The sequence below is a fragment of the Enterobacter sp. FW301-JW81 genome, from assembly GCF_058788735.1.
Genome location: NZ_JBYTBA010000003.1, coordinates 285,347 through 398,706 on the forward strand (window position 1 = coordinate 285,347; position 113,360 = coordinate 398,706).

Annotated in this window: 107 protein-coding genes, 1 other RNA gene and 2 pseudogenes (2 of these 110 running past the window's edge); 45 read left to right on the forward strand and 65 right to left on the reverse strand. The window is 56.9% G+C overall.

Annotated elements, in window-relative coordinates:
- The 19 genes from AC3WOK_RS12375 to AC3WOK_RS12465 all read right to left on the reverse strand — a co-directional run.
- Positions 1-190: the start of a phage major tail tube protein gene (locus tag AC3WOK_RS12375; RefSeq protein WP_047347797.1), read on the reverse strand. 329 nt of this gene lie to the left of the window's left edge; 190 of the gene's 519 nt are visible here — the first part of the coding sequence; its start codon is at positions 188-190; its stop codon lies off the left edge, out of view.
- Positions 191-201: 11 nt separating this feature from the next.
- Positions 202-1,395: a phage tail sheath protein gene (locus AC3WOK_RS12380; protein WP_047347796.1), complete on the reverse strand. Its 1,194-nt coding sequence runs from the start codon at positions 1,393-1,395 to the stop codon at positions 202-204.
- Between the two features lie 124 nt (positions 1,396-1,519).
- Positions 1,520-1,984, reverse strand: a complete 465-nt coding sequence (locus tag AC3WOK_RS12385; RefSeq protein WP_492354597.1) for a tail fiber assembly protein — start codon at positions 1,982-1,984, stop codon at positions 1,520-1,522.
- Complete coding sequence (locus tag AC3WOK_RS12390) at positions 1,944-4,106, reverse strand: phage tail protein (protein ID WP_492354598.1); 2,163 nt, start codon at positions 4,104-4,106, stop codon at positions 1,944-1,946. Before AC3WOK_RS12390 ends, AC3WOK_RS12385 begins: the two co-directional genes overlap by 41 nt.
- 11 nt (positions 4,107-4,117) lie before the next feature.
- The gene (locus AC3WOK_RS12395) at positions 4,118-4,648 is read right to left on the reverse strand and encodes a phage tail protein I (protein WP_047347793.1); all 531 of its coding nucleotides are present in this window, start codon (positions 4,646-4,648) and stop codon (positions 4,118-4,120) included.
- Complete coding sequence (locus tag AC3WOK_RS12400; RefSeq protein ID WP_492354599.1) at positions 4,641-5,549, reverse strand: baseplate assembly protein; 909 nt, start codon at positions 5,547-5,549, stop codon at positions 4,641-4,643. Before AC3WOK_RS12400 ends, AC3WOK_RS12395 begins: the two co-directional genes overlap by 8 nt.
- A 5-nt stretch (positions 5,550-5,554) precedes the next feature.
- A complete protein-coding gene (locus AC3WOK_RS12405; protein ID WP_492354600.1) occupies positions 5,555-5,905 on the reverse strand; it encodes a GPW/gp25 family protein in 351 nt (116 codons plus the stop codon).
- Positions 5,902-6,543, reverse strand: coding sequence for a phage baseplate assembly protein V (locus tag AC3WOK_RS12410; RefSeq protein WP_059310555.1), 642 nt, complete (start codon positions 6,541-6,543; stop codon positions 5,902-5,904). Before AC3WOK_RS12410 ends, AC3WOK_RS12405 begins: the two co-directional genes overlap by 4 nt.
- 112 nt (positions 6,544-6,655) lie before the next feature.
- Positions 6,656-7,123, reverse strand: a complete 468-nt coding sequence (locus AC3WOK_RS12415) for a phage tail protein (RefSeq protein WP_492354601.1) — start codon at positions 7,121-7,123, stop codon at positions 6,656-6,658.
- Complete coding sequence (lysC, locus tag AC3WOK_RS12420) at positions 7,086-7,331, reverse strand: Rz1-like lysis system protein LysC (RefSeq protein WP_230122831.1); 246 nt, start codon at positions 7,329-7,331, stop codon at positions 7,086-7,088. Before lysC ends, AC3WOK_RS12415 begins: the two co-directional genes overlap by 38 nt.
- Complete coding sequence (gene lysB / locus AC3WOK_RS12425; RefSeq protein WP_492354602.1) at positions 7,219-7,632, reverse strand: Rz-like lysis system protein LysB; 414 nt, start codon at positions 7,630-7,632, stop codon at positions 7,219-7,221. Before lysB ends, lysC begins: the two co-directional genes overlap by 113 nt.
- Before the next feature lie 8 nt (positions 7,633-7,640).
- On the reverse strand, positions 7,641-8,150 hold the full coding sequence (locus AC3WOK_RS12430; RefSeq protein ID WP_063957150.1) for a lysozyme: 510 nt from the start codon (positions 8,148-8,150) through the stop codon (positions 7,641-7,643).
- Complete coding sequence (locus AC3WOK_RS12435) at positions 8,134-8,355, reverse strand: phage holin family protein (protein ID WP_029741404.1); 222 nt, start codon at positions 8,353-8,355, stop codon at positions 8,134-8,136. The genes AC3WOK_RS12430 and AC3WOK_RS12435 overlap by 17 nt, the downstream gene beginning before the upstream one ends.
- A complete protein-coding gene (locus tag AC3WOK_RS12440; protein ID WP_042715252.1) occupies positions 8,346-8,549 on the reverse strand; it encodes a tail protein X in 204 nt (67 codons plus the stop codon). The genes AC3WOK_RS12435 and AC3WOK_RS12440 overlap by 10 nt, the downstream gene beginning before the upstream one ends.
- Before the next feature lie 179 nt (positions 8,550-8,728).
- Complete coding sequence (locus AC3WOK_RS12445) at positions 8,729-9,169, reverse strand: DinI-like family protein (protein WP_059310551.1); 441 nt, start codon at positions 9,167-9,169, stop codon at positions 8,729-8,731.
- A 109-nt stretch (positions 9,170-9,278) separates the two neighbouring features.
- Positions 9,279-11,462, reverse strand: a complete 2,184-nt coding sequence (locus AC3WOK_RS12450) for a replication endonuclease (protein ID WP_492354603.1) — start codon at positions 11,460-11,462, stop codon at positions 9,279-9,281.
- A gap of 1 nt (position 11,463) precedes the next feature.
- Entirely contained in the window at positions 11,464-11,685 is a 222-nt protein-coding gene (locus AC3WOK_RS12455; protein WP_047347784.1) for a TraR/DksA family transcriptional regulator, read from the reverse strand.
- Positions 11,685-11,912 carry a DUF2732 family protein gene (locus tag AC3WOK_RS12460; protein WP_063957154.1) on the reverse strand — a complete coding sequence of 76 codons (228 nt, stop codon included), beginning with the start codon at positions 11,910-11,912 and terminating at the stop codon, positions 11,685-11,687. The genes AC3WOK_RS12455 and AC3WOK_RS12460 overlap by 1 nt, the downstream gene beginning before the upstream one ends.
- Positions 11,913-11,980: 68 nt before the next feature.
- Complete coding sequence (locus AC3WOK_RS12465; protein WP_059310548.1) at positions 11,981-12,319, reverse strand: DUF5347 domain-containing protein; 339 nt, start codon at positions 12,317-12,319, stop codon at positions 11,981-11,983.
- Positions 12,320-12,546: 227 nt separating this feature from the next.
- On the opposite strand from AC3WOK_RS12465, the gene AC3WOK_RS12470 reads away from it, so the two are divergent.
- Positions 12,547-13,122 carry a phage repressor protein CI gene (locus AC3WOK_RS12470; protein ID WP_047347781.1) on the forward strand — a complete coding sequence of 192 codons (576 nt, stop codon included), beginning with the start codon at positions 12,547-12,549 and terminating at the stop codon, positions 13,120-13,122.
- 101 nt (positions 13,123-13,223) lie between these two features.
- On the opposite strand, the gene AC3WOK_RS12475 is transcribed toward AC3WOK_RS12470, so the two are convergent.
- The 6 genes and pseudogenes from AC3WOK_RS12475 to AC3WOK_RS12500 all read right to left on the reverse strand — a co-directional run.
- The gene (locus tag AC3WOK_RS12475) at positions 13,224-13,907 is read right to left on the reverse strand and encodes an outer membrane protein (protein ID WP_492354604.1); all 684 of its coding nucleotides are present in this window, start codon (positions 13,905-13,907) and stop codon (positions 13,224-13,226) included.
- A gap of 366 nt (positions 13,908-14,273) precedes the next feature.
- Positions 14,274-14,633 (reverse strand): DUF6911 family protein, encoded by a 360-nt coding sequence (locus AC3WOK_RS12480; protein WP_492354605.1) that lies wholly within the window; start codon positions 14,631-14,633, stop codon positions 14,274-14,276.
- Positions 14,634-14,954: 321 nt separating this feature from the next.
- The gene (locus AC3WOK_RS12485) at positions 14,955-15,683 is read right to left on the reverse strand and encodes a hypothetical protein (RefSeq protein WP_492354606.1); all 729 of its coding nucleotides are present in this window, start codon (positions 15,681-15,683) and stop codon (positions 14,955-14,957) included.
- Positions 15,684-16,130: 447 nt separating this feature from the next.
- Positions 16,131-16,673: a hypothetical protein gene (locus AC3WOK_RS12490; protein ID WP_492354607.1), complete on the reverse strand. Its 543-nt coding sequence runs from the start codon at positions 16,671-16,673 to the stop codon at positions 16,131-16,133.
- 444 nt (positions 16,674-17,117) lie between these two features.
- A complete protein-coding gene (locus AC3WOK_RS12495; RefSeq protein WP_492354608.1) occupies positions 17,118-17,501 on the reverse strand; it encodes a hypothetical protein in 384 nt (127 codons plus the stop codon).
- 696 nt (positions 17,502-18,197) lie between these two features.
- Positions 18,198-19,073: pseudogene (locus AC3WOK_RS12500) on the reverse strand (VENN motif pre-toxin domain-containing protein); the annotation flags it as partial.
- Between the two features lie 49 nt (positions 19,074-19,122).
- Between AC3WOK_RS12500 and AC3WOK_RS12505 the strand changes: the two are divergent.
- Positions 19,123-19,350 (forward strand): annotated as a pseudogene (locus AC3WOK_RS12505) (SymE family type I addiction module toxin); the annotation flags it as partial.
- A gap of 45 nt (positions 19,351-19,395) precedes the next feature.
- Here the strand turns inward: AC3WOK_RS12505 and AC3WOK_RS12510 are convergent.
- Genes AC3WOK_RS12510 through AC3WOK_RS12520 form a run of 3 tightly spaced genes read right to left on the reverse strand, consistent with a single transcriptional unit; the run spans position 19,396 to position 31,376 of the window.
- Entirely contained in the window at positions 19,396-19,755 is a 360-nt protein-coding gene (locus AC3WOK_RS12510; RefSeq protein WP_429055908.1) for an immunity 8 family protein, read from the reverse strand.
- Positions 19,752-29,687, reverse strand: a complete 9,936-nt coding sequence (locus AC3WOK_RS12515; RefSeq protein WP_492354660.1) for a hemagglutinin repeat-containing protein — start codon at positions 29,685-29,687, stop codon at positions 19,752-19,754. The genes AC3WOK_RS12510 and AC3WOK_RS12515 overlap by 4 nt, the downstream gene beginning before the upstream one ends.
- A 12-nt stretch (positions 29,688-29,699) precedes the next feature.
- Positions 29,700-31,376, reverse strand: coding sequence for a ShlB/FhaC/HecB family hemolysin secretion/activation protein (locus AC3WOK_RS12520; RefSeq protein ID WP_492354609.1), 1,677 nt, complete (start codon positions 31,374-31,376; stop codon positions 29,700-29,702).
- A gap of 261 nt (positions 31,377-31,637) precedes the next feature.
- Between AC3WOK_RS12520 and AC3WOK_RS12525 the strand changes: the two genes are divergently transcribed.
- Positions 31,638-32,807, forward strand: a complete 1,170-nt coding sequence (locus AC3WOK_RS12525; RefSeq protein WP_492354610.1) for a DNA repair protein — start codon at positions 31,638-31,640, stop codon at positions 32,805-32,807.
- Here the strand turns inward: AC3WOK_RS12525 and AC3WOK_RS12530 are convergent, their stop codons facing one another.
- Positions 32,808-33,572: a siderophore-interacting protein gene (locus tag AC3WOK_RS12530; RefSeq protein WP_492354611.1), complete on the reverse strand. Its 765-nt coding sequence runs from the start codon at positions 33,570-33,572 to the stop codon at positions 32,808-32,810.
- A gap of 147 nt (positions 33,573-33,719) precedes the next feature.
- Here AC3WOK_RS12530 and AC3WOK_RS12535 point away from each other — a divergent pair, with 147 nt between their 5' ends.
- Positions 33,720-34,214: a PadR family transcriptional regulator gene (locus tag AC3WOK_RS12535; RefSeq protein WP_492354612.1), complete on the forward strand. Its 495-nt coding sequence runs from the start codon at positions 33,720-33,722 to the stop codon at positions 34,212-34,214.
- Here the strand turns inward: AC3WOK_RS12535 and AC3WOK_RS12540 are convergent.
- Positions 34,211-35,770 (reverse strand): methyl-accepting chemotaxis protein, encoded by a 1,560-nt coding sequence (locus tag AC3WOK_RS12540; RefSeq protein WP_063957160.1) that lies wholly within the window; start codon positions 35,768-35,770, stop codon positions 34,211-34,213. The genes AC3WOK_RS12535 and AC3WOK_RS12540 overlap by 4 nt on opposite strands.
- A 336-nt stretch (positions 35,771-36,106) precedes the next feature.
- Complete coding sequence (locus AC3WOK_RS12545) at positions 36,107-37,627, reverse strand: methyl-accepting chemotaxis protein (RefSeq protein WP_047347769.1); 1,521 nt, start codon at positions 37,625-37,627, stop codon at positions 36,107-36,109.
- 435 nt (positions 37,628-38,062) lie between these two features.
- Between AC3WOK_RS12545 and ygjG the strand changes: the two genes are divergently transcribed.
- Positions 38,063-39,442 (forward strand): putrescine aminotransferase, encoded by a 1,380-nt coding sequence (gene ygjG / locus AC3WOK_RS12550; RefSeq protein ID WP_447856273.1) that lies wholly within the window; start codon positions 38,063-38,065, stop codon positions 39,440-39,442.
- 85 nt (positions 39,443-39,527) lie between these two features.
- Here ygjG and AC3WOK_RS12555 read toward each other — a convergent pair whose 3' ends face one another.
- Entirely contained in the window at positions 39,528-40,130 is a 603-nt protein-coding gene (locus tag AC3WOK_RS12555; protein ID WP_063432339.1) for a helix-turn-helix domain-containing protein, read from the reverse strand.
- A 42-nt stretch (positions 40,131-40,172) separates the two neighbouring features.
- Between AC3WOK_RS12555 and AC3WOK_RS12560 the strand changes: the two genes are divergently transcribed.
- Entirely contained in the window at positions 40,173-40,859 is a 687-nt protein-coding gene (locus AC3WOK_RS12560) for a B3/B4 domain-containing protein (RefSeq protein ID WP_492354613.1), read from the forward strand.
- 12 nt (positions 40,860-40,871) lie between these two features.
- Entirely contained in the window at positions 40,872-41,720 is an 849-nt protein-coding gene (locus tag AC3WOK_RS12565; RefSeq protein WP_059310532.1) for a dihydrodipicolinate synthase family protein, read from the forward strand.
- A gap of 55 nt (positions 41,721-41,775) precedes the next feature.
- Here AC3WOK_RS12565 and lsrG read toward each other — a convergent pair whose 3' ends face one another.
- From lsrG to lsrA, 6 genes are read right to left on the reverse strand one after another with little or no spacing between them, the layout of a single operon-like run.
- A complete protein-coding gene (gene lsrG, locus AC3WOK_RS12570; protein WP_447856278.1) occupies positions 41,776-42,069 on the reverse strand; it encodes a (4S)-4-hydroxy-5-phosphonooxypentane-2,3-dione isomerase in 294 nt (97 codons plus the stop codon).
- Positions 42,066-42,953, reverse strand: coding sequence for a 3-hydroxy-5-phosphonooxypentane-2,4-dione thiolase (lsrF, locus tag AC3WOK_RS12575; RefSeq protein WP_492354614.1), 888 nt, complete (start codon positions 42,951-42,953; stop codon positions 42,066-42,068). Before lsrF ends, lsrG begins: the two co-directional genes overlap by 4 nt.
- Before the next feature lie 11 nt (positions 42,954-42,964).
- A complete protein-coding gene (gene lsrB, locus AC3WOK_RS12580) occupies positions 42,965-43,966 on the reverse strand; it encodes an autoinducer 2 ABC transporter substrate-binding protein LsrB (RefSeq protein ID WP_059310529.1) in 1,002 nt (333 codons plus the stop codon).
- Between the two features lies 1 nt (position 43,967).
- Positions 43,968-44,945, reverse strand: coding sequence for an autoinducer 2 ABC transporter permease LsrD (lsrD, locus tag AC3WOK_RS12585; protein ID WP_492354615.1), 978 nt, complete (start codon positions 44,943-44,945; stop codon positions 43,968-43,970).
- Positions 44,946-45,977, reverse strand: coding sequence for an autoinducer 2 ABC transporter permease LsrC (gene lsrC / locus AC3WOK_RS12590; RefSeq protein ID WP_492354616.1), 1,032 nt, complete (start codon positions 45,975-45,977; stop codon positions 44,946-44,948). It lies immediately after the preceding gene.
- Positions 45,974-47,461 carry an autoinducer 2 ABC transporter ATP-binding protein LsrA gene (gene lsrA / locus AC3WOK_RS12595; RefSeq protein WP_492354661.1) on the reverse strand — a complete coding sequence of 496 codons (1,488 nt, stop codon included), beginning with the start codon at positions 47,459-47,461 and terminating at the stop codon, positions 45,974-45,976. Before lsrA ends, lsrC begins: the two co-directional genes overlap by 4 nt.
- Positions 47,462-47,676: 215 nt before the next feature.
- Between lsrA and lsrR the strand changes: the two genes are divergently transcribed.
- The 3 genes from lsrR (at position 47,677) to AC3WOK_RS12610 (ending at position 52,476) form a co-directional block, all read left to right on the forward strand.
- On the forward strand, positions 47,677-48,648 hold the full coding sequence (gene lsrR, locus AC3WOK_RS12600) for a transcriptional regulator LsrR (protein WP_023295481.1): 972 nt from the start codon (positions 47,677-47,679) through the stop codon (positions 48,646-48,648).
- Between the two features lie 32 nt (positions 48,649-48,680).
- The gene (lsrK, locus tag AC3WOK_RS12605; RefSeq protein WP_492354617.1) at positions 48,681-50,276 is read left to right on the forward strand and encodes an autoinducer-2 kinase; all 1,596 of its coding nucleotides are present in this window, start codon (positions 48,681-48,683) and stop codon (positions 50,274-50,276) included.
- A 178-nt stretch (positions 50,277-50,454) separates the two neighbouring features.
- On the forward strand, positions 50,455-52,476 hold the full coding sequence (locus AC3WOK_RS12610) for an oxidoreductase (RefSeq protein ID WP_492354618.1): 2,022 nt from the start codon (positions 50,455-50,457) through the stop codon (positions 52,474-52,476).
- Positions 52,477-52,579: 103 nt separating this feature from the next.
- Here AC3WOK_RS12610 and rlmG read toward each other — a convergent pair whose 3' ends face one another.
- Positions 52,580-53,716 carry a 23S rRNA (guanine(1835)-N(2))-methyltransferase RlmG gene (gene rlmG / locus AC3WOK_RS12615; protein ID WP_492354619.1) on the reverse strand — a complete coding sequence of 379 codons (1,137 nt, stop codon included), beginning with the start codon at positions 53,714-53,716 and terminating at the stop codon, positions 52,580-52,582.
- Between the two features lie 83 nt (positions 53,717-53,799).
- Between rlmG and AC3WOK_RS12620 the strand changes: the two genes are divergently transcribed.
- The 4 genes from AC3WOK_RS12620 to sstT all read left to right on the forward strand — a co-directional run bounded on the left by AC3WOK_RS12620 (position 53,800) and on the right by sstT (position 58,052).
- Positions 53,800-54,303, forward strand: coding sequence for a YgjP-like metallopeptidase domain-containing protein (locus tag AC3WOK_RS12620; RefSeq protein WP_047347756.1), 504 nt, complete (start codon positions 53,800-53,802; stop codon positions 54,301-54,303).
- A 70-nt stretch (positions 54,304-54,373) separates the two neighbouring features.
- Complete coding sequence (locus AC3WOK_RS12625; protein WP_059312212.1) at positions 54,374-55,372, forward strand: Gfo/Idh/MocA family protein; 999 nt, start codon at positions 54,374-54,376, stop codon at positions 55,370-55,372.
- Between the two features lie 251 nt (positions 55,373-55,623).
- Positions 55,624-56,592 (forward strand): TerC family protein, encoded by a 969-nt coding sequence (locus AC3WOK_RS12630; RefSeq protein WP_492354620.1) that lies wholly within the window; start codon positions 55,624-55,626, stop codon positions 56,590-56,592.
- 218 nt (positions 56,593-56,810) lie between these two features.
- Positions 56,811-58,052, forward strand: a complete 1,242-nt coding sequence (sstT, locus tag AC3WOK_RS12635; RefSeq protein WP_059312210.1) for a serine/threonine transporter SstT — start codon at positions 56,811-56,813, stop codon at positions 58,050-58,052.
- 86 nt (positions 58,053-58,138) lie between these two features.
- Here sstT and AC3WOK_RS12640 read toward each other — a convergent pair whose 3' ends face one another.
- Complete coding sequence (locus AC3WOK_RS12640) at positions 58,139-59,626, reverse strand: UxaA family hydrolase (RefSeq protein ID WP_063430971.1); 1,488 nt, start codon at positions 59,624-59,626, stop codon at positions 58,139-58,141.
- Between the two features lie 17 nt (positions 59,627-59,643).
- Positions 59,644-61,056 carry a glucuronate isomerase gene (gene uxaC, locus AC3WOK_RS12645; RefSeq protein WP_059312208.1) on the reverse strand — a complete coding sequence of 471 codons (1,413 nt, stop codon included), beginning with the start codon at positions 61,054-61,056 and terminating at the stop codon, positions 59,644-59,646.
- A 476-nt stretch (positions 61,057-61,532) separates the two neighbouring features.
- Here uxaC and AC3WOK_RS12650 point away from each other — a divergent pair, with 476 nt between their 5' ends.
- The 11 genes from AC3WOK_RS12650 (at position 61,533) to AC3WOK_RS12700 (ending at position 68,790) form a co-directional block, all read left to right on the forward strand.
- On the forward strand, positions 61,533-62,831 hold the full coding sequence (locus tag AC3WOK_RS12650) for an MFS transporter (protein ID WP_047347750.1): 1,299 nt from the start codon (positions 61,533-61,535) through the stop codon (positions 62,829-62,831).
- Between the two features lie 115 nt (positions 62,832-62,946).
- Complete coding sequence (gene exuR / locus AC3WOK_RS12655) at positions 62,947-63,723, forward strand: transcriptional regulator ExuR (RefSeq protein ID WP_023309288.1); 777 nt, start codon at positions 62,947-62,949, stop codon at positions 63,721-63,723.
- Between the two features lie 344 nt (positions 63,724-64,067).
- Positions 64,068-64,730, forward strand: a complete 663-nt coding sequence (gene yqjA, locus AC3WOK_RS12660; RefSeq protein ID WP_023309289.1) for a DedA family general envelope maintenance protein YqjA — start codon at positions 64,068-64,070, stop codon at positions 64,728-64,730.
- 2 nt (positions 64,731-64,732) lie between these two features.
- On the forward strand, positions 64,733-65,116 hold the full coding sequence (gene mzrA, locus AC3WOK_RS12665; protein WP_059312207.1) for an EnvZ/OmpR regulon moderator MzrA: 384 nt from the start codon (positions 64,733-64,735) through the stop codon (positions 65,114-65,116).
- 143 nt (positions 65,117-65,259) lie between these two features.
- Complete coding sequence (locus tag AC3WOK_RS12670; RefSeq protein WP_047347748.1) at positions 65,260-65,628, forward strand: DUF1090 domain-containing protein; 369 nt, start codon at positions 65,260-65,262, stop codon at positions 65,626-65,628.
- 29 nt (positions 65,629-65,657) lie between these two features.
- The gene (locus tag AC3WOK_RS12675) at positions 65,658-65,963 is read left to right on the forward strand and encodes an ElaB/YgaM/YqjD family protein (protein ID WP_008503141.1); all 306 of its coding nucleotides are present in this window, start codon (positions 65,658-65,660) and stop codon (positions 65,961-65,963) included.
- A 1-nt stretch (position 65,964) separates the two neighbouring features.
- Positions 65,965-66,363, forward strand: coding sequence for a phage holin family protein (locus tag AC3WOK_RS12680; protein ID WP_492354621.1), 399 nt, complete (start codon positions 65,965-65,967; stop codon positions 66,361-66,363).
- On the forward strand, positions 66,360-66,656 hold the full coding sequence (locus AC3WOK_RS12685; RefSeq protein ID WP_059312206.1) for a YqjK-like family protein: 297 nt from the start codon (positions 66,360-66,362) through the stop codon (positions 66,654-66,656). The genes AC3WOK_RS12680 and AC3WOK_RS12685 overlap by 4 nt, the downstream gene beginning before the upstream one ends.
- Before the next feature lie 211 nt (positions 66,657-66,867).
- Complete coding sequence (locus tag AC3WOK_RS12690; protein ID WP_042716298.1) at positions 66,868-67,260, forward strand: DoxX family protein; 393 nt, start codon at positions 66,868-66,870, stop codon at positions 67,258-67,260.
- Positions 67,261-67,331: 71 nt separating this feature from the next.
- Entirely contained in the window at positions 67,332-68,318 is a 987-nt protein-coding gene (locus AC3WOK_RS12695; protein ID WP_492354622.1) for a glutathione S-transferase family protein, read from the forward strand.
- Between the two features lie 106 nt (positions 68,319-68,424).
- Entirely contained in the window at positions 68,425-68,790 is a 366-nt protein-coding gene (locus AC3WOK_RS12700) for a DUF805 domain-containing protein (RefSeq protein WP_063430965.1), read from the forward strand.
- A gap of 41 nt (positions 68,791-68,831) precedes the next feature.
- Here AC3WOK_RS12700 and AC3WOK_RS12705 read toward each other — a convergent pair whose 3' ends face one another.
- Entirely contained in the window at positions 68,832-69,734 is a 903-nt protein-coding gene (locus tag AC3WOK_RS12705) for a LysR family transcriptional regulator (RefSeq protein ID WP_023333543.1), read from the reverse strand.
- Positions 69,735-69,838: 104 nt separating this feature from the next.
- Here AC3WOK_RS12705 and AC3WOK_RS12710 point away from each other — a divergent pair, with 104 nt between their 5' ends.
- Positions 69,839-70,540 carry a pirin family protein gene (locus tag AC3WOK_RS12710; protein WP_023294637.1) on the forward strand — a complete coding sequence of 234 codons (702 nt, stop codon included), beginning with the start codon at positions 69,839-69,841 and terminating at the stop codon, positions 70,538-70,540.
- Positions 70,541-70,629: 89 nt separating this feature from the next.
- Here AC3WOK_RS12710 and AC3WOK_RS12715 read toward each other — a convergent pair whose 3' ends face one another.
- The 9 genes from AC3WOK_RS12715 to garL all read right to left on the reverse strand — a co-directional run bounded on the left by AC3WOK_RS12715 (position 70,630) and on the right by garL (position 80,914).
- Entirely contained in the window at positions 70,630-71,040 is a 411-nt protein-coding gene (locus tag AC3WOK_RS12715; protein WP_059312201.1) for a Spy/CpxP family protein refolding chaperone, read from the reverse strand.
- A 152-nt stretch (positions 71,041-71,192) separates the two neighbouring features.
- Positions 71,193-73,487 (reverse strand): formate C-acetyltransferase, encoded by a 2,295-nt coding sequence (gene pflB / locus AC3WOK_RS12720; RefSeq protein ID WP_492354623.1) that lies wholly within the window; start codon positions 73,485-73,487, stop codon positions 71,193-71,195.
- Between the two features lie 15 nt (positions 73,488-73,502).
- Positions 73,503-74,711, reverse strand: a complete 1,209-nt coding sequence (tdcD, locus tag AC3WOK_RS12725; RefSeq protein ID WP_492354662.1) for a propionate kinase — start codon at positions 74,709-74,711, stop codon at positions 73,503-73,505.
- A 29-nt stretch (positions 74,712-74,740) separates the two neighbouring features.
- Complete coding sequence (tdcC, locus tag AC3WOK_RS12730; RefSeq protein WP_063430963.1) at positions 74,741-76,072, reverse strand: threonine/serine transporter TdcC; 1,332 nt, start codon at positions 76,070-76,072, stop codon at positions 74,741-74,743.
- Positions 76,073-76,081: 9 nt separating this feature from the next.
- A complete protein-coding gene (gene tdcB, locus AC3WOK_RS12735; protein WP_059312215.1) occupies positions 76,082-77,071 on the reverse strand; it encodes a bifunctional threonine ammonia-lyase/L-serine ammonia-lyase TdcB in 990 nt (329 codons plus the stop codon).
- A 116-nt stretch (positions 77,072-77,187) separates the two neighbouring features.
- Positions 77,188-78,108 (reverse strand): transcriptional regulator TdcA, encoded by a 921-nt coding sequence (gene tdcA / locus AC3WOK_RS12740; RefSeq protein WP_047347740.1) that lies wholly within the window; start codon positions 78,106-78,108, stop codon positions 77,188-77,190.
- A 688-nt stretch (positions 78,109-78,796) separates the two neighbouring features.
- An RNA gene (rnpB, locus tag AC3WOK_RS12745) (RNase P RNA component class A) lies at positions 78,797-79,173 on the reverse strand.
- Between the two features lie 59 nt (positions 79,174-79,232).
- Positions 79,233-80,123, reverse strand: coding sequence for a 2-hydroxy-3-oxopropionate reductase (garR, locus tag AC3WOK_RS12750; RefSeq protein ID WP_063957187.1), 891 nt, complete (start codon positions 80,121-80,123; stop codon positions 79,233-79,235).
- 20 nt (positions 80,124-80,143) lie between these two features.
- Entirely contained in the window at positions 80,144-80,914 is a 771-nt protein-coding gene (gene garL / locus AC3WOK_RS12755) for a 2-dehydro-3-deoxyglucarate aldolase (protein ID WP_059312197.1), read from the reverse strand.
- Positions 80,915-81,288: 374 nt separating this feature from the next.
- On the opposite strand from garL, the gene garD reads away from it, so the two are divergent.
- A complete protein-coding gene (gene garD / locus AC3WOK_RS12760; protein ID WP_492354624.1) occupies positions 81,289-82,860 on the forward strand; it encodes a galactarate dehydratase in 1,572 nt (523 codons plus the stop codon).
- Positions 82,861-82,915: 55 nt separating this feature from the next.
- Here the strand turns inward: garD and AC3WOK_RS12765 are convergent, their stop codons facing one another.
- On the reverse strand, positions 82,916-83,725 hold the full coding sequence (locus AC3WOK_RS12765) for a DeoR family transcriptional regulator (RefSeq protein ID WP_492354625.1): 810 nt from the start codon (positions 83,723-83,725) through the stop codon (positions 82,916-82,918).
- Between the two features lie 239 nt (positions 83,726-83,964).
- Between AC3WOK_RS12765 and kbaZ the strand changes: the two genes are divergently transcribed.
- The 9 genes from kbaZ to AC3WOK_RS12810 all read left to right on the forward strand — a co-directional run bounded on the left by kbaZ (position 83,965) and on the right by AC3WOK_RS12810 (position 93,193).
- The gene (kbaZ, locus tag AC3WOK_RS12770) at positions 83,965-85,272 is read left to right on the forward strand and encodes a tagatose-bisphosphate aldolase subunit KbaZ (protein ID WP_063430954.1); all 1,308 of its coding nucleotides are present in this window, start codon (positions 83,965-83,967) and stop codon (positions 85,270-85,272) included.
- Between the two features lie 18 nt (positions 85,273-85,290).
- Positions 85,291-85,764, forward strand: coding sequence for a PTS N-acetylgalactosamine transporter subunit IIB (gene agaV / locus AC3WOK_RS12775; protein WP_063430952.1), 474 nt, complete (start codon positions 85,291-85,293; stop codon positions 85,762-85,764).
- 10 nt (positions 85,765-85,774) lie between these two features.
- The gene (gene agaW / locus AC3WOK_RS12780; RefSeq protein WP_492354626.1) at positions 85,775-86,554 is read left to right on the forward strand and encodes a PTS N-acetylgalactosamine transporter subunit IIC; all 780 of its coding nucleotides are present in this window, start codon (positions 85,775-85,777) and stop codon (positions 86,552-86,554) included.
- Positions 86,544-87,422 carry a PTS N-acetylgalactosamine transporter subunit IID gene (gene agaE / locus AC3WOK_RS12785; protein ID WP_492354627.1) on the forward strand — a complete coding sequence of 293 codons (879 nt, stop codon included), beginning with the start codon at positions 86,544-86,546 and terminating at the stop codon, positions 87,420-87,422. The genes agaW and agaE overlap by 11 nt, the downstream gene beginning before the upstream one ends.
- Before the next feature lie 16 nt (positions 87,423-87,438).
- On the forward strand, positions 87,439-87,873 hold the full coding sequence (agaF, locus tag AC3WOK_RS12790; protein WP_047347731.1) for a PTS galactosamine/N-acetylgalactosamine transporter subunit IIA: 435 nt from the start codon (positions 87,439-87,441) through the stop codon (positions 87,871-87,873).
- The gene (gene nagA / locus AC3WOK_RS12795; RefSeq protein WP_492354628.1) at positions 87,870-89,003 is read left to right on the forward strand and encodes an N-acetylglucosamine-6-phosphate deacetylase; all 1,134 of its coding nucleotides are present in this window, start codon (positions 87,870-87,872) and stop codon (positions 89,001-89,003) included. Before agaF ends, nagA begins: the two co-directional genes overlap by 4 nt.
- Before the next feature lie 246 nt (positions 89,004-89,249).
- Positions 89,250-90,398 (forward strand): SIS domain-containing protein, encoded by a 1,149-nt coding sequence (locus tag AC3WOK_RS12800; protein WP_492354629.1) that lies wholly within the window; start codon positions 89,250-89,252, stop codon positions 90,396-90,398.
- Between the two features lie 12 nt (positions 90,399-90,410).
- Positions 90,411-91,283 (forward strand): tagatose-bisphosphate aldolase subunit KbaY, encoded by an 873-nt coding sequence (kbaY, locus tag AC3WOK_RS12805; protein WP_059312188.1) that lies wholly within the window; start codon positions 90,411-90,413, stop codon positions 91,281-91,283.
- Between the two features lie 20 nt (positions 91,284-91,303).
- Positions 91,304-93,193, forward strand: a complete 1,890-nt coding sequence (locus AC3WOK_RS12810; RefSeq protein WP_492354630.1) for an alpha-galactosidase — start codon at positions 91,304-91,306, stop codon at positions 93,191-93,193.
- A 52-nt stretch (positions 93,194-93,245) separates the two neighbouring features.
- On the opposite strand, the gene rsmI is transcribed toward AC3WOK_RS12810, so the two are convergent.
- Positions 93,246-94,109 (reverse strand): 16S rRNA (cytidine(1402)-2'-O)-methyltransferase, encoded by an 864-nt coding sequence (gene rsmI / locus AC3WOK_RS12815; protein ID WP_000809144.1) that lies wholly within the window; start codon positions 94,107-94,109, stop codon positions 93,246-93,248.
- A gap of 61 nt (positions 94,110-94,170) precedes the next feature.
- On the opposite strand from rsmI, the gene AC3WOK_RS12820 reads away from it, so the two are divergent.
- Genes AC3WOK_RS12820 through dolP form a run of 4 tightly spaced genes read left to right on the forward strand, consistent with a single transcriptional unit; the run spans position 94,171 to position 97,874 of the window.
- Positions 94,171-96,324, forward strand: coding sequence for a penicillin-binding protein activator (locus AC3WOK_RS12820; RefSeq protein ID WP_492354631.1), 2,154 nt, complete (start codon positions 94,171-94,173; stop codon positions 96,322-96,324).
- Entirely contained in the window at positions 96,282-96,677 is a 396-nt protein-coding gene (locus AC3WOK_RS12825) for a YraN family protein (RefSeq protein ID WP_023333573.1), read from the forward strand. Before AC3WOK_RS12820 ends, AC3WOK_RS12825 begins: the two co-directional genes overlap by 43 nt.
- A 21-nt stretch (positions 96,678-96,698) precedes the next feature.
- Positions 96,699-97,289, forward strand: coding sequence for a DnaA initiator-associating protein DiaA (gene diaA, locus AC3WOK_RS12830; RefSeq protein ID WP_003861754.1), 591 nt, complete (start codon positions 96,699-96,701; stop codon positions 97,287-97,289).
- 9 nt (positions 97,290-97,298) lie between these two features.
- Entirely contained in the window at positions 97,299-97,874 is a 576-nt protein-coding gene (gene dolP, locus AC3WOK_RS12835) for a division/outer membrane stress-associated lipid-binding lipoprotein (RefSeq protein ID WP_008501489.1), read from the forward strand.
- Positions 97,875-97,924: 50 nt separating this feature from the next.
- On the opposite strand, the gene AC3WOK_RS12840 is transcribed toward dolP, so the two are convergent.
- A complete protein-coding gene (locus AC3WOK_RS12840) occupies positions 97,925-98,962 on the reverse strand; it encodes a permease (protein ID WP_492354632.1) in 1,038 nt (345 codons plus the stop codon).
- A gap of 40 nt (positions 98,963-99,002) precedes the next feature.
- Positions 99,003-99,647 carry an NAD(P)H-binding protein gene (locus AC3WOK_RS12845; RefSeq protein ID WP_059312184.1) on the reverse strand — a complete coding sequence of 215 codons (645 nt, stop codon included), beginning with the start codon at positions 99,645-99,647 and terminating at the stop codon, positions 99,003-99,005.
- A gap of 128 nt (positions 99,648-99,775) precedes the next feature.
- Between AC3WOK_RS12845 and AC3WOK_RS12850 the strand changes: the two genes are divergently transcribed.
- Positions 99,776-100,294: a type 1 glutamine amidotransferase domain-containing protein gene (locus AC3WOK_RS12850; RefSeq protein ID WP_059312183.1), complete on the forward strand. Its 519-nt coding sequence runs from the start codon at positions 99,776-99,778 to the stop codon at positions 100,292-100,294.
- On the opposite strand, the gene AC3WOK_RS12855 is transcribed toward AC3WOK_RS12850, so the two are convergent.
- Positions 100,274-100,708: a YhbP family protein gene (locus tag AC3WOK_RS12855; protein ID WP_059312182.1), complete on the reverse strand. Its 435-nt coding sequence runs from the start codon at positions 100,706-100,708 to the stop codon at positions 100,274-100,276. The genes AC3WOK_RS12850 and AC3WOK_RS12855 overlap by 21 nt on opposite strands.
- Positions 100,709-100,722: 14 nt before the next feature.
- Here AC3WOK_RS12855 and AC3WOK_RS12860 point away from each other — a divergent pair, with 14 nt between their 5' ends.
- On the forward strand, positions 100,723-101,052 hold the full coding sequence (locus AC3WOK_RS12860; RefSeq protein ID WP_023309323.1) for a GIY-YIG nuclease family protein: 330 nt from the start codon (positions 100,723-100,725) through the stop codon (positions 101,050-101,052).
- On the opposite strand, the gene AC3WOK_RS12865 is transcribed toward AC3WOK_RS12860, so the two are convergent.
- Complete coding sequence (locus AC3WOK_RS12865) at positions 101,039-101,542, reverse strand: GNAT family N-acetyltransferase (RefSeq protein ID WP_059312181.1); 504 nt, start codon at positions 101,540-101,542, stop codon at positions 101,039-101,041. The two genes, AC3WOK_RS12860 and AC3WOK_RS12865, sit on opposite strands and share 14 nt — an antisense overlap.
- The gene (ubiT, locus tag AC3WOK_RS12870) at positions 101,536-102,060 is read right to left on the reverse strand and encodes a ubiquinone anaerobic biosynthesis accessory factor UbiT (protein ID WP_059312180.1); all 525 of its coding nucleotides are present in this window, start codon (positions 102,058-102,060) and stop codon (positions 101,536-101,538) included. The genes AC3WOK_RS12865 and ubiT overlap by 7 nt, the downstream gene beginning before the upstream one ends.
- 211 nt (positions 102,061-102,271) lie before the next feature.
- Between ubiT and ubiU the strand changes: the two genes are divergently transcribed.
- The 3 genes from ubiU (at position 102,272) to AC3WOK_RS12885 (ending at position 105,239) form a co-directional block, all read left to right on the forward strand.
- Entirely contained in the window at positions 102,272-103,267 is a 996-nt protein-coding gene (ubiU, locus tag AC3WOK_RS12875) for a ubiquinone anaerobic biosynthesis protein UbiU (RefSeq protein ID WP_059312179.1), read from the forward strand.
- A 7-nt stretch (positions 103,268-103,274) separates the two neighbouring features.
- Complete coding sequence (locus AC3WOK_RS12880) at positions 103,275-104,153, forward strand: U32 family peptidase (protein ID WP_059312178.1); 879 nt, start codon at positions 103,275-103,277, stop codon at positions 104,151-104,153.
- A 78-nt stretch (positions 104,154-104,231) separates the two neighbouring features.
- Positions 104,232-105,239 carry a luciferase-like monooxygenase gene (locus AC3WOK_RS12885; protein ID WP_059312177.1) on the forward strand — a complete coding sequence of 336 codons (1,008 nt, stop codon included), beginning with the start codon at positions 104,232-104,234 and terminating at the stop codon, positions 105,237-105,239.
- 96 nt (positions 105,240-105,335) lie between these two features.
- Here the strand turns inward: AC3WOK_RS12885 and mtr are convergent, their stop codons facing one another.
- From mtr to truB, 7 genes are all read right to left on the reverse strand, one after another.
- Complete coding sequence (mtr, locus tag AC3WOK_RS12890; protein WP_059312176.1) at positions 105,336-106,580, reverse strand: tryptophan permease; 1,245 nt, start codon at positions 106,578-106,580, stop codon at positions 105,336-105,338.
- A gap of 142 nt (positions 106,581-106,722) precedes the next feature.
- Positions 106,723-108,612 (reverse strand): DEAD/DEAH family ATP-dependent RNA helicase, encoded by a 1,890-nt coding sequence (locus AC3WOK_RS12895; RefSeq protein ID WP_492354633.1) that lies wholly within the window; start codon positions 108,610-108,612, stop codon positions 106,723-106,725.
- Complete coding sequence (yrbN, locus tag AC3WOK_RS12900; RefSeq protein ID WP_097397692.1) at positions 108,605-108,685, reverse strand: protein YrbN; 81 nt, start codon at positions 108,683-108,685, stop codon at positions 108,605-108,607. The genes AC3WOK_RS12895 and yrbN overlap by 8 nt, the downstream gene beginning before the upstream one ends.
- 107 nt (positions 108,686-108,792) lie before the next feature.
- The gene (gene nlpI, locus AC3WOK_RS12905) at positions 108,793-109,677 is read right to left on the reverse strand and encodes a lipoprotein NlpI (RefSeq protein ID WP_017693920.1); all 885 of its coding nucleotides are present in this window, start codon (positions 109,675-109,677) and stop codon (positions 108,793-108,795) included.
- 108 nt (positions 109,678-109,785) lie between these two features.
- Positions 109,786-111,924, reverse strand: a complete 2,139-nt coding sequence (pnp, locus tag AC3WOK_RS12910; RefSeq protein ID WP_063429171.1) for a polyribonucleotide nucleotidyltransferase — start codon at positions 111,922-111,924, stop codon at positions 109,786-109,788.
- Between the two features lie 242 nt (positions 111,925-112,166).
- Positions 112,167-112,436 carry a 30S ribosomal protein S15 gene (gene rpsO / locus AC3WOK_RS12915; protein WP_003861789.1) on the reverse strand — a complete coding sequence of 90 codons (270 nt, stop codon included), beginning with the start codon at positions 112,434-112,436 and terminating at the stop codon, positions 112,167-112,169.
- A 154-nt stretch (positions 112,437-112,590) separates the two neighbouring features.
- Positions 112,591-113,360 carry the 3' portion of a tRNA pseudouridine(55) synthase TruB gene (gene truB / locus AC3WOK_RS12920; protein ID WP_447856320.1) on the reverse strand. The gene runs 181 nt beyond the window's last position, so 770 of the gene's 951 nt are visible here — the last part of the coding sequence; its start codon lies beyond the right edge, outside the window; the stop codon is at positions 112,591-112,593.

Sequence of the window (113,360 nt, forward strand, 5' to 3'; positions counted from 1 at the left end):
TGGTCCACTCCAGCGCCAGGGCATCATCGTCCAGGCCGAGGTCGATAGAGACCGAGCCAGGCATACCGCCGCCGCGATACTTCTCCAGTTTGCGGGTGAGCTTCGGTAAGGTGACAGACTCAACAACGCCCATATAGCTCAGGCCATCGTTGAACATATTCAGGTATTTAAGTTTGCGTGGTAACGCCATGCTTCAGCTCCTTAGCTATTAACCGAATCTGACAGGTCTGCCAGATAGGTATCGGTGATGCGCTGGCGCAGGGTCAGGTTTTCCAGCGGCGGGACAGGGGTGTAGTCGTAATCGATATACAGTTTCCCCGCTTTCAGGGTGGATGCGTCGTTCGATTCAGGGTCATACCAGCAGGTGCCGTCGACGATATAGCCGTTGGTTTTCAGCTCGCGGAACTTGGCGTTGATACCGGAAACGATGTCGCGGATAAGCGTTGGGGTGATAGGTTTATCCATCGCCCACGCATGCGCTTCCGCCATGGTATCGGCCAGCACCTGTGCGGTACGGGTGTAGTTTTCAAAGACGAATAACGGGTCGTCTGAGCAGGTGCGGTTACCCCAGAATTTGAAGCCGTCGTTGCGAATCAGCGTGGTGACGCCAGCCTGGTTAAGCAGGTTCGCATCGGTGGCCTGCTCCTGAAGATCCCAGGAGACGGAGGCGCTTACGCCCGTGACGCCGTTGACGCCAACGTTTGACAGGGTTTTATGCCAGCCCATGGTCTGGTCGATTTTGGCGCGCAGGCCAAGCGCACGGGCGGTAGCCCAGGCCGTTGTCGTTGCGTTCGTGGTGGTATCCCATGCCAGAAAATCAGGGTGGATAACCATCAGCTCGCGCTGGCTAAAGTTTTTGCGGTAGTTGATTGCCTCAGGAATCGTTTTACAGCCCCATGCGCTGACGTAGCCGAACGCGCGCAGGCTCTGGCACGTCGCTGCCAGTGCGGTCGCCACTTCCTGAGAATCCAGCCCCGGCACGCCGAGAATGCGCGGCTTCACGCCGGTTACCGTTTTCGCGGTCAGAAGCGCCTTCAGGCCAGTGTATTTGCCGTTTTCGTCGGTGGTACCGATGATGTTAGAGATAGTCCCTTTCTGTGCCGCTTCCGGATCTTCCGGGTCGTCGATACCTTCGGCAACGCGCACAACCACGACAACCGGTTTGCACTGGTCAGCGATCGCCTGCAGAGAAGCGGACAGCGTCCCCGCCTTGCCGGCTTTCGCAATCGCGTTTTGCACGTTGGTAATGAGCACTGGCTCGTTTAACGGAAATGTCTTGTCGTCAGCATCGCTGGCCGTACAGACCATGCCGATGATTGCCGTCGAGACGGTAGAAATGGTGCGCGTGCCATCGTTGATTTCGATGACTTCCACGCCGTGGTGATAGTCGCCCATCCGGTTAACTCCTTCGTTTAGTGGTGAGGCTATTGTCTGTGGAGTGCTCGATTGATGCGACTTATTGGGGTTGGGGAAAGGATTACACAACAAACGAAAAACCCTCCGGATGGAGGGTTTGGGGTCAGGCGGGACGTTCGGGCCATTGAATGTCCGGGGCGGTGTTCACATCTACCCGGTTAAGCATGACCCGGTATCGCTTCCAGCCTAAAAGCGCGGCGGCTTCTTCGTCGGTAGCAATACCGAGTTCGGCTGCATCTTCAAGCGGAGTGATAATGTCACTTGCCGTTTTCATTAAGGCGTTTTTTTGCATCGTTGCCTGACTCACGCGCTCTTCATAGGTTGGTGCGGGAGGTTCCGCTAATACGGGATAACCATTTTTATCTGAAATAATTATTTTCCCGTCTGCTTGTCCCTCCATCAGCGACACATAGTCTTCATCAAGCACGCTGACATAATTATCCGGCCACGTTTCAGCGGAACGATAATCAGCCTCCAGCTCATCATTATAAAAAGCCCCGTTTACAGGAGAATATATATAACTCATATTAATAGCCTCGCGCTTCAAAATAAGCTTTAACTTCGCCACTGCCCGCTACGTAGGTGAACCCTGATCTGTCAGGGTTTTGCACGTAAATATTTTGATCGTGGAACCCATTGGTAAAAAGCAAGGTTAACTGCACGCTGAGACAGGCGTTAGGAAACGCCGTTGGGAAGGTAATACGCGTCGAATCAGCGCTACGCGTTGCCACCCCCCACTGCGTTATCACGCCCGTAGAGTTATCTTTCTCCCAACCGCTCGCCGCCTTACTGGCTGCATTTTTCAGATTATAGCGCGTATCGCTTTCGGCTTTTGTATATGCGCTAGTTTTAGCCATATAGCCCGCATCGCTTTGTCCTTTGGTATAATAACGAGCGTCGAAGTTAGCGAAACTACCCGGAATGAGCTGGCCTGGGGCGATAAAATTACCACTAGTATCCCATTTATAGTTAACGTCCTGACCACCACTGCCTTTCATGTGCAGATGCCATGAAAGAGCGGTATCAGCGACAAGAGACCCCATGGAAAAAGCCCATGAATTGATCCCGGTAATACTTGCCTGCTGTTTTAACGCGGGGTGGTATTCACTCGCTCCAGTTGTTGAATAGGTATTATAAAATGGTGCCTTTGTTTTGTACTGCTCAGCCCATGCAAAAGAATTGCTATAACCCGCTGTAATTTCCTTTGTGGCGTAGATGGTGTTGCCTACAGTAAAAGGTGTTTCGGATTGCAACGCCCCGGTTTCAAGACTCACCCGTAAAGGACGCAGAGCATTGTAATTGCCATAAGCATCTCCTTTATTGGTTAGCATCAGATAAAGATTATTACCATCATTACGCCAGAAGCAACCGTAGTCCCCATATGCAATCCGATAACTATTAGATGAAATAGACTGCACTTCCCCGCTTGAACGTAAATAGCCGCTGAATTGTCCCGCACCGTTTGTCTGAAACAACAGCGAGCCGTCTTTATTTCGCTGTGAGTAAAAATGGTAGCCGGTGTCATCCCCCAGTTCGACTACAGATGGCCGGTCTACATTACCCCAGAGGCGCAGGGCTGCATTCTTGTCAGAGGTATTAGATGAATAAAAAGAGAGTTTTTTCGTATTCCCCGAATAAAATCCGCCAAGTTGTGAAGTTAAATTACCTCTCACTCTCAGGCCGGTATTTGTGCTAATCGCCAGTTCCTCCTGCGAATCAGTACTGCCTGTTGCGAGACGGTATTCTCCCCCCTGAACAGTTTCATGCCAGATAGTGTCCGTCGCTCCGCCTCGCATTTTACGCAGATAATTTTTATTGCCTGTCGTCGCGTTAGAGAGTGCCGTTAAGTTATAGGTTGACTGTGTTATAGCGTCCTGATTCAACGTTCCGGTCATACTGTCGCCGAACTTGCTGACTCGCTCATTGGCATTTTTATTGGCTGCAGCGGCGTTGTCGTTAGCGACTTTAACCGCCTTCGGCGTCGCCGCCAACACCTCAGACACGCTGTCAGTAGCGCTACTGAGCTGAACGATGCCCTTTCGCGCCGTCGTTGCGTCCGCTGCCGTGTACTTCCCGTTAGCCAGGTCGTACGCCGCCTTCACCGCTTTCGGTGTTGCTGCGAGCACCTCGGAGGCGCTGTCGGTTGCACTGCTTAACTGGGTAAAGCCCTTTGCGGTAAGCGTGGCGTCAGGATGACGGCGCGATTGCTCATGCTCCGTCAGCTTCTCGTCAACATAATCCTTCGTCGCCATCACCGTTGACGCATCAATAGAGAGTTCAACCGTAGCAATGTCACTCACCATGATAACCATGCGTAAGGTTTGAGCACGTCCCGAACCTTCAGCGAGTGCAGGTTTGTAACTGTCAGCCATATTCCCGACCGCAATCAGCGTCCCGGTATCGTCATACAGCCCCATCTCGCGCATCCAGAAACCGCCAACCTCAGGAGGGATCAGCAGCTCCGCCACGACATAGTTTTTATTCTTTTTGTCCTGGCTGATTTTATTTAGCGCATGGCGCCAGACTTCATTGATGAGTTTCGTCTGGTTTGCGTTTGGCGTTGGCAACACACCGCCACCGTCGCCAACCGCCATCGCCGCAAAATTGACTTTCTTGCCGTTTGGGACGGTTGCTGCAGCCAGTTTTTCGGCACCGGCTTTGGTGATAACCGTTTTATATTTCACTGTCATTGTGCTCTCACTTATCCGGGATAAACCGTGATGATGTCGCCGTCATAGCTCAGGGCGCCGGTATAGAGATAACCCGGTATGTCCTGGATGATATTCAGGCCAATAAGGTGGCGGCTGGCAGGCTTCGCATCGGCGATAAGCCTCTCCATTTCGTAATACATTTCCTCGGTGATGCCCGTGTCTAACACGCCGATATCAAGGCGGAAGGTGCCGGGCGGATCGTTGGTTTGCCACCACTCGGTAACGTTGATCAGATAGCCAAGCGGCTCCACCACGCGACGCACGGCGCCAATCGTTCCCTTGTGGGCATGAATAAACCACGCGGCGCGGATCACCTCCCGCTTGGTGGCCTCCGGCCAGTTCTCATCCCAACGGTCAACCGAAAACGCCCACGCCAGCCAGGGCAGCAGATTCGCCGGGCAGGTATCCGCATTCCAGAGTTGGCGCAGCGGAACAGGCGTATTTTCGATGTCCGCACAGGCGCGCGCCGCGGCGACCTCAAGCGCCGATGAGCCAACCGGTAAAAGGCGGGTATTACTCATCGTTTCCCCCCACGGTTACGCTGTAGTTGCTGCACCATGAGGCCTGAGTTTCATCAAGCACGATATCCGCCGCGGGGGCGGTCAGCTCCACCCGCTGCACCCCTTCCACGTGAAGTGCGGCGTAAATGGCTGACTTGCGGATATCGCGTCCAAGCCGATGCTGGGCCGTGATGTAGGCCTGTAGCCGGGCCCTTGCCGCGCTAAGCACGGGTTCACTTTCAGGGCCTGGGAAGAGGAATAGCGAGGCGTCAATGCTGTAGTCGACAATCCTGGCCGACTGGACGGTCACGCGGTCGGCAACGGGCCTGACGTCCTCATCGTTCAGCGCATTGCGAACAACGGCGAGCAGTTCCTCAGACGCCACGCCGTTATTCTCCCGGGAGAGCACGGAGACCGTGACGTTCGCCGGCTGTGGGCTGATCACAGAAATATCCGCTACCCGGCCATCCGCGCTGCGGCCATGGAACTGATACGCCCCTGTTGAGCCGGCCACGCTCAGCCCTTCCGGCGCCTGCTGGATGCGCAGGCGAAAATCGGTATCGGACTCCATCACGGCCGGCGTGGGCGGGAAGGTGGTGTCGTCGGCAGGGGTAATCACCAGGCGCTCAAGATTAGCGTTTGCCCCAATCTGGTCCAGATCGCTGCCTGCGGCATAGGCCAGCATGACCGCACGCGCGGCCTCGTTAACGCGCTGGCGCCAGATAACTTCCCGGTAGGCGTTCTCCTGCAGGAGCTTCACAATCGGCTCCGACTCCAGCGTCAGCGTCCGTGCAATCGCCTCTCGCTCCTCTTCCGGATAGAGCGAGACAAAGGTGGCCTTTCGTTCTGCCAACAGCGTTTCATAATCCACCTCATCCACGACATCAGGCGCGGCGAGCTGGCTCAGATCAACAATAGCCATAGCGTTTAACTCAGTGAAATGGTGATAGAAAAGGATTGTCCGGAGGTCGGGCACGTGCCGGTGATATCGACATACAACGTCCCGTCGTTCTCCGAACGCTCGAAGGTGATGGCCGTCAGGCTTATCCGCGGCTCCCATTTCTGGATGGCGGAATAACAGGCAGCCATGATTTGCAGGCGCAGCGCCGGACTCTGCGGCCTGTCGATCATCGCCGCCAGCAGCGAGCCGTAATCCCGGCGCATGACCCGCGAGCCAATCGGCGTGACCAGAATGTCGCGCACGCTTTGCCGGATGTGGTCAGCCTCTGTAATGCTAAGCCCGGTCTGCCTGTTCATTCCCCTGTAACGCACCGTCATTGTGTCCCCTTAGTCCAGCTTCCGCCGCTTTGCACGCCGCCGTGCGCGTGGTTGTCCACCTGCACCCCGTTGGAGGTGAATTTACCGCCGGAATGCTCGATATTTCCGGCCATCACACCGCCCTTCTGCACTTCAAGAGAGGCGGTAATTAACTTGTTAGTGCACACCACTTCAGGCGTATCCAGCGTGATGCGTGACGTTGACGTCACCCGCACCTCCGGCACGGTGGCGGTCAGCGATTCAGAGGCGGTAACGTCGGCCGTTTTAATGCCTGAAACCGTCAGCGCCCCGCGCCCGGGTTCGTACTCAATGACCGCGCCGTCCGGAAACGAGACGTGGAGCGCGTCAGGCGACCCGGACGGCGCCGGATGGTCGTCCGAGAAAATGCCGGGCAGCACGAAGGCGGTATCAAGCTCCCCGCCGATGGCCAGCAGCAGCACCTGCTCGCCCTCGGAAGGGGCCCACCACACGCGCGAACGTCCCGCGCGGCAGGTTAGCCAGTTCAGCCAGGTGGTTTTCATCCCGCCGGTCTGGACGCGACAAAGCCCTCTGTTGAGGTCAACATCGGTCACAACACCGATACGAATCAGATTGCGGATCGCGCGAGCGATGCCGTTCATGGAAGTTAATGTATTCATGAGAAGAGAATGCCGTTCAGGGCGAACGGCAGCAACGAGACGGGGTTTTCTGCGGGATGAAACAACAAGCTGTCCAGACAGCAGGCCGCAGGCGGCTTTCAGCGCGGGGGAGTTAGTCCTCCCACTTGCTGACGAGCTCGCCGTTAATGTACAACTCTTTCGGACGCGTGACGGGCTCCGGCAGCGGCGGTTCGGGGGAGTACGTCGCGTGCAGAGCGCCCTGCTCCTGGGACACGAGAATGCGCTCGGTCACCTGCACGCTGATGCTGATGTCCATCGTATCGTCATCGTTCAGGACGATCGCGAAGGTGTATCCGTTTTTGTGTCCTTCATCGAGGGTAAACATGTCCGGCTGGTTTTCCCGAAGCCAGGCCAGCACCGGGACGAAAAACCCCTCGCTGTCGCCGGCGAAACCGCTGACCTTCGCGTTCAGCGCATAGCGCTTTTCAAAGGAGAGCGAGGAGGCCAGGCGGGCGTCAATATTGCCGCTGCCGACCGACATCTGCAGGCGCTCCGGGTGAGCATTCAGCTGGGGGATCGCGTCAATTAATGCCTGACGCAGGCTCTTGAGTTTGTGCATCGAGTTTATCCTGACAGTCTTTAATGGTTTCCACCTGCAGCGCGCAGGCGATAAGGGCGTACTCAAGCCTGCGAATATCTGCGCTGAGATCGCCGTTAGTGGCGGGTTCGCTTCCCGGCATCGGGCAGCGGCTCACCTTCGGGCAGGCGTTGTAAACAATGTGCTGCGGAGGCGCAGGCGGTGCGGGTGTGCAGCCTGCGGACAGCATCAGGCAGCTGAGCGGTATACCAGCGGCGTAACGCTTCATTTTCATTGAGCAATCTCCCGATAGTCGCTTCCCGTCTCGCCTGCTCCTCACCGGCAGCGAGCAGCGCCTCACGGAGCCTCACCTGGGCGTTTTCGTTGGATCTGGCCATCCGCTGTGCCAGGGAAAGCTGTTGATTAAGCTCGGCGAGAGCGTTTTTTTGCTCGCTGGCGACCCGGTTAGCGGTGACCAAGGAGCGGGACAGGGTCTGGTTGTCATGACGAAGCCACAGCGTGACGGCCAGCAGCCCGGCCAATATCAGCATGAGGACCCTCACGGCAGCCCCTTCGTGCACCAGGCTTTCTCGCGAACGCGGCGGTTTTCCAGCCCGGCATTTTTGACGCCGTTGACGTACACCCAGCGGGTAAGCTCGCCGCATGCCTGCGGCCACTGTTTACGCTTAATAAACGACACCAGGGTCGAACGGCAGGCGGCGCCCGTGCCGACATTAAAGGTAAAGCTCACCAGCGCGTCGTAGACCCGGGGCGGCATCTCCACCGGCGCGCAGGCCGCCAGCCGCCGCTCAACGTTGAGCACGTCAGCGACCAGGTTTACCGCGGCCTCACGCTCGGTAATGTCCCGCGTCGGCACGACGTTTGCCGTGTGGCCAATGCCTGACGTCCAGACCCCGGCGCTGCACCGGTAAGGCGAGAGGCGACATCCTTCGAGATCGGCAATCAACGCCAGCCCCTCCGGGGACGTTTTCAGTAGCCGAAAGTCAGGCATCAGCACCGCCAGGGCCAGCACGCCGGCGACGCTGCAACGCTTAATGATTGAGTTCACGAATGCTCTTCTTGTCGAGGCCCAGAGACTGGAGATAGCGCCAGGTTTTTCGCTTAAACCAGTAATTCGTCAGCGCGGTAAAAATGGCGCAAAGGCTTCCCACGTACAGCGCGACTTTTTCAGGAGACATCGCCCCGAACCAGGCCAGCGCCACGGCCAGCCAGTAGGCGATAAACGTGGTGATCTTCTCCAGGCTCAGTCCCATAGGTTTACGGATTCTTTTGTGGGGGCGCTATCCACCTCCGGCATCTCTACCGGCGTGCCGTGAGGCAAGATAACGCCTAACTCCGCGAGGCCAGAATTGGCCTTCAGAACGGCTTCAACGACGCCAGCCGTGCGCCCATAAAAGCGAGCGCAAACGGCATCAAGCGTGTCCCCCTGCATTGCATAGATTTTCATCAGACGCTCCCAACATCCGGTTTTCCAGGTACCGTAGAGTTTCCCGGGCCGGCGGTCTTTTCGCTATCGCTGAGAGATGGGCAAACGCGGACACAACAGACCGTCCGCGAGCAGCGACGCGTGGTTCACCGGAAGCGCAAACTCTGAATGAGGGCGTGGGGTCGGGTAATGAGCCGGGGCTAGCGCCAGCTCTCGTCTTCCCAGACTTCCCGGAGAATAGCGTCCAGCGCCTCGCGATCGGCCTCTCTTTCAAGCCCCTGGAGCTCGACTCCCGTCACCGAGCCTAACTTCACGTTCACCCGGGATGACGGAAACAGGGACCGTATTCTGCGGGTCAGTTCGCACTGGAAGGCCTCGACGACGGCATGGCCAATCTGCCGATCTTTATCGAGGGTAATGTTCACCCGAACGTTACCCTCTTTTTTAATGCGTTCCGGAACAGGCGATGCCGAGAAAACAACGGTAAACGCGTTGTTCTTGATTAAATTTCCCCGCGCAATCTCAGCAATCAAATTCAGGGCAATTTCACGATCTCTTTCCTGACACGTTCCTTCTGTCGTGAGTCGCGCAATCATCTCGACGCGTTCAATCATGACCTGCTCGTTCAACTCTCTGTCCACACAACCTCCACCACGAGATACTGTATAAACATACAGTAGCACGTATTCATAAAAAGAGTGAAGCGAAAAATCAGAACCCTTCGCGGTATGTACATGATATCGATGGAGATTAGCGTACCCGCTGGGTGAGCAGTTCCGTTAAATGCCCAATACGTTCAAGGATTTTTCGCGCCTTTTCCTGATAAGAACGCCCCGCCGGAAAGAGCGATCCGTCAGCTGCGCCTCTGCACCATTTGTCGTTAAAGCGGCTGACGCCGCCCGCCATAAGATGCAGGGCCTCTCCCCGGCTGATGGCGATTCCGGTGGCAAGCCGGATCTCGTCAATCACCCTCTCCGGAACCCCGTTCTGCGGATCCCGCTCGTAGACAAAGGGCGCCGCTGCGCCGGGCCGGATGCGTTTGATGCGTTCGGTTAACGCCCGTCTCGCACGCCGGTTAAGAGGTTGAGAGAGATCGCTCACCGTACAGTTATTGACAGAACTCCGAGGAGGCGCAGTCTTATCTTCCACGGCCCGCTTCGGCACAATTTTCCACTGGGTGAGCCGGGTTAAAATGGGGCTTCCCGCGCCGACGGCGGAATCGTACACGCCGTGGATGCGGACGGTCTCCTCGCCGTACTGGTTAAACCCGGCGCGCGGGGCATACAGCGTGCGCACCTGTAAATCATCGCGACGCACAAACGGTCCGCCCTGCGCGGTGACGTAACCCGCCCAGTCCCCGGCGTCGGCAGCGTCATGGACGGCGGCAAACTCGATGCTCAGACCGCGCGCGGCCTCGGTATCCGCCAGACGGCGCAGCTCGCGGTAGACCGTTACCGGCGCCCCGCCGATAAACTGAAACTGGCGAATGTGCCAGCGCCCCGCCCAGGCCGACACGGCGGACGCCGTCTCCTTCAGCAGCCCGCCGCTTTCGCTATCGGTCTCGCCATCCAGCGCATAGCCGTCGATATTCTTGGAGATGTATTTGGCGATGTAGCCGGTAGCGCTGCCTTTCTGCGGATCGATGGCGTCTGCGTGAAAGCGCGCCTGTCTGGCGCTTTCGCTCTGCAGCTCGGCGGCATCCTCCTCCCGCGCGTAGTCCCCCATAATCCGTCGAACGCATTCGACCTCTTCCGGCCGCATAAACATCAGCATGTGCCAGTGGGGCGTACCGTCGTGATGGGGTTCCGCAACGCGGATACCAAAAATACGGCGCCCCTCCCGGTGCAGCTTTGCGCGGATGCGCGCCCACAGCCGGGTGAAGTAGCTTTGCGTCTCCGCCGGGCTGGCCCCGTTCCACTTCGCGTTGGGGTAGCCCGACTTCATGGTCGCGTGATACCGCGCGGGGGCGGTTAAGGTATAGAACTCGCCCACATAGCCCAGCGCCTGGCAGATATTTTCAAACCCGCGAATGCGGGTCATCAGTTCACAGCGACGTATGGCCGGGTTGGCCACCGAGGTATCGTATTTTTCAATCAGGCTGATGCGGTTGCCCTCTTCATCTTCCAGCTCCATGCCCTTGAGAAATTCGCGGGTGCGGCGCTTCTGCTCGCGCCACTCGGTCACGCAGCGCTTGCTCGCATACGCCGTTCTCTTTTTGCTGACGTTGCCGAGGGCAATCTGCAAATGCTCGCGCCAGGCCGCCGCGATCCGGCGCAGGCGCCCGCGCCACCACGCCTCGGAAAACATGCGGATCACCGCCGCGGCAACATCATCTTTGTTGAAAAACGTCTTCGACACCCGCTCCCAGTGCGGAGGCGGCACGTTGAACTGCCGGGCGATCAGCCCGGCGCGCTGATACCAGACGAACAGCGTCTGGTATTCGCCCATGTCAGCATCGTTAATATTCGCCAGCTCGCCGCGAATAAAGCTGGCGATATCGGCGGCCAGCAGGTCGATATCCGCGCGGGACATATCCGGAAGTCGGTTATAGCGGGCAACCAGCTCGACCATGCGCGAGGCAAGGTATTGCAGAAGCCGGGTGTCGAAATGGCCGTCAAACACGGCCCGGGAAACCGCGCTGTGCAGGCCCGCGCAGGCATAGCGTTCAGAGACCTGCCGCAGGCGGGGCAGCATCCTGTTGCAGAAGCGGATCAAAAAGGCATTAGCCTGCGGGCTGCCCCGACGCTGTTCGAGGGCGTCGACCGTGCGCCAGACGTCAACGCGCACGCAGTCAGGCTGCCGTGAGAGGGCAATTCTTGCCTGCTGCAGCGCCGCGAAAAGGCGATCGCGGCGCTGCAGTTGGGCATGAGTAAGGTAGGGGCTGGCAATGGCCGACCGCGGAGCGTTCCACGGATAAGCAAATGACGTAGCCAACTCATCCTCCCCGGACGTGTTTATTTTTCATCTCCGCGATCTCCTGGCAGGTGACGCACAGGGCCACGCCGGGCACCGCCATGCGGCGCGCCTCAGGTATCGGGGCCTCGCAGTCCTCGCAGAGGAAACGCGAAGGCGATGCGGGCCGTCTGCGGGCGTGATTTATGTGCCGCTCTCTGTCTTCCTGCTCGCGCGCCTGCGCAAGATCGATAAAATCAGCCATCAGTGCAGCTCCTGTGATTCGCGCTCGTAGCGGGCCGCCTCGAGGCACAGCAGTTCGGCAACGTCTTCCCCGCTCATGCCGGTTTTGAAGATATGGCTCGCCAGCGCCTCCAGGCGCAGGGAGACCGCGCGGGCTCGCGCGCATCGTTCCTCTGTTTTTGCCTCCCTCAGCAGGCGTTTCAGTTCTTCACTTCCAATCGGATAAGGGCGGTTTTCACTGTTTCGCATCACGCGTTCTCCTTAATTTCAGGCAATAGAATGCCCGGCGGGTTTACGCCATTCGTTTTTTGGTTGGGTTACACCGGCATGGTCAGCCGTTCAGGAAATAGACTCACAACAGCACGAAAATGGTTCATGGCGGTAATCAGCGCCCTTTTCTCCTCGGTCGTCAGCTCGCTGATATCGCACTCGTGACGGGCGACGGGCAATCTCGCCAGGAAAAAGATGGCGGCCAGCGCCCTGCTGTTCTCCTCAAAACAGGGATCGCGCTTATCGCGCAGCTCGGCCATAAACCGCGCCAGCTCTTTTCCGCTATCGCTCCCGTATCGGGCGCGCAGTTCAGCGACGTGGTTAAGCCCGCTAAGACGAGCCCCCACGCTAAGTGGAACCCTTGCACGAGCAGCTTCAATCGCCATATCTCCCCTCGCGTAAATTCACGCACGCTAATGCGCTGATAACGGGCACAGCACGGCTTTTTCCGCCGTTTGAGGATTGCGATTTCAGAAGCCATGCTGCATGATTCCCATTTTGATACTGTCTGCAATCATTAGCCTCTGTTTGCCAACGTCTGCCGCTGATTGCCCGAATTTGTAATGATATTAATACCCAAATGAGTATTAGTAAACACTCAAAGGAACATATTTTGATTTTAGATTCTCAAGTGAATAATGAAGAGTTACTCGATAGAATCTGTCAGGTATATGGTTTCACGCAGAAAATCCAGCTGGCCCGGCACTTCAACATCGCCGCCAGCTCGCTTCAGAACCGCTACGCGCGCGGTACCATCTCTTACGACTTTGCGGTTCAGTGCGCGCTGGACACCGGCGCCAGCCTTCGCTGGCTGATGACCGGACAAGGCGCGCAGTTTGAAGGTAACCCCGCGCCGGGCGATCCCGTTTCGGTTTCCGCGTTCACCCTTAGTGATGGAAGACTGGAAGAAAATACTACTTTGAGTATCGATTCTGCTGTCTTTAGCAAACCGCTGGCGCGCGGCATCGCCGTCAGGGCGGAGGGCAAGCTGCACTTTATTGAGAAAGAGGCGTCGTTAACCGACGGTCTGTGGCTGGTTGAGATTGAAGGCACCACCAGCATCCGCGACTTAACGCTGCTGCCGGGTAAAAAGCTCCACGTGGCGGGGGGCAAGGTTCCCTTTGAATGCGGTATCGACGAGATCAAAACGGTGGGTCGCGTGGTGGGGATTTACAGCGAGGTGAGCTGACGGCGTGCGGGTAATCAAAACCGCATGCTCGCAATAAAAAAGCCAACCCCGCATTCCTGCGGCGTTGGCCCTGTTTTTAAGGCAGTGACGCTTACAACAGGCTAAAAGACATAACGCATGCCAAGGGTAAATTCATTAGAGACGATATGTGCTTTCATCTGTTCGTCTTTTAAACCACGCGCGTTAGTGAAGTTGTTATATCCGCTTTCGATCTTGCCCATATCGATATAGCGGTAGCCCAGATCGACATACAGGCGTTCAATTGCCGTGTAACTCACACCGGCTCCTAAGGCGTAGGTCAGGTTGTTATGCGTGGTTGAGGCATATTCACGGCCCGAGTTACCCTGCCAGCCGCCGGCTTTAATCTTGCTTACGCCAAGGCCTGCCGTCCCGTACAGGGAAACGCCATAACCCAGCTCATAGTCACGATAAACGTTGACCATCAGGCGCTCAGTTTCTGTTTTCAGGTGGTTATAGCTATTAGCGAATGTGCTGGAGCCGCTGGTATATTCGGCCTTCTGCTTAAAGGTATATTCACCCTCGGTACGCCAGCCGTTACCAAACTGGTAGCCCGCTGCAATCGCCGCGCTGCCGAAGTGCTCCTTCTCTTTACCACCCACAAACTGCCCGACACCCGGGCGCGCGCTGGTATCCATCTCTTTCGCACGCTGTTCAACCTGCAGATATTTTGCCGAACCGTAATACCCTTCCTCGGTATTTGCTGCCAGAACAGTGGCCGGAATCATTGCGATCGGCAGGGCGGCTAAAATAGCTTTCATATTCATCTCTACTCCGTTGAAAAATATTCCGCACGTCGAACAGTCGTCCGCCGTTGGCAGGAAAAAGTCAGTGAGACGAAGCATAGTCAGTCCCGAAGGGGCAAACTATTCGGATGAATACGCGTTTTACCTGGTAATTTTACGTAGGGATTGGTTGTGGAAGCACATTGCCGAGCACCCTGAGCGCAGGGAAGTGGCCTTTAATACCCGGCCTGTCGGCATTTTGAGGATGGGGAATGATGGGATAATTCAGTATTACAGTCTCAACAAATACATGACAACCACCTAATGTGCATTATTCATAATGACTTAAAGAAATACGCGAAGGCTTAAAAAACCTGATATATCCAGGTAGTATTCTATGCAAAAAAACTAAACCTGCCCCGTAATGAAAAAAGTTCTGGACACCTCAGTGACAAAATCGAAATCACTTGTCGCGTCATGAGAGCGACTCCAGGAAACAGGCAAAACAGGGCTCACTCCTCTCGAAAAACAGGTTTTTTGAATACTGTTTATTTTTGTTTCATCGTCCTCGCACTCAATTAATGAGAGCAAGAAATGCATACCATCTGAATGTATGCTGAGCGTTTTATGATTATCAACATCTTCAATATTTATGCTTCCAGTATGAGTTCTGAGCTTATGAAGCGCATCGCAGACGTCCGCCCACAAAGGAGAATCCTTTTTACTGAAACCTGTATCTTCGCAAAACAGGAAGAGCTTCATACTCATCGTTTATCCTTTAACAATGTTGTTTTCTCGGTATTTTAACATGGAAGATAAATAAGCAAGAACAGGATAAAGAAAGATAGGGTGATGTTGCTGGCAAATTACAAACTTTAGGAATTTTATAGCCTGATTTCTGGGGATGATTGCCATCTGCTCGCCGATATCGCTGTCGCGTCAACCTCTTCTCCCTGTCACACATCGGGCTGATGCCTTATAGCCCAGCCAATACTTCACTGGGCTATAAGGCATTTCAATTCATAAAGAAAGGTTAATTCTCCATTCTCTATTAGCGCCTATGATTGCGACTTGATATTAACTCACCATCTAGAACTTACTTTTAATGTTTTCGTATTTTTCAATATAACTATCTGCATTACCTATACCTCTTCCCTGAACAATTTGCACAGTAGCTGAAATAACATTTTTTACTTTCTCATCTTTACTCATCTCAATATAGAGCCTTTCTGATACGCCAGACTCTGTCCCGCTTATCATGTTAACTACCGGAATATAAGATGAGGCATCTCTTGAAATATCTGTTTTAGAATAGATAAGCAGAAGGTCACCCTCATCTGTGAAGGTCATGCCATCCGGATTACCTAATAAATTAATAACTTTCGTTTTATCACTACCTTTTTCTAATTCTGTAAACGCCAAATTACGAGCACTGATATAATCAAGATTATATTTATTCGCATTGTGCAAATCTTTTACAAAGATACCATGATTAATGACAACATTATCAGGACCATAAACAACTGAAAGAACTCTATGTGCGTAAGTGCCGGTCATACCGTTCAAAAAGCCTGTATATGAAGCAACCGAAAGCTTACCATCAGGGAATGTTTTCTTTAATGTAGACCGGAATTCATCTTTTTTCCCAATAATACTGGACAAAGAAGAGACTTTTGTTTCTCCGTCTATTACTTTTGAATTAATAAAAGAATCACTGTTTTTCTTGTCAGACAAAAGTTCACTACCGCCGTTGAATGCAGAGCATGAGGTTAGTAGCATTGACACTACAGCAATGCTTAATATTATTTTTTTTGACATATTTAATTTATCCTTAAACAATTTTATATTAAAATAGGAAGGCACCATAATGCCTTCATCCCACAAGGTTCTCGAGTATGTGCTCAGAACCGCTATTACTACTATTTCCTAAGTAATATCAACCCACGCTTTGAATTATTCATCAATCCGGAGAATCAAGCCGTTTAAAGAATTCATCTAAAAACGTAATAAAAAACAGTACTGACCTACTTTTCATTTACCGATGCAAGCTCTAAGTCTTCATGATCGACTTCACATTCAAAATAGAAAATTTTGACTATCGAAAGCGCAAAAAATCATCTTGTAAAATCAATGTCTTATAAGTTATTTTGTTGGAGAGGAGTTCCACAGCAACAACTTTTTGCCCTGGCATACTTTTTGGCTTCGGACATATCTTCATACTGTGACATACCACCTGCACCTATGGATTTATCGCGGCAAGCTATGTCATTTTTCCATGAGGGTGGTACTCAAACTCTTATACAATGCCTTCATTTTCCTGACGTTTTCCTCGTCATAAGCCATGAGAACATCTGGTGACAGAGAATGGTAAGTAATAAATACCAAATATTTTGTCCCTTCTACGTTAACAAACCTCACATCTTTACTGAGATAACCACCATACTTTTTAGTTTCCACAGCATCACTTACCGTTTCGACATCACCAGGCGAAGATTGCCAGACCAAAAAACGTTCGAACAAAGCATCCCACGCCGGCAACAATGCTTTGCTGGTATAACCGTGGTATCCCATACCACTACCTAAATCAGCAGCCAGCCTAGCATATTCAGGAGGGTCCTCAATACGAATCAACGTATTGTGGTAATTCGAATATTTTACTGCCAACTCTGGTGTAAGATCGATATAATTAATATTAGTACTGTAAAAATCGAAAGGCTCAATGCGTAACGACTTATAAACGGAATGACAGCTAGTAAGTAAAAATGAAGCTAAAATGATCCATATAATAAAAAAAATAGATTTTTTCATATTTAACAGCCTTATAAATAGCATTTGGTTATATATCGTACTAAATTACTCACATACTCAAAGTTCGCAATGGACGAAGCTGTTCATTCATCCCGCTTCTCCCTGACCTGATTTTTCAGGGATTCAGCAGCCTGCTTCGCCGCTGCAAGGGCTTGGTCTCCGGCAAGCGAGTTATTATCAACAACACCTTTACCCGATGTGAAGCAGGCCGCCGAAGCTACACTTATAGTGCTATATCAGTATGTTACAACTACTTTTTCCCGGACATTTCACTGAATCGGGCGCAATGCCTCAATACGCGGTTTTGCACCCCGTTATCCACTTTTCCCAATAATGGTAAAGAGCTGATAGCCGCCCCCCTCCGACATTAGTAGTGCATGAAGAGAGGGATTAAGAACTGACAGGTCAAAGGTCCCTGCTCAGTGCCCGGGACCTCTACAAAAACTACCACCATTTAGGATAATCGTTAAAAGCACGTAATATCGATTGCCTGGCAGCGTCATCAAGCTTTTCACTTCCTTTTGATAGGGAGATACCACCATTGATATCTTCCTTCATACATGACCAATTCAGCTCACCAGCGACTGGATTTAAAACTAACTTAAAACCGTCGTTCATATCCTTGAGGATGGCAAGTTCGCCACAGTTCATACAGCTAACAAACTGGTCAAAGCACTGACACTCTATCCAGAAGTGAGCATTAACTTCAGCCTTATAACCAAACTTCTCAACTGAAATTGAGACGCTAAACTTTAAGGAAGGAACATGCTCATCAAGCTCAATAACGTCCAGCTTTATATTTACAGGATTAGTAATTTCTATATCCATTTAATGAGACCCCAAATAACGTGCATGAATTATTGTCGGCAATTCTCCATCAACACGAGGCGGCTTAATTTCTAGCTGCCAGCCATCAACTGTAATTCGTTCTCCATATGGCATATTAGTTTTAGTTGCCGTGTTCACAGCAGCTTGAAAACTACGCAATTCCTCTTGACTGGCAAGACGCACTGCTTCAGGCGTATGTGTCACTGCTTTTGATGTCGCATATTCAGCCATATGTTCTGTAGCATTACCATGCACCCATATTTTTTGTCCATTTGGTAAAGACATTTCAAATGATTGAGGAATTACAGATCCTGGATGCACAGGCTGTGTTGCCTTGATTGAGTCGAAAACGGTTCCTGTCGATAACTGATTGGCTTTTGAATAATTAACCACAATGGAATCGATCTTACTGACGGCGGCGGCCCCCAACAAAGGCGTCATTGATGCCGCCACCGTCTTCATCCCGTCATAGGTTTCGACATAGTTCTCCGCCGTCACCTTATCGACACCAAACTGCACCATTGCATAGTTTACCATAGCATCCTTCACCTGCTGTTGATTCTGCGTATCAACACTGGTGATATTCAGCAGGTTCACTATCTGCCCGTAAGCATCTGCGTATTGCTGGCTAACCTTCGAGTTATACGGCCCTGTTTCATATTCACCTTTGGCCGCTATGACCTCCAGCCGCGCACTCGCACAGGCCGCACTCCCTGCCGCACCGTTACTGCAGGCATCAATAACCTTCTTATCACTAGCTATATCTTTTTCACGTAGATCATTGATAGTCTGCTGTGCTTTTTCGCGTTCAGCCGGGTCGTTACTGTTGAGTTTTTGTTTCGCTATCTCAAGCGCCGTCTTCTCCGACACGCTCAGATAGTTATTCTCAACCGCATTCTTCCCGCCCTGTGCCCCCGCAGCTGCTGAAGCCGTGCTGTCTCCCGCTATCCCTCCGGCCATCCCCGCCGATATCGTCGCCAGCGTGCTGACCGTCTGCTTCTGCTCCTCGCTCAGGTCACTGACCGCTTTGCCCGGATACATTGCCGCCATGATTGCGCGCGCTGCCAGCTCCCCCGTAGCCGCACCGGCCGCACCCGCCGCTGCACTGTTCCCCTGCAGCGCCGCAACCGCACCTCCCAGTATCGCGTGCGCGATGGTGTTGACCGCCGGATTGCCCTCCGTCGATTTCAGCAGATGCGCCAGCTCTGGTGCCGATGCCCCCGCCAGCGCGCCGGCAATATCTCCGCCCGCCAGCCCCTGAAGCGCCGCCGTTGCCGCCTGAATGCCACGCTGAATGGTGCTGCCCGTACCAAACTTCGCCTGCTCATCCCGGTACTCCGGCGTCTCTTTCAGCTGCTCAACCGTCAGGTCAGGGTGCGTCTTACGCGCTTCCTCCAGCGCATTCAGCTCGCCCTGCGTTCTGGCGATGTCAGCCACCTGTCCGCCGATATCGCTGATGGCGCTCACCTGCGCAAGCCGTTGCTGCTCCTTCTCCTTGTCAAATATCGGGCTGATGCTGTCGTTTGCGTGCTCTGTGTCCCGGCTCAGGCTGGCCACATCCTGCTGCGAGTTTTACGATCGCGCACAACGCAACTACATCCCGCTCTAGGGCAAGTGGGTTTCACAGGCCGGGTTTACTGACGGGATGCCGAGCAAAATCCGGGTGATGCGCAACTGCATTGTCATCACTACTCAGAACAGCCGCGAACTATGGGGCTGCGCCGAGGGTTTAAGCGTCGCCCACTTCAACAAGAAGAAGATGAACCAGTGGATCAAAGAGTTTCCGGGAGCGTTGAACGATACCGGCGATCTGCCGGTGTACAAACGAGGTAACGGGCATTTTTCCTGACCGATAAAAGTAAGATCCCGGCTCGGTGGCCGGGATCTCTACTACTTAAGGTTGATAATCTTCATATTCCCAGTAACTGAATCGACTTAATTTGATGGCAGCTTTTGACCAATCGCTATCATTGCAGGCAATGATCTTTTTCTCTACATAAGAAAGGATCTCATCATAATCATATTCTTCGACAATGATCATTCCTTTACCAGACAAAACCTTATTTAATACCAGCTCGTTTTGAAGCCAAATTGGCGTACATACCAACATATCAAAAGCTTCAGCACCGTTTTGATCATTAGGTCCGATCATTAGCCTGATCCAACAACCAAAGTTGACAGGATCGGTTGGCCAATAGTTGATTAAACTATCCTCCAGTTCCAGCGATCTCAGCCCTTTCAATTCAATATTCATTTAGTTATATCCAGATGTCCATTGCTGATAGGTCTCCCCGTTGGCGTCAGTTTTTGTTCAAAATTGGCCTGAACCCCCGTCGTGGCATGAGGGCTATTTGGTTTAGTAGAAGGCGGGCGATAAACTCTCAATCCATCAGAACTGACCCATGCGGTACCATCACTGGATACTCGATACCCTGGCCCTACCCATGCTTCACCCAATGCGTTAGCGTCCTTAGCTGTCGCCTGACCTAAACCAAAATTACCTTTATTCCCTTTTGCCGCATCCCTCAATATACCTATCTGTTCTTCGATAGGTAGGGAAGATATATTACCGACATCGGATTTATTTGGCTGAGATTCAGCGCTCCGCGCATTATCCTCATCCTGCGGCTCCCAGCCTCCCGGAGTCCCCGACCCCGCACCGCCCAGTTCAGCTTTCTCACCATCCGTCAGATCCTTGCCAATATTCGGATTCGAAGCACTCCCGGAACCGTACTTATCCTGAAGCGAGCTGAGATACTTACTGGTGATCTCATCATTGCCCATCATTTCCAAGGTAACAAGATGATCCAGTTCATCAGCGGTCAGTTTGTCGGCAAGTGTTTTCGCCACGGCTCCGGTAATACCGGCCTTGACACCGATTTCTAGCAACTGCTCTGCAACCTTCGTCCGGCACGGTGCTGCAACCGCGCAGCCTCTGGCAACCAGTGCAAGCGAATTTGACTCCGCCGCCGATTTCCCGGCCTGCGCCCCCGCAGCAGCCGATGACGTTCTGTCTCCCGCTATTCCTCCGGCCATCCCCGCCGATATCGTCGCCAGCGTGCTGACCGTCTGCTTCTGCTCCTCACTCAGGTCACTCACCGCTTTGCCCGGGTACAGCGACGCCATTATCGCGTTCGCCGCAAGCTCCCCCGTGACCGCGCCCGCAGCACCCGCCGCCGCACTGTTGCCCTGCAACGCTGCAACCGTACCACCCAGTATGGCGTGAGCAATGGCTTTCGCCGCCGCGTTGTCGTCGATGCCCATACCGTGGCCGATATAATTTGCCAGTTCCGGCGCCGACGCCCCCGCCAGTGCCGCCGTCAGGTCTCCACTTGCCAGCCCCTGAAGCGCCGCCGTTGCCGCCTGAATGCCACGCTGAATGGTGCTGCCCGTACCAAACTTCGCCTGCTCATCCCGGTACTCCGGCGTCTCTTTCAGTTGCTCAACCGTCAGGTCAGGGTGCGTCTTACGCGCTTCCTTCAGCGCATTCAGCTCGCCCTGCGTTCGGGCGATGTCGGCCACCTGTCCGCCGATATCGCTGATGGCGCTCACCTGCGCAAGCCGCCGCTGCTCCTTCTCCTTGTCAAATATCGGGCTGATGCTGTCGTTCGCATGCTCCGTATCCCGGCTCAGGTTAGCCACATCCTGCTGCTGGTTCGCGGTATCCCGGACGGTGATATTACCCTCACCCACTGCCGCCTGCGTCGTGCCTTCCGCATGACCGCTGCTGCCCGCTACCGATACCACGCCACCCGGCAGGTTGCCCTTGAATGCATCACCGCCAAAGTCACCGCCGCCGCTCAGGCTGATGCCGCTGTGGCTGACCTTATAATCCGCCTCGTTGTGGATATCACGGAAGCCCAGCGTTCCCGTATCGAGACTGTTTTTGTCCGCCGTCGCCGTCGAGGCAATCACCGCACCGTCAAGCTGCGTGTGGCGTCCCACCGTCACATCAAAGCCGTCTTCACCCGCGAAGAGCCCTGTCTGCTCCTGCACCGAGTCATACGTGCTCTTCATTTTGTCCTGGCTGGCACTGATGTAGCCGGACCCCGTCATGCTGCCGAAAGAGAAGCTGCCGCCTGCCGCCGCGCTGTTCTGCGTTGATTTATAATCGTTGCTGTCCTGTTGGCTGCTCATCCACAGGTCACGCCCAATATCCGCAACGATTTTATCGCCACTCATCTGCGCGCCGTTCAGAATGGCGTCCCGACCGCTGGTCATGGAGACCGTCCCGCCGCTGTCGAGCGTTGTTTCCGTCCACGCCGTACCGTCTCCCTTTTCACTGCCTTTCGAAGCATTCACGTTCGCAAACACGCCGATGCCGTAACCGCTCTTCCCGCCACCAATGCTGACGCCTGCGCCGCCACCGCTGCTGCTGTTCTTGCCGGTCGTCTGCTGCGTGCTGGCCGCACCGCCCAGCACAATGTCGTTCGCTGCGACAAGCGCGGTGTCGCCGCCCGCCTTCAGCTGGCTGCCACCGATAAGAATGTCGCCGCTGTTATCGCCTTTCCCTTTCCCGGTCGCGGTGATGGACAGATTATTCCCCGCATTCAGCGTACTGCCCGCAACCGTGTCACTCTGCATGTGCTGCTCGGATTTCGATTTCTGCGAGGAGAGCGAAACGCTTACGCCTATACCGCTGTTGGGATCGCCGTTAATCTGCGCCATTTCCGCGCCCTGCGACGCCTGTACGCCTGACAGTGCCGCTTTGGTGGCTTTCAGCGCCGCAAGGCGGTCATCGCTCTCGTCTTTCGCGTCGCGTGCGGTGGTGACCGCATTGTTCACCGCGCTACCCGCCGCCCCGGACAGTGCCACCGTCAGCCCGCTGCTCTTCTGCTCAAACGTCTCATCGCGGGTGCGTTTGTCATGCCCCGGCTCAATCACCACGCTGTCGCCGGTGAGGTTGATATCCTTCTGCGCGATGATATCCGCCCCGCCGATATGCGCCTGTTTGCCTGCCGTAATGCTGACGTTACCGCCCGTTGATCCGACGGTGCTGAAGCTCTCGCTCTGGGTCGTGCCCTGCTCGCGAAGGTCGTGGGTGGTTTTGCTGCTGCCGATGGTGAAGCCGATGCCGCCCGTGCCCATCAGGCCGGACTTTTTGGTCTCCTTGAAGCGCCATGAGGTGTCGGTGTTGGTCGCCGCCACGATGTCCACGTTATTGCCTGCAGACAGGGCCACGTCGCCGTCTCCGGCAACCGCAGAACCTTTCACCAGCAGGTTGTTCCCTGCCGACACCGTCACGTTGTCGCCGCTCAGCAGCGAGCCTTTCTCCCGCGTCGCGCTGTCTTCCTCGATAGTGTGGGTGGTCTTTTTACTCAGGAACCCGCTGCTGGTTTTGGTTTTCTCGCGGTAGCGGTAATCGCTCTCCGTTGCCGTCGTCAGGTTCACGTCGCGCCCTGCCGCCACGCCGATATCGCCCTGAGCAGTGACCTCTGCCGCCTGCGCGGTCACGTCTCGCCCGGCGACGATCGCCGTATTGCCGCCGCTGGCAATCTCCGTTCCCTGCTGACGAACAGATTCATCGATGGCGGTTTTTTTCTTCGCCTGGCTGCTGGAGCGTTCCGTTGACGCTTCCGCCAGCAGATTCACATCCCGCCCGGCCTGAATCCCCACATCCCCTTCTGCGGCCATCGCTGCCGCACGGGCGTTCACGTCGTTACCCGCCTGTAGGGTGAGATCGCCGCCCGCACTCAGGGTACTGCCCTGATGCGTGACCGACGCCGTCTCCGTTGTCGCGCGGTTGCGACCGGAACGTCCCTCGCTCGTCGCCATCTCGTTGGCGGTGATGTTGATGTCATTCCCCGCCGCCATGGCCAGGCTGCCGCCCGCCGACACGTTTGCGCCGGTCACGTTGATATCCTGTCCGGCGCGCATCGTCAGCCCGTCGGTGGCGGTGATGGAGGCCGTCCCGCCCACGTCCGTGCCGCTAAAACGCACATTGCCCGCGTCGACATTCCACTGCTGCGCGCGGGTAACGTTGTTAATGCTGCCGGTGACGCTCTCCAGCCCTACCGTTTTACCGCTGATGGTGGAACCGATGTTGTTGATGTCCCCCAGCGCGCTCAGGTTCAGCCCACCGCCTGCGCTCAACAGCCCGGCGTTGAGATTGCTCAGGCTGTTGCTGCTGTCGATTGTAAGGCCATTCTGCGCCGCGATCGTACTGCCGCTGTTGATGACGTTACCGCCCGCCAGCTGGACGTTATCACCGCTAATCACGCTGCCGCTGTGAACGGTGACGTCCTTCGGTGAAAGGTAGACTTTCGGGATCATCACCGTTTGGCCGTTGAGGGTCGCCGCTTCCCACCACAGCAGGCTGTGGTCAAGCGCGGCAACCTGAGCCGCCGTGAGCGCCACGCCGAATTTCAGCCCCAGCGTTTTCTGCTGCTCTGCGGCGCTGTCCATCAGGTAGCGCATCTGATCGAGATCGGAACCGATGCCGTTGATATAGCGGCTGCCGGTCTGGTTGAGAATGGCGTTGCTAACGTAACGGGTATCAAACGCCGCGTCGCCGAGGAACCGGTAGTCGCGGTCCGGGTTCAGGCCGAGCCTGTCCAGGAAATACGCCGAGCCAAGGAACTGGTTCCGATCGGTATACGCACTGTTGGTTTCACGCGGCGCATTGCCGGGTTTTATGCCGAGCAGGTCATACAGTCCGTCAAACAGGCTGTCGTCCATATTGCCGAGGCCATCAAGCTTCGGGTTCACCGTAATCAGATACGGGCTATCGGGATCGGTTGACGGGACAAAATAGCCGTTGTTGCCGGACGGCAGTGGATAGTTTCCGCTGCTGCCGTTTTGGTCGGAAAGTGATGAACCACCGGAAATATCTTTCAGGGCGTCGCTTAACGCATCACGCCATTGCGGCGTGGCGATGTCCTGCGTATCGGTTTCGACAAGAGACTGCGCCTGCTCGCCGTTGGCGATGGAATGGTTGCTGAGTGGGGTCAGCGTTGGGGCAGCAATCGTATTGCTAAAGCCGTCCGTGTTCGCGGTGACGAGCGTGTTGCTGATGTCGGTAGTGAAGGTGGCGGAGACATTGCCGCCAGCACTAATGACGGAACGATACACCCCGCCATCTGATTCAAATTCAGTTTTGCGGTCGCCTAAAATATAGGGTACCCAGCTTCGATATTGGCGTTGTTCTTCATCCCACCAGTACCAGGTATCACCGTAACCTGACAGTGGACTCCAGTCATTACTGCCACAATCATCATAAAACCATTCACAACGGTATTCTGCCTGGACGTATGTGATACGTCTGCCCCCTTCCGCAGACATATTATTCAGTTTATCGCCAGAAAGTATGGCGTTACGACCAGCTATTATCTGGCTGGCTCTGTTATCCAGTTCTCCAGCACTAATCGAAATGTCTCGTCCAGCTGCGATTCTTGCACCTGATCCATTAGCAGTAACAGACACAACAGATTCACTTAGCAGAAATTGACGGATGTCCTCTCCGGCAAGACGGTAGCGAATGTGATCTGAACACTGGCCACTACCATTAGCTCCACTACCGGCGCATCGTTCATACATTTCGTACTCAACGTTGCTGCCATTGTTTTTCCACTCCTCAAGACTTATTTCAATATCAGGCGTCTTATTGCCTGTGTATAAGCCGTTGGAATATTTTCCCCCGTCGGGGATAGCGTCTGGATATTCCTGTTCATGTTTACTCACCGCCAGACCGTCGGCTTCATTCAACAAATGTGATGTCTTTATTGTGATATCACCTTTTGTCGTTTCGATGGTTCCAGAACGGTTTATGATCTCGCTGCTCGCCGCACCCGCCGCATTTTTCTGCATCCACAGGCTATTCCCTGCCAGAATATCGCCGTAGACGTTATGCATACGGTCAGCGAAAAGCTGCATATTATTCGCGGCATAAATCAGTGCGGTATTGAGCAAGGTGCCCGCAGTATTCATCGTCAGGCTGCCTGCCGTACCGGTAAAACCATTTACGGTAATGTCGCTCAGGCTGTTAAACGCCACGTCGCCGCCTGCAGAGAGGCTACCGGCTGTATTGAGCAAAATACGTTGCGCGCTGAACGTGCTGTCACCCTTACCTGCGGTGAACTGACCGTTGTTGGTTAACGCCCCACCGGCGCTCAGAACGAGGCTGTTTCCCTGTAGCGTGCCATTATTGGTGATATCACCCTCAGCGGTGAGAGACAGGGTGTTGCTGGCGGCCAGCGTTCCACTGAACTCCAGCGCACTTAACAGATGAAGCGTGACATCCCCCAGCGCCACAATCTGACCCGCGTTGTTCAGCGTGCCGCTTTTAAGCGTGAGATTACCCGCGCTGAACAACCTGCCGCTGGTGGCATTGGTCATCGCATCGCCCTTCACCGTAAGCGAAGCGGTGCCGAGTGCCGTACCGCGGTTATTCAGTTTTTGATAGTTAACCAGCAGGTCTGCACCCTGCAGCGTGCCGTCGTTGGTGAGAGTCGTTCCCCGTAGCTCGGCGTTGTCGGTCGCAAGTATCCGCCCATTATTCACGGCGTTCACCGCATCCAGCAGCAACCTCACCGCCTGAACCAGCCCGCTGCTGCTGTTCTCCAGCTCCGGCGCGGTCAGCGTGAGGCTGCCGCCAGAGAGCACTTTGCCGTCATTCTGCACGCGGGTGGTGGCTTTTACCGTAGATTCTCCACCGCCCTGTATCGTTCCCTGATTATTCAGCGTGGCAGCCGACGCCGACAGCGCGTTCTCACTCAGCAGCACGCCGCTGGCGGTATTGCTCAGTGCCCCGGCCGTATTCAGCGTTAGCCCTTCCCCCTGAAGCCGTCCGCTGTTGATCAGCTGCCCTGTCGTAACCGAGGTCGTTTTCCCCTGGATTTGCCCGGCGTTGGTCGCATTGCCCGTATCAAGCGCCAGCGCGCCTGCACTGAGCAGTTTTCCACCGGCCAGATTGTTCAGCTCCTGATTCATGGCAACCGACAGCGCCTCAACGCCGGTGATTTCACCGCTGTTGGTCAGCGTCTTCCCCTTCAGCGTGAGGTGCTTCGCAATCCACTGCCCGCTGTTTGCCAGCGTCAGTGCTGAGAGCGCCAGCTCACCATTTGAGGTGATTTTGCTTCCCGTAGTGCCGATAAGGGTGCTGTCGATTTGCGCATCCAGTAAATTTTCTGCCTGGATCGCACCGCCGTTCGTAAGCGCCTGCGCATTAATAAGTACCCGTTTCCCCTGCCATTGCCCTGTATTTCGCAGATCGCCGCCCGTCACGGACAGGTCGGCTGCGGTCAGCAACGATCCCGACGCGTCATTCACCAGCGTCAGTAACGGCGCCGCCATCTCAAGGCGGGCAGCGAGCGTCAGGGCGGCAATCCCGGTCAGCGTTCCGCTGTTCGTGATGCTGTCCTGATGCGCGGTGACGCGGTTCCCCTGAACCGTGCCGTTGTTGCGCAGCGTATTTCCCGTGAGCAAGAGATCGCCCGCCGACAGCAGGCTGCCGTTATTCACGGTATTGATGGCATTCAGCGTGATGTCGCCCTGACTCATCAGTTCGCCGGTATTGCTGAGCGTACCGATGGTTGAGGCGTCCAGTGAGCCGGTCGCAAGTGAACTTCCGCGGTTAATCCAGTCACGCCCGCGGAGGCTGACGTTCTCTCCCTGTAGCTGGCCTGCGGTGGTCAGCGCGGTTCCTGAAAGGCTGAGCGCCCCACCCGTGAGCGTGCGGGAGCCTGCCAGTAAATCCAGCATTCCGGCGGTCAGAGACAGTGCGCTATCGCCCTGTAACAGACCGGCACTTTCGAGGCGATCGGCATTCAGCGTCAGCGTCTTCCCCACGATGCTGCCCACGCTGGACACCGACTGCGCCGTGATGCGGTTTGCCCCGTGAGCCAGCAGCAGTCCCCCCGCGCTGTTATTCAGCGAGTCGTAATCAACAAGAAGTGAGGCGCCGCTCAGCTCGCCGCCGTTGGTCAGGGTTGAGCCAGACAGGGAAAGCGCGGCATCGCTGGTGATAATGCCGGCGTTTTTCAGTTCAGCGAGTGAGAGTGACAGCGCGGCCGGACTGTACAGCACCCCGCTGCTACGGTTATCCAGCAGACGGGTGACCAGTGAAAGCGTCGTTTCGGCGTGGATCAGGCCACTGTTAATGACGTCAGGGCTGTCGATCGCGAGCGAGGAGGCCGTCAGCGTCCCGCTGTTGCTGAGATGACCGGTTTCAACCTTAAGCCCTGAAGCCGATGATTTTCCCGCGTGGTTGAGGCTGTTATCCGCCTTCAGAATCAGGCTGCCTTTGGCAGCCTGCGTTCCTTCAAGCTTTGCATTGAGCACGTCCACGCTGATGCTGTTGCCCTGCGTCTGTGCCGTGGCCGTAGTGTTGAGGCTGTTTCCGTGCAGAGTAATGGCGCCACCCGCGCTGGTTTCACCGGCAAGCGTGGTCACGGTATTGTTAAGCAGCAGATCCCCGTCGCTGTGGGTGACTGACTTTTCGCTGGCGGTGAACGTCTGCGCAGAGGTCGTGAGCCCCCGGGCACCAGAAAGCGTACCGCTGTTGACGATCTGCGCCGCGTTCAGCGTCAGCGCGTCATCGCTGATAAGACTGCCGCTGTTGTTCAGGTTACCGCTCGCGATAACGGTGGTTTTGCCTTTTGCGCCGGTGTCGCCGGAAAGAGTGACGTTGCGTGCGCGGATATCCAGCGTCGAGGCACTGTTCAGCGTGCCGGAGCTGGTGATATCGGTCCCCGAGACGGTCAGGCTGTTGCCCTGAACGGTGCCGGTATTGCTGAATGTCCCGGCGGTAATCCGGGTATCCGCAGCGGCTGCAAGCGTGCCCTGGTGAGTGAGGCTGCCCGCGCTGACGGCGAGGGATCGTCCGGCGACATTGCTGCCGTTCAGCTGGCTGTGGCCGGACGTGGTGAGCGTGATATTCCCGCTGGCATTGGTGGTGCTGCTGCTCTCCTGAGTCAGCGTCTGACCGCTGAGCGCAATCGCTGAGGCACTGAGATTTCCGCGCTGTACCAGCTCGCCAGCCTCAACCGACAGCTGCTGGCCCGCGACGACAGCGCCATTAAGCACCGCGTTTTCCGCACCGTTCACGGCAAGGTGACGACCGGCACCCGCCTGGGCATCGGCACTCTGGATAACGCTTTTTGCCGCAAGCGTCGCGTCGTTTGCGGCCGTGAACGCACCGCCGTTCTGCGTCAGCGTGCCGCCGGTTGTTAACTGCAGGTTTTCATCGGCGGCGATGCGGGCCTGGTCAAGCGTCAGAGCGCTCTGACCGGAGACGGTTAAACTGCCACCCGCTTTATGGTCGCCGCGTAACGTCACGTCCGCCGCGCTGACCGTGGTGCTGCCGCTGGCAAGGGAATTTTTCAGCACCACTTTTCCCGCGCTGTTGAGCGCAATATCCCCCTGACGCGCGTTAAGGTTGCCCAGGTTTACGCCCACACCCGCCTCACTGGAGACCAGACGAATGCGGTTGGCGTACATGCCACCCAGCGCGCCGGTGTCTACCGCCACCTTCGGGGCTTCGCCTTCACCTTTTAACGCGCTGACGCTACCATCCGCCGCGACGCGGTTCGCCCCGGTAACCAGACGTAAATCTTTCGCATGCAGTTGCGCATTGATCTCGGTCGCGCGGGAAATGATCGACACCGCATCGCTTTGGCTACCATTCAGCCCCGCGCCCTCGATGGTGACGGCGCCTTTGGTCACATCAAGCGACTGCAGCTTACCGCTGGCATCGAGCACCGGTTTACCCGTGGTGAGCGTCACATTCGGCGTATTGATAAACCCGCAGCCGTTACAGGTGATGCCGTAGGGGTTCGCCACAATGACGTTAGCCGCCTTGCCCGCGACTTCGGTATAGCCCTGTAAATTCGAGCGGTTAGTCCCGGTGACTTCGTTGATGATGCCTTTGGCTTCCTGCCCGGCTTTCAGGTTGGGGTTGTTCTGAATAATCCCGCCCAGCTGGGTCTGGTTGAGCTGCCCGGTCGCGTTATTGAGGATCAGCCCCTCTTTCCCGACGTTGTAATCGTTGTACTTGTTATGGGAAATACCGGATTGATTCGGCGTGGCGATGTTCACCACCGGCACGCCGTTGGCCGCCTTGTCCATCTGCGTATTGCCGGACGGGGTGAGGGTTGCTGCCATCGCGGGCAGCAGCGGCTGCGTCGTCAGCAGCACGCTCAGTAACGCGCTCAGCGCGCGCTGCGAAAAACGAACCTGATCCTGTTTCATCATCCCTGTCCCTTAGAAAGCCACTGATACGCGGTAATAAATCGTGAGGTGGTCCGGCCCCAGCCAGTCCGGGTACGCCATCGGTGTGCCAACGGTAAACTGGCTTGAGTAGTTACGATGAGCCGTCGTAAGACCCAGTGCAGCACCCCACAGCGTGCCGGAGGAGTAACGGTCGAAACCGTCCTTCTTCAGCCAGCCGCCATCGATTGCCGCCAGCAGGCCGACATCCCCTACCCACGGCAGCGTAAAGAGCGAATAATTCAGCTCATTTCGCCAGTAGCCGCCTTTATCGCCGGAGATGTACTGCTCCTTAAAGCCGCGCACGGAGGCTTCGCCACCCAGCGTCAGCCGCTCGCTGCCGTACAGCCGGTCCGGCGACCACTGAAAGTAGACGCTGGTCAGCCACCACAGCCTGTCCGCAACGGGGCGCTGAAAGCTGCCGTTTACGCTCCATTTGCGAAACTCTGCTTTCGGCACATCGCCATGCTTGTCGTTATCATCTTCTGCGCCAAACCACGGTACCCCCTGAGTAAAGGTCGGGTTCAGGGTCGCCACGCCGGAGGCGATTTTTTGCGTGTGGTTAAGGCCCAGCGAGAAACTGGAGAGCTTGCGGCTGCTGGTGGCCAGCAGAACATCGTCGAGATAGTTATGGTTGATACGGTGCGTGAGACCCGCCGACACGCCGGTTTTGATATCGCCATTGCGGAACAGCACCCAGGAGCCCGTCAGGCGGTGCGTCTCGGTATCCCCCGTCGAACGCCAGAGATAACCGTTATTGTCGATGGTACTGAGGTAATTGCTCCAGCTGTAGCTATAGTCCAGCAAGCCGTAGCCGTAAGGTACGCTGACCCCGGCGGCAAAATTCTGCGCATCATGGCTATTCGAAAAATCGCTGCTGCGCCCGCCGCTGACAAACCACTTATCCGCCAGACCCAGCAGGTTATTGCCGTACACCGCGCCATTGAGCTGCCCGGTCCCCGTACTCTTTTGTCCGCTGTTATCGAAACTCACTGTTCCGCTGAGCGGGAATTCTGGCGTAGCCGTCAGATTAACGATCGAGTAGCCCTGCCTGTCGCCGGGCAAGATTTCTATTTCAACCGGCGTCTGGCGCACGCGATTGAGCTGCTCCATTCCCTGTTCGATATCGCGCAGGTTCAGAATTTTTCCTTCGAGCCCGGGGAAGGTCATGTTCAGGGTGCGCGCCGGAACACCTTCAAGGCGTATTTGCTGGAGCTTACCTTCCAGAACCGCGAGCTGGAGAACACCACCGGAGAGATCCTGTTCGGTCAAAAACGCACGGCTGGTGATATAGCCCCGGCTGATGTACCAGTCAGACACGGCGTTAGTCAGGGTATTTAAACGGGCAATATCAAGGCACTGATTCAGCCACGGCGCAACCAGCCGTTCTTTAGCTAACGGAGAGAGAAGGCTGGCACCCGTCAGTTCGATGCGCGAGATAGCAAAACAGGGGCCTTGTGGGGTCGCGGTACTGTCGGGCTGAGCCGGACGCGGTAACACCACGCTGCGCTCCAGTTCTTCACGCTGGCGCTGATTTTCATCCAGCAGCTGCTGCTGTTGCTGCTGAATGGTATTGCGGTCGGCCGGCGACAACGGGGCGGCGAGTGCGATGCCTGGCACCAGTAACACGATGGCTGTCAGCAGCGTGCGTGCTGATGTTTTCCCTAACACTATTTACTCTCCGCTCAAAGTCCGCTTTCAAACTTGACTGTTAAAAAACGAGCAACTTATTTCAAAAAGTAAATAGTGTAAATATCAATAAAGAAAATAAGGATACTTCTGGCGCATTTTCAGATTTTTGCAGGGATAAATACGAAGCAATATTAAAGAAATCCCCCATCGCGCCGATCATCATCCGTGTGTATTATTTCCTGTAGCGTTGACCACAACTATCCTTAACTCAAATACTTAAGCGCCAAAGCGAAAGGCATCATGAGCACACCGATCAAACGGCTAGAAATCATTAAAAATGCCATTGAGCTGGAAGATGACGACATCATCCACAGCCAGCTGACACGCCTGAAAAATGAAGCGTTTGACGATGAGCTACAGGCGATCGTCGTGGCGCTTGAGGAGAAGAACTACACCGCGGCGATGGCGGCTATCGTCGCCTGGCTGCAGGGCCAGCGCGCGGTTACCCCGTGGCGCGACCCGCAGGTGGCTGCCAGCAAGCTGGAGCTGAAGGCGCTGGAAGAGCGCCTGCGCGATCTGATAGACCGCCGCAACGCGCGGGTGCAGCAGCTTGACGAGTTCAACGATATCTATTTCTCCCGCCTGGGTCCCCTGATGCAGCAGATCCTCGCCCTGCGTAAAACCCTGGCGGAGCTGAACCTGCGGCGTCAGCAGGCGGAGGCGCGTCGTCGCGAGGAAGATTATCGCCGCTGCCAGCGCTACATGGCGCAGGCGGTTGAGGTGCTGGCAACGCTCACCCAGCGCTGGCGCGATCTGCCTGCGGATTCCGTGCAGGCCGCCGAGGCGCGCAAGCATCTGGAGCAGCAAAGCGATCTGATTGCCAACCTGCTGGCCGAGGCGCTGGAGCTGGAGAGCGGCTTAACGCGCGAAGAGGAGCCCGCGCGCCAGGCGCGCGACGAGGCCAACGAAGAGTACGAAAAATATCGCGAGCAGCATCACGATGCCGAAGTGCGGCTGCGCAAGGGCAAAGATCTCTCGGAAGAAGATCGGAACGAACTGAAGCGTCTCTGGCGGCAAGCGAGCAAGCTCTGCCACCCTGACCTGGTGGCAGACGACCTGAAAGAAGAAGCCAACGCGATGATGGTGCAGCTCAACCAGGCGAAGCAGCGCGGCGACGTTAAATCCATTCGCTCTCTGGTGGCCCGACTGCAGCAGGGCTTCGAGCCGCTGATGGCCAGCGACAGGCTGAACGATCTGGAACGTATCCGCAAAAAGATGGCGCAGGTGCGCGAGCAGATCGACATTTTAGTGAACGAGCTGGCGGAGCTGGAGAAAGAGGAGTCCTGGCTTCTGGTCTCGTCGCTGAGCAATATGGAAGCGTACTTCGCTCAGCAGGAGAAAGCGCTGCACGAGGTCCGCGCCTCGCTCGAACATCAGGTGAACGAAGCGCAGCTGGATTCCGCCGCGTGACTACTTGGCGTGCCAGTATGCGCTGGCACGCACCAGCTGGGGGTCAATCGCGTCAGTTTCAAACTGACGGCTCAGCGTTTTCACCACCTTCCCTTCCCCGGTCAGCCAGATGAAGTAGTCCTCCGCCGGGACGCTGAGCGCCGCCAGATGGTCAGCTACCGCCTGCTCGCTGTGGCCCACCACCCAGGTGATGTCGAACGCGCTCAGGTGCGCCAGATACTCTTTATAAGACGCGTCTCCAACCGTCACTACCGCATGAACCTCCGGGCGAACCGGCAGCTTAGCAATGCCCTCTAAGCGTCGGCGCAGCGCGGGCATGCCGGATTCATCACACACGTACAGCTGCCAGGCGTAATCTTCCGGCACAACCAGCGAACCGCGCGGGCCGCCGATGGTCAGCCTGTCGCCCACTTTCGCCTCAACCGCCCAGCAGCTGGCAATGCCGCCGTCATGAACGAAGAAATCGAGCACCAGCTCATGACGGGCCTCATCGTACAGCGGCGTATAGTCGCGCGCCTGCGGACGCACGCCGTCGCCCCAGTCGATGCCTTCATCGGTAACCACCGGCGGCACAAACGTTGCCCCGGGCGCCGGGAAAAAGACTTTGGTGTGGTCGTCGAAACCGCGGGAGCTAAAGCCCTCCAGCGCCTCGCCGCCTAAAACAATGCGCTGGAAACCCGCGCTGGCGCGCTCAACGCGAAGCACCGTCAGCTCGCGAAAACGCAGGTCATTACGAACGCGCTGTGGGTAACGGGTAGATGCCATTTTTAGCCCCTTCTCTGGTGAATACGATATATCTAAATCAATTTTCAAATGATAATGATTACTAATAAGAAAAAATGCAAGATCTTTTAGATTGCATCTGAATATATCTTAGATATAGTTTAGATATATCAAATTGAAGGGCATATTATGCGACACGAACACGACGGCGGCGGGCGCCGACCGCGCTTTTTTGGCCACGGCGACCTGCGGCTGGTGATTCTGGACATCCTGACCCGCAGCGCGAGCCACGGCTATGAGCTGATCAAAGAGATAGAGAACCTGACGCAGGGGAATTACACTCCCAGTCCTGGGGTGATCTATCCGACCCTGGATTATCTTCAGGATCAGACGTTTATCGCTATTACGGAAGAAGAGAGCGGGCGTAAGCGATTTACGATTACCGCTGCGGGCCAGCAGTGGCTGGATGAAAACCAGGAGCAGCTTGAGCACATACGGGCGCGTATCAAAGCGCGTTCCGTCGGCTTTCAGCTGCGCAAAAACCCGCAGATGAAGCGGGCGCTGGATAACTTCAAAGCGGTGTTAGACCTGAAGGTGAATCAGGGAGAGCTCAGCGACGCGCAGCTCAGGCAAATCGTCGGGGTGATTGACCGCGCGGCGCTGGAGATCTCCCAGCTGGATTAAGCCGGTGCGTGCTCGCTCACGCGGAAGACGCGTACCAGCTCTTTCAGGTGCATCGCCTGTTCGTTAAGCGAGGCCGCCGCCGCCACGGACTCCTCCACCAGCGCGGAGTTTTGCTGGGTGGTGGCATCAATCAGGCCAATCGCGCTGTTGATCTGGGAGATCCCCTCCGTCTGCTCATGGCTGGCCTGGCGGATCTCGCGCAGGATCACATCCATCTCCTCCACGTTGCCCACCATCCCGTTGATCAGCGCGCTCGCTTTCTCGACCAGGTTCATCCCGTCCTGGGTCTGGCTGGTTGAGCTTTCAATCAGCTCGCGGATTTCGCTGGCCGACGACGCGCTCTTCTGGGCAAGCTGACGCACCTCACCGGCTACCACCGCAAAGCCGCGACCGTGCTCCCCGGCGCGCGCCGCTTCCACCGCCGCGTTCAGCGCCAGAATGTTGGTCTGGAAAGCAATGGCGTCGATCAGGTCGATAATGTCGGACATCCGGTTCGACGTCTCGTTAATCAGGCGCATTTTGCTGGTCACCTGCTTCATCATCTCGCCGTTGTTTTTGACCACCGTGGCGGCATCTGCCGAGAGGTTGGTCGCTTCCCCGGTGTGCGAGGCCGTGTTTTTCACCGTCGCGGTGATCTGCTCCATCGAGGCGGCGGTCTGTTCAACGGAGCTTGCCTGCTCTTCCGTGCGCGCGGCCAGATCCTGGTTCCCGGCGACAATCTGCGCGGCTGCGCTGGAGATATTCTCCGAGCCGGTTTGTACCTGCTGCACAATGTCCAGCAGACGCGTCTTCATCTCCATCAGCGCATGCAGCAGCAGGCCCGTTTCGTCTTTGCCGTGCGGCGTGATGCTGCCCGTCAGGTCGCCCTCTGAAATCGCTTTTGCAAAATGCACCGCCTCGCCGAGCGGGCGGGTGATAGAACGCACGATGAACCAGCCAATCAGGCTGCCGACCGCGACGCTAAAGAGGGTGATCAGGATCAGCAGCAGGCGGTTAGACCTGAAATCCCCTTCCACCTGCGCGCCTGCACTCTGCATCTCGCTGTTTTGAATGGCGATCAACTCCTTCACCTTCGCTTTGTAAGCCTGCTGCACGGCGAGGGTCGTGGTCATCATCTCCTGAATAGCGCCCGCACGATTGTTGTTCTGCACCGCCTGCAAAATGCGGTAGCGCGAGTCCAGATACTGCTGGCGCACGCTGCGGATTTCCGTCAGCACCTGCTGAGATTTTTGATCCTGCAGCGCGTTGTTCAGCTCGCCCAGGATCACCGTGATGTGCTCGCTGATCTCTTTCAGGTGCTGCTGAGATTGCCCGGTATAAGTGCCCTGGTCGTCCAGCAGCATCAGCTGTTGAGTGCTAATAAATTCCTGGAAGTTATCGATTAACTGGTTCGCTTTTACCGTGGTTGGATAGTCACTGGTAATAATGGACTGCATCCCATTATTTGCCCGATTCAGACTCAGCAAAGACAAGCTTGCGCTGATCGCCATCAGGACAATAAAGAACCCAAACGCCAGAAATAATTTCGTGCCGATCTTTACGTCATGTAGGAACATATTTTCTCCATCGATGTGATTATTTCTCAGACGATCGCTGTTATCGGTAACGAATTCGCTAACTTTATGACTTTGATCGTTTTTTTATTTCATAACCCTCACAATGGATAGGTAGAGACTATTAATATTGCTCCATCGATCGTTACCAGACCACCTGACGGGGCTTTTTCGAAATAGCATTCTGAAGAATTGACTTAGGCGGGAATAAATAACTGAGGCACTTTTTTTAGTTATTTAATATTAAGTTAACAACAAACTACATTAATAGTCACATCTATAGAATAGAAAAGCCGCGTATGCCTTACGGTATACACGGCTTTTCTGGAACATCGCGGTTTAATGGAGCACGGTTACGGCATCCTTGAGACGTCCGGCGCGGTGTTTCACCATCGCAGAAATGTGCGCGCTCTCCTCGACCAGGTCGGCGTTTTTCTGCGTGATGCTGTCGAGCTCGGCCACCGCGCGGGTTAACTCTGACAGCCCGGTTGCCTGCTCGGACGTCGCGTGGCTAATCTGGGCGATCAGCTGCGTCACGTTTTTCACCTGCTCGACAATATCATCCATCGTTCGGCCTGCGGCGTGAACCTGCTCAGAGCCGGACTGCACCTTGCTGGCGCTGGCATCAATCAATTTACGAATATCATTCGCTGCGCTGGCGCTGCGGCTGGCGAGGTGGCGAACTTCGCCCGCGACCACGGCAAAGCCTTTCCCCTGCTCGCCTGCCCTTGCCGCCTCAACGGCCGCATTCAGCGCCAGAATATTGGTCTGGAAAGCGATATCGTTAATCAGGGACGTAATCGAGCCAATTCGCTGCGTGCTGTCGGCGATGTCATCCATGGTCTTGACGACGGTCTGCATCGCGTTGCCACCTTTCGTCGCCGCGCCGCTGGCGGCGACCGAGAGTTTATCCACCTCGGCGGCGGTTTCAGAGTTACTCTGAACGGAAGCGGCCATCTGGTTCATTGTCGCGACGGTCTGCTGCACGTTGGCCACGGTCTGACGCGTACGATCGTTGAGATCTTCATTGCCCTGCGCCAGCCTGTCGCTGCCGTCGCGGACGCTCACCACCTGGCTCGAGACGTCATTGATCAACCAGCGGCACATCAGGCCCAGCTGCCCTACCGCGCGCAGCGTCAGCCCCAGCTCGTCGCTGCGGTTCAGATGCTGCACGCTGTTGCGCTCACCGGTTGCGACCTTCAGTGCCTGTCGCGCCACATTCTCTACAGGCCGGACAATCTGTTGCTCAAACAGCAGCGTCCCCAGCAGCATCACCACCGCGGCAGCGGCAAGCGGCGTCCAGCCTGCATTGGTCGCGACCAGCGAGGCGGCGAGCAGGGCAAAGAGCGCCGCCATCACGCCGCGCACGCGCCAGCGCAGCGGCATGGCCGGCAGTTTACCCAGCCAGCCCTTTCCCACCACCAGCCCTTTATGAATACGTTTTTTACAGCGCCCGTCATTCAGCGCCCGGTAGAGCGGCTCCACGGCGGCAATCTCTTCCGCTGTGGCCTTCGTGCGGATCGACATATAGCCCGTCACCTGCCCGCGGCGCACCATCGGCACCGCGTTAGCACGCACCCAGTAGTGGTCGCCGTTTTTACGCCGGTTTTTGACGATCCCGCTCCAGGGTTCGCCCTGCTGCAGCGTGTACCACATATCGGCAAACGCGGCCTTTGGCATATCAGGGTGGCGCACCATATTGTGCGGCTGGCCCGTCAGCTCATCGAGCTGGTAGCCGCTCACCTGCACAAAAGTGTCGTTGGCGTGGGTAATGTAGCTGTGGACGTCTGTGGTAGACATTAAGGTGGTGTCATCGTCCAGAGGATATTCATTCTGGGTGACATAGGTTGGAGAGGACATCGTGGGCATCCCTTGCAGGTTATTTGAATGTTAATTTTGTGGGTCATTGTTATTTCGGCGGTAAACAATTTATCTTTAGTTGTTAAACTTGATGAAGATCGCAGATTTGACTTAAACCATACTTTTTATACGATTTTATAATTCATTGATTTCAAATACTTTCGGTAAGAAATTACCCACAAAGTAGGATTGGTTAACGCTCGCTAAAGTCGCAGCACGTGCACTGGTTTAGTGCATCCGCCCCTTTCATCCCTTCTTGATGCGCTCTGCCGTGTCCCGCTAAATCCCGTTTCGGTTGTATCGGCATGATTAAATATTGCGCAACATTATTTTAACCTGGCGTTTATCCCGATTTTCGTTAAGGCATCTGAAGTGGCGTAATCCCTGCAATACTTAACTCAGTATCATGTGATACGCGATCCCCGGGAGCACATTTTGAACAGGTTACCTTCCAGCGCCTCGGCTCTTGCCTGTACCGCGCACGCACTGAATCTCATTGAAAAGCGAACGCTCGATCATGAGGAGATGAAACAACTTAACCGAGAGGTCATCGATTACTTTAAAGAGCATGTCAATCCTGGTTTTCTGGAGTATCGCAAATCTGTTACCGCCGGCGGGGATTACGGAGCCGTAGAGTGGCAAGCGGGGAGTCTTAACACGCTTGTCGACACCCAGGGACAGGAGTTTATCGATTGCCTGGGTGGTTTTGGCATTTTCAACGTGGGGCACCGTAATCCAGTTGTGGTTTCCGCCGTACAGAATCAACTTGCGAAACAACCTCTCCATAGCCAGGAGCTGCTCGACCCGCTTCGCGCCATGCTCGCAAAAACGCTGGCAGCCTTAACGCCCGGCAAACTGAAATACAGCTTCTTTAGCAACAGCGGCACGGAATCGGTCGAAGCGGCGATTAAGCTCGCCAAAGCGTACCAGTCGCCGCGCGGGAAATTCACCTTTATCGCCACCAGCGGCGCGTTCCACGGTAAGTCCCTGGGCGCACTGTCCGCTACCGCCAAATCCACCTTCCGCAAACCGTTTATGCCGCTGCTGCCGGGCTTCCGCCACGTGCCGTTCGGCGACATTAACGCCATGCGCACCGTGCTGACTGAATGCCGTAAAACCGGCGATGACGTGGCCGCGGTGATCCTGGAGCCTATCCAGGGAGAAGGCGGCGTGATCCTCCCCCCGCCGGGCTATCTGCCTGCCGTGCGTCAATTGTGCGATGAGTTTGGCGCGCTGCTGATCCTCGACGAAGTCCAGACCGGGATGGGGCGCACCGGCAAGATGTTTGCCTGCGAGCACGAGAACGTTCAGCCGGACATTTTATGCCTGGCGAAAGCGCTGGGCGGCGGCGTTATGCCGATTGGTGCGACGGTTGCGACAGAAGAGGTCTTCTCGGTGCTGTTCGACAACCCGTTCCTGCATACCACCACCTTTGGCGGCAACCCGCTGGCCTGTGCGGCGGCGCTGGCGACCATCAACGTGCTGCTGGAGCAAAACCTGCCTGCGCAGGCCGAGCAGAAAGGCGACATGCTGCTGGACGGCTTCCGCCAGCTGGGGCGTGAATATCCGGATCTGGTTCAGGAGGCGCGCGGCAAAGGGATGCTGATGGCCATTGAGTTTGTTGATAACGAAATCGGCTACAGCTTCGCGAGCGAGATGTTCCGCCAGCGGGTGCTGGTGGCAGGCACGCTGAACAACTCGAAAACCATCCGCATCGAACCGCCGCTGACGCTGACCATTGAGCAGTGTGAGCAGGTGCTGAAAGCGGCACGCAAAGCGCTGGCAGCGCTGCGCGTGAGCGTGGAAGAGGCGTAATCAACGCCGGGTGGCGCTACGCTTACCCGGCCTACCAAATACTGCATCTGTAGGCCCGGTAAGCGTAGCGCCACCGGGCTGCTTTTTATCGGTGAAACTCCGCCACCGTCATGGTGAAGCGAAGTACAGTATCGCCTTCATTGGCATAGCCGTGCGCGGCTTCCGTTTTCGCCACCGCCGACGCCCCGGCAGCCACCTGCGTTACCGTCTCGTCCACCGTCAGGGTTAACATACCTTCGTTCACGTGCAGCAGCTCAAAGGTTCCCGCCGGATGCCCCGAAGAGGTAAAGCGCTCTCCCGGCTGCATCTCCCACTGCCATAGCTCAATCATATCCGGACCCGCGGTGCCCGCCAGCAGCCTGGCGTAACCGCCCCGTGCGCCCTGCCACAGCACCGGAATCGCGGCCTCTTCGATAACGTGCACCTGCGGCTCGCTGGAGACGTTAACGATATCCGCCACTGAGATACCGAGCGCGGCGGCCAGCTTGCACAAAATGGCGATGCTGGGATTGGCTGCGCCCTTTTCGATCTCCACCAGCATGCCTTTGCTGACGCTGGCGCGGCGGGACAGCTCATCCAGCGACAGTTTTTTCTCTTTCCGCCAGTTGCGGATGCGGTTCGCCACGGCCAGGCTTACTTGGGCAACGTCGGCACCCTGTGCAGTCATTATATTGACTTTATCAGTCATTGGTCACTACCATGGTATAAAACAGTCAATACAGGATTATTTATGTCTCTCGTTACGCCGTCAATAGACTCGCGTCTTGCCGGGATTGCCCCCGGCTTTCGGGCGCTGAGCATTCTGGTTGAAGCAGCGCCGATTACCCACCCGGAGGTGGCGGCTGCCGCGCTGGCGCAGGCCTGCCAGCAGATGCTTAATGATGATGTGCCATGGGCTGATGCACACCTTTCAGGCTGGGATGAGGTGTTTAAAGCCTTCGGGGCGAAACCGAAACGCACGCCCTGCTCGGCATCCGCCCTGCGTAAGCGGGTGCTGAAAGACGGCTCGCTGCCGCCGCTGGACCCGGTGGTAGATATCTATAACGCGGTGAGTATTCGCTACGCGATCCCAGTTGGCGGAGAAAATCTCGCGGCTTATTCAGGCGCGCCGCGTCTGACGCTGGCCGACGGCAGCGAGCCGTTTGATACCCTCAAAGAGGGACAGGCGGTGGTGGAACATCCGGAACCGGGCGAGGTTATCTGGCGCGACGATCTCGGCGTCACCTGCCGCCGCTGGAACTGGCGCCAGGGGATACGGACGCGTCTGGACAGTCGGGCGCAAACCATGTGGTTTATTCTTGAAAGCCTGCCGTCGATGCCGCTTGCGGCGCTGGAAGAGGCGGGTGCGGAGCTGGTGGATAGCCTGCAGCGGCTGATGCCGGGAGCCACTGCTCAGGTTCAACTGCTGGAACTATAAGAGGACAACACGATGTTTCGCGGATTAAGCGCCTTTCCATTAACGCCCCTGAAAGAGGGGACGTTTGACGAGCAGGCCTTCATCAATCTTCTCCGCCCAGTGGTCGACGCCGGCGTGGATTCGCTGGGCATTCTCGGCTCAACGGGAAGCTATGCCTATTTGACCGTTGAAGAGCGCGGCCGGATCGCACGCTGCGCGGTGGCGCATGCTGATGACATTCCGGTTATCGTCAGCATCGGCGCGCTACGGCTGGACGATATTCTGCGTTTGGCTGACGACGCGCAGGCGGCAGGTGTCTCCGGCGTGCTGATGGCGCCCGTGTCGTACCAGCGATTAACGGAAGACGAAGCGTTTAATCTCTATGAAACGGTAACGCGCCAGCTCTCCGTACCGCTATGTATTTACGACAATACGGCCACCACCGGTTTTACGTTTAGCGATGAGTTGTTATTTGCGGTCGCGGCCCTGCCGAATGTGGGATCCATTAAGCTGGGTCGCGTGCCGGAGGACCTGTCGCAGGTACGCGCCCGTCTTTCTGATACGGTCACGCTGGGCATCGCCGGTGACTGGCGAGCGGCCTCAGCCCTGCAGGCCGGGTTTGACGTCTGGTACTCGGTTCTCGCGGGCTTGTTCCCTCAGACGGCGCTGGCGATTGCGCGTTCGGGAAATAATGCTGAGTCGGAACGGCTGGAGCCGCTGTGGGAATTGTTCCGTCATTACGGCAGCTTACGGGTCATCACGGCGGCGGCAGAGATGATGGGGAAAGTGGCTGCACCTGCATTGCCGTTCCCGTTACAGTCGCTTCAGGGCGAGCCGCGTGAAGCGCTTGCGAAGTTATTTGTCAGCCTGGAGCTGGCCTGAAAAATGCCGGGTGGCGCTTGCGCTTACCCGGCCTACAAAACCTTTATAACGCCTGTTACTCCGGCAACAATCCCACAAAGCTGCGCTTTTTGCGCGGCTCCGACATCAATTCCTCAAGCTTATCCACGCACGCCAGATAATGCGGGGTTTTCTTGTGCGCCAGCACCGCCTCTTCGTCTTTATAGGCCTCGTAGATAAAGAACCGGGTTTTCACCCTCGGGTCCTGCAATACGTCAAAGCGCAGATTCCCGGGCTCCTTGATTGCCCCCTCGTGGTTGGCGCGAAACACTTCCAGAAACTCGTCCACCCGCTCGGGCTTGATGTTAATCTCAACCAGCGTCACGTTCATTGTGCTTCTCCCTGTTTCTCTTCCTGCCAGAACTGGAACGCCTCCCGGGCGCTCATGTTCTCGTGTACCACTTTTTTCACCGCCTTCAGCATGGCGAGCGGCGCGCTGGACTGGAAGATATTGCGCCCCATGTCCACGCCGGAGGCGCCCTGGTCGATTGCGCGCCAGCACATCTCCAGGGCCTCGTGCTCAGGCAGCTTTTTGCCGCCAGCGATGACGATCGGCACCGGGCAGCTGGCGGTCACTTTTTCAAAGCCCTCGTCCACGTAATAGGTTTTGACGAATTGCGCCCCCATTTCGGCGGCGATGCGGCTGGCGAGCGAGAAATACCGCGAGTCGCGCGCCATCTCTTTCCCGACACCCGTCACCGCCAGCGTCGGCATGCCGTAGCGCGCGCCCGCGTCCACCAGCTTGATGATGTTGTTGATCGACTGATGCTCAAACTCGCTGCCGATATAGACCTGCGCCGCCACCGCGCAGACGTTCAGGCGCAGCGCGTCCTCCATCGCCACCGCCACGCACTCGTTGGAGAGTTCACCCAGAATCGAGTTACCGCCGGAGGCGCGCAGCACCACCGGTTTGTTCGTCGCGGCAGGTACCTGGCTCCTGAGGATGCCGCGGGTACACATCAGCACGTCGGTTTCGCCGAACAGCGGTGCGATGGAGAGATCGATGCGCTCAAGGCCGGTGGTTGGCCCCTGAAAATAGCCGTGGTCAAAGGCCAGCATCACCGTGCGGTTGCTTTGCGGGTTAAAGATGCGCGCCAGCCGGGACTGCATGCCCCAGTCCAGCGAGCCGCAGCCCTTCAAAGTGAAAGGCACATTCTGCTGCGGCGTGCCGATGCCAAAATCTTTACCGTCTTTGATGTCGTCTAAATCAGCCATTTGCTCCCCCGTCAGAAATCGTATTTGTTGATGTTCTCTTTGGTGAACACCACGCGCTCCGGCAGCAGCACGATGCCGTTGCCCTTCGCCTCATACTGGTAGCCCTGCACGCTGTTCGGCTCGACCTTCAGCGCCCCGATATTTTTTACGTCCACGCTGTCGCCCACGTTAAGATCGCCCTTTTTCAGCAAACGATCGGCGACATTGACCGCAATTTTGCCCTGCTGTACGACATCCCACAGGCCGAAGGCTTTTACCGTGCCGCGCTCCACGTACGGGCGCATCACGTTCGGCGTGCTGAAGCCGACAATCGCCACCCCTTCCCGCTTCAGGTTTTCTGCCGCCTGCGCGGCGGCTGGAAGCGCGTTGGCATCCGGTGCGATGATCGCATCCAGATCCGGATACGCTTTTAAGATCCCCTCGGCGGTTTGCAGGGATTTGGTGGCGTCGTTATAGCCAAACTGGGTGGTGACGACCTGCCACTGCGGATGGTCTTTCTCGATTTTGGCCTTCGCCTCTTTCACCCACTGGTTCTGGTCGGTGACGGTCGGGCTGGAGTAGAAGAACGCCACTTTGGCATTCGGTTTGGTGACCTGCTTGCCCGCCATCTCCACCAGCAGGCCGCCCAGCTGTTCCGGCGTCCCCTGGTTGATGTAGATGCTGCGGCACTCCGGTTTGGTGTCGGAATCCCAGGTCAGCACCTTGACGCCGCGCTGCATCGCGCGCTTCAGCGCCGGGCAGAGGCCGTCCGGCGACACGGCGGAGACGATGATGGCGTTATAGCCCTGGTTGACGAAGTTATTGATGAGCTGCACCTGGCCGGAGACGCTCGGCTCGGTTGGGCCGTCGTAGGTGACGTCCACGCCAAGATCTTTCCCCGCCTCTTTCGCGCCGTTACCGCCGCTGGTGAAAAAGCCGACCCCGACCAGCTTCGGGATAAAAGCAATGCGGTCCGCCGCCTGCGCCGAGGCGAAGCTGAGGGCCATTGCCAGGACTATCAGTTTTGTTTTCATCTTACGCTCCGGATAGTTTTCTAAAGAGAGAACGCACCCACTCGCGGTGCAGACTCAGCGAACGTCCCATCACCACCACAACCAGCAGCGCCCCTGACAGCGCGCTCGACACCTGGTTAGGAATACCGACCATCTGTAACCCCTGCTGCAGGTAGCCCACCAGCAGCGCCGCCAGCGCCGTACCGACAACCGAACCTGACCCGCCGTAGATATTGGCCCCGCCAAGCACGGCGGCAGTGAGCGCTGGCATCAGTAAATCCCGCCCCAGATCCGAACGCGCGGAGCCGAAATAGGAGACCATCACCAGCGCGGCAACCGCCGAGGCCACGCCCACCAGCCCGTACAGCGCGTAGGGCATACCGTTCACCGACAGCGCCGCATAGCGCGCCGCGCGAGGATTCTGCCCAATCAAAAAAAGATGGCGGCCAAAGCGCCCGCGGTGGGTAATCAGCCAGAAGAAGAGGGTAATCACCGCGAACATCACCAGCGGGATCGGCATGCCCAGCACCGTGAGGTTAGCGAACGCCGTGAAGCTGTCCGGAAAGCCGCCGATGCCCTCGTAGCCCGTCGCCCCCGCCATGCCGGAGAGCAGCAGCGCGCCGCCGCCGTAGAGGTAGAGCGTGCCGAGGGTAATCACCAGAGGGCTAATGCCGGTGTAGTGAATAAGCGCGGCATTAAATAATCCGCACAGCAGTCCCAGCAGCAGCGTCAGAGGGATAGCAACCGCCATCGGCCACCCCGCCTGCATCATCACTCCCAGCGCGATAGCGCACAGGCCGATGGTCGACCCCAGCGAAATATCGATCCCGCCGCTGATAATCACCAGCGTGAGCGGCAGCGCTACAATGCCGATGCAGATAAAATCGCTGGTGCTGAACAGCAGCATGTTGACGTCGAGCATGCGCGGGTTGATGGCGCCAAAGAGCAGGATCTCCAGCACCAGCAAAATCAGCAGCGCGCTTTCCCAGTTAAGCCTCATTTACGCCACCTCTTTTTTGCGTTTTGGAAAAAAGGTGATGTGCTTTCCCCCTTTGTTACCCGGCTGGAAGCGGCCGTACTTCAGCGCCCGCTGATGACGCGCCAGCGCCTGGCGCAGGCGCCCGTCGAGCACCAGCACGCCCAGCAGCACCAGCCCGGCGATAAAGTCGTTCCACCAGGCCGGGAGCCGGAACAGCACCAGCACGGTATCGATTTGCGTCAGGAAGAAGGCCCCGAGCAGCGCGCCAACCAGCGTGCCCGTGCCGCCCAGCAGCGAAATGCCGCCGAGCACGCAGGCGGCGATGGCCTTCATCTCCAGCCCGCTGCCGGTCTGGTTCGGCACAAAGCCAATCTGCGCGGCAAAAACGATCCCGGCGCAGGCCGCCAGCATGCCGTTGAGGGTAAAGGCGAGCATGCGGGTGCGGTTCACGGCTACGCCCAGCTGGCGCGCGGCGGCGAGGTTATCCCCCACGGCATAGAAATCACGACCGAACGCGGTGCGCGACAGCGTCCACGCGCCCGCGGCCGCTAAAAACAGCACCACCATACCGAGCGGCGAAATGCCGATGGCAACCGGTTCTGAGAGGGATTTCAGCCCCGGCGGCAACCCTTCAATCCACTTCCCGCCCGTCCAGAGCAGCATCGCCCCGCGGTACAGCCCCAGCGTGCCGAGGGTGGCGACAATCGCCGGAATGCGCAGCCCCACCACCAGAAAACCGTTGAACGCCCCCGCCAGCGCGCCAGTCGACAGCGCGAAGAGAATGGAAACGGGCAGGCTGTAGCCGCTGTTCAGCGCCACGCCGACGGCGATCGCCGACAGCCCGACGGTAGAGCCGACGGACACGTCAATATTGCGGGTCAGCATTACCAGCGCGGCGCCGAGCGCCAGCAGGATCAGGATCTGCGAGCTGGCGAAGATCATCCCCAGCGTCTGCAGGCTTAGGTAGGACGGATTCAGCGCCACCAGCACGGCGAACAGCGCCAGAATGGCGAGAAAGGCGCTCAGCTCGCGGTTTTTCAGTAAGATCTTCATGATTGTCCTCCGAACGCCAGCGCCATCATCCGGTCGAGGCTGACGGCGTGGTGCGGCAGTTCACCGCTGAGTACGCCCTGATGCATCACCAGCACCCGGTCCGCGAGGCCCGGAAACTCATCGAGATCGCTTGAGATCATCAGCACCGCGACGTTCTGCGCCGCCACGCTTTTAAGCAGCTGATAGATATCGGCGCGCGCCGCCACGTCCACGCCGCGCGTCGGTTCGTCGACGATCAGCAGCAGCGGATTGGCCTCCAGGCAGCGCGCCAGCAGCACCTTCTGCTGGTTGCCGCCGGAGAGCGTGCGCACGGGTTGATCCGCATGGTTGAGCTTGATCCCGAGCGCCCGGTGATAGCGTTCCACCACCGCAGACTCCCGCTTGCGCTGCTGCCAGAGAGACGGCTCGTTCAGCGCCACGGTGTTCCAGCGGATCGGCGCGTCGAGGAACAGGCCGGACACCTGTCTGTCTTCCGGCAGGTAGACCAGCCCTTTGTCCAGGCGTGAACTGACCGGATCTGCGGTGATCTCCTGGTTTTCCAGCCAGATCCGCCCGCCGCGCGCCGGACGCAGGCCGTAGAGCGTTTCCGCAAACTCGGTGCGCCCGGATCCCACCAGCCCGGCCAGGCCGACGATCTCACCGGCGTAGATCTCAAGACTCAGATCGATAAACCCCTCCCCGGTAAGTTCGTCCACGCGCAGCACCGGAAAGTCCTGCGGCTGGGTGCGGCGGTTGCCCGGCAGCGCCAGCCACAGCTTTTGCGCGTCGCTCAAGCCTTTCTCCCGGCTCACCGGCGTCATCGCCGCGATCAGGGCGTTATCGTCGAACTGCGCCGTTTCGCCGCTGAGCACCACCGCACCGTCGCGCATCACCGAGACGTGGCTCGAAAGCATGCGAATTTCCGGCAGCTTGTGGGAGATAAAGACAATCCCAACGCCGAGATCCTGCAGGGCGCGGATCTGACGGAACAGCCGCTCGGTTTCGCCGGGCGTAAGGGACGCCGTGGGTTCATCAAGGATCAGGATCCTGGCGTTGCGCATTAATCCGCGGAGGATTTCCACCATCTGCTGATCCGCCACTTCCAGGGTGCTGGCCGCGGCATCGAGATTAAGCGGGCACTGCAGCTGCTTAAGTTTCTCCGCCAGCCGCTTTTCCCGATCGCGTTCGCGCGGCAGGCGGAAAAGAATGTTTTCCCTGACCGTCAGGTTGGGGAACAGCAGCGGCTCCTGCGGCACCAGGTAAATGCCTAACCTGTGCGCCTGCGCAGGCGTGAGCCGCGCATATGACTGTCCCTCGACGGAAAGTTCACCGCTGTCCGGTGTTTCGACCCCGGCGATAATCTTCATCAGCGTCGATTTTCCCGCACCGTTCCCGCCCATCAGCGCGTGCACCTGGCCCGCAAGCAGCGTGAAATCAATGCCTTTTAGTACCGGCACGCCGGAGAACTGCTTGCTGATATCGCGCGCTTCAAGAAGTGAGGTCATCATCGCTCCGCTATTGAACAAATGATTTTTAGATTTAATAATGTTCAAAAGCGTAGACGGTGAACTATATTTACAACCGTGCAGGGATCACAGTTTTATCGATTAAGATCCAGACAGGCTTCAAACAATCTAAAAGATCCGTTTTGTCGCGTGGCTCACACTTTCCCTCCGCGCCATCACGAACATATGATCTAAATTTTTATAAGAGTTCAATTATGAGCGATAAACGCACTGCGGAAGAAGGACGGTTTGCCGGGCTGGCGCTGGCGGAAGAGGAGCTGGTGGCGCGCGTGGCCTGGTGTTACTACCACGACGGGCTGACCCAGAACGACATCGGCGAGCGGCTCGGGCTGCCGCGCCTGAAGATTTCACGCCTGCTGGAGAAGGGCCGTCAGTCCGGGGTGATCCGGGTGCAGATCAACTCCCGCTACGAGGGCTGTCTGGCGCTGGAAACCGAGCTCCAACAGCGCTTTGGCCTGAAGCTGGTGCGCGTGATGCCGGCGCTGAATACCCCGCCGATGAACGTGCGGTTAGGCATAGGCGCCGCGCAGTCGCTGATGGGCGTGCTGGAGCCCGGCCAGCTTCTGGCGGTGGGGTTTGGTGAAACCACCATGAGCAGCCTGCAGCACCTGAGCGGCTTTATCAGCTCGCAGCAGATCCGCCTGGTGACGCTCTCCGGCGGCGTGGGGCCTTACATGACCGGTATCGGCCAGCTGGATGCGGCCTGCAGCGTGAGCATGATCCCCGCCCCGCTTCGCGTGTCATCCGCCGAGGTGGCCGGGATCTTAAAACGCGAAACCAGCGTGCGGGACGTGATCCTCGCCGCCACCGCTGCCGACGTGGCGGTGGTCGGCATTGGTTCGGTAAACCAGCGCCGTGACGCAACGATACTGCGCTCCGGCTATATCAGCGAGGGCGAGCAGCTGATGTACGCCCGCAAAGGTGCGGTCGGTGACATTCTCGGCTATTTCCTTAATGCCGAAGGGGAATGCGTCGAGGAGCTGGAGATCCACAAAGAACTGCTGGGCGTCACGCTCGATGAACTGGCGCAGCTGCCCACCATCGTTGGCGTGGCCGGAGGAGAAGAGAAAGCCGATGCGATTTATGCCGCACTCAAAGGTCGCCGTATCAATGGCCTGGTGACGGAAGAGACGACAGCCCGCGCGGTGCTGGCTCTGGCCGGATAAGAGCAGCCCTGCGCCTGACACGAGGCAAGCTCATGAGTTACCTTTTAGCGTTAGATGCAGGGACAGGCAGCGTTCGCGCCGTGATTTTCGATTTACAGGGCAACCAGATTGCCGTCGGCCAGGCCGAGTGGAAGCACCTGAGCGTTGAGAATGTGCCGGGCTCGATGGAGTTTGATCTGGAGACCAACTGGCGGCTGGCCTGTCAGTGTATTCATCAGGCGCTGGCGCGTGCAGGCCTGAGCGCGGCGGATATTCAGTCCGTCGCCTGCTGCTCGATGCGCGAAGGGATCGTGCTGTACGACCGCAACGGCGAGGCCATCTGGGCCTGCGCCAACGTCGACGCCCGCGCCAGCCGCGAGGTGGCGGAACTCAAAGAGATCCACGACGACCGATTTGAATCCGAGGTGTATGACGTCTCCGGCCAGACGCTGGCGCTGAGCGCGATGCCGCGCCTGCTGTGGCTGGCGCACCATCGCCCGGATATCTACCGCAAGGCTGCGACTATCACCATGATCAGCGACTGGCTGGCGGCGAAGCTCTCCGGCGAACTGGCGGTTGACCCGTCCAACGCGGGCACCACCGGCATGCTCGATCTCTTCTCCCGCGACTGGCGGCCGGCGCTGCTCGACATGGCCGGGCTCCGGGCTGATATCCTCTCCCCGGTGAAAGAGACCGGTACCGTGCTGGGTGCCGTTACCCATGAAGCCGCACAGCAGAGCGGCCTTCGCGAGGGCACACCGGTGGTGATGGGCGGCGGCGACGTGCAGCTGGGCTGTCTTGGGCTGGGCGTGGTCCGCGCCGGGCAGACGGCGGTGCTGGGCGGCACCTTCTGGCAGCAGGTAGTGAACCTGCCGCAGGTGCGCACCGATCCCGAGATGAACATCCGCGTGAACCCGCACGTTATCCCCGGGATGGCGCAGGCTGAGTCGATCAGCTTCTTTACCGGGCTGACCATGCGCTGGTTCCGCGACGCCTTCTGCGCCGAGGAAAAGCTGATTGCCGAGCGGATGGGCATGGACACCTATTCCCTGATGGAAGAGATGGCCAGCCGCGTGCCGGCAGGCTCCCACGGGGTAATGCCGATCTTCTCTGACGCGATGCATTTTAAGCAGTGGTACCACGCCGCGCCGTCGTTTATTAACCTCTCCATCGACCCGGAAAAGTGCAACAAAGCGACGCTGTTCCGCGCTCTGGAGGAGAATGCGGCGATTGTTTCGGCCTGCAACCTGGCGCAGATTTCGCGCTTCTCCGGCGTGACGTTTGAGAGCCTGGTCTTCGCGGGCGGCGGGTCAAAAGGGGCCCTGTGGAGCCAGATTTTAAGCGACGTCACCGGGCTGCCGGTGCGCGTACCGGAAGTGAAGGAGGCAACGGCGCTGGGCTGCGCGATCGCGGCCGGAACAGGCGCGGGGCTGTTTGCGGATATGGCCTCGACGGGCGAGCGGCTGGTGAAGTGGAGCCGCGAGTTCACGCCCAACCCGCAGCACCGCGAGCTGTACGACGGCATGATGCAGAAGTGGCAGGCGGTGTACGCCGACCAGCTTGGGCTGGTGGACAGCGGGCTGACGACGTCGATGTGGCAGGCGCCGGGGTTAGTGCGGGCATCCCCCTCACCCCGCCCCTCTCCCTAAGGGAGAGGGAGATTAAGTCCCCTCTCCCTTAGGGAGAGGGTTAGGGTGAGGGCATCAGGCCACACCAATATTTGAATCCCATCACAATCACTGCATTCCCCTTTTCCCTTTTACTCCCCGCTGGCTAAATTAGTAACTCATCCGACCACATAACAATAATTTTACACTGGAAGAGACTATGAGCCGCTACCCGTCGCTATTCGCCCCCCTCGATCTGGGGTTCACCACACTCAAAAACCGCGTGTTGATGGGCTCAATGCACACCGGGCTGGAGGAGCATCCGGACGGGGCCGAGCGTCTGGCGGCCTTCTACGCCGAGCGCGCGCGCCACGGCGTGGCGCTGATTGTCACTGGCGGCGTGGCCCCTGCTCCTTCCGGCGTGGGCATGGAGGGCGGCGCGGTCCTGAACGATGCGTCACAGCTGGCGCACCACCGCATTGTGACCGACGCGGTCCACCGCGAGGGCGGTAAAATCGCCCTGCAAATCCTGCACACCGGACGCTACAGCTATCAGCCGAACCTGGTCGCGCCGTCGGCTCTTCAGGCGCCGATTAACCGCTTTAAACCTCACGCTCTCACCCACGACGAGATCCTGGCATTGATTGACGACTTCGCCCGCTGCGCGGCGCTGGCGCGCGAGGCGGGCTACGACGGCGTTGAGGTGATGGGCTCAGAAGGCTACCTGATTAACGAGTTCCTCGCCGCACGCACTAACCAGCGCGACGACGAATGGGGCGGCGACTATGCCCGCCGCATGCGTTTTGCCGTGGAGGTCGTGCGCGCCGTGCGCGAACGTGCGGGCGCTGATTTTATTATTGTTTTCCGCCTGTCGATGCTCGACCTGGTAGAGGGCGGCGGCACCTTCGACGAAACCGTGCAGCTGGCGCAGGCGATTGAAGCCGCAGGGGCCACCATTATCAACACCGGCATCGGCTGGCACGAGGCGCGCATTCCGACCATCGCCACGCCGGTACCGCGCGCGGCGTTCAGCTGGGTGACGCGCAGGCTGAAAGGGAAAGTGTCTATTCCGCTGGTCACCACCAACCGTATTAACGACCCGCAGGTGGCGGACGATGTGATATCGCGCGGCGATGCCGATATGGTGTCCATGGCGCGGCCGTTCCTCGCCGATGCCGAACTGCTGTCGAAAGCGCAAAGCGGGCGCGCGGATGAGATCAACACCTGCATCGGCTGTAACCAGGCTTGTCTGGATCAGATTTTCGTCGGCAAGGTGACCTCATGCCTGGTTAACCCGCGCGCCTGCCATGAAACCAAAATGCCGGTCGTTGCGGCGGTCAGTAAAAAACGCCTGGCCGTGGTGGGCGCAGGCCCGGCAGGGCTGGCGTTTGCGGTGAATGCCGCTTCCCGCGGGCACAGCGTGACGCTGTTTGATGCGCTGGCGGAGATTGGCGGCCAGTTTAATATCGCCAAACAGATCCCCGGCAAAGAGGAGTTCTATGAAACGCTGCGCTACTACCGCCGGATGATCGAGCTTACAGGCATCGATCTGCGGCTTAACCAGTTTGTCAGCGCGGCGGATCTGATCGGTTTCGACGAGGTGATCCTGGCGAGCGGGATCGTACCGCGCATGCCGGCGATCGAGGGTATCGATCATCCAAAGGTCCTGAGCTATCTCGACGTGCTGCGTGACAAAGCGCCGGTTGGCGAGAAGGTGGCGATTATCGGCTGCGGCGGGATCGGCTTTGATACCGCCATGTATTTAAGCCAGCCGGGTGAGGCCACCAGCCAGAACATTGCCGAGTTTTGCGTGGAATGGGGGATCGACACCAGCCTGAACCAGTCCGGCGGGCTACGCCCCGAAGGGCCGCAGCTGCCGAAAAGCCCGCGCCAGATCGTGATGCTCCAGCGTAAAGCCAGCAAGCCGGGCGAAGGGCTGGGCAAAACCACGGGCTGGATCCACCGCGCCACCCTGCTCTCGCGCGGGGTGAAGATGATCCCGGCGGTCAGCTACCAGAAGATCGACGACGAGGGGCTGCACGTCACGATCGGCGGCGAACCGCAGCTGCTGCGCGTGGATCATGTCATTTTGTGTGCCGGGCAGGAGCCGAAGCGCGATCTGGCGGATCCGCTGCGCGAAGCCGGTAAAACGGTGCATTTGATCGGCGGGTGCGACGTGGCGATGGAGCTGGACGCGCGGCGGGCAATTGCGCAGGGGACAAAGTTAGCTCTGGCGATCTAGGGCATTGCCGGGCGGCGCTTCGCTTGCCCGGCCTACGGGTTCGAGGCCATTGTAGGCCCGGTAAGCGAAGCGCCACCGGGCATCAGGCCGCACATACCCAATCTTAACGACGACGTCCCAGCTTCACCGCCTTCAGCACCACGAACTTGTTGTTGGTCGCAATGGTGACGCAGTTGCCGAAAATCTTCTTCAGCTTGTGGAAATAGTCCAGGTGGCGGTTTGCCACGATGTACAGTTCGCCGTTGATTTTCAGGCAGCGGCGCGCGTGGTGGAACATCTCCCACGCGACGTTATCCGTCAGGGCATGCTTCTGGTGGAAAGGCGGGTTGCAGAACACGGCGTTGAAGCGGAACGGCTCTACGCCCGACAGCGCGTTGTTGATCATAAACTCGCAGCGATCCAGCGCTTCCGGCAGGTTGGTTTCCACGTTCAGACGGCTCGACGCTACCGCCATCGGCGACTCGTCGCTGAACACTACGCTGGCTTCCGGGTTCTTCGCCAGCAGCGTCAGGCCAATCACGCCGTTACCGCAGCCCAGATCGACGATTTCCCCTTCCAGGTTTTCCGGCAGGTGTTCCATAAAGAAACGCGCGCCAATATCCAGACCGGTGCGGGAGAAGACGTTTGCGTGGTTGTGGATGGTCCAGTCGGTGCCTTCCAGTTTCCAGCTCAGGGTCTCTGGCGCGTCGGCCAGCTCCGGTGCACTGAACGTACAGTTGATCAGGCGCGCTTTTTTCCACGCCAGCGTCGTGGTGGTCGGGCCGAGGACTTTCTCGAACAGCTCCAGCGTCGAGGTGTGAATATCACGCGCTTTGGCGCCCGCGATAATGCGGGTTTCAGGCGTCACAACCTTACGCAGCGCGCGCAGCTGCTGCTCCAGCAGCGCCATGGTTTTTGGCACCTTAATCAATACCACGCCTGGCGCCTGCGGGTAGTCCGCGGTGCTGTCGAGGAACTTGACGCTGGACTCTTCGATGTCGTTGTGACGCAGGTTTTCACGCGTCGCCAGCTCGCTTAAGTAGGAATCGCCGATGCTGTATGGCGTGTGCTCCGCCAGGGCGCAGCCCAGCGCGCCAAACGCGTCATTCAGGATCAAAACCGGGCCGCGGATTTCAGTCTCATCCAACTGCTGCAGCAGATATTCATCCGCCGCTTCCCACGCCATAAGCGGGTTAACGTCGTCCGTTTCCGGGAAACGTTTAAGGTTGAGTGAACGGAAACCGTTGTCTAAGTGGCTCATCGGCCCTCCTGAATGGTAAAATTTGGCGTATCCCTGAAAAGGGTGCGTGAGTATACCCGTTTTATTGTCGATTTGGGGCGTTGATGAACCAACTTACTTATCTCCAGGGCTATCCGGAGCATTTACTGACTCAGGTTCGCAGCCTGATTGCCGAGCAGAAGCTCGGCGCGGTGTTGGAAAAACGCTATCCCGGTACGCACGATTTCGCGACCGATAAGGCCCTCTGGCAGTATACGCAGGATCTGAAAAGCCGTTATCTGAAGAGCGCGCCGCCGATCAACAAGGTGATGTATGACAACAAGATCCACGTGCTGAAAAACGCGCTCGGCCTGCACACCGCCATCTCCCGCGTGCAGGGCGGCAAGCTGAAAGCCAAAGCCGAGATCCGCGTCGCGACGGTTTTCCGTAACGCGCCGGAAGCCTTTCTGCGGATGATCGTGGTGCATGAGCTGGCGCACCTGAAAGAGAAAGAGCACGACAAAGCGTTCTACTCCCTGTGCTGCCATATGGAGCCGCAGTACCACCAGCTGGAGTTTGATACCCGGCTATGGCTTACGCATTTATCGTTAAATAGTAATGCGGAATAGCGCACGCGAATTGTCATGATGACGTGCTACAGTGGCTAAAGGTTCCCCGCTACGGAGTACGTAAACGTTTATGATACGTTTCGCAGTCATCGGTACGAACTGGATCACACGCCAGTTCGTCGACGCCGCCCATGAAACCGGCAAACTTAAACTTACCGCAGTCTATTCCCGCAGCCTTGAGCAGGCGCAGAGCTTCGCGAACGACTATCTGGTTGAACATCTGTTCACCTCGCTCGATGAAATGGCGCAAAGCGACGCCATTGACGCGGTCTATATCGCCAGCCCAAACTCTCTGCACTTCCCGCAAACGAAGCTGTTCCTCAGCCATAAAAAGCATGTGATTTGCGAGAAGCCGCTGGCGTCGAATATCGAGGAAGTGGAAGCGGCCATTGCGCTTGCCCGCGAAAACCAGGTGGTGCTGTTCGAAGCGTTCAAAACCGCCAGCCTGCCAAATTTCCTGCTGCTGCAGCAGTCGCTGCCGAAAATTGGCAAAGTGCGTAAAGCCTTTATCAACTACTGCCAGTACTCGTCGCGCTACCAGCGCTACCTCGACGGCGAGAACCCAAATACCTTTAACCCGGCCTTCTCTAACGGCTCGATTATGGATATCGGTTTCTACTGCCTGGCCTCCGCCGTGGCGCTGTGGGGCGAGCCGCATGGCGTAACGGCCACCGCCAGCCTGCTGGAGAGCGGCGTGGATGCACACGGTTTAGTGGTGCTGGACTACGGCGATTTCAGCGTCACGCTGCAGCACTCCAAAGTCAGCGATTCCGTGCTGCCGAGCGAAATTCAGGGCGAAGCGGGTTCGCTGGTTATCGAGAAGATCTCCGAGTGCCAGAAGGTGAGCTTTGTGCCGCGCGGCGGTAAAGCGCAGGAGCTGACGCAGCCTCAGCATATTAACACTATGCTCTATGAGGCAGAGGTCTTCGCCCGCCTGGTGGAAGACAACGAAGTGAATCACCCGGGTCTTGCGGTCAGCCGCACCACGGCGAAGCTGCAAACGGAGATCCGCCGTCAGACCGGCGTGGTGTTCCCGGCAGACGGCGTGAGCGCGGAAGCTATCGCGTAAAGCTGTGTAATGAAACGGCGCAGACCATTGACGAAACCAATGGTCTGACATATTTTGTTACCTGCAAAGGGGAGTAACTTCTTCGTCGGTGGATCGTCATTACGATGCGTGCAATACCGCATCCGGTCGCCGGGCAACCCTCGTGGTTGTAAGTGAGACCTTGCCGGAAGGCGAGGTCTATGCATAAAAAGCTAACGGCTATCGTCTTCTGACCATGGCCGTTTTTGTTTTTTATGTGTAAGGAAAATAGTATGCATTCTGTCGGCACTCCAATGTTGTGGGGCGGATTCGCGGTTGTCGTGCTCATCATGCTGGCGATCGACCTCTTTTTGCAGGGCCGTCGCGGCGCGCACGGCATGTCCATGAAGCAGGCCGCGGCCTGGTCTCTGGTGTGGGTTACCCTTTCTCTGCTGTTCTGTGCTGCCTTCTGGTGGTATCTGGCCTCGACCGAAGGCCGCGCGGTGGCCGATCCTCAGGCGCTCGCCTTCCTCACCGGCTATCTGATTGAAAAAGCCCTGGCGGTTGATAACGTCTTCGTCTGGCTGATGCTGTTCAGCTACTTCGCCGTGCCTGCTGCCCTGCAGCGCCGCGTGCTGGTTTACGGCGTGCTGGGCGCGATTGTTCTGCGTACCATTATGATCTTCGCCGGCAGCTGGCTGATTACCCAGTTCGAGTGGCTGCTGTACGTCTTCGGCGCGTTCCTGCTGTTCACCGGGGTCAAAATGGCGCTGGCGAAAGAGGACGGCTCCGCGATTGGCGATCGTCCGCTGGTGAAGTGGATCCGTGGACATCTGCGCATGACCGACAAGATCGAGAGCGAGCGCTTCTTCGTGCGCAAGAACGGCCTGCTGTTCGCCACCCCGCTGCTGCTGGTGCTGATTCTGGTTGAGCTGAGCGACGTGATTTTCGCCGTCGACAGCATCCCGGCCATTTTCGCGGTGACCACCGACCCGTTCATTGTGCTGACCTCTAACCTGTTTGCGATCCTCGGCCTGCGTGCAATGTACTTCCTGCTGGCAGGCGCGGCGGAACGCTTCTCGATGCTGAAGTACGGTCTGTCGGTGATCCTGGTGTTTATCGGTATCAAGATGCTGATCGTCGATTTCTACCACATCCCGATCGCCATTTCGCTCGGCGTAGTGTTTGGCATTCTGATCGTGACGCTGATTATCAATACCTGGGTTAACCGCCAGCACGATAAGAAGCAGCAGATGGAGTAATTCCCTCACCCCGCCCCTCTCCCACAGGGAGAGGGTGAACACACTTTTGTAACGCAATAGTTAAAAAATATGATGCAACACGTAAAACCCAGCATTTTACGCTTCCCTCCTTTCTTGCATTCCCTATACTCGACCAGGCAAACATTTACTTACATCCGGACATAAATGTGACTTAGAGCACATCCGGGATGGAACGCAATTTCACTTAAGGAACACCTATGACTACATCCTCGTCGGGTATGCTTGCGCGCCTCTCGCGCGGCAGCCTCGTTAAGCAAATACTGGTTGGCCTGGTGCTCGGCGTCGCGCTGGCATTGATCTCAAAACCTGCCGCAGAGGCAACTGGCCTCCTCGGTACCCTCTTCGTCGGCGCACTGAAAGCGGTCGCACCGGTGCTGGTTCTGACGCTGGTGATGGCCTCTATTGCGAATCATCAGCAAGGGCAAAAAACCAATATCCGCCCCATTCTGTGGATGTACCTGCTGGGCACCTTCTCTGCGGCCCTGACGGCCGTGGTGGTGAGCTTTATCTTCCCGTCCACGCTGCAGCTGACCACCGGCGCAACCGACATTACGCCGCCGGCGGGTATCGTTGAAGTCATGCATGGCCTGCTGATGAGCATTGTTGCCAACCCGATCCACGCGCTTATCAACGCGAACTACATCGGGATCCTGGTATGGGCAGTCGGTTTGGGCTTTGCCCTGCGTCATAGCAACGACACGACAAAAAACCTGGTCAACGACCTTTCTCACGCCGTGACGTTTATCGTGACGGTGGTCATCCGCTTTGCGCCGATTGGTATTTTTGGTCTTGTCGCCTCAACGCTGGCAACGACCGGTTTCGGCGCACTCTGGGGCTATGCGCAACTGCTGCTGGTACTGATTGGATGTATGGCCGTGGTGGCACTGGTGATTAACCCGCTGCTGGTATTTCTGCAGACCCGCCGTAACCCGTACCCGCTGGTGCTGATGTGCCTGCGCGAAAGCGGTGTGACCGCCTTCTTCACCCGCAGCTCGGCGGCGAACATTCCGGTTAATATGTCGCTGTGCGAAAAGCTGAATCTGGACCGAGATACCTATTCCGTCTCTATCCCGCTGGGGGCGACGGTCAATATGGCGGGGGCGGCGATCACGATTACCGTTTTAACCCTGGCGGCCGTACATACGCTGGGTATTCCTGTGGATCTGCCTACTGCGCTGTTGCTGAGCGTGGTAGCGTCTCTCTGTGCCTGCGGTGCATCAGGCGTGGCGGGCGGCTCTCTGCTGCTGATCCCGCTGGCGTGCAATATGTTCGGCATCCCGAACGAGATCGCCATGCAGGTGGTTGCGGTAGGCTTTATTATCGGCGTGCTGCAGGACTCCTGCGAAACGGCGATCAACTCCTCCACCGACGTGATGTTCACCGCCGCCGTATGCCAGGCGGAAGACGCACGCCTGGCAAAGAACGCAGTGCGCGGGTAAAAAGAAAAGCCCGGTGGCGGCTACGCCTTACCGGGCCTACAGGATTTCGTAGGTCGGGTAAGCGTTAGCGCCACCCGACATCACACTTAAAGCGTCACGCCACTCTTAAAGATCGCCAGCTCGCGGAAGTCGTTCTTCTCGTTGCAGGTCTGCTTGCCGTTAGCGAATTCCACAATGCTGTCCACAAACTCCGTCAGCAATTCAGGCATCGCTTTGCCGTGTATCAGCTGGCCCGCATCAAAGTCGATCCAGTGTTTTTTCTTCGCCGCCAGCTCGCTGTTGGTGGCAATTTTCACCGTCGGTACAAAGCCGCCGTACGGGGTGCCGCGCCCGGTGCTGAACAGCACCATGTGGCAGCCTGCCCCGGCCAGCGCGCTGGTAGCAACCGCATCGTTCCCGGGCGCGCTCAGCAGGTTCAGACCGTGCGTTTTCAGGCGCTCGCCGTAGCGCAGAACATCGACCACCTGGCTCGCGCCCGCTTTCTGGGTGCAGCCGAGGGACTTCTCCTCAAGCGTGGTGATGCCGCCCGCTTTGTTGCCCGGAGACGGGTTCTCATAAATCGGCTGGTTATGGGCGATGAAGTACTGCTTGAAGTCGTTCACCATGGTGACGGTCTTCTCAAACGTCTCTTCGTCGCGGCAGTGGCTCATCAGAATACGCTCCGCGCCGAACATTTCCGGCACTTCGGTCAGCACCGTCGTGCCGCCGTTGGCGATCACATAGTCCGAGAAGCGGCCCAGCATGGGGTTGGCGGTGATACCGGACAGGCCATCAGACCCGCCGCATTCCAGACCAAACTTCAGCTCGCTCAGCTTGCCCGGCTCGCGCCTGTCGTGGCGCATCACCTCATAAAGCTGATGCAGCTGCTCTATGCCCGCTTCCACCTCATCGTCCTGATGCTGACACACCATAAAATGCACGCGCTCAGGGTCAAACTCACCCAGCGTCTCGCGGAAGGCGTCCACCTGGTTGTTCTCGCAGCCCAGGCCGATCACCAGCACCGCGCCCGCGTTCGGGTGACGCACCATATTTTGCAGCATGGTACGGGTATTAATGTGGTCGTCACCGAGCTGGGAGCAGCCATAGGTGTGGCTGAACAGATGCACCCCGTCAGTGCCTTCGGCATTGTTGGTCTCTTTCAGAAAGCGCGTCTGGATCTGACGCGCAATCCCGTTCACGCAGCCGACGGTCGGGAGGATCCACAGCTCGTTGCGGATCCCCACGTCGCCATTGGCGCGACGGTAGATCTGCACCTCACGATCCGCCGCCTGCATCGCTTCCGCGGGTAATTCAGGTTGATAGCTGTACTCGTCCAGATCGCTAAGATTGGTGCGGGTATTGTGGGAATGAATATGTTCACCCGGCGCGATATCCGCTAACGCATGCCCAATCGGCAGGCCGTACTTCACAACGTTGTCCCCTTTGGCGAGAGGCTTCACGGCAAACTTATGCCCGCGAACGATCGCCTGACGCAGGGTGACGCTCTGGTTATCGACGGTCACCACGTCGCCTTCACAGAGATCCGTCAGCGCGACGGCCACGTTATCCAGCGAATGGATTTTGATGTATTGCATATCAACCTCAAACGGCCCTAGTTCAGTTCAATGGCGAAGTAGTCACGCGCATTGTTAAAGCAGATGTTTTTCACCATTTCGCCCAGCAGCTGGATATCCGCTGGCGCTTCGCCTGCGTGCACCCAGCGGCCAATCATCTGGCACAGAATGCGGCGGAAATATTCATGACGGGTATAGGACAGGAAGCTGCGGCTGTCGGTCAGCATGCCGACAAAGCGACTTAATAGGCCAAGCTGCGCCAGCTGCGTCATCTGACGTTCCATGCCGTCTTTCTGATCGTTGAACCACCAGCCGGAGCCGAACTGCATCTTGCCCGGCATCCCTTCGCCCTGGAAGTTGCCGACCATGGTGCCCAGCACTTCGTTATCGCGCGGGTTCAGGCAGTAGAGAATGGTTTTTGGCAACAGGTTTTGTTCGTTCTGTTTGCTCAGCAGTTTAGACAGCTCTTCGGCCAGCGGACGGTCGTTGATGGAGTCGAAGCCGACATCCGCGCCCAGCAGCTTAAACTGGCGCTGATTGTTATTGCGAAGCGCGCCGATATGGTACTGCTGTACCCATCCGCGGCGTGCATATTCCGCGCCGAGGAACACCAGCACCGCCGTTTTGAATTGCGCCACCTCGTGCTCGCTCAGGCTTTCGCCGGAAAGACGACGCGCCAGAATGCTGTCCAGCTCGGCCTCGTTTGATTCCGCAAACAGCACCACGTCCAGCGCGTGGTCAGAAACTTTACAGCCGTGCGCCGCGAAGTGATCCAGACGTTTGGTCAGCGCGGTTTGCAGGTCTGCGAAACGACGAATGTCGGTATCAGAGACTTCCGCCAGCTTCGCCATGTAATCGCTGAACGTGGCCTGTTCGATATTAAAAGCTTTATCCGGACGCCAGCTTGGCAGCACTTTGATGTCAAACGCGCCGTCTTTGGCGATTGCCGCATGGTGTTCCAGAGAGTCGATCGGATCGTCGGTGGTGCCCACCATCTTCACGTTCATCTGCTTCATGATGCCGCGCGCGGAGAAGTTATCCTGCGCCAGCAGCGCATTGCAGCGCTCCCAGATTTCATCGGCGGTCGTTGGGGAGAGCAGCGTTCCGGTAATACCAAACGGGCGGCGAAGCTCAAGGTGCGTCCAGTGGTAGAGCGGGTTACCGATGGTGTGCGGAACGGTGGAAGCCCAGGCGTCAAACTTTTCGCGGTCGCTGGCGTCGCCGGTACACAGGCGCTCAGCGACGCCGTTGGTGCGCATGGCGCGCCATTTATAGTGGTCACCCTTCAGCCAGATGTCATACAGATTTTTGAAACGGTAATTTTCGGCAACCTGCTGCGGCGGCAGATGGCAGTGGTAGTCGAAAATCGGCTGGTCTTTTGCGTAGTCGTGGTACAGGCGGCGGGCAAATTCGGTATCTAACAGAAAATCGTCGGTCATAAACGGCGTCATTATCGTCTTCCTCATTACGGGAGCGTCAGAAAGCGTATGTTCATATGCTGCAAAGTTATCACACCAATTTCCACCCACCGAAGCTTTTTTCGTGAGTGAGATCAATAAACGTCAACAAATAAATTACCCTCAATGGAGTAAACCCTTCTGCAACCCGCGCCAATACTGGCTTTGCCCGCGACGATGAATGTCCCCACAAAGAATCATACATTTGTGATGTCACTCACCTTTTAAAGTTGTATGACAAGTTATCTTTTCGCCGTCGCAAACACTCAGCCGACGGAATGCATTACCGGTGTGAGAGACATCGGGTTTAACGGTACGGATACCGACTTATGCACGCTTACTTATGGCAAGGTTCGGGTCGTTCCGGGACATGCTCCCGGCTACGCCCCTCCCGTTACACAACTGCTCCCGGAAACGGTTGAGAGGTTGCCGCGTTCTGGCGCGGAAATAACATAACGATGAGGTTTTAGATGCGTAAAATTAAAGGGTTACGTTGGTATATGATCGCGCTGGTGACGTTAGGCACCGTGCTGGGCTACCTGACGCGTAACACCGTGGCAGCAGCAGCGCCAACGTTGATGGAAGAGCTGCATATCTCCACGCAGCAATACTCCTACATCATTGCCGCCTATTCCGCGGCGTATACCATCATGCAGCCGGTGGCAGGCTATGTGCTGGACATTCTCGGCACCAAAATCGGTTATGCCTTCTTCGCCATCGCCTGGGCGGTGTTCTGCGGAGCAACCGCGCTGGCCGGCAGCTGGGGTGGTCTGGCGCTGGCGCGCGGCGCGGTCGGTGCGGCAGAAGCCGCCATGATCCCCGCAGGCCTGAAGGCCAGCTCCGAGTGGTTCCCGGCAAAAGAGCGTTCCATTGCGGTCGGTTACTTCAACGTCGGCTCGTCCATCGGGGCGATGATTGCGCCGCCGCTGGTGGTGTGGGCTATCGTGATGCACAGCTGGCAGATGGCGTTCATCATCTCTGGCGTGCTGAGCTTTGCGTGGGCCATGGCGTGGCTGATTTTCTATAAACACCCGCGCGATCAGAAAAAACTGTCTGAAGAAGAACGCGAGTACATCATTGGGGGTCAGGAAGCGCAGCATCAGACCAACAACGGCAAAAAAATGACCGTCTGGCAGATCCTGGGTACCCGTCAGTTCTGGGGTATCGCCCTGCCGCGTTTCCTGGCTGAACCGGCCTGGGGTACCTTCAACGCGTGGATCCCCCTGTTCATGTTTAAAGTCTACGGCTTTAACCTGAAAGAGATCGCGATGTTCGCCTGGATGCCAATGCTGTTTGCTGACCTCGGCTGTATCGTTGGCGGCTACCTGCCACCGCTGTTCCAGCGCTGGTTTGGGGTGAACCTGATCGTTTCCCGTAAGATGGTGGTGACTATGGGCGCGCTGCTGATGATTGGTCCGGGTATGATCGGCCTGTTCACCAGCCCGTACGTGGCTATCGCCCTGCTGTGCATCGGTGGTTTTGCGCACCAGTCCCTGTCCGGCGCGCTGATTACGCTCTCCTCTGACGTCTTCGGCCGTAACGAAGTGGCAACCGCTAACGGCCTGACCGGGATGGCTGCCTGGACCGCAAGTACGATGTTTGCTCTGGTGGTCGGCGCGCTGGCGGATACCATCGGCTTTAGCCCGCTGTTCGCGGTGCTGGCAATCTTCGACCTGCTGGGGGCAGTGGTTATCTGGACGGTGCTAAGAAGCAAGTCGGCAGAGGAGCTGGCGAAAGAGTCCCTCGGAAAACCGGCAACGCAGAGTTAGCGAAAATGCGTTTCACCGAAGCCGCCTCCGGGCGGCTTTTTTAATGGCATAATCTGGAGAGTGGCACGCAAAAGTGGTATAACAAATCATCTGCCGTACCCTGCCTGGAGCGCATATGGAAATCACCGAACCACGTCGTTTATATCAACAACTTGCTGCCGAGCTGAAAGATCGCATCGAGCAAGGGGTCTATCTTGTCGGTGATAAACTTCCCGCCGAGCGCTTTATCGCGGATGAAAAAAGCGTGAGCCGCACCGTCGTGCGCGAAGCGATCATCATGCTGGAAGTGGAAGGCTACGTTGAGGTACGCAAAGGCTCCGGCATTCACGTGATTTCTAATCTGCCGAAACACTCTCCCGTCGCGGACGAAAGTCTGGAATTCGCCAGCTATGGTCCGTTTGAGCTGCTCCAGGCTCGCCAGCTGATCGAAAGCAATATTGCCGAATTTGCCGCGACGCAGGTGACCAAGCAGGACATCATGAAGCTGATGGAAATCCAGGAGAATGCCCGCAAGGAAAAATGTTTCCGTGATTCAGAATGGGATCTGCAGTTCCACGTTCAGGTCGCCCTGGCAACCCAAAACACGGCGCTGGCGGCAATTGTTGAGAAAATGTGGACTCAACGCGTTCACAACCCGTACTGGAAAAAACTGCACGACCATATCGATTCTCGTACCGTCGACAACTGGTGTGACGACCACGATCAAATTCTCAAGGCGCTGATTCGTAAAGACCCGCATGCCGCTAAGCTGGCGATGTGGCAGCACCTGGAAAACACCAAGCAGATGCTGTTCAATGAAACCAGCGATGACTTCGAATTTAACGCTGACCGCTATCTTTTTGCCGATAATCCCGTTGTTCATCTCGATACGGCGTCCAGTGCCGCAAAATAGATGACCTTTCTGCCGGCAGGCGCTTCGCTGCGCCCTCCGGCTTGAGCAGGTAAGCAAAACATATATAGTGTCAGCCTTTGTAAATCCCCTCGCTCCCCTCCATGGCTTACGCCAAAATCAACTCACCCCTGCAAATTCTGTGACGCAGAACGTTGGGCTTTGTTACAATTGGATTCAATTCGTTATTTTGTAAGTTAGTGCTTGCTAACCAGCCAATTAACAGGGAACAGTGTTGGCCACACCGCAATGTGTCCGCGAGCGACCATAATGAAATCACAACAATGTCGCCGTGCTGTTTGTCCCGGATAACAGGCGTGACGTTAACCGATTTCCAGGAACACTGAATGGAACTTTTGACCCAACTACTGCATGCCCTCTGGGCGCAGGATTTTGAAACGCTGGCCAACCCCTCCATGATTGGCATGCTCTATTTCGTCTTGTTTATGATCCTGTTCCTTGAGAACGGTTTGCTGCCTGCTGCCTTCCTGCCCGGTGACAGCTTGCTGGTGCTCGTTGGCGTGCTGTGTGCCAAAGGGGCGATGGCGTTTCCACATACCATTTTGTTACTGACCGTCGCCGCAAGCCTCGGCTGCTGGGTGAGCTACATCCAGGGGCGATGGCTGGGCAATACCCGGATCGTCCAGAACTGGCTTTCTCATCTTCCCGCGCATTATCACCAGCGGGCGCACCACCTGTTCCATAAGCACGGGCTTTCCGCGCTGCTGATTGGACGCTTTATCGCTTTTGTTCGTACCCTGCTGCCTACGATTGCCGGCCTGTCCGGTCTGAGCAGCGCGCGCTTCCAGTTCTTCAACTGGATGAGCGGCCTGCTATGGGTGCTTATTCTGACGACGCTGGGCTACGCGCTGGGTAAAACCCCGGTCTTCATGAAATATGAGGACCAGCTGATGTCCTGCCTGATGCTGCTGCCCGTTGTGCTGCTGGTCTTTGGCCTGATTGGCTCCCTGGTTGTCCTGTGGAAAAAGAAATACGGAGCCAGAGGTTAACGATGGCTATCTCACCGCTCGCTCTGCGCCGTTTCGCCTTTGCCGTGGTTGCACTGGTGGTACTCAGCGCCATGCTGCTGGCCTGGAGCGCGCTTTCGCATCAGGAATCGACGCTGGCCATTCGCCCGGTAAACCAGGGTGCCAGCGTGCCTGACGGTTTTTCTGTCTGGCATCATCTGGATGCGAACGGGATCCGCTTTAAGAGCATCACCCCGCAGGACGATGTTTTACTGATTAAGTTTGATTCCCGTGCACAAAGCGCCGCCGCGAAAGTGGTGCTCGACCGTACGCTGCCGCACGGGTATATCATTGCTCAGCAGGAAGAAGTCAGCCAACCTGCAGCCTGGCTGTCATTGATTCGCGATACGTCGCATCGGTTTGGATAATTACCACGATTCCGAATCTTTTCACTCACTTTGGTGAATCCCCCGTTTACTTACTATGCTTAAGTACGCGGAGCATCCCTCGAATGTACTCCGCATAATTTTGGATAACGGCTTACGCCGTAACACAATGGAAGGTTTCGATAATGAAATTCCGCATTACTCTGGCTCTGGCCCTTTTTTCTTTAAGCACAGCATCCTTCGCAACCTCTCTCTGTCAGGAGAAAGAACAGGATATTCAGCGTGAGATCGGTTATGCCGAAAAGCATAACAATCAGCACCGTGTTGATGGTCTTAAAAAAGCGCTGAGCGAAGTGAAAGCGAACTGTTCAGACAGCAAGCTTCGTGCCGATCACCAGAAAAAAATCGCTGAACAGAAGGACGAGATAGCTGAGCGCCGTCGCGACCTGCAGGAAGCGAAAGAGAAAGGGGATGCGGAAAAAATTGCCAAGCGCGAGAAGAAGTTGAAAGAAGCGCAGGACGACCTGAAAGCGCTGGAAGCTCGCGATTATTGAGTTAACGGAAATCTCAACAGGAGAGAATCATGTCAAAAGATACGACGTCTGAACATCTGCGCGCTGAACTGAAATCCCTGGCCGATACCCTTGAAGAGGTGCTGAACTCCTCTGCTGACAAGTCAAAAGAAGAGGTCAGCAAACTGCGCAGCAAAGCGGAGCAGGCGCTGAAGGAGAGCCGCTATCGTCTGGGTGAAACCGGCGATGCGCTGGCGAAACAGACCCGCGAAGCGGCTGCCCGTGCGGACGAATACGTGCGTGATAACCCATGGACGGGCGTAGGAATTGGTGCCGCAGTCGGTGTGGTACTGGGTGTCCTTCTGACGCGTCGTTGATATGGAAGATCCTCGTCACGCACAAGGGCCTGCTAACAACGTCCTCGGCATCGGCCAGCGTATTCTAACGACGCTGGTTGGAATTGCCGAAACGCGCGTCCGGCTGGCAGTGGTCGAGCTGGAAGAGGAGAAAGCAAACCTCTTCCAGATGCTGCTGATGCTCGGGCTGACCATGCTCTTCGCCGCGTTTGGTCTGATGAGCCTGATGGTGTTAATCATCTGGGCCATTGACCCGCAGTATCGTCTTAACGCGATGATCGCCACCACCGTCGTTCTGCTGGTCGCGGCGCTGATTGGCGGTATCTGGACGCTGCGCAAAGCGCGTAAATCCACGCTCCTGCGCCATACGCGCCAGGAGCTGGCTAACGATCGCGCCCTGCTGGAGGATGACAAGCCGTGAGCGGTAAAGCCGAACGTCAGAAGCGAAAAGCGTACCTGTTAAGTCAGATCCAGCAGCAACGGCTGGACCTGTCTGCCAGCCGTCGCGACTGGATTGATGCGACGCGACGCTTTGACCGTGGCTGGAATACCGTCCTGAGCCTGCGTTCCTGGGCATTGGTCGGCAGCAGCGTGATGGCTATCTGGACGGTTCGTCATCCGAATATGCTGATCCGCTGGGCCCGCCGTGGCTTCGGTGCCTGGAGCGCCTGGCGTCTGGTGAAAGCCACGATTCGTCAGCAGCAGCTGCGCTAGCCTTGTTGCCGGGTGGCGGCTACGCCTTACCCGGCAACATTTCCCCAACCTCCCTTACTCAATATCTTTGAATTAGATTGACAGTTTTCCTTGCTAACAATCGCCAACCGTCACGTTTATGATGCTCTCCATCGACAGCAATGACGCGGTATCTACCCGGAATTGCAGACAAATAAAGTTCAGCCGCTGATGTGGTTTCCTGGAGAGTAAAATGAAAAAATTAGAAGATGTTGGTGTACTGGTAGCGCGTATTCTGATGCCAATTCTGTTCATCGTCGCAGGTTGGGGAAAAATCACCGGCTATGCGGGTACCCAGCAATATATGGAAGCCATGGGCGTTCCGGGGTTCCTGTTGCCACTGACCATTCTTCTTGAGTTCGGCGGCGGCCTGGCGGTTCTGTTCGGCTTCCTGACCCGCACCACCGCGCTGTTCACCGCGGGCTTCACCCTGCTGACAGCGTTCCTCTTCCACAGCAACTTTGCGGAAGGCGTGAACTCTCTGATGTTCATGAAAAACCTGACCATCGCGGGTGGCTTCCTGCTGCTGGCCATCACTGGCCCGGGTGCATACAGCATCGACCGCGTTCTGAATAAGAAATGGTAAGCGCGCTATACTGAATGAACACAAAGCGAGGAGACATCTCCTCGCTTTTGCTATCTGAAGGAGGAGAAAAAATGGGACAACTCGTAGACGGCGTCTGGCAGGATGTCTGGTATGACACCAAATCCACCGGTGGTCGCTTCAAGCGCTCAGCTTCGGCCTTCCGTAACTGGCTCACCGCTGATGGTGCGCCTGGCCCGAGCGGCGAAGGCGGCTTCGCGGCGGAGAAAGACCGTTATCATCTTTATGTTTCCCTTGCCTGCCCGTGGGCACACCGCACGCTGATTGTACGCAAGCTCAAAGGCCTCGAATCTTTAATTCCGGTTTCGGTGGTGAACCCGCTGATGCTGGAAAACGGCTGGACGTTTGACGGTGATTTCCCTGCCGCGACCGGCGACGAGCTTTACCACCATGATTTCCTTTACCAGCTCTATCTGCGCGCCGATCCGCACTATACCGGGCGCGTTACCGTGCCGGTGCTCTGGGACAAGAAAAACCAGACGATTGTCAGCAATGAGTCTGCGGAAATCATTCGCATGTTCAACACCGCGTTTGACGCTCACGGCGCCCGCGCCGGGGATTACTATCCGGTTGAACTGCGCGAAAAGATTGATGAGCTGAATAGCTGGATTTACGACAACGTCAACAACGGTGTCTACAAAGCTGGCTTTGCTACCAGCCAGGAAGCGTATGACGAAGCGGTCGGGAAGGTGTTTGAATCGCTGGCGCGTCTGGAACAGATCCTCGGCCAGCACCGCTACCTGACGGGTGACCGCCTGACGGAAGCGGACATTCGCCTGTGGACCACGCTGGTTCGCTTTGATCCGGTGTACGTTACCCACTTTAAATGCGATAAACACCGCATCAGCGACTACCTGAACCTGTATGGCTTCCTGCGCGACATCTACCAGATGCCGGGTATTGCCGACACGGTCGACTTCGACCATATCCGCACCCACTATTTCCGCAGCCACAAGACCATCAACCCAACGGGCATTATCTCCATTGGCCCGTGGCAGGATCTGGATGAACCGCACGGGCGCGACGTTCGATTTGGATAAATATTAAGGGCATCAATAGATGCCCTTTTTTAATTCACAATCTCCATCTATCCTTACTTTGATTGCTTAGAAAACAAGTGATTGACTGATTATTGAGGCAAGGAAAATGGACTGGTATTTAAAAGTACTGCGTAACTATATTGGATTTGGTGGCCGCGCCCGCCGTAAAGAGTACTGGATGTTTGTTCTGGTGAACTTCATTCTCATTATGGTGCTGGGTATTATTGATAAAATTCTTGGCTGGGAGCGGGCTGGCGGAGAAGGCGTGCTGACTACCATCTATGGCCTGTTAGTCCTGCTGCCATCATGGGCGGTACTGTTCCGTCGGCTGCACGATACCGATCGTTCGGCGTGGTGGTTACTGCTGCTGTTGATCCCGATTGTCGGCTGGATCGTGATTCTGATCTTCAACTGTCAGAGCGGCACGCCGGGTGAAAACCGCTTTGGTCCGGACCCGAAAGCCGGCGTGTAAATCAGAGCCCGGTGGCGCTTACGCTTACCGGGCCTACGCGTTTATTTATTGTGGTGGGCGAAGAGTTTGGGTATTTCGCGCAGGCACCACGATTTGGCTTCGCCCATGCTGTCGCGACGCCACGCCATAATGATATCCACCTCGTGGCTATATTCCGGGCTGACAACGCGCAGCCGTCCTTCCGCAATATCTTTTTCCACAAATGGATAAGGCATCGTCGCCACGCCGAGACCGGCCAGCAGCGCCTGCCGTTTGTCTTCCAGTGACGTCACCGTCAGACGAGGCTGTTTATCCAGCAGCTGCACCGTCAGCACCGGGCGCTCGCGCGCGGTATCCGCGACCGCCACGCCGCGATACTTCACGCGCGTGACTTCAGAGAGCGGCTCCGGCTCCTGGTGAATCGGATGATTGGGTGCGGCAACGTAGACGTTCATCACGCTGTAAAGCTTGCGCGAGTTGATTTCCGATGAGGAACGAAAGTGCATGTCCGGCGCAATGACGATGTCCGCCCTGCCCGTCTCCAGACGCTCCCACGCGCCTGCCAGCACCTCGGTGATAATTGACAGCTGCGTGTTGGCTTTGGCTGCGAGGCGGTCCACCAGCGGGAACAGCGCTTCAGTCGGCACCAGCGCTTCCGTCACCAGCGTCAGATGGGTTTCCCAGCCCCGCGCCAGCGCTTCGGCGTCCGTCGTGAGCTTATCCGCCGCTTCCAGCAGCACGCGGCCGCGCTCCAGCAGCATTCGCCCGACGTTAGTGAATTTTGTTCGATGACCGGAGCGGTCAAACAGCACCACGTCCAGCTCTTCCTCCAGCTTTTGCATAGTGTAGCTCAGCGCAGACGGAACGCGCCCCAGTTCATCAGCTGCCGCCGCAAAACTGCCGCGTCGGTCAATCGCGTCCATGACGCGAAGCGCCTCAAGCGTCAATGCTCTCTCTTTAGCCATCTCGTTCTCATTCAGGAAATTTGAACATACCGGGCAGAATATCTGGCTAACAATGCAGCGTCCATACCTTTACCATTGTTTTAGTGTAAAGAGAGGTCAAGTTTATGATTACGACAAGAACAGCTAAACAGTGCGGACAAGCCGATTTCGGTTGGCTGCAGGCCCGCTACACCTTTTCCTTTGGACACTACTTTGACCCTAAACTCCTCGGTTACGCATCACTACGCGTGCTGAATCAGGAAGTGCTCGCCCCGGGTGCCTCCTTCCAGCCGCGCACGTACCCGAAAGTCGATATCCTGAACCTGATCCTGGAAGGCGAGGCAGAATACCGCGATAGCGAGGGCAATCATGTCCAGGCAAAGGCTGGCGAAGCGTTGTTAATTTCCACTCAGCCGGGCATAAGCTACAGCGAGCATAACCTCAGCAAAGATAAAACGCTGACCCGCATGCAGCTGTGGCTTGATGCCTGCCCCGAGCGGGAAAATCCGCTGGTACAGAAGTTAGATTTAACGGGCGATAAGCAGCAGCTGATCGCATCCCCGGACGGCAGCAAAGGTAGTCTGCAGCTGCGCCAGCAGGTGTGGCTGCACCATATCGAGCTGAAGAAAGGTGAACAGGCGAGCTTCCAGCTTCACGGGCCGCGCGCCTATTTGCAGTCGATTCACGGCACGGTGCATGCGGTGACGCATGCGGAAGAGAAAGAAGCGCTCACCTGCGGCGACGGGGCGTTTATTCGTGATGAAGCGAATATCACGCTGGTGGCAGATACGCCGCTGCGCGCGCTGCTGATTGATTTGCCGGTTTAGAGAACGCCCTCACCCTAACCCTCTCCCAACGGGAGAGGGGACCGATTGAGCCACGGCAGAATCATCCAGCGCCGTTCGCGACGACGAAATCACTCTGCCAGCGCGTTAGCCATATCGGTTCTGATCTGCTTGCGCTGCTCCGGCGTCAATACCTGGCTGACGTCGAAGTAATACTTCACGCGGTAATAACGGGTCTGCTCTTCAATTTTGCTGAATGCGGTAAGCTGGCTTTTCACCGTACTTTCGTCCCATTTACCCGCCTGGAACATGTCGATAAGCGCCCCGTCCTTCACGCCCGTCATCGGAATGTTGCTGACATTTTGTTCCAGCTGCTTATGCAGATCTTCAATCTTCTTCACCTGCTCATTGCTGAGCTTCAGGTGCTGGACCAGCGGATCCTGCGATGGAGAAGGGGCAGCCTCAACGTTTGCGGCCTGCGCCGTAAAACTGCACAGGGCCAGCGCGGCGGCGGCCAACGCAATACGGGTCATTTTCATCATCTTACTGTCCTTACATGCTGTTATAGGGGAAAGCAGGCGTATTGTTTTTCAAGAGCGGATGAATATGTGTGAGTAATTATATAAACAATTTTGTATGTTTAGCGGGCAAAAAAATGCCCCCTGCGCTGGGGGGGCATGAGGCGTCATTTGCGTCAGATGGAATGCGTAAACGTCCTTGAAATCACATCCTGCTGCTGCTCGCGCGTCAGGGCGTTAAACCGCACCGCATATCCCGAAACGCGGATGGTCAGGTTCGGATAATTTTCCGGGTGCGCAATGGCATCCAGAAGCATCTCCCGGTTCATGACGTTGACGTTCAGATGCTGCCCCCCCTCGATGGACGCTTCGTGATGGAAATACCCGTCCAACAGCCCCACCAGGTTGGTTTTGCGGACCAGCTCGTCCTTGCCCAGCGCCTGCGGCACGATGGAGAAGGTGTAGGAGATCCCGTCCTTGGCATAGGTGAACGGCAGCTTGGCGACCGAGGTTAACGAGGCCACCGCCCCTTTTCTGTCGCGGCCGTGCATCGGGTTTGCGCCTGGCGCAAACGGCGTGCCGCCGCGGCGTCCGTCCGGCGTGTTACCGGTCTTCTGGCCGTAAACCACGTTGGAGGTAATGGTCAGGATCGACTGGGTCGGCACCGCGTTGCGGTAGGTGGGCAGCGCCTGAATTTTCTTCATAAAGCGCTCCACCAGATCGCAGGCAATGCTGTCCACGCGGTCGTCGTTGTTGCCGTACTGCGGGTAGTCCCCTTCTATCACAAAGTCGACCGCCAGGCCGGTGTGGTCGCGCACCGGCTTAACCGTGGCGTATTTAATGGCCGACAGGGAATCCGCCGCTACCGACAGGCCAGCAATGCCGCATGCCATGGTGCGGTAAACGTCCCGGTCATGCAGCGCCATCAGCGAGGCTTCGTAGCTGTACTTGTCGTGCATGTAGTGAATGAGATTCAGCGCGCTGATGTACTGCACCGCCAGCCAGTCCATAAAGTGATCGAGGCTCGCCATCACGGTGTCGTAGTCCAGCACGTCGTCCAGCAGCGGCTCGGTTTTCGGGCCGACCTGAATCTTCAGCTTCTCGTCCACCCCGCCGTTGATCGCGTACAGCAGCGTTTTGGCGAGGTTGGCGCGAGCGCCAAAGAACTGCATCTGCTTGCCGATCACCATCGGGCTGACGCAGCAGGCAATGGCGTAGTCGTCGCTGTTGAAGTCCGCACGCATCAGGTCGTCGTTCTCATACTGCAGCGAAGAGGTGACGATCGATACCTGCGCGGCGTATTTCTTGAACGCGATCGGCAGCTGTTCTGACCAGAGGATCGTCAGGTTAGGCTCCGGCGCAGGCCCCATGGTGTGCAGCGTATGCAGATAGCGGAAGCTGTTTTTAGTCACCAGCGTGCGGCCGTCCAGCCCCATGCCGCCGATCACTTCCGTCGCCCAGATCGGATCGCCGGAGAAGAGCGTGTCGAACTCCGGCGTGCGCAGGAAGCGCACCATGCGGATCTTCATAATGAAGTGGTCGATCAGCTCCTGCGCCTGAACCTCATTCAGACGCCCGGCCTGCATGTCGCGTTCAATGTAGATATCGAGGAACGAGGCCGTGCGCCCCAGCGACATCGCCCCGCCGTTCTGGGATTTCACCGCCGCCAGGTAGGCAAAATAGACCCACTGCACCGCTTCCTGAGCGTTCATCGCCGGACGTGAGATATCAAAGCCATAGTTCGCCGCCATCTGCTGGATCTGCAGCAGCGCGCGTTTGTGCTCCGCCAGCTCCTCACGCAGGCGGATCGTCGCCTCGAGATCTTCCCCGCGCTCCAGTTTCCCCTGCAGATCGGCAAACTGCAGTTCACGCTCGCGCACCAGATAGCCGATCCCGTACAGCGCCACGCGGCGATAGTCGCCAATGATGCGCCCGCGCCCGTAGCCGTCCGGCAGACCGGTCAACACGCCGGATTTACGGCAGCGCATCATCTCCGGCGAATACACGTCAAACACGCCCTGGTTGTGGGTTTTGCGCAGATCGGTAAACAGGTATTCGAACTGCGGATCCATCTCGCGGCCGTAGGCTTCAAATGAGCTGCGGATCATGTTGATCCCGCCGTACGGATGCAGGGCGCGCTTCAGCGGTTTATCGGTTTGCAGGCCGACGATCGTCTCCAGATCCTGGTCGATATAGCCTGGCCTGTGCGCGGTAATGGTGGTGGCGATATTGGTGTCAAAATCCACCGGGGCGTGGGTGGCGTTCTCCTGACGAATGCCGACCATTACCTTCTGCCACAGCGCCGTCGTTGCTGGCGTCGCCTGCGCGAGGAAAGCTTCGTCGCCGTCATAAGGGGTGTAGTTATGCTGAATAAAATCGCGCACGTTGACGGTGTCTTTCCATTCTTCACCGCGAAACCCGGCCCATGCGTCGCTGTAGGGCGCGACGCCCGTATCGATTGTTACTTTCATTTTATTCTCGCTTTATCAGGCGTAAGCCGCAGCCGGGGTAACCTTCCCAAGACGGAGGGCGTCCAGCGCGATCATTTTTTCTTCGTTGGTAGGGACAACCGCGCAGGCCACGCGGGACGACTCGGTGCTGATGACGCGTTCACCCGCGCTGCCCGGCAGGGCATTTTTGGCGTCATCGAGGATGATGCCAAACACCTTCAGGCGTTCCACCACCAGGGCGCGGACAAGCGTTGAGTTCTCACCGATGCCGCCGGTAAAGATCACTCCATCCAGGCGGTGCAGCGACGCCGCGTGACCGGCAATGTGACGTGCAATACGGTGCACAAAGGTCTGGATCGCCAGCTGGGCACGTTCATTGCCCGCGTGCCAGGCTTTCTCCAGCGCCCGCAGGTCTGAAGAGATGCCGGAGATGCCAAGCAGCCCCGACTCTTTGTTGACCACCCGCTCCAGATCCTCAAACGACTGGCCGGTCTGCTGGGCAATCCACGCCATTGCACCAAAATCCACGTCGCCGCAGCGCGTGCCCATCACCAGCCCTTCCAGCGGCGTCATCCCCATGGAGGTATCCACGCTTTCGCCATTGCGCACCGCGCAGATGGACGCCCCGTTGCCGAGATGGGCAATCACCAGGCCGCTGTCATCGGGGGACAGCCCGAGAAGCGCCTGCGCCTGCCCGGCCACGTAGCGGTGAGAGGTACCGTGGAAGCCGTAGCGACGCACGCCCAGCTCTTCAAAATAGCGGTACGGCAATCCGTACAGATACGCCTGCGGCGGCAGCGTCTGGTGGAAGCTGGTATCGAACACCGCGACCTGCTGTACGCCCGGGAACAGGCGCTCTGCGGCTTCCACGCCGCTTAAGTTTGCGTAGTTATGCAATGGCGCCAGCGGGGAAACCTGGCGGATCTGCGCAATCACCTCTTCCGTAATCAGGGTCGACTCGCTGAAGAGGTCGCCGCCGTGCGCAATGCGGTGGCCAATTAAGGCCACGCTGCTCATCAGGTTACGCTTCTCCAGCTCCAGGGCGATGGCTGCCAGCGCCCCTTCGTAGTCATGGTAAGCCAGCCTGACTGGCTCACCCCCGTTTACGGAAATAAAGGCCTTTTCAGTGTTGATACCGTCCGCAATGCCCGTCAGCAGGGCGTCACAGCTGCCGGCATCAAGCACCGAAAACTTAACGGAGGACGATCCGCAGTTAATAACCAGTACAACCGGAAACTCATTCATCATGTGACTCCGCTCTTCCTGAGCTTTGGTTAGAACAGTTTGTAAACGATGTTCAGAATGGTCAGCAGACCCACAATCGTGACGAAGATGTTCTCCGGTCTGCCTTTGTATTTCGCCATGGCCGGCGCTTTGCGGATGGCATACATCGGCAGCAGGCACAGCAGAGAGGCGATGATCGGCGCACCCATCGCTTCGATAAGGTCAAGAATGTTCGGGTTGGCGTACGCAACAACCCAGGTGGAGCCCATGATGAACACCATGCTGATGGTATTCAGTTTGCCCACGGACACTTTCTTCTTATCGCCCTTGTAGCCGAACTTGAGGATCAGACCATTGAGCCCTTCCAGCGTCCCCAGATAGTGGCCGAAGAAGGATTTGAAGATAGCGACCAGCGCGATGATGGAGGCACCGTATTCCAGTACCGTCGCGAACGTCGATTTGGTTCCCGACATCGACGCAAAGTGGTTCGCCAGGTATGAGAGCACCGGAATGTTCTGCGCTTTGGCTTCCGCCATGTTCTGCGGGGAGAGCGTAAACAGGCAGCTAAAGGCGAAGAACATCACCACGGCGACCATCAGCAGGCTGGCGCGACCGATGATTCTGGAACATTTCTGCTCGGTAAATTCTTTACCGAACTGTGGCTCGTACTCTTCGCGCTTGGAGACCACAAACGAGGAGACGATAGGCGAGAAGTTGAAGGAGAAGACCATGATGGAGATCCCCAGCCACACCGTGACCAGGATGCCGTCATGACCGGTGAAGGCGATATCGCTGAGGTTGACCTGGTCGATGACCGCCGAGTTCCAGTAAGGGATCAGCGACAGGGAAATCAGCACCAGACTGGCGATAAACGGGAACACCAGGAAGCTCATGACCTTCACCATCAGGTCTTTACCGAACCAGATAACAAAGGCCATCAGCAGCAGCAGGAACAGCGCCACCACGCCGCGGTTCAGCGCGGGCAGCTGGAGCTGGTTTTCCCAGAAGGTCATGAAGGTGTTGGTAATAGTGACACCGTAAATCCACAACAGCGGGCAAATCGCAAAGAAGTAGAGGAACGTGATCACCACCCCGCCGGTCTTACCGAAGTGCTCTTCTACCGTTTCGGTGATGTTGCCCGAGACGTTACTGCCTGACAGACACAGGCGCGCCAGCGCGCGGTGGCAGTAGAACGCAATCGGGAACGCGAGAACCAGCATCAGCAGGATAGGGATCAGGCCACCAAAGCCTGCGCGAATGGGGAAGAACAGCACGCCTGCGCCAATGGCGGTTCCGAACAGGCCAAGCGTCCAGGTGGTATCAGACTTACGCCAGGAGGACGTTTTTGTCTGGCCAACGATAATGCTTTCTGTGTTGCTCATAGGTCACCTTTATGCGTCAACGAAGCCGGTAATTTGGGAAACACGAGAGAGATCGATATTGCCGCCGGAAATAATGCAGACGGTTTTACGACCCTGAATATAGTGGTCAAGCTTGCCGCTTAATAACGCGGCACAGGCCAGCGCACCGGCACCTTCCGTCACCACTTTATTTCGCTGAATAAGCGCAATCATGCTGTCACGAATGTTGTCTTCACTGACCAGCACAATGTCATCGACTAATTCACGAACAATTTCGAAGGTTAATTTACCCGGACGAGAGACATCGCAACCATCGGCTAATGTACCGGTAACGCGATGGTTTATAATCTCTCCCGCCTGATACGATGCCGCCATGCCGTGAACATTTTCTGACTGCACGCCGATAATATTAATGGTGGGGTTGATGGATTTAATCGCCGTCGCGATCCCGGCAATTAAGCCGCCGCCGCCGATAGGCACAATGACGTTATCCACATCGTATAAATCTTCGAGAATTTCCAGACCGATGGTGCCCTGCCCGGCAATCACTTTGGCGTCATCGTAAGGTGGAATAAAAATACGTCCTTCCATCTCGACGATTTCGCTGACTTTGGCGATGGTGTCGTTAAAGTTCTCGCCGTGCAGCACCACCTCCGCCGAGTAGTCGCGCGTTGCGGCCACTTTGGACTTCGGCGCGCCCATCGGCATCACAACTTTGCCGTCAATGCCCAGCATTGCGCAGGAGAGAGACACCCCCTGCGCGTGGTTTCCCGCGGAGCAGGCGACCACGCCTTTGCGTTTTTCAGCGTCGGTCAGCGAGCTTAATTTGTTAAACGCACCGCGGATCTTAAACGAACCGGTACGCTGCATGTTCTCAAACTTCAGGAATATTTCGCCCTTACAGCGTTCGCTGAGATAATTCGAACGCGGCATACCGGTTTTATATACCTTTCCTGCCAGCCGTTTTCTGGCATCCTGAATATCTTCAATCGTTACCGGGAGATCGTAGGTAATGTGCATAATATCCTCGTTATAATAATTCATTCTTTTCGGGCAAAGTCAGGGTATCAGAGCATTGTTAAAATAAACTCTGGGTGTTTTTATAAAGGTTTAATGCTTCTCAGGGGATTAATACATCATCGTCGTCTTTCGCTGGTGAGTGAGGCATATTGTTTTGCCAGCTCAACTAATACTGACGCCGATTTTTTAATTCTGTAATTTTTCGACCACACGGCGGCATAACGCGCCACGGGTAATTCATCTTCCACCGGCAGGACGATGAATTGATCGGAGCCGAACGGGGCAATCATGTCGCGGGGAATGACCGTCAGATAATCGGCATTCAGCACAAGGTTATAAATGGTGACGACGGAATCGGTCTGGACGATGTTTTCAATGCTGATGTGGTTGTCTTGCAGGGTGGTCAGAAGTTCTTTGTAGTAGCCCATATCGGTTTGCGGCATCACCCACTGCTCGTGCGTGAGCGATGCCAGTGTCGTCGGGCCGGTGCACGTTCGTGACTTACTGGCGACCAGCACAAACTCGGACTCAAACAGCGGCTCGACGTGCAGATCCTGCAGCAGCATTTCATCGCTCAGCGTACCGATGGCGAAATCCAGCCGGCCGTCGCGAATGGCCGGCAGGAAAGACGACAGCTGCGCTTCATACATCGAGACGCGTGCTTTCGGGAACACTTCCTTAAATTTTTTGATCATCTCTGACAGGAAGGTAAAGCCGATCAGCGACGGGTAGCCAAAGGAGACGTCCATGACAGTGCTGAAGCTCAGGCTGTTGATTTCGCTCACCATGTTTTTCATCTCACGGGTGATCGACTCGGAGTACGAGAGCAGAACCTGGCCCGCGGCAGTGAGTTTGACGCCGGTGTTTTTGCGCACCATCACTTCCACGCCAAAGTAGGATTCGATATCGCTGATGATTTTGCTGACGGCGGGCTGCGTCAGGCCCAGCTGTCTTGCCGCAGAACCTATGGAGCCACTTTTAATGACTTCCTGAAATACCACGAGGTGCTGTGTTTTCGGTAGAATAATAGTGTTCATAATATTCTGCGCTTATTTCCCTATGACGGGGTGAATTCTACTCAATAATGTTTAAAGGGGTATGTGCTGTTACTCACAATTTGCCTTTTCGCATCCAATCCAGCCGCTGCAAAACCCAATAAAAAACCTTTAATATCAATAAAATACTGAAATTAAAATACGCCATTACGCTGATATTGATCAATAAAACCCACGGTAATAAATTTATTTTATGGCGATAACCCGGCTAAATTTTACCGTTCATAAAAAATCAATAAAGACGATATTTCAGACAATTAAAGGGCAATAAATAACCACTATTCATTTGAAACATTCTTTTAATTTATCAAAATTTTCAGACGTAATTTTGCAGGTTACCGATAAAGAGAGGAATACGTCACACATTCACGGGGCGAATGTTTTTAAATTCAATATGTACATATCAAACGAGAAAAGTTTCGCGATCATTAAGGTAACAAACATAACAAACTATCAACACTGAAGATTGATGATTTTTTAGCGTGAAATTTTGTGATGTCGATCGTAAGCAGATGTTGAATAGACGATGAAGGGATAAAAACAGTGAAATGTGCTTAATGTCGCAAATATGAGAATTTATATCGCACAGGCGATTGCCGGGTGACGCTGCGCGTACCCGGCCTGCAAAGCCCAGAAAGCAAAAACCCCGCCAAAGCGGGGTTTTTTAAGAAGTTGAAGCTGACCGATAAGCCGGGTTCTGTCGTGGACAGTCATTCATCTAGGCCAGCAATCGCTCACTGGCTCAAGCAGCCTACCCGGGTTCAGTACGGGCCGTACCTTGTGAACCCCTATTTGGCCTTGCTCCGGGTGGAGTTTACCGTGCCACGGACTGTTACCAGCCGCGCGGTGCGCTCTTACCGCACCCTTTCACCCTTACCTGATCCCGCTTGCGCGGGCCATCGGCGGTTTGCTCTCTGTTGCACTGGTCGTGGGTTTCCCCCCCAGGCGTTACCTGGCACCCTGCCCTATGGAGCCCGGACTTTCCTCCCCTCCGCCCGTCTCCCCCAAAGGGGACGACGACGAAGCGGCGACTGTCTGGTCAGCTTCGGCGCGCAGTATAGAGGGTTTGCGCGCCGCTGTCACCCTCAGGCGTGGGCAAGACGCGATTAACGCGCGACTTCCACCTTCGCCAGCTTTTCGTAGTAGCATGCAATCGCGCTGTGGTCGGCCGTGCCCAGGCCATCCGCGCGCAGCGCCTGCATCATCTCCATAACCGATGCGGTCAGCGGCAGCTGTGCCCCCACGCCGTGAGAGGTATCCAGCGCGTTGGCCAGGTCTTTAATATGCAGGTCGATGCGAAAGCCGGGTTTGAAATTTCGGTCCATGACCATCGGCGCTTTGGCATCCAGCACGGTGCTACCCGCCAGACCACCGCGAATCGCCTGATAGACCAGGTCCGGGTTGACGCCCGCTTTGGTAGCCAGCGTCAGCGCTTCCGACATGGCGGCAATGTTTAGCGCCACAATCACCTGGTTTGCCAGCTTGGTCACGTTACCGGCGCCGATGTCCCCGGTATGCACCACGGAGCCCGCCATCGCTTTCATCAGGTCGTAGTATTGGTCGAAAACGGCCTTGTCGCCGCCGACCATAACAGACAGCGTGCCGTCGATCGCTTTCGGCTCACCGCCGCTCACCGGCGCGTCCAGCATTTCAACGCCCTTTGCTTTTAACGCCTCGCTGATTTCACGGCTTGCGAGCGGCGCGATAGAGCTCATATCGATCAGCACCAGGCCAGGCTTCGCACCGTCGATAATACCGTTCTCACCCAGCGCAACCTCTTTAACATGCGGTGAGTTTGGCAGCATGGTGATGATGACATCGCACTGCTCGGCAATGGCTTTCGCGGTGGTGGCCGCTTCTGCGCCAGCCGCTATCACCTCAGCCACGGCCTGCGGATTGTGATCGGATACCACCAGTGAGTAACCTGCTTTGATGAGGTTCTTACTCATTGGTTTCCCCATGATCCCCAGGCCAATAAAACCCACTTTCAGCGTCATAGTTTTTTCCTCAATGATGGTTATTTTTTAAAAGCGTCCGCTAATTTCTGCGTGGCCGAGCGAAATACGCCGAGATCGCTGCCGACGGCAACAAACGTGGCACCCCACTCCAGATAGCGGCGGGCATCCGCCTCAACCGGTGCCAGAATGCCGCACGGTTTACCGTGCGCTTTGGCGCGGGCAAAGATGTGCTGAATGGCACGCTGTACGTCCGGATGACCGGCATTCCCCAGGTGTCCGAACGCGGCAGCCAGATCGCTTGGGCCAACGAAGATACCGTCCACGCCGTCGGTGGCGGCAATCGCATCGACGTTATCGACGCCCTGCTGGCTCTCGATCTGGACCAGGATGGTGATGTTGCTGTTGGACTGGGCGAAGTAGTCCGGTACGGTGCCAAACATGTTGGCGCGGTGTGAAACGGAGACGCCGCGGATCCCTTCCGGGGGATAGCGCGTGGAGGCCACGGCCAGCGCCGCCTGCTCTGCCGTTTCCACAAACGGGATCAGGAAATTGTAGAAACCGATATCCAGAAGACGTTTAACGATCACCGGCTCGTTGGTCGGCACGCGCACAACCGGCGCGCTGTGGCTGCCTTTGAGCGCCATCAGCTGCGGAATAAAGGTGCTGATATCATTCGGCGCATGCTCGCCGTCCAGCACCAGCCAGTCGAAGCCGGCCAGACCCAGCACTTCCGTGCTGATGGGGTTGGCCAGCGCGGACCAGCAGCCAATTTGAATCTGATGCGCCGCAAGGGCCGCTTTAAACTTATTCGGGAAGATATCGTTATTCATCGCGTTTACCTTTTTAATTCCGCAGCCTTGTTCAATATCATTTTATTTATTCAGACGCAGCGACAGGGTTATATTTATTATTCTGAGCTGGTTTGGCGTTATAAAATCGTCATTCAGTATAAGACGCAATCCACCACTGCACATTGTTTTAATGCTCAAGCATTCCGGTGCATTTTGATAATATTTTGAGCATATGCACAAAGCACTGGGCGCTAATGCACAGAATCAGGCATTACTGGTTCGGGAGCGATCGGGATCACATTTTCATATCCTATCTGCTGACATGCTTTATTTCTGAAAGCCGCGTATTTATTTCTACCATTAGAAAATTGGCTGAATTTATTATCAGACACTTTGCTGGAGAATAGTGAACAATGGCCGACATTGAAATTCGACACGCATCGCCGACGGCGTTCTATATAAAAGTACACGACACCGATAACGTGGCGATTATTGTCAACGACAATGGCTTAAAAGCAGGAACCCGATTCCCGGACGGGCTGGAGCTGACTGAGCATATTCCGCAAGGACATAAAGTTGCGCTGGTGGATATCCCGGCTCACGGCGAAATCGTGCGTTACGGCGAAGTCATCGGCTATGCCGTCCGCTTCATTCCGCAGGGTAGCTGGATTGAGGAGTCGCTGGTTGAGCTGCCAAAAGCACCGCCGCTCAATACGCTGCCCCTGGCAACCCGCGTGCCGGAGCCGCTTCCTCCGCTGGAAGGCTATACCTTTGAAGGCTATCGCAATGCGGACGGCAGCGTCGGCACTAAAAACCTGCTCGGCATTACCACCAGCGTGCACTGCGTGGCGGGCGTAGTGGATTACGTGGTGAAAATCATCGAGCGCGATCTGCTGCCGAAATACCCGAACGTGGACGGCGTGGTCGGCCTGAATCACCTTTACGGCTGCGGCGTGGCGATTAACGCGCCGGCAGCGGTCGTGCCCATCCGGACCATCCACAACATCGCCCTGAACCCTAACTTTGGCGGCGAGGTGATGGTGATCGGTCTGGGTTGCGAAAAGCTCCAGCCCGAGCGTCTGCTGCAGGGCACGGAAGATGTCAAAGCCATCCCGGCAGACGAGGCCAGCATTGTGCGCCTGCAGGACGAACGCCACGTCGGTTTTCGTTCAATGGTCGACGATATTCTGCAGGTCGCAGAGCGCCATCTGGACAAACTCAACCGCCGCCAGCGCGAAACGTGTCCGGCCTCGGAACTGGTGGTGGGCACCCAGTGCGGCGGCAGCGATGCATTCTCCGGCGTGACGGCCAACCCGGCGGTGGGCTATGCGTCCGATCTGCTTGTTCGCTGCGGCGCCACGGTGATGTTCTCCGAAGTGACCGAAGTCCGTGACGCCATCCATTTGCTTACGCCGCGCGCCGTCAACGAAGAGGTCGGCAAACGCCTGCTGGAGGAGATGGCCTGGTACGATAACTATCTCGACATGGGCAAAACCGACCGCAGCGCCAACCCCTCTCCGGGGAACAAAAAGGGCGGTCTGGCAAACGTGGTGGAAAAAGCTCTCGGCTCCATTGCCAAATCCGGCCAGAGCGCCATTGCTGAAGTGCTCTCTCCGGGCCAGCGACCGACGAAGCGCGGCCTGATCTACGCGGCAACGCCGGCCAGCGATTTCGTCTGCGGCACGCAGCAGGTCGCATCCGGCATTACGGTGCAGGTCTTCACCACCGGGCGCGGTACGCCGTACGGCCTGATGGCGGTGCCGGTGATTAAAATGGCGACGCGCACCGAGCTGGCAAACCGCTGGTATGACTTAATGGATATCAACGCGGGCACCATCGCCACCGGGGAAGAGAGCATTGAAGAGGTAGGCTGGAAGCTGTTCCACTTCATTCTGGACGTGGCGAGCGGGCGGAAGAAAACCTTCTCTGACCAATGGGGGCTGCATAACCAGCTGGCGGTGTTTAACCCAGCGCCGGTGACGTGATTGCCCCTCACCCTGCCCTCTCCCCATAGGGGAGAGGGCAGGGTGAGGGGAGAAACTACCCCTTCACCAACACCACTTCAATCCCGCTTTTACGCAACCCGTCCAGACTCTCCGCCGGGATCCCCTCGTCGACGATAATCATATCAATCCGCTGCGTATCAATAATTTTATGCAGGCTTGAGCGGTCAAACTTGCTGGAGTCGGTCACAACGATAATACGCTCCGCAACTTCACACATCCGGCGGTTCAGGCGGGCCTCGTCTTCGTTATGCGTGCTCACGCCGCGATCGAGATCGATGGCGTCAACGCCCAGGAACAGCAGATCGAAGTGATAATTCTGTAGGGACTGCTCCGCCTGGTCGCCGTAGAAGGATTGCGACTGGCGGCGCAGGTGCCCGCCGGTCATCAGCAGCTCAACGCCTTCCGCCTCCAGCAACGCATTCGCCACGTTCATCCCATTGGTCATGGCAATGACATCCATGTGCTGACGGAGCATGCGGGCAATTTCAAACGTCGTGGTACCGGAGTCCAGAATAATGCGGTGTCCGGGCTTCACCAGCGCGGCAGCGGCCTGCGCGATGCTGCGCTTCACCGCCGTGTTGAGCGAGCTTTTGTCTTCCACAGATGGCTCAGCGCCCGGCGTATTGCCTTCGCAGATGAGCGCGCCACCGTAAGCGCGCACGGCGATGCCCTGTTTTTCCAGGAATGCCAGATCGTTGCGGATCGTTACCGTTGATACGCCATATAAATGAGAAAGATCGTTAACCTGTACGCTTCCCTGCGCCCGCAGCCGCTGAATGATCTGCTCTCGCCTTTCGCTGGTGCCGGTGATGCGCTTTTCTGCGGATGGATCGGTGCTGCCCATGCGAGCTCCTTAGTAAAAACACTTTCGTTTTATTTCGTTTTGCCTATTAACGCCTTTCTTTTGGTGGAATGCAAGCCCTGAAACCCCGCCTGGCATTCGCTTAACCTGCGCTGAAACCTTTCATTGTGTTTCTTTTGTGAAACAGATCGGAAAACTATTATCTTTCGTTTTATTTTTATATCACCATGATGCAGGATTAAATGAAACAAAACGAAAGATAAATATCATTACCATCCGACATGGAGAGGAAAGTGAAACATCTGACAGAAATGGTGGAGCAGCATAAACGGGGGAAGGCAAATGGAATTTATGCCGTCTGCTCCGCACATCCGCTGGTACTTGAAGCCGCGATTCGTTACGCCTATTCGCAGCAGACGCCGCTGCTGATTGAGGCCACCTCTAACCAGGTCGATCAGTTTGGCGGCTACACCGGCATGACGCCCGCCGACTTTCACGGGTTCGTCTGCAGGCTGGCAGACTCTCTTGGATTCCCGGCGTCACGGCTGATTCTCGGCGGCGATCACTTAGGGCCAAACCGCTGGCAACACCTGCCCGCGCGGGAAGCCATGGCCAATGCCGACGATCTCATTAAAAGCTATGTCGCGGCCGGGTTCAAAAAGATCCACCTCGACTGCAGCATGTCCTGCGAGGACGATCCGGTTCCCCTGACCGACGCGATCGTCGCCGAACGCGCCGCGCGTCTGGCGAAAATTGCCGAAGCGACCTGCCGGGAACAGTTTGGTGAATCCGATCTGGTTTACGTTATCGGCACGGAGGTTCCGGTGCCGGGTGGCGCGCACGACACGCTCACCGAGCTTGAGGTCACCACGCCAGACGCGGCGCGCGCGACGCTTGAAGCGCATCGTCACGCGTTCGAAAAGGAAGGATTAAGCGACATCTGGCCGCGCATTATTGGCCTGGTGGTACAGCCCGGCGTGGAGTTCGACCACGCACACGTCTGCGACTACCGGCCGGAAAAAGCCATCGCCCTGAGCGAAATGGTGGAAGCCTACGATACGCTGGTTTTTGAAGCGCACTCCACTGACTACCAGACGCCGCAGGCGCTGCGCCAGCTGGTAAAAGATCACTTCGCCATCTTAAAAGTCGGTCCGGCCCTGACCTTTGCCCTGCGCGAAGCCCTCTTCTCACTGGCCGCCATTGAAGAGGAGCTGCTGCCAGCGAAGGCCAGTTCTGGCCTGCGCCACGTGCTGGAAAACGTGATGCTCGACCGACCGGAGTACTGGCAAAGCCATTACCACGGTGACGGCAACGCGCGTCGCCTGGCGCGCGGCTACAGCTACTCTGACCGCGTGCGGTATTACTGGCCAGACAGCCAGATCGACGAAGCCTTCGCGCGGCTGGTACGCAATCTGGCAAACGACCCCATTCCATTGCCGCTGATCAGCCAGTACCTGCCGCTGCAGTACAGCAAAGTTCGCGAGGGCGCTCTCAAGTCGACGCCTCGGGAACTCATCCTCGACCACATTCAGGACATACTCCAGCAATACCACGCCGCCTGCGAAGGCGTAACGACGCAAAACGCATAATAAAAAGAGGAAAGCACTATGCCAAACATTGTCTTATGCCGCATTGATGAACGCCTGATCCACGGTCAGGTGGGCGTGCAGTGGGTAGGGTTTGCGGGGGCAAACCTGGTTCTGGTCGCCAACGATGAGGTGGCTGAGGATCCTGTTCAACAGAACCTGATGGAAATGGTGCTCGCGGAAGGGATCGCCGTGCGGTTCTGGTCATTACAAAAAGTGATCGACAACATTCATCGCGCCGCCGACCGTCAGAAAATCCTGCTGGTCTGTAAATCTCCCGCCGATTTTCTGCAGCTGGTTGAGGGCGGCGTGCCCATCACCCGTATCAACGTAGGAAACATGCACTACGCCAGTGGCAAACAACAAATTGCCAAAACGGTCTCCGTCGACGCGAGCGATATTGCCGCGTTCAACGGCCTGAAAACGGCCGGGGTGGAATGCTTTGTTCAGGGCGTTCCGACAGAAACTGCTTTGGATCTCTTTAAACTGCTCTGAGGGATTCACAATGGAAATCAGTCTGTTGCAGGCATTCGCGCTGGGGCTTCTCGCCTTTATCGCGGGCCTGGATATGTTTAACGGGTTAACGCACATGCACCGCCCGGTCGTTCTCGGGCCGCTGGTTGGCCTGATTCTTGGCGATCTGCACACCGGGATTTTGACCGGCGGGACGTTAGAGCTGGTCTGGATGGGCCTGGCGCCGCTCGCGGGCGCACAACCGCCAAACGTCATTATCGGCACGATTGTGGGTACCGCATTTGCCATCAGCACAGGCGTGAAGCCAGAAGTTGCCGTTGGCGTCGCCGTGCCGTTTGCTGTTGCGGTACAGATGGGGATTACGTTCCTCTTCTCGGTGATGTCCGGCGTGATGTCCCGCTGCGATCGAATGGCGGCCAATGCGGATACCAACGGCATTGAGCGGGTTAACTATCTGGCCCTGCTGGCGCTCGGCATCTTCTATTTCTTGTGCGCGTTTCTACCCATCTATTTCGGTGCGGAGCACGCGAAAACCGCCATTGACGTTCTGCCGGCGCGTCTGATTGACGGCCTCGGCGTCGCAGGCGGCATCATGCCCGCTATCGGCTTCGCCGTACTGCTGAAGATCATGATGAAAAACGTCTACATCCCCTACTTCATTATCGGCTTTGTCGCCGCGGCCTGGCTCAAGCTTCCGGTCCTGGCGATTGCGGCCGCCGCGCTGGCCATGGCGCTGATCGACCTGATACGTAAATCACCTGAACCGACGGCTCCAGCGGCCCAGAAAGAGGAATTCGAAGATGGCATCTAATCAAACAACGTTACCGGGCGTGTCTGAAACTGAAGAGACCCTGCTGACCGGCGTCAACGAAAACGTCTACGAAGACCAAAGCATCGGTGCCGAACTGACGAAAAAAGATATTAACCGCGTCGCCTGGCGTTCAATGCTGCTGCAGGCCTCGTTCAACTATGAACGTATGCAGGCCTCCGGCTGGCTGTACGGGTTGCTGCCTGCGCTGAAAAAGATCCACACCAACAAGCGGGACCTGGCGCGGGCCATGAAAGGCCATATGGGCTTCTTTAACACCCACCCGTTCCTCGTGACCTTTGTTATCGGCATTATTCTGGCGATGGAACGCTCCAAACAGGATGTGAACAGCATCCAGAGCACCAAGATTGCCGTCGGCGCGCCGCTCGGCGGCATCGGTGACGCCATGTTCTGGCTTACCCTTCTGCCCATCTGCGGCGGCATTGGTGCCAGCCTGGCGCTGCAGGGATCGATTCTGGGCGCAGTGGTCTTTATCGTGCTGTTTAACGTTGTGCACCTCGGCCTGCGTTTTGGTCTGGCGCACTACGCTTACCGGATGGGCGTTGCGGCCATTCCGCTGATCAAGGCCAACACCAAAAAGGTCGGCCATACGGCCTCCATCGTCGGGATGACGGTGATCGGCGCGCTGGTAGCAACCTATGTCCGCCTCAACACCACGCTCGAAATCAAAGCCGGGGATGCGGTCGTCAAGCTGCAGGCCGACGTTATCGACAAGCTGATGCCTGCGTTTCTGCCGCTGGTCTACACCCTGACCATGTTCTGGCTGGTGCGCCGTGGCTGGAGCCCGCTGCGGCTGATTGGTATTACCGTGGTGCTGGGCGTTGTCGGTAAATTCTGTCACTTCCTGTAAAAGCAAAGAGGTAGCAATGTTAGGCATTATTTTGACGGGTCACGGCGGTTTTGCCAGCGGGCTTGAGCAGGCGATGAAGCAGATCCTCGGCGAGCAGCCGCAGTTTATCGCCATCGATTTTCCTGAAACGTCTACCACGGCGCGGCTGACCGCTCAGCTTGAGCAGGCGGTGAGCGAACTCGACGCCCGGCACGATATTGTGTTTCTTACCGATTTGCTGGGCGGCACGCCGTTTCGCGTGGCATCAACGCTCGCGATGCAAAGACCGGGCAGCGAAGTCATCACCGGCACCAACCTGCAGCTCCTGCTGGAGATGGTGCTGGAGCGAGACGGATTAACCAGCGAAGCGTTTCGCCTGCAGGCACTGGAATGCGGACACCGGGGCCTGACGAGTCTGGTGGATGAGCTTGGGCGCTGCCGCGAGGAAGCGCCCGCTGAGGAAGGGATATGAGCCAGTTGCTGCGCGCACGACGGGTGCTGACCGAACAGGGCTGGCTGGATGACCACCAGCTTCGTATCGAGAACGGCGTTATCGCGGCGATTGAGCCCATCCCCACGGGCGTTCACGCCCGCGATGCCGATAAGCTCTGCCCGGCGTACATTGATATTCACGTGCATGGTGGCATGGGCGTGGATGTGATGGATGACGCACCCGATACGCTGGACGTTTTAGCCATCCATAAAGCGCGTGAAGGGGTGGGGGCATTTTTGCCCACTACCGTCACCGCACCGCTGGAGCTCATTCACGGTGCCCTCACGCGCATCGCCCGGCGCTGTCGGTCGGGCGGCCCCGGCGCGCAGATTCTGGGTAGCTACCTGGAAGGGCCGTACTTCACCCCGCAGAACAAAGGGGCGCACCCGCCGGCGCTGTTTCGTGAGCTGGATATCGCCGAGCTGGACGCGCTAATTACGCTTTCGCACAACACGCTGAAGGTGGTGGCGCTGGCGCCGGAAAAGCCCGGCGCGCTACGGGCGATCCGCCACCTGAAGCAGCGGGGTTTACGCGTGATGCTGGGCCACAGTGCCGCCACCTACGGGCAAACCCTCGCCGCCTTTGACGCCGGCGCGGACGGGCTGGTGCACTGCTACAACGGCATGACGGGGCTGCATCACAGAGGGCCCGGCATGGTCGGCGCGGGGCTGACGGACAAGCGGGCGTGGCTGGAGCTTATCGCCGACGGCCACCATGTTCATCCGGGAGCCCTGCGCTTATGCAGCTGCTGTGCGAAAGAGAGAGTGGTGCTGATTACCGATGCCATGCAGGCGGCAGGTATGCCGGATGGGCGCTATACGCTCTGTGGCGAAGAGGTCACGATGCACCACGGCGTGGTGAAAACCGCCTCCGGCGGACTGGCGGGCAGCACGCTGTCGCTGGATGCCGCAGTCAGGAATATGGTGGAGCACGCGGGCGTCGCCGCAGAAGACGCTATTCATATGGCTTCGCTGCACCCTGCCCGCCTGCTGGGCATCGATCGTCAGCTCGGATCCTTAACGCCGGGAAAACGCGCCAATATGATTGCGCTGGACGGTGGTTTACACCTTCAGCAGATCTGGATTCAGGGCCAGGCTCTCCCCCTTTAGCCCTTTCATTGTGTCTCCTTTTGGCTTTACGGCCTGAAACCGTAAGGCCTTTCTTTTCCTTTCCTTAAATTTGCCCTTTTCTTTCACGATCACACTTTTCGTTTTATTTCTTTTCTTTCATTGAACTTTCGATTTCTTTTCTATAAATTTTATTTAACTGCTTAAGTGAACAAGTGAAACGAAACGAAAGATAGCGACACGTTTGCCAGCGTCTGATGTGGAATTCACACGACTAAGGACTGAGTTATGCCACAAATCACCCCCGCCGCCACAACCGGCACCTGGACCGAAGAAGAGATCCGCCAGCAGCCTGCCAGCTGGATCCGCTCGCTCAACAACATCGATAATCTGCGTTCCTCGATTGATGGTTTCCTGACCCCGCTGCTGCGCAAGCGCGATCTGCGGATCGTACTGACCGGCGCGGGCACGTCCGCGTTTATTGGCGATATCATTGCGCCATGGCTTGCGAGCCACACCGGGAAAAACATCTCCGCCGTACCGACAACCGATCTGGTCACGAACCCGATGGATTACTTCAGCCCAACACATCCGCTGCTGCTGGTTTCGTTTGCCCGCTCCGGCAACAGCCCGGAGAGCGTGGCTGCGGTAGAGCTGGCCAATCAGTTCGTGCCGGAGTGCTACCACCTGTCGATCACCTGTAACGAGGCGGGTAGCCTGTATCAGAACGCCGTCGACAGCGATAACGCCTATGCCCTGCTGATGCCTGCCGAAACGCACGATCGCGGCTTCGCGATGACCAGCAGTATCACCACCATGATGGCGAGCTGCCTGGCGGTATTCGCGCCAGAAACGATCGGTAGCCACACCTTCCGCGACGTGGCCGATCGCTGTCAGGCGATCCTCACCTCACTCGGCGATTTCCGCCAAGGGGTCTTTGGCAACGAACCGTGGAAAAGGATCGTTTACCTGGGAAGCGGTGGCCTGCAGGGCGCGGCGCGTGAATCGGCGCTGAAGGTGCTGGAGCTGACGGCGGGCAAGCTGGCGGCGTTCTACGAGTCCCCAACCGGCTTCCGTCACGGGCCTAAATCACTGGTGGATAGCGAAACGCTGGTGGTGGTGTTTGTCTCCAGCCATCCGTATACGCGTCAGTACGATCTCGATCTGCTGGCCGAACTGCGCCGCGAACGCCAGGCTCTGCGCGTCGTCGCCATCGCCGCTGAAAACGATGCGGTTATTGAAGCGGGTCCGCACATCCTGCTGCCGCCTTCCCGCCCGTTTATCGATATGGAACAGGCGTTCTGCTTCCTGATGTACGCCCAGGTCTTTGCGCTGTCCCAGTCTCTCAGCGTGGGCAATACGCCCGATACGCCATCTGCCAGCGGCACGGTCAACCGCGTGGTGCAGGGCGTTGTTATTCATCCGTGGCAGGCTTAAGAGGATCTCACTATGAGCATTATCTCAACGAAATATCTTCTGCAGGACGCGCAGGCAAAAGGCTACGCGGTACCGGCGTTCAACATCCACAACGCTGAGACGATCCAGGCGATCCTAGAAGTGTGCAGCGAAATGCGATCGCCGGTGATCCTCGCGGGCACGCCGGGCACCTTTAAGCACATTGCGCTGGAAGAGATCTACGCCCTGTGCAGCGCATACTCGTTAACCTACGACATGCCGCTGGCGCTGCATCTCGATCACCACGAATCTCTCGACGATATTCGTCGCAAGGTCAACGCGGGCGTGCGTAGCGCGATGATCGACGGCAGCCACTATCCGTTCGAACAAAACGTGAAGCTGGTGAAGTCGGTGGTCGATTTTTGCCACCTCAACGACTGTAGCGTCGAGGCCGAGCTGGGCCGACTGGGCGGCGTGGAAGATGACATGAGCGTCGACGCCGAAAGCGCGTTTCTCACCGACCCTCAGGAAGCGAAACGCTTTGTCGAGCTGACCGGCGTCGATAGCCTCGCCGTCGCCATCGGTACCGCACACGGCCTGTATACCAAACGCCCGAAAATCGACTTCCAGCGGCTGGCCGAGATCCGCGACGTGGTCACCGTGCCGCTGGTGCTGCACGGCGCGAGCGATGTGCCGGATGAAGATGTTCGCCGCACCATCGCGCTGGGCGTGTGCAAAGTGAACGTGGCTACCGAGCTGAAAATCGCCTTCTCTGACGCGGTGAAGGCCTGGTTTGCTGAAAACCCCCAGGGTAACGATCCGCGCTTCTATATGCGGGTCGGTATGGACGCCATGAAAGAGGTGGTCAGAAGCAAAATCACCGTTTGCGGCTCGGCAAACCGATTGCTGCTTCCGGCAGAAGCCTGATTAAAATGGAGCTTACGCTGATGAAAAAAATTCTCGCACTCTCAGTGCTGGCCCTGTGCGTATCCCATAGCGCGGTGGCCGCGAACTACACGCTCAATAACGACAATATCGCCCTGTCATTTGATGATGCAAACTCAACGGTTGTGGTTAAGGACAGCAAAGCTAACCATCCGCTCACGCCGCAGGAGCTGTTCTTTCTGACGCTGCCGGACGAGACTAAAATCCACACCGCGGATTTTAAAATCAAGCATGTCGACAAGCAGGACAGCGGGATTGTCGTTGATTTCACCCATCCGGAATTTAACGTGACGGTGAAGCTGAACCTGGTGAAGGGCAAATACGCCAGCATCGACTACACCATCGCCGCCGTTGGTCAGCCCCGGGACGTGGCGAAAATCACCTTCTTCCCGACCAAAAAGCAGGCTCAGGCCCCTTACGTAGACGGGGCAATTAACAGCTCGCCGATCGTCGCAGACTCGTTCTTTATTCTGCCGGATAAGCCCATCGTTAACACTTACGCCTATGAAGCGACGACCAACCTCAACGTGGAGCTGAAAACCCCTATTCAGCCCGCAACTCCGGTCAGCTACACCACGTACTTTGGTACCTTCCCGGAGACCAGCCAGCTGCGCCGTAGCGTAAACCAGTTTATCGATGCCGTCCGTCCGCGTCCGTATAAGCCTTATTTACACTATAACAGCTGGATGGATATCGGCTTCTTTACCCCGTACTCCGAGCAGGACGTGCTGGGGCGGATGGATGAATGGAATAAGGAATTTATCACCGGGCGCGGCGTGGCGCTGGATGCGTTCCTGCTTGACGATGGCTGGGATGACCTGACCGGGCGCTGGCTGTTTGGCCCGGCTTTCAGCAAGGGTTTTGGCAAGGTACGGGAGAAAGCTGACAGCCTGCACAGCTCCGTCGGCCTGTGGCTCTCGCCGTGGGGCGGATATAACAAACCGCGCGATACGCGCGTCTCGCATGCAAAAGAGTACGGTTTCGAAACGGTAGACGGGAAGCTGGCGCTGTCAGGCCCAAACTACTTTAAAAACTTTAATGAGCAGATTGTTAAGCTTATCAAAAATGAGCACATTACCTCGTTCAAGCTCGACGGGATGGGTAATGCCAATTCACATATTAAGGGGAGCCCGTTCGCCTCGGATTTTGACGCCTCTATCGATCTGCTGCATAACATGCGCAGCGCCAATCCGAATCTGTTTATTAACCTGACGACCGGTACCAACGCCAGCCCATCCTGGCTGTTCTACGCCGATTCCATCTGGCGCCAGGGAGATGATATCAACCTGTACGGCCCCGGCACGCCGGTGCAGCAGTGGATGACCTACCGCGATGCGGAAACGTATCGCTCCATTGTACGTAAAGGTCCGCTGTTCCCGCTGAACTCCCTGATGTATCACGGGATCGTCAGCGCGGAGAACGCGTATTACGGTCTGGAGAAGGTGCAAACGGACAGCGATTTTGCAGACCAGGTCTGGAGCTACTTCGCCACCGGCACCCAGTTGCAGGAGCTGTATATCACCCCTTCAATGCTCAACAAGGCGAAGTGGGATGTCCTGGCGCAGGCCGCGAAGTGGTCCCGGGATAACGCCAGCGTGCTGGTGGATACCCACTGGATTGGCGGTGACCCGACGGCATTGCAGGTTTACGGCTGGGCATCATGGAGCAAGGACAAAGCGATTATCGGCTTGCGTAACCCGTCGGATAAGCCACAAAGCTACTATCTGGAGCTGGCAAGAGACTTTGAGATCCCGACAGACGGCACGACGCACTTCAATTTGAAAGCGGTGTACGGCAGTAACGATAGCGTACCGGAGGAGTATAAAAACGCGGTGGTGATTACCCTGAAACCGCTGGAAACGCTGGTGTTTGAGGCGATGCCTGTTAACTAACCGTAGGCCGGGTAAGGCGCAGCCGTCACCCGGCAAAAAAATACGCAGGGGATTACTCCCCCTGCTGCTCCAGCGCATACTTATAGAGCGCATTCTTTTTCACGCCGTGGATCTCCGCCGCCAGTGCAGCCGCTTTCTTAAGCGGCAGCTCTGCCTGCAGCAGCGCCAGCGTGCGCAGCGCGTCGGCAGGGAGCGCGTCTTCCTGCGCTTTATGCCCTTCGACAATCAGCACCATTTCACCCTTGCGGCGGTTTTCATCTTCCTTTACCCACGCCAGCAGTTCGCCCACCGGCGCGCCGTGAATGGTCTCCCAGGTTTTGGTCAGCTCGCGCGCCAGCACCACATAGCGGCCTTCTCCCCAGACGGTGACCATGTCTTCCAGGCTCTCCAGCAGGCGGTGCGTGGATTCGTAAAAAATCAGAGTACGCGGCTCCGCTTCCAGGTCCTTCAACACGTCGCGGCGGCCTTTGGATTTGGCTGGAAGGAAGCCTTCATAGCAGAAACGGTCGGACGGCAGACCCGCGGCGCTCAGCGCGGCAATGGCGGCGCACGGCCCCGGCAGCGGCACAACGCGGATACCGGCTTCGCGACAGGTGCGCACCAGATGGTAGCCAGGGTCGTTAATAAGCGGCGTACCGGCATCGGAGACCAGCGCAATGTTCTGCCCCTCCTTCAACTTCGCCACCAGCGTTTCGGCTTTTTGTTGCTCATTGTGATCGTGCAGGGCGAACAAACGGGCGTTAATCGCGAAATGCTGCAGCAGTAATCCGGTGTGTCGGGTATCTTCGGCGGCAATTAAATCAACAGCTTGCAATACGGTGAGCGCACGTTGGGTAATATCAGATAAATTCCCGATAGGAGTAGGTACAATATAAAGCTGGCCTTGAGAATTATCTGCCGTTTCGTGTTGTTTCATTGTTTCGTCCGTATTGCCGATTTAATATTGAGCATTGCGTAAAAAAATCACTGGATACAGTATGGTACCGTTAACGTTTCTTCGAAAAAAAGCCACGCGCAGCGTGCCGCTTCTGCTGGCAGCCCTGATCTTTGCAGGCTGTGGCACCCAGGCACCTGACCAGAGCACGGCCCATCTTCAGGGTTCCGCTCAGGCTGATTCTGGCTTTTATCTGCAACAAATGTCGCAGAGTTCAAATGATACCAGGATCAACTGGCAATTACTCGCCATTCGTGCACTGCTGAAAGAGGGTAAAACCCAGCGGGCCGCCGAGCTGTTTAACCAGTTGCCGAAAGATCTTAACGACACCCAGCGTCGTGAGCAGAGCCTGCTCTCTGCCGAGCTGAAAGTCGCACTGAAAGATTACGCCGCCGCGAAGAAGACCCTCGGTGACATTGACGTGAGCGCGCTGGATAAAAATCAGCAGGCCCGCTTCTGGCAGGCGGGCATTACCGCTGAGCAGGGGCGTCCTTCGCTGACGCTGCTCCGGGCGCTCGTCGCACAAGAGCCACTGCTCGGCGGCGCGGATAAGCAGAAAAATATTGATGCCACCTGGCAAGCGCTTGCCTCTATGACCCAGGAACAGGCGCAGGCGCTGGTCATTAACGCGGATGAAAACGTTCTTCAGGGCTGGCTGGATCTGCAGCAGATGTGGTTTAACAACCGCAGCGATCCAAAGATGTTGAAAGCCGGTATTACGGACTGGCAGACGCGCTACCCGCAAAACCCGGGCGCGAAAATGCTGCCAACCCAGCTGGTGAACGTGCAGAACTTTAAGCCTGCATCCACCAGCAAAATCGCCCTGCTTCTGCCGCTCAACGGCCAGGCGGCAGTGTTTGGCCGTACCATTCAGCAGGGCTTTGAAGCGGCGAAAAACGGCACCACCTCGGTAACGGGCAGCGCGGTTCCCGCCCAGGCGGCCCAGGCGGCCAACGTGAATGACGTTGTCAGCCCTTCCGCCGCGGAGACCAGCGACCTGACCACCGCGCAAACCCCGGCGCAGGGCACGATGCAAAACCCGGTGACGGCCCCGACGACGCCTGCGGCTACTGCAGCACCTGAGACGCAGGCTCCGGCTGAGACACAGGCAGCGCCTGCACCTGACGCCCCAGCCGCACAGCCCCAGGAGACTCAACAGACTCAGCAGAAGCCTGTACAACCTGCCGCTCAACCGCAGGCCGTGGCAGCCACCAGCGCCAACCCGGGCGCTGAGTTGAAAGTCTATGACACCAGCTCGCAGCCGCTTGACCAGGTTCTGGCGCAGGTTCAGCAGGACGGTGCGAGCATCGTTGTCGGCCCGCTGCTGAAAAACAACGTTGAAGAGCTGATGAAGAGCAATACCACGCTGAACGTGCTGGCGCTCAACCAGCCTGAGCAGGTTCAGAACCGGGCCAATATTTGCTACTTCGCGCTTTCTCCTGAAGATGAGGCCCGCGATGCGGCGCGTCATATTCACGAGCAGGGTAAGCAGGCTCCGCTGCTGCTCATCCCACGCAGCACGCTTGGCGATCGCGTGGCCAATGCCTTTGCCGATGAGTGGCAGAAGCTGGGCGGCGGCGTGGTGCTGCAGCAGAAATTCGGTTCCGTCTCTGAACTGCGCGCGGGCGTAAACGGCGGAGCGGGTATCGCGCTTAACGGTAGCCCGGTGACCGCGAGCCTGCCGCAGCAGCAGGGCGTGACCATTGGCGGCCTGACGATCCCTGCCCCACCTACCGACGCGCAGATTAGCGGTGGCGGTAAAGTGGATGCGGCCTATATTGTTGCCACACCGCAGGAGATCGCCTTTATCAAACCGATGATTGCGATGCGTAACGGCAGCCAGAGTGGCGCAACGCTCTACGCCAGCTCGCGCAGCGCGCAGGGCACCGCAGGCCCTGATTTCCGTCTGGAAATGGACGGCCTGCAGTACAGTGAAATCCCTATGCTGGCTGGCAGCAATCCGGCGCTGATGCAGCAGGCGCTCAGCACGGTGCGTAACGATTACTCTCTGGCGCGTCTGTACGCGATGGGTGTCGATGCGTGGGCGCTGGCGAACCACTTTACCCAGATGCGCCAGGTGCCGGGCTTTGAGCTTAACGGCAACACCGGCGATCTGACCGCAACTCAGGACTGCGTGATCAACAGGAAGTTATCATGGCTCAAATACCAGCAGGGGCAAATCGTCCCGGCCAGTTAAGCCGTAAAGAGACCGGCGACGCGTGGGAGTTAAAAGCGCGTCGCTGGCTTGAAGGCAATGGACTGCGCTTTATCGCCGCTAACGTCCGCGGGCGCGGCGGCGAAATTGACCTGATCATGAAAGACGGTCAGGTCATTGTGTTTGTAGAAGTCCGCTTTCGACAGTCCTCCCGTTTCGGCGGTGCTGCCGCCAGCGTGACGCTCGCCAAACAACATAAATTATTACAGACTGCCCACTTGTGGCTTGCCCGCCATAATGGGAGTTTTGATACTGTGGATTGCCGGTTCGATGTGATAGCCTTCACCGGAAATGAGATCGAATGGCTTAAAAACGCTTTTGGCGAAGACGCATAATTAAGATTTAAAAGGGATAACGTGCTCGAAAGAATTAAAGTGTGCTTCACAGAAAGCATCCAGACTCAGATTGCCGCGGCGGAAGCCCTTCCGGATGCTATCTCTCGTGCCGCGATGACGCTGGTGCAATCCCTGCTCAACGGCAACAAAATCCTCTGTTGTGGCAACGGCACGTCAGCCGCCAACGCACAGCATTTTGCTGCCAGCATGATCAATCGTTTTGAAACAGAACGCCCGAGTTTACCTGCCATTGCACTTAACACCGATAATGTGGTCTTAACAGCGATTGCTAACGATCGTCTGCATGACGAAATTTACGCAAAGCAGGTGCGAGCCCTGGGTCATGCCGGAGATGTGCTGCTGGCAATCTCCACGCGCGGCAACAGCCGGGATATTGTCAAAGCCGTTGAAGCCGCCGTTACCCGCGACATGACTATCGTGGCCTTAACCGGCTATGACGGTGGCGAGCTGGCGGGTCTGCTTGGGCCGCAGGATGTGGAAATTCGCATTCCGTCTCACCGAAGCGCGCGTATTCAGGAGATGCATATGCTCACGGTGAACTGCTTATGTGATTTGATCGATAACACGCTTTTCCCTCACCAGGATGATTAAGGAGTTCTTATGAAGGCTTTATCGACCCTCGCAGTCCTTATGTCTGCATTACTGCTTCAGGGATGTATCGCTGCGGCCGTTGTGGGTACCGCCGCGGTAGGCACCAAAGCGGCAACCGATCCGCGCACTGTGGGTACACAGGTGGATGACGGTACGCTGGAGCTGCGCGTCAACAGTGCGCTGTCGAAAGACGAACAAATCAAGAAAGAAGCGCGTATCAACGTGACGGCTTATCAGGGCAAAGTGCTGCTGGCAGGCCAGGCGCCGAATATGGAACTCGCCTCTCGTGCGAAGCAAATTGCGATGGGCGTAGAAGGTACCACAGAGGTGTTTAACGAAGTGCGCCAGGGCAAACCAATTGGTTTAGGTGATGCCTCATCCGATACCTGGATCACCACCAAAGTGCGTTCCCAGCTGCTGGGCTCGGACCAGGTGAAATCCTCCAACGTGAAGGTGACGACTGAAAACGGTGAAGTATTCCTGCTGGGTCTGGTGACCGAGCGTGAAGGGAAAGCGGCGGCCGATATCGCCAGCCGTGTGAGCGGCGTGAAGCACGTCACCACCGCGTTTACTTACATCAAGTAAGCCACACCTGACTACAGGCCCGGTAAGCGCCAGCGCTACCGGGCTTTTTTTTACAGCAACGCAACACTCCCCACAATCACCCCGCTCAACGCCACCAGCCCTGCGGTGAGCCACAGCGCTTTCGCCGGGAATGATTTACGCAGCATAATGAGCGACGGCAGACTGATCGCAGGCAGAGTAATAAGCAGCGCCAGCGCAGGCGCGGTGCCCATGCCGGCCAGCATCATGGTCTGAACAATCGGAATTTCAGCAGCCGTCGGGATAACGAACAGGCAGCCTGCAACGGCCATCGCAATCACCCACATCAGCGTGTTGTCGATAGCGCCATCCGCATGCGGGAACAGCCAGACGCGCGCCGCCCCCAGCACCAGTACCGCCAGGATATAGACCGGGATGGTGCTCCAGAAAAGCTGCCATAGCGCCTTACCCCAGCGTGTGAAGAAACCGCCCTGCGGCTCGCTGACGTCCAGCTCAACTGAGGCGGGTTCTGCGTCAGTATCCTTCACCCATTTTTGCACCAGCGTCGCGACGACCAGCACGGTCAGCAGCCCGGCACCCAGACGGATGAACGCGAAATGCCAGCCCAGCACAAAGCCCATAAATACCAGCGTCGCCGGGTTGAGCAGCGGGTTGCCCATCCAGAACGCCAGCGCGCCGCCCATCGACACGCGCTGGCGGCGCATCCCTACCGCTACAGGCGCGGCGCAGCAGGAACACATCATGCCCGGCAGGGAGAAAATCGTCCCCAGCAGCGTGCCCTGAAAGCGCGGCTGCCCGAGGGTTTTCACTAGCCAGTTACGCGGAATAAGCACCTGAATCAGCGACCCCAGAATGACGCCTAACACAGCGGCTTTCCAGACGGCAAGGAAGTAGACCATGGCGTAATCCCACGCCGCCTGCAGCGGGCTGGCATTAGCCTGAGCAAGAATAGATTTTCCGATGCTGTGCGTTTCGGCAGCCGTGAAGGCTTTACCGTAGTAAGGCTGCCACTTCACATACCAGAGGCCAATAATGACCACGAGAAAGAAAAGTGCGGGCTTCCACCATTGAACAGGTGTTGCCGCCTGAGATGAAGACTGACCAGTCATAGCATTCCCCGGAGAGTATTAGGTTATTAGCCGGGGGAGTTTACGCCTCGTCCTGGGCGATTTCACGCAGTTTTGCCGAAGGGATAATGTTGACCCCTTCCTTCGAAGGGGAAAGCGCCTCTTTCAGCATCGCGCGCGCCACGTCCCGCGCCTCAACGGATTTCCAGTTTCCGGGAAGGATGCGGAACAGCGGAGCGAAAATTGACTCGTTAAAACGCCGTTCGTCGCGGTGTCCCAGCAGCATGGAGGGACGAACAATCGTCAGGTGCTCCCACTTCTGGGCAATCAGCGCCTCTTCCATTTTGCCCTTCACTTTGTTGTAGAAAAAGGGCGAGCCGGCACTGGCGCCGAGCGAGCTGACCACCAGAAAATGCCTGGCCCCCAGCCTTTTGGCCGTGAGTGCCGTATCCACCACCAGCGTGTAGTCGGCATGCACAAACGCCTCTTTACTGCCCGCCTCGCGCCGGGTCGTGCCGAGACAACAAAAGGCGATATCAATGGGATCCAGGACCTGCGCCAGCGCGTCCGTCAGCTGCGGATCGTGCGGGTTAAATACGCCGGAGACGTCCGCCAGCGGCCGACGCGTAGGCGCTGCAATGTAGTTCACGCGGCGATCCTGAATCAGCAACCGCAGCAGATGATCCCCCACCAGCCCGGTGGCGCCCGTAATCAGTACCTGACTCATCGTATCCCCTTTACAGAATTGTCCGTTTGCGAAATCGCCGTGGTCGACCACACTTAAAAGTCTGTTACAGGTAAGTATTTACCACAAGCGGAGAAAAATCAGTCTGAAGCCAAAACAACGGAGGAAGCATGGGCAAGAAAATCGCAGTCTTGATTACCGACGAGTTTGAAGATTCAGAATTCACCTCTCCCGCAGAGGCGTTCCGCAAGGCGGGACATGAGGTCATCACCATTGAGAAAGAAGCGGGTAAAACGGTGAAGGGCCATAAGGGCGAGGCCAGCGTGACCATCGACGCGAGTATCGATAACGTTAGCCCCTCCGATTTTGACGCCCTACTGTTACCGGGCGGCCATTCGCCGGATTCCCTGCGCGGGGACGAGCGTTTCGTGACCTTCACCCGGGACTTTGTCTCTACCGGCAAACCGGTCTTTGCCATCTGTCACGGCCCGCAGCTGCTGATCAGCGCGGAGGTTGTCCGCGGGCGTAAGCTCACGGCCGTGAAGCCGATCGTTATCGATCTGAAAAACGCGGGAGCCGAGTTTTACGATCAGGAAGTGGTCAACGACAAAGATCAGCTGATCACCAGCCGGACCCCGGACGATCTCCCGGCGTTTAACCGCGAAGCGCTACGCCTGCTCGGCGCGTAACCAGTGCAGCTTCTTGCCAAAGCCCAGGGTGTTGTCGGTAAATTTCAGCTCATCGAGGCGGATTTCCCACACTGGGGCTTTTAGCGCAGCAGCAACCGGAAAGCGGCGCGTGTAGTGCTTACGACGCGCGTCGCTCTCTTCTCCGTCCAGACGACGGATCTCCCCTTGAAACTGCACCCCACGGATCAGCGCGACCGTTTTAGGCTGGCCATTCACCGTGCCCGCCACCTTTGCCTGCTGGCCGGTCATCTGCGCATGACGCGTTTTATCTTCGCTCATGACGTAAAACGCGACGCGCTCGGGGTCGTAGTAATAAAACGCGTTTGCACACCACATCTCACCCTCGCTGTACACGCACCAGGTGACGACATGCTGCTTCGCCAGCCAGCGGTTAATGGCGGCCAGTGTTTCCATTTTCGTTCTCTCTCATGCTATGGTGCGTTCACCTTAACATACTGAATCCGTTTACCGTGTGCTGGTTTCTCTATCTTGTCCGAACCGCTGATAACGCTCTCTACACCGGGATCACCACCGATGTGGCGCGGCGTTTTTTACAGCATCAAACGGGGAAAGGGGCGAAGGCGCTGCGGGGAAAAGGGGAACTGCAGCTGGCATTTTCAGCCGCCGTGGGCGACAGATCGCTGGCGCTCAGGCTGGAATACCGAATCAAGCAGCTGACGAAGCGCCAGAAAGAGCGCCTCGTGACCGGAGACGGCTCCTTTGAGGCGCTACGCGAGAGCCTGATTAAAAGCGATTGAAATGGTCGTGGTACTCTACCAGACCATTCACGCCGTTTAGCGCGTCGTCCGCCAGACGATGCACCTGGAAGGCGGATTCCGTCCCCGGCCAGCGGCAGCGGAGATCGTAATGGGCGGCCTGCTCAAAGCCTAAACGGCCATAGAACGCCGGATCGCCCAGCGTGACAACGGCCGCATAACCGAACTCATTGAGCGAATCCAGCCCTTCATAGACCAGCTGGCGCGCCAGTCCCTGCCCGCGATAGCTTTCATCCACCGCCAGTGGCGCCATTCCTACCCACTGGAGCTCTTCGCCCTGAACGGTTACCGGACTGAAGGCAACATAGCCCACCACCTGACCTTCGTCATCGGTGGCAACCAGCCCCAGCGTTATCAGGCCGTCTTCGCGAAGATCGTGGACCAGTTGGGCTTCGGCATCGCTCTCAAAGGCGCGGCGCAGCAGCGCATCGATCCCCGGTGCATCAATCCCAATTTCGACTCGAATCAGCATGGCTCACCTACTGAAGTGTATTTACCGTCCGGCGGGGTTTTCAGCCCGGCCTCAACGAAATCTGCCATTTGCATTAACATCACGCGCAGCGCTTTCGGCATCTGCTCCAGCTCAATGGCATCCATTAAATTCTTAACGTACAGGCCAAGCTCCGTATCGCCTTCAATCACCAGACGGCGCTGGAAGAAGAGCGTGTCCGGGTCTTGCTTGCGCGCGGCGATCATCAGCAGATCGCTGGCGTTGGCGCTAAAGCTCACATCCGCGTCGGCGGATTCACGTACGATCAGCTGGTCATTCTCAACGGAGGTAAACCAGCGCAGCCCGATGTCGCGCACCTCAATGCTTAACCAGCGGCCTTCCAGGAATTCCAGCTCGCCATCCTGCAGCGCCTGACGAAACTGCCAGGTCAGGACCTGCTCCAGCACCTGGCGTTTAAGCGCGAACGGCGCCAGCTTTACCGGCACGCTCAGCATTGATGGACCAAATTGTACGAGACGTGAACGCAGTTTATCCAGCACGAGCTTTACTCCCTGATATCTATAGTCCTGCTATTTTGCCATATCCGAAGGACAACATAGCGGCGTAAATCAACAAACCGTCCTCCGGGGTACCTCATTATTGGTGTCATCAATACGCCATTAGCTGCCTTAAATCAAAAATTGTCGCGTATGGGTTAATTAAAATCCCAGCTCGTTAACAATTTTGCGATCGACTACATCAGGATAAATTATGGAGCTGCTCTGCCCTGCCGGAAACCTTCCGGCGCTTAAGGCGGCCATCGAAAATGGGGCCGATGCGGTCTATATCGGGCTGAAGGATGATACCAACGCCCGCCATTTTGCTGGCCTCAACTTTACGGAGAAAAAGCTTCAGGAAGCCGTTAACTTCGTTCACCAGCACCGCCGCAAACTGCATATCGCCATCAACACCTTTGCCCATCCTGACGGCTACGCCCGCTGGCAGCGCGCGGTGGATATGGCAGCACAGCTGGGGGCCGATGCGCTGATCCTGGCCGATCTCGCCATGCTTGAGTATGCGTCAGAACGCTATCCCCATATTGAGCGCCACGTCTCTGTTCAGGCATCCGCCACCAACGAAGAGGCCGTACGTTTTTATCATCAACACTTTGACGTGGCCCGCGTGGTGCTGCCGCGCGTTCTCTCTATTCATCAGGTTAAGCAACTCGCGCGCGTCACGCCAGTGCCGCTGGAAGTTTTCGCCTTCGGCAGCCTGTGCATCATGGCCGAAGGCCGCTGCTACCTCTCCTCTTATTTAACCGGGGAATCGCCTAATACCGTCGGAGCCTGCTCCCCTGCCCGCTTTGTCCGCTGGCAGCAAACGCCGCAGGGGCTGGAATCTCGCCTGAATGAGGTGCTGATCGACCGCTATCAGGACGGTGAAAACGCCGGTTATCCAACCCTGTGTAAAGGCCGCTATCTGGTCGACGGCGAGCGCTACCACGCGCTGGAAGAGCCCACCAGCCTCAACACGCTGGAGCTGCTGCCGGAACTGCTGGCGGCCAATATTGCCTCGGTGAAAATCGAAGGTCGTCAGCGCAGCCCGGCCTACGTGAGCCAGGTAGCGAAAGTCTGGCGTCAGGCCATTGACCGCTGCATGGCGGATCCGCAGAACTACGCCCCGCAGCCGGCGTGGATGGAGACGCTTGGGTCGATGTCCGAAGGCACGCAAACCACGCTGGGCGCGTATCACCGTAAATGGCAGTGAGATAATCATGAAATATTCATTAGGGCCGGTGCTCTACTACTGGCCAAAAGAGACGCTGGAAGATTTTTACCAACAGGCCGCCGCCAGCAGCGCCGATGTGATTTACCTCGGCGAAGCGGTATGCAGCAAGCGCCGCGCCACCAAAGTAGGCGACTGGCTGGATATGGCGAAAACCCTCGCCGGAAGCGGCAAGCAGGTGGTGCTTTCGACGCTCGCGCTGGTTCAGGCCTCTTCCGAACTGGGCGAGCTAAAACGCTACGTGGAGAACGGCGAATTCCTGCTGGAAGCGAGCGATCTCGGTGTGGTGAACATGTGCGCTGAACGCAAACTGCCGTTTGTCGCGGGCCATGCCCTGAACTGCTATAACGCCGTGACCCTGCGCCTGCTGCTTAAGCAGGGGATGATGCGCTGGTGCATGCCGGTTGAACTCTCCCGCGACTGGCTGGCAAACCTGCTGAATCAGTGCGACGAGCTGGGTATTCGCAATCAGTTTGAAGTGGAAGTGCTGAGCTACGGGCATCTGCCGCTGGCCTACTCCGCCCGCTGCTTTACCGCACGCTCGGAAGACCGCCCGAAAGACGAATGCGAAACCTGCTGCATCAAGTACCCGAACGGGCGCAGCATGCTGTCGCAGGAAAACCAGCAGGTGTTTGTCCTGAACGGCATACAGACCATGAGCGGCTATGTCTATAACCTCGGCAACGAGCTGGCGTCGATGGACGGGCTGGTGGATATGGTGCGTTTGTCGCCGCTGGATACCGGCGTGTTCGCGATGCTGGACGCCTTCCGCGCCAATGAAAACGGCGCCGCTCCGCTGCCGCTGCAGGCTAACAGCGACTGCAACGGCTACTGGAAACGTCTCGCCGGGCTGGAGCTACAGGCATAAAAAAGGCTCACTTTGTTAACAACGGTTATGATTTTTTAATGCAATATTAAAGATTCACCGTCGACAAAGTGAGCTGTTATGACCGACAAAACCATTCCGTTTTCGGTGCTGGATCTGGCGCCGATCCCACAAGGCTCCTCGGCAAGAGAGGCCTTTTCCCACTCTCTGGATCTTGCACGTCTGGCTGAAAAGCGCGGCTATTACCGCTACTGGCTGGCCGAGCACCACAACATGGTGGGCATCGCCAGCGCCGCGACCTCGGTTCTGATCGGCTATCTGGCGGCAAATACCACTACCCTGCACCTGGGCTCCGGCGGAGTGATGCTGCCGAACCACGCCCCGCTGGTGATTGCCGAGCAGTTTGGCACGCTGAATACGCTCTATCCAGGCCGTATAGATTTAGGGCTTGGTCGTGCGCCGGGCAGCGATCAGCCAACCATGCGCGCCCTGCGCCGCCATATGAGCGGCGATATCGATAACTTCCCGCGCGACGTGGCCGAGCTGGTGGACTGGTTCGACGCGCGCGATCCTAACCCGCACGTGCGCCCGGTGCCGGGCTACGGTGAGAAGATCCCGGTTTGGTTGTTGGGATCAAGCCTGTATAGCGCCCAGCTCGCCGCACAGCTGGGGCTGCCGTTCGCGTTCGCCTCACACTTCGCACCGGATATGCTGCATCAGGCGCTGCATCTCTACCGCACGAACTTCAAACCCTCCGAACGGCTGGAGAAACCGTACGCGATGGTGTGTATCAACATCATTGCTGCTGATAGCAATCGCGATGCGGAATTCCTGTTTACCTCCATGCAGCAGGCGTTTGTGAAGCTGCGTCGCGGTGAGACGGGCCAGCTTCCGCCGCCGGTGGAGAATATGCACCAGCTGTGGTCAGCCTCCGAGCAGTATGGCGTTCAACAGGCGCTGAGCATGTCGCTGGTGGGTGATAAAGCGAAGGTGCGTCACGGGCTTGAAGCGGTGCTGCGCGAGACGCAGGCCGATGAGATTATGGTTAACGGCCAGATTTTCGATCACCAGGCGCGTTTGCACTCGTTTGAGCTGGCGATGCAGGTGAAAGAGGAGTTGGTGGGGTAGTTTTTTTGCCGGATGGCGGCTTCGCCTTATCCGGCCTACGGTTTTCTCCCTCTCCCTTCGGGAGAGGGGCGGGGTGAGGGAATCAGGCCGCACGGTTTAATGGTAAACAGGCAACAGGTTAAAACTCGACAGCACGTGGACCAGCGCGTTACCAACACCAAACACCAGTATCAGTGCAATCATCGGCTTGCCGCCCCAGACGCGGAATTTTGGGCTGCCGAAGCGTTTACGTGATTTACGGGCCAGCAGCGCCGGCACAATTGCCGCCCAGATGGTCGCCGCCAGTCCGGCATAGCCGATGGCGTACAGGAAACCGTTCGGCCACAGCAGGCCGCCCACAATCGGTGGCAGGAAGGTCAGCAGCGCGGTTTTGAAGCGCCCCATCGCAGAATCATCAAAGCCAAACAGATCCGCCAGATAGTCAAACAGGCCCAGCGTCACCCCGAGGAAAGAGCTCGCTACCGCAAAGTTGGAGAACACCACCAGCAGCAGATCCAGACTGCGGCTGTTCAACACGCCGCTCAGCGCCTGCACCAGCACATCGATATTCCCGCCCTTCTGCGCAATGCCGATAAATTCCGGGCGCGGGATGTTGCCCATTGTCCCAAGCAGCCAGATGACGTACAGCCCCAGCGCCAGCAGCGTACCGTAGACCAGGCACTTCACAATGGTGCGCGGATCCTTGCCGTAGTATTTCATCAGGCTCGGCACGTTCCCATGGTAGCCAAACGACGCCAGGCAGAACGGCAGCGTCATCAACAGATACGGCGTGTAGGAAGTATTCACTTCGGCGACGTTAAACAGCGTTGCCGGCGTTACGTGCCCCAGCAGGCTGCCGAACGTCAGGAAGAAGGTGATAACCTTTGCACCCAGTACGATGGCCGTCATCCGGCTCACCGCTTTGGTACTCATCCAGACGATAAACGCCACGCCCAGCGCAAAGCACAATCCCGCCAGACGCGCCGGAACGTTCAGCGACATCTCCGAGAAGGTGTGATGCAGAATCGAGCCGCTCGCCGAAATATACGCATAGGTCAGGATATAGAGCACAAACGCGATGGAGAGGCCATTCACCAGGTTCCAGCCTTTGCCCAGCAGATCTTTGGTGATGGTGTCGAAGCTGGAGCCAATGCGGTAGTTCAGGTTGGCTTCGAGGATCATCAGCCCGGAATGGAGCATGCAGAACCAGGTAAAGACCAGCGCGGCCAGCGACCAGAAGAACCACGCACCGGACATGACCACGGGCAGGGAAAACATCCCGGCACCAATGATGGTTCCGCCGATGATCACCACGCCGCCAAGCAGCGAAGGTGACGTTTGGGTGGTCGTTAGTGTCGCCATACAGCCTTATCTCCAGTCAAAAATGTGGTTCTGCATTTTAATGTGACGCACTGTACCAGTACAAGAGTACAAAAGGAATAAAAAAAGCCCCGATAGCATGTATCGGGGCTGTATATTTTACTTTACGTCAGTTGCGTAAGGCTTACGCGTCACGGCGACGGCTGGTGCCTTCTTCACGGCGCGGGCCACGATTTTCGCGGCGCTCGCCGGAGAAACGACGACCTTCACCACCGCGGCCTTCGCTGCGACCGCCTTCACGACGTTCGCCACCGAAGCTGCGACCACCGCCACGACGTTCACCGCCGCGGTCAGGGCGTGGCTGTGCATCGCCCATCAGCTGCATGTTCATCGGCTTGTTCAGGATGCGGGTACGCGTAAAGTGCTGCAGCACTTCACCCGGCATGCCTTTTGGCAGTTCGATGGTGGAGTGGGATGCGAACAGCTTGATGTTACCAATGTAACGGCTGCTGATGTCGCCTTCGTTAGCGATCGCGCCAACGATGTGACGAACTTCAACGCCATCATCACGGCCCACTTCAATGCGGTACAGCTCCATGTCACCCGCGTCACGGCGTTCGCGACGTGGACGGTCTTCACCACCACGCTCTGGACGGTCACCACGTGGGCCACGGTCATTACGGTCGCCACGACGTTCGAAGCGATCGTCACGGTCACGGAATTCACGCTTAGGACGCATTGGCGCATCTGGTGGTACGATCAGGCTACGTTCGCCCTGAGCCATTTTCAGCAGTGCTGCAGCCAGGGTTTCCATGTCCAGCTCTTCGCCTTCAGCGGTAGGCTGAATCTGCGACAGCAGTGCACGGTACTGATCCAGATCGCTGCTTTCCAGCTGCTGCTGTACTTTCGCGGCGAATTTTTCCAGACGGCGTTTGCCCAGCAGATCTGCGTTTGGCAGGTCAGCTTCTGGAATGGTCAGCTTCATGGTGCGTTCGATGTTACGCAGCAGACGACGCTCGCGGTTCTCAACGAACAGCAGCGCACGGCCAGCACGACCCGCACGACCGGTACGACCGATACGGTGAACGTAAGACTCTGAATCCATCGGGATGTCGTAGTTAACAACCAGGCTGATACGCTCAACGTCCAGGCCACGTGCTGCCACGTCGGTTGCAATCAGGATATCCAGACGACCGTCTTTCAGACGCTCCAGAGTCTGCTCACGCAGGGCCTGGTTCATGTCGCCGTTCAGCGCTGCGCTGTTGTAACCGCTGCGCTCCAGCGCTTCAGCCACTTCCAGGGTCGCGTTTTTGGTACGAACGAAGATAATCGCCGCATCAAAATCTTCCGCTTCCAGGAAACGTACCAGCGCTTCGTTTTTACGCATGCCGTACACAGACCAGTAGCTCTGGCTGATGTCCGGGCGAGTGGTCACGCTTGACTGAATGCGCACTTCCTGCGGCTCTTTCATGAAGCGGCGGGTAATGCGACGGATAGCTTCTGGCATGGTTGCAGAGAACAGCGCGGTCTGATGACCGTCCGGGATCTGCGCCATGATGGTTTCAACGTCTTCGATGAAGCCCATACGCAGCATTTCGTCTGCTTCATCCAGCACCAGACCGCTCAGTTTAGAGAGATCCAGCGTACCGCGCTTCAGGTGATCCAGCAGACGGCCCGGCGTACCGACAACAATCTGTGGGCCCTGACGCAGGGCGCGTAACTGCACGTCATAACGCTGGCCGCCGTACAGGGCTACCACGTTTACGCCGCGCATATGTTTAGAGAATTCCGTCATGGCTTCTGCAACCTGAACAGCCAGTTCACGGGTTGGAGCCAGGACGAGGATCTGCGGTGCACGCAGGTCCGGATCAATGTTGTTCAGCAGCGGCAGCGAGAATGCTGCAGTTTTACCGCTACCAGTCTGGGCCATGCCCAGCACGTCACGACCAGAGAGCAGGTGTGGGATACACTCAGCCTGGATCGGAGATGGTTTTTCGTAACCCAGATCGTTAAGGGCTTCAAGGATAGGAGCCTTCAGGCCCAGATCTGCAAAAGTGGTTTCGAATTCAGCCATGTAGTACAAGTGCCTCGATATTAATGGCGGCCAGTCTACTTAGCTCATCGTGAAAATGATTAGCAATTTTCATTGAAAAGTGTGAACCGGCTCAAAGTAGGTGTATTGACGAACAACAACGCCCTCACCAGTTAAGATGATGGCAATCAAAAGATTACGGGCTGATGTCTATGTCGTCAGCTATTGCTGGTCCGATTCTGCCAGGTCGTCTTGCTCCTGGCCCAAGAGCGATAATTCCAACAATGCATAACGGTGCTCAACGAAGTTGTGTACGTTGTTAGCAACCGCTAATTTGAACAGTGCCGTAGCGCTGTCCATATCCCCCAGACTTAGGTAGTACTTACCTAAATAGAAGTTGGTTTCACTGAGATGCTCAGCGAGCGAGGTGTTATCCGTTGCGTCCGCCTTGAGGCGTTCCATCAGCGTTGCTTCGCTAATGTTGCCCAGGTAGAACTCGACAATGTTCCATCCCCACTGTTCCTTGTCCGATTTATCGAAGCGCTGTTTCAGTGCCTCTTTTGCCTGCTTCTCATCGAGCTTCTGCTCAACGATGTAAAGCCACAGGCTACGGAAAGGATCATTAGGATCGTCTTGATAAAACGCCAGCAGATCATCTTGCGCTAACTTATCACGACCGCCGTAATACAAGGCGATACCGCGATTCAAGTGCGCGTAGTTGTAAGTTGGATCAAGCTCAAGTACAGAATCAAACGCTTCATAGGCAGCATCAAAATTGCCTGCCTGCGTTAAATAAATGCCTAAGTAATTGAATACTTCAGGCATATCAGGTCGGATAGCCAGCGCTTGTGAAAAATCATTTCGCGCTAATGCCCTCAGACCGAGACTATCATACAACACTCCGCGCTCATATAAAAGCTGTGCGCGTTCGTCATCGGTTAAAGCCCGACTGGCAAGTATTTGTTCCATGCGTGCCAGGATCACTTCCTGCTGCAAAGTCGGTTGCAATGGCACTGCGAGGACTTCGCTCTTACGCCAGGCAGAGTTGCTGCATCCTGCCAGCGTTAAAGCTGTCGCAACGAAACACCAGCGCAAAAAAGGCTTCATTTCCCACTCCCGAAGACAACAATTGGATGAACGTCCTGTCCCCCGGCGGCTTAACAAGGCGTCCTGCCTGATAATAGGCCCTCCGCAAAGCGGAGGGCAAATTGCAACTTACTCGCCTTGCTGTTCTGCTGCCTGTGCTTCTGGCGCAGCAGCTGGCTGAGACTGCTCGGTTGCTTCTTTAATGCTCAGACGGATGCGGCCCTGGCGATCAACTTCCAGAACTTTAACCGGTACTTCCTGACCCATCTGCAGGTAATCAGTCACTTTCTCAACACGCTTATCAGCGATCTGAGAGATGTGGACCAGACCTTCTTTACCGCCACCGATGGCAACGAACGCGCCAAAGTCAACGATACGGGTCACTTTACCTGCGTAGACGCGGCCCACTTCGATTTCTGCAGTGATTTCTTCGATACGACGAATGGCGAATTTCGCTTTCTCGCCGTCGGTTGCTGCGATTTTCACAGTACCGTCATCTTCGATTTCGATAGTGGTGCCAGTCTCTTCGGTCAGCGCACGGATGACGGAACCGCCCTTACCGATAACATCTTTGATCTTGTCTGGATTGATCTTGATGGTGTGGATACGCGGTGCGAACTGGGAAATGTCGCCGCGTGGCGCATTAATCGCCTGTTCCATCACGCCCAGGATGTGCAGACGCGCACCTTTAGCCTGGTTCAGAGCAACCTGCATGATCTCTTTGGTGATACCTTCAATTTTGATATCCATCTGCAGAGCAGAGATACCGTCGCGGGAACCCGCCACTTTGAAGTCCATATCGCCCAGGTGGTCTTCGTCGCCCAGAATGTCAGACAGAACAACATAGTTGTCGCCTTCTTTCACCAGGCCCATTGCGATACCCGCAACAGCGGCTTTGATCGGCACGCCTGCATCCATCAGCGCCAGAGATGCGCCACACACGGAAGCCATGGAAGAAGAACCGTTGGATTCGGTGATTTCAGAAACCACACGAACGGTGTACGGGAATTTATCCGCTTCTGGCATCACTGCCAGCACGCCGCGCTTCGCCAGACGACCGTGACCAATTTCACGACGCTTAGGCGAACCTACCATACCGGTTTCACCTACGGAGTACGGAGGGAAGTTATAGTGGAACAGGAAGCTGTCAGTACGCTCGCCCATCAGTTCGTCGATGTTCTGTGCATCACGCGCGGTACCCAGCGTTGCAGTAACCAGCGCCTGCGTTTCGCCACGGGTGAACAGTGCAGAACCGTGAGTACGTGGCAGTACGCCAGTGCGCACATCCAGACCACGGATCATGTCTTTTTCACGGCCATCGATACGCGGCTCGCCTGCCAGAACGCGGCTACGAACAACGTTTTTCTCGATTGCGTGCAGAATTTCGCTCAGCTCGTTAGCATCCAGCGCTTCGTCTTCAGCAACCAGCGTCGCGATAGTTTCAGACTTGATCACGTCAACCTGAGCATAACGCTCTTGTTTGTCAGTGATACGGTATGCATCGCTCAGGCGAGATTCTGCCAGTGCAGCAACGCGTGCGTTCAGCGCGTCGTTTACCGCTTCTGGCTGCCAGTCCCAACGTGGTTTACCGGCTTCTTTCACCAGGTCGTTGATGTTCTGGATAACAACCTGCTGCTGATCGTGGCCAAAGACCACAGCGCCCAGCATCTGGTCTTCGCTAAGGAGTTCAGCTTCGGATTCAACCATCAGCACAGCGGCTTCAGTGCCCGCAACAACCAGGTCCAGCTTACTTTCTTTCAGCTCTTCCTGGGTTGGGTTCAGCACATACTGGTCGTTGATGTAGCCAACGCGCGCTGCACCGATTGGGCCATTGAATGGAATACCAGACAGTGACAGGGCAGCAGAGGCACCGATCATCGCCACGATGTCCGGGTTAACCTGTGGGTTAACGGAAACAACGGTCGCAATAACCTGCACTTCGTTAACGAAGCCTTCCGGGAACAGCGGACGAACCGGGCGGTCAATCAGACGCGCGATCAGGGTTTCGCCTTCGCTTGGACGGCCTTCACGACGGAAGAAACCACCCGGGATTTTACCGGCAGCGTAGGTACGCTCCTGGTAGTTAACGGTCAGCGGGAAGAAGTCCTGACCTGGTTTAGCTTTTTTCTGGCCAACTACGGTAACGAATACCGCAGTGTCATCCATGCTTACCATAACGGCAGCAGTAGCCTGACGTGCCATCATGCCGGTTTCCAGCGTGACGGTATGTTGACCATACTGGAATTTACGAACGATCGGATTCAGCAAAGTTCTGTCCTTTCTTAAATGTTTGACAGCACACCACCGGTGTGCTGTCGATTTAACCCGACCTTCTTCGCATCCTCGCGACTAATGACAACCAACACCCCCATGGGTGAAGCCTCTCATTAGCCGCGCGAACCTCTGCAATGAAGATCATTTATAGCAACAATACAATAGTTTCCAGTGAATTGCTGCCGTCTGGTTGAAAAAAGGGGCCATCAGGCCCCCTTTTCTGAAACTCGCAAGACTTAGCGACGCAGACCCAGACGCTCGATCAGCGCGGTGTAGCGTGCAACATCTTTACGTTTCAGGTAGTCGAGCAGTTTACGACGCTGAGAAACCATACGCAGCAGACCACGACGGCTGTGGTGATCTTTTTTGTGCTCTGCAAAGTGACCCTGCAGGTGGTTAATCTGTGCAGTCAGCAGTGCAACCTGAACTTCGGTAGAACCGCTGTCGTTAGTACCACGACCAAACTCAGAAACGATTTTAGCTTTAGCTTCAACGCTTAGAGACATTTTCAAACTCCAAAGTATAAAGAATGTAAGGATGCCGATCTCTAATTCAGCAATCCAATGTACGCCCCGCAGATTGTTAAACAATTTACCAGGCGTTAAGCGGCGATATTCTACTCGTCTCCCCTGCTTATCGCAAGGTGAGCCGTTATCGCCATCACGCTTCGACCGGATATTCGACGACCAGACGACGCGGCGCAACGCGCCCTTCGCCATCCATTTCGCCCATCCCGATGAACTTACCTTCGTCACCTTCGGTGACGCGGACCAGCCCTTCCAGCGGCGCTTCCGTCGTACGAACCGGATTGCCGTTCTTAAAGTAAACGGACGATGTAAAAGGAAGATTAACCACCGGAAAGTCTGCTGCCGGACTGTCCATCGGCATCAGCAAGGGATCGAGCAAATCTGCCGATGCAATCCCCTGCGATTCCGCCTGTTCAACCAGCTCGCGCAGCTGTTCCAGGGTCACCATCCGCTCGACCGGGTACTTGCTCACCGCCAGTCGGCGCAGGTAAATCACATGCGCGCCGCAGCCCAGCTTTTCCCCGAGGTCGTCGATAATGGTGCGAATATACGTCCCTTTAGAACAGTGAACTTCCAGCTCCAGCTCGTCACCCTCGTGGCGAATAAAGAGCAGCTCATACACGGTTATCGGGCGGGCTTCACGCGGGACTTCAATGCCCTGACGCGCATATTCGTAGAGTTTTTTGCCCTGATATTTCAGCGCCGAATACATCGACGGCACCTGCATCGTGTCCCCGCGGAAGCTCTCCAGCGCCGCATCAAGCTGTTCAGGGCTGAACGTCACCGGGCGTTCTTCCACCACCTGGCCATCCGCATCGGAGGTATCCGTGCGCTGGCCCAGTTTAGCAATGACGCGATAACGCTTATCGGAGTCGAGCAGGTACTGGGAAAACTTTGTTGCCT

Bases quoted from the DNA above. Each gene is read 5' to 3' on its own strand.
- AC3WOK_RS12380 (WP_047347796.1), bottom strand. From the start codon at position 1,395: ATGGGCGACTATCACCACGGCGTGGAAGTCATCGAAATCAACGATGGC.
- AC3WOK_RS12390 (WP_492354598.1), bottom strand. From the start codon at position 4,106: ATGACAGTGAAATATAAAACGGTTATCACCAAAGCCGGTGCCGAAAAA.
- AC3WOK_RS12395 (WP_047347793.1), bottom strand. From the start codon at position 4,648: ATGAGTAATACCCGCCTTTTACCGGTTGGCTCATCGGCGCTTGAGGTC.
- AC3WOK_RS12400 (WP_492354599.1), bottom strand. From the start codon at position 5,549: ATGGCTATTGTTGATCTGAGCCAGCTCGCCGCGCCTGATGTCGTGGAT.
- AC3WOK_RS12405 (WP_492354600.1), bottom strand. From the start codon at position 5,905: ATGACGGTGCGTTACAGGGGAATGAACAGGCAGACCGGGCTTAGCATT.
- AC3WOK_RS12410 (WP_059310555.1), bottom strand. From the start codon at position 6,543: ATGAATACATTAACTTCCATGAACGGCATCGCTCGCGCGATCCGCAAT.
- AC3WOK_RS12415 (WP_492354601.1), bottom strand. From the start codon at position 7,123: ATGCACAAACTCAAGAGCCTGCGTCAGGCATTAATTGACGCGATCCCC.
- lysC (WP_230122831.1), bottom strand. From the start codon at position 7,331: ATGCTGTCCGCAGGCTGCACACCCGCACCGCCTGCGCCTCCGCAGCAC.
- lysB (WP_492354602.1), bottom strand. From the start codon at position 7,632: ATGCTGATATTGGCCGGGCTGCTGGCCGTCACGCTGTGGCTTCGTCAT.
- AC3WOK_RS12435 (WP_029741404.1), bottom strand. From the start codon at position 8,355: ATGGGACTGAGCCTGGAGAAGATCACCACGTTTATCGCCTACTGGCTG.
- AC3WOK_RS12440 (WP_042715252.1), bottom strand. From the start codon at position 8,549: ATGAAAATCTATGCAATGCAGGGGGACACGCTTGATGCCGTTTGCGCT.
- AC3WOK_RS12455 (WP_047347784.1), bottom strand. From the start codon at position 11,685: ATGGCTGATTTTATCGATCTTGCGCAGGCGCGCGAGCAGGAAGACAGA.
- AC3WOK_RS12460 (WP_063957154.1), bottom strand. From the start codon at position 11,912: ATGCGAAACAGTGAAAACCGCCCTTATCCGATTGGAAGTGAAGAACTG.
- AC3WOK_RS12465 (WP_059310548.1), bottom strand. From the start codon at position 12,319: ATGGCGATTGAAGCTGCTCGTGCAAGGGTTCCACTTAGCGTGGGGGCT.
- AC3WOK_RS12475 (WP_492354604.1), bottom strand. From the start codon at position 13,907: ATGAATATGAAAGCTATTTTAGCCGCCCTGCCGATCGCAATGATTCCG.
- AC3WOK_RS12480 (WP_492354605.1), bottom strand. From the start codon at position 14,633: ATGAGTATGAAGCTCTTCCTGTTTTGCGAAGATACAGGTTTCAGTAAA.
- AC3WOK_RS12485 (WP_492354606.1), bottom strand. From the start codon at position 15,683: ATGTCAAAAAAAATAATATTAAGCATTGCTGTAGTGTCAATGCTACTA.
- AC3WOK_RS12490 (WP_492354607.1), bottom strand. From the start codon at position 16,673: ATGAAAAAATCTATTTTTTTTATTATATGGATCATTTTAGCTTCATTT.
- AC3WOK_RS12495 (WP_492354608.1), bottom strand. From the start codon at position 17,501: ATGGATATAGAAATTACTAATCCTGTAAATATAAAGCTGGACGTTATT.
- AC3WOK_RS12510 (WP_429055908.1), bottom strand. From the start codon at position 19,755: ATGAATATTGAATTGAAAGGGCTGAGATCGCTGGAACTGGAGGATAGT.
- AC3WOK_RS12515 (WP_492354660.1), bottom strand. From the start codon at position 29,687: ATGAAACAGGATCAGGTTCGTTTTTCGCAGCGCGCGCTGAGCGCGTTA.
- AC3WOK_RS12525 (WP_492354610.1), top strand. From the start codon at position 31,638: ATGAGCACACCGATCAAACGGCTAGAAATCATTAAAAATGCCATTGAG.
- AC3WOK_RS12530 (WP_492354611.1), bottom strand. From the start codon at position 33,572: ATGGCATCTACCCGTTACCCACAGCGCGTTCGTAATGACCTGCGTTTT.
- AC3WOK_RS12535 (WP_492354612.1), top strand. From the start codon at position 33,720: ATGCGACACGAACACGACGGCGGCGGGCGCCGACCGCGCTTTTTTGGC.
- AC3WOK_RS12540 (WP_063957160.1), bottom strand. From the start codon at position 35,770: ATGTTCCTACATGACGTAAAGATCGGCACGAAATTATTTCTGGCGTTT.
- AC3WOK_RS12545 (WP_047347769.1), bottom strand. From the start codon at position 37,627: ATGTCCTCTCCAACCTATGTCACCCAGAATGAATATCCTCTGGACGAT.
- AC3WOK_RS12555 (WP_063432339.1), bottom strand. From the start codon at position 40,130: ATGACTGATAAAGTCAATATAATGACTGCACAGGGTGCCGACGTTGCC.
- AC3WOK_RS12560 (WP_492354613.1), top strand. From the start codon at position 40,173: ATGTCTCTCGTTACGCCGTCAATAGACTCGCGTCTTGCCGGGATTGCC.
- AC3WOK_RS12565 (WP_059310532.1), top strand. From the start codon at position 40,872: ATGTTTCGCGGATTAAGCGCCTTTCCATTAACGCCCCTGAAAGAGGGG.
- lsrG (WP_447856278.1), bottom strand. From the start codon at position 42,069: ATGAACGTGACGCTGGTTGAGATTAACATCAAGCCCGAGCGGGTGGAC.
- lsrF (WP_492354614.1), bottom strand. From the start codon at position 42,953: ATGGCTGATTTAGACGACATCAAAGACGGTAAAGATTTTGGCATCGGC.
- lsrB (WP_059310529.1), bottom strand. From the start codon at position 43,966: ATGAAAACAAAACTGATAGTCCTGGCAATGGCCCTCAGCTTCGCCTCG.
- lsrD (WP_492354615.1), bottom strand. From the start codon at position 44,945: ATGAGGCTTAACTGGGAAAGCGCGCTGCTGATTTTGCTGGTGCTGGAG.
- lsrC (WP_492354616.1), bottom strand. From the start codon at position 45,977: ATGAAGATCTTACTGAAAAACCGCGAGCTGAGCGCCTTTCTCGCCATT.
- lsrA (WP_492354661.1), bottom strand. From the start codon at position 47,461: ATGACCTCACTTCTTGAAGCGCGCGATATCAGCAAGCAGTTCTCCGGC.
- lsrR (WP_023295481.1), top strand. From the start codon at position 47,677: ATGAGCGATAAACGCACTGCGGAAGAAGGACGGTTTGCCGGGCTGGCG.
- lsrK (WP_492354617.1), top strand. From the start codon at position 48,681: ATGAGTTACCTTTTAGCGTTAGATGCAGGGACAGGCAGCGTTCGCGCC.
- AC3WOK_RS12610 (WP_492354618.1), top strand. From the start codon at position 50,455: ATGAGCCGCTACCCGTCGCTATTCGCCCCCCTCGATCTGGGGTTCACC.
- rlmG (WP_492354619.1), bottom strand. From the start codon at position 53,716: ATGAGCCACTTAGACAACGGTTTCCGTTCACTCAACCTTAAACGTTTC.
- AC3WOK_RS12620 (WP_047347756.1), top strand. From the start codon at position 53,800: ATGAACCAACTTACTTATCTCCAGGGCTATCCGGAGCATTTACTGACT.
- AC3WOK_RS12625 (WP_059312212.1), top strand. From the start codon at position 54,374: ATGATACGTTTCGCAGTCATCGGTACGAACTGGATCACACGCCAGTTC.
- AC3WOK_RS12630 (WP_492354620.1), top strand. From the start codon at position 55,624: ATGCATTCTGTCGGCACTCCAATGTTGTGGGGCGGATTCGCGGTTGTC.
- sstT (WP_059312210.1), top strand. From the start codon at position 56,811: ATGACTACATCCTCGTCGGGTATGCTTGCGCGCCTCTCGCGCGGCAGC.
- AC3WOK_RS12640 (WP_063430971.1), bottom strand. From the start codon at position 59,626: ATGCAATACATCAAAATCCATTCGCTGGATAACGTGGCCGTCGCGCTG.
- uxaC (WP_059312208.1), bottom strand. From the start codon at position 61,056: ATGACGCCGTTTATGACCGACGATTTTCTGTTAGATACCGAATTTGCC.
- AC3WOK_RS12650 (WP_047347750.1), top strand. From the start codon at position 61,533: ATGCGTAAAATTAAAGGGTTACGTTGGTATATGATCGCGCTGGTGACG.
- exuR (WP_023309288.1), top strand. From the start codon at position 62,947: ATGGAAATCACCGAACCACGTCGTTTATATCAACAACTTGCTGCCGAG.
- yqjA (WP_023309289.1), top strand. From the start codon at position 64,068: ATGGAACTTTTGACCCAACTACTGCATGCCCTCTGGGCGCAGGATTTT.
- mzrA (WP_059312207.1), top strand. From the start codon at position 64,733: ATGGCTATCTCACCGCTCGCTCTGCGCCGTTTCGCCTTTGCCGTGGTT.
- AC3WOK_RS12670 (WP_047347748.1), top strand. From the start codon at position 65,260: ATGAAATTCCGCATTACTCTGGCTCTGGCCCTTTTTTCTTTAAGCACA.
- AC3WOK_RS12675 (WP_008503141.1), top strand. From the start codon at position 65,658: ATGTCAAAAGATACGACGTCTGAACATCTGCGCGCTGAACTGAAATCC.
- AC3WOK_RS12680 (WP_492354621.1), top strand. From the start codon at position 65,965: ATGGAAGATCCTCGTCACGCACAAGGGCCTGCTAACAACGTCCTCGGC.
- AC3WOK_RS12690 (WP_042716298.1), top strand. From the start codon at position 66,868: ATGAAAAAATTAGAAGATGTTGGTGTACTGGTAGCGCGTATTCTGATG.
- AC3WOK_RS12695 (WP_492354622.1), top strand. From the start codon at position 67,332: ATGGGACAACTCGTAGACGGCGTCTGGCAGGATGTCTGGTATGACACC.
- AC3WOK_RS12700 (WP_063430965.1), top strand. From the start codon at position 68,425: ATGGACTGGTATTTAAAAGTACTGCGTAACTATATTGGATTTGGTGGC.
- AC3WOK_RS12705 (WP_023333543.1), bottom strand. From the start codon at position 69,734: ATGGCTAAAGAGAGAGCATTGACGCTTGAGGCGCTTCGCGTCATGGAC.
- AC3WOK_RS12710 (WP_023294637.1), top strand. From the start codon at position 69,839: ATGATTACGACAAGAACAGCTAAACAGTGCGGACAAGCCGATTTCGGT.
- AC3WOK_RS12715 (WP_059312201.1), bottom strand. From the start codon at position 71,040: ATGATGAAAATGACCCGTATTGCGTTGGCCGCCGCCGCGCTGGCCCTG.
- pflB (WP_492354623.1), bottom strand. From the start codon at position 73,487: ATGAAAGTAACAATCGATACGGGCGTCGCGCCCTACAGCGACGCATGG.
- tdcD (WP_492354662.1), bottom strand. From the start codon at position 74,711: ATGAATGAGTTTCCGGTTGTACTGGTTATTAACTGCGGATCGTCCTCC.
- tdcC (WP_063430963.1), bottom strand. From the start codon at position 76,072: ATGAGCAACACAGAAAGCATTATCGTTGGCCAGACAAAAACGTCCTCC.
- tdcB (WP_059312215.1), bottom strand. From the start codon at position 77,071: ATGCACATTACCTACGATCTCCCGGTAACGATTGAAGATATTCAGGAT.
- tdcA (WP_047347740.1), bottom strand. From the start codon at position 78,108: ATGAACACTATTATTCTACCGAAAACACAGCACCTCGTGGTATTTCAG.
- garR (WP_063957187.1), bottom strand. From the start codon at position 80,123: ATGACGCTGAAAGTGGGTTTTATTGGCCTGGGGATCATGGGGAAACCA.
- garL (WP_059312197.1), bottom strand. From the start codon at position 80,914: ATGAATAACGATATCTTCCCGAATAAGTTTAAAGCGGCCCTTGCGGCG.
- garD (WP_492354624.1), top strand. From the start codon at position 81,289: ATGGCCGACATTGAAATTCGACACGCATCGCCGACGGCGTTCTATATA.
- AC3WOK_RS12765 (WP_492354625.1), bottom strand. From the start codon at position 83,725: ATGGGCAGCACCGATCCATCCGCAGAAAAGCGCATCACCGGCACCAGC.
- kbaZ (WP_063430954.1), top strand. From the start codon at position 83,965: ATGGAGAGGAAAGTGAAACATCTGACAGAAATGGTGGAGCAGCATAAA.
- agaV (WP_063430952.1), top strand. From the start codon at position 85,291: ATGCCAAACATTGTCTTATGCCGCATTGATGAACGCCTGATCCACGGT.
- agaW (WP_492354626.1), top strand. From the start codon at position 85,775: ATGGAAATCAGTCTGTTGCAGGCATTCGCGCTGGGGCTTCTCGCCTTT.
- agaE (WP_492354627.1), top strand. From the start codon at position 86,544: ATGGCATCTAATCAAACAACGTTACCGGGCGTGTCTGAAACTGAAGAG.
- agaF (WP_047347731.1), top strand. From the start codon at position 87,439: ATGTTAGGCATTATTTTGACGGGTCACGGCGGTTTTGCCAGCGGGCTT.
- nagA (WP_492354628.1), top strand. From the start codon at position 87,870: ATGAGCCAGTTGCTGCGCGCACGACGGGTGCTGACCGAACAGGGCTGG.
- AC3WOK_RS12800 (WP_492354629.1), top strand. From the start codon at position 89,250: ATGCCACAAATCACCCCCGCCGCCACAACCGGCACCTGGACCGAAGAA.
- kbaY (WP_059312188.1), top strand. From the start codon at position 90,411: ATGAGCATTATCTCAACGAAATATCTTCTGCAGGACGCGCAGGCAAAA.
- AC3WOK_RS12810 (WP_492354630.1), top strand. From the start codon at position 91,304: ATGAAAAAAATTCTCGCACTCTCAGTGCTGGCCCTGTGCGTATCCCAT.
- rsmI (WP_000809144.1), bottom strand. From the start codon at position 94,109: ATGAAACAACACGAAACGGCAGATAATTCTCAAGGCCAGCTTTATATT.
- AC3WOK_RS12820 (WP_492354631.1), top strand. From the start codon at position 94,171: ATGGTACCGTTAACGTTTCTTCGAAAAAAAGCCACGCGCAGCGTGCCG.
- AC3WOK_RS12825 (WP_023333573.1), top strand. From the start codon at position 96,282: ATGGCTCAAATACCAGCAGGGGCAAATCGTCCCGGCCAGTTAAGCCGT.
- dolP (WP_008501489.1), top strand. From the start codon at position 97,299: ATGAAGGCTTTATCGACCCTCGCAGTCCTTATGTCTGCATTACTGCTT.
- AC3WOK_RS12840 (WP_492354632.1), bottom strand. From the start codon at position 98,962: ATGACTGGTCAGTCTTCATCTCAGGCGGCAACACCTGTTCAATGGTGG.
- AC3WOK_RS12845 (WP_059312184.1), bottom strand. From the start codon at position 99,647: ATGAGTCAGGTACTGATTACGGGCGCCACCGGGCTGGTGGGGGATCAT.
- AC3WOK_RS12850 (WP_059312183.1), top strand. From the start codon at position 99,776: ATGGGCAAGAAAATCGCAGTCTTGATTACCGACGAGTTTGAAGATTCA.
- AC3WOK_RS12855 (WP_059312182.1), bottom strand. From the start codon at position 100,708: ATGGAAACACTGGCCGCCATTAACCGCTGGCTGGCGAAGCAGCATGTC.
- AC3WOK_RS12860 (WP_023309323.1), top strand. From the start codon at position 100,723: ATGCTATGGTGCGTTCACCTTAACATACTGAATCCGTTTACCGTGTGC.
- AC3WOK_RS12865 (WP_059312181.1), bottom strand. From the start codon at position 101,542: ATGCTGATTCGAGTCGAAATTGGGATTGATGCACCGGGGATCGATGCG.
- ubiU (WP_059312179.1), top strand. From the start codon at position 102,272: ATGGAGCTGCTCTGCCCTGCCGGAAACCTTCCGGCGCTTAAGGCGGCC.
- AC3WOK_RS12880 (WP_059312178.1), top strand. From the start codon at position 103,275: ATGAAATATTCATTAGGGCCGGTGCTCTACTACTGGCCAAAAGAGACG.
- AC3WOK_RS12885 (WP_059312177.1), top strand. From the start codon at position 104,232: ATGACCGACAAAACCATTCCGTTTTCGGTGCTGGATCTGGCGCCGATC.
- mtr (WP_059312176.1), bottom strand. From the start codon at position 106,580: ATGGCGACACTAACGACCACCCAAACGTCACCTTCGCTGCTTGGCGGC.
- AC3WOK_RS12895 (WP_492354633.1), bottom strand. From the start codon at position 108,612: ATGGCTGAATTCGAAACCACTTTTGCAGATCTGGGCCTGAAGGCTCCT.
- yrbN (WP_097397692.1), bottom strand. From the start codon at position 108,685: ATGAAAATTGCTAATCATTTTCACGATGAGCTAAGTAGACTGGCCGCC.
- nlpI (WP_017693920.1), bottom strand. From the start codon at position 109,677: ATGAAGCCTTTTTTGCGCTGGTGTTTCGTTGCGACAGCTTTAACGCTG.
- rpsO (WP_003861789.1), bottom strand. From the start codon at position 112,436: ATGTCTCTAAGCGTTGAAGCTAAAGCTAAAATCGTTTCTGAGTTTGGT.